The sequence below is a fragment of the Clostridium sp. AF27-2AA genome, assembly GCF_003478505.1.
Lineage (GTDB): Bacteria > Bacillota > Clostridia > Lachnospirales > Lachnospiraceae > Brotaphodocola.
Genome location: NZ_QUFI01000012.1, coordinates 1 through 104587, shown reverse-complemented (window position 1 = coordinate 104587; position 104587 = coordinate 1). Strand labels below are relative to the sequence as shown.

The following is a 104587-nucleotide window of genomic DNA, read 5'->3' as shown; positions in this document are numbered from 1 at the left end:
GAAGCAGGAAGCCCATTGGCTTTAGACAATGGGTAGTTCACATCGGTCAGGGAGTAACCTATAAAGAGGCAAAATTAACATTTCTTTGCAAAAAGTTGTATCAGCATCAATTTTCCAAAGAGGATATTACAACTGAAGTTCAGGAGTATTATGCTTCCATGCCAAAAGTATATCCCGATTTCAATGGAGGCTGGCAACCACATATTGTTTTTGTAGGTGAAATTATAGAGGTTAGGGATGAGCGATAAATTGGGATTTAGAGGATGTGAATGAGCAGCATGAAGAAAACAAAAGAAGGAATTAATTTGAAAAAACTCCTTAGGCTGAAGAATACAGGCAGTATCTTTGTGATTGCGGGGCTTTTGATGATTTTGGTAATAGCGTCGTACACATTTATTCTGCAAAGTTCTTACACTAAGACCGCCCTTGAAACAGAAATCACACGTGACACAGCGAGTGCAGATGCAGTACACAAACTTGTGAATGGAAGAATCGGCAAAGAAGATTTTGATCAAATCAAAGATCAATCTGATGAAAAGAAGCAATTATATAAGGATATTTCTTCATATTTCAATGAAATCAGAACACTGAATTCTACTCGATATATTTACACCGCTACAAAAAATGAAGAAGGAAAACTCGTTTATGTGGTAGACGGTTTGGATCCGGATGCGGATGATGTAAGACACCCTGGAGATTATATTGAGGAAGAAATGGTTCCGTATATTGATAGGGCTATTTCTGGGGAGAATGTGTACTCTCAGGATATCATTGATACAACATGGGGTCCGATTTTTACGGCTTGCTATCCTGTAAGCGCAAATCATGATGGGACAGGAGAAATCATTGGCGCATTTTGCATTGAAATGGATATGCAATCAGCTTATGGAATGGTTGAAGAGACGAATCATATTTCCATCATCTGCGGTTTAGTCGCAGGAGCTGTATTGCTTTTAATTTGTCTATATACCTATTATGTTTACCAGAAAAGCAAGGCAGAAGAGCAAAAACAAAAACAATTATTAATGAACGCCGCTGAGGAAGCAGAGGCTGCCAACAAAGCAAAATCTGCGTTTTTGCTTAGTATGAGCCATGACATCAGAACGCCGATGAATGCCATTATTGGATTTACAAACATTGCGCTTCACCAGAACACGGTTTCAGATATTCATGATAGCTTGGAGAAAGTTCAAAAAAGTTCGAATCATCTTCTCTCTTTGTTAAATGACGTTCTGGATTTTACTCGCATTGAAAGTGGAAAAGTTACTATTTCGCCCGATCCAGTGGACATTACTCAATTGACAGATAACGTCCAGGCGATTATGAATGGACTTCTTTATAATCGAGATCTTAAGTTTGAAGTACATCGAGAAATCCCAAAGAACCCATATGTCCTTGCGGATGTTGTGCGTATCCGAGAAGTTTTGGTGAATCTTCTTGGCAATGCTGTGAAATTCACAAAGGACGGCGGAAAGATTACTTTGGATATCAGCAGTTACCCAGGAGCGGATGAGAAACATATCATAACTCGTTATGTTGTTCGAGATAACGGTATTGGCATGAGCGAAGAGTTCCAGAAAAAATTATTCGATCCGTTTTCACAAGAAGATGATGCTAATGCCAGAACTCAATATAAGGGAACCGGTCTTGGTATGGCCATCACAAAAAAATATGTGGATATGATGGGCGGTTCGATTGCTGTTGAGAGCAAAAAAGGTGTAGGTTCTACATTCACAGTGGAGATCCCACTGGAGTTGCCAGAACAGGTTATTCAATCAGAACAAAAACAACATCTACATAGAGATTTGACGGGTATTCATGTTCTTATGGCTGAGGATAATGATCTAAATGCTGAACTTGCTACGATAATACTGGAAGATGCTGGTATGACCGTAACACGCGCATCAGACGGAAAAAAAGTTGTGGATTTGTTTAAAAATCATCCACGAGGCACATACGATCTTATTTTGATGGATATTATGATGCCAAACATGGATGGACATCAAGCAGCAAAAGCCATTCGAGCCTTGGGTATAGAGCGGTCCGATGCAGTTACGATTCCAATTATAGCTTTGTCTGCAAATGCTTTTATAGATGATATTCAGGAATCCCTGGATTCAGGCATGAATGACCATATTTCCAAGCCGATTAACATGGAGGAATTAATCGATACTATCACTAAATACATTAAACACGATTAGGAAAACAAAGAAGTTAATTCTGATGAAAAGTTTGCACTGGTCTTGTCGGATGCGAAAGCGCAAGTTTCCTAAAATTCTCTACATGGCAGGAATCTGGCAGCCAACTGCGAAAGATAATCAGTTCACCATCCTGACAACCTCTCCGAATGCTTCTGTATTACCCGTTCATGATCGGATGCCATTGGTGCTTATACCAGAAGAAGTTATGCCTTGGATTCAGGATTTTGGTGCTGCAGAAAAGCTTCTCACCAAAATTCCTCCGCTTTTGGAACATAAGCAGGAGTACGAGCAATTGTCACTTTTTACTAATTCAGCAGGAGTATCTGGTGGATGTGATTATGATGTGGATTCCGAAAGAAATGGATGAGCAGTGAGAAAAATTGTGCCTGATACTGGCTGCTTTTCCAGTGTTTTGATATAATCAAAAAAAGATCACCATAAGGGAGGCGGGCTATTTATGAGATTACTGATCAAACAGCGTGTTTTTTCCTGGACAGATACCTACGATGTATATGATGAATATGAGCATCCGAAATATTTTGTAAAGGCAGAATTTTTGACTTTAGGCCATCAGATTCATGTATACGATCAGTCAGGAAACGAGATCGGCATGGTAAAACAGCGGTTCCCAACCTTGCTGCCGGCTTTCGATATTGAAGTGAATGGGCAGGAATGCGGCAGCATTCAGAGAATGTTTTCTTTTTTAAAGCCGAGATATGAAATTGATTATAATGGCTGGCGGTGTGAGGGAGATTTTCTGAACTGGGATTACGATGTGTATGAATCCTGCAGCGTGGCAGCACATATTTCCAAAATCCCTTTTCATTGGGGAGATACTTACGAACTGAATGTTATGGATCCAAAAGATGAAATCATGGCCCTGATGCTTGTGATCGCTATTGATGCGGCTAATTGCTCGAAGTAATACACAGGACAGAATTCTTCTGGGCAGAAATCTCATTGCAATTCTCATATACCTGTCATGCAAAATATGTATGTGCCTTTTCTAACAAAACCATGTAAAATAGAATAATCAGAACACAATTCTGCCATTGCGGCATGATGAAAAGGAGAGGGACTATGTTTTTAGGAGATGGAAATGTAAAATTTGAATTTGCGCATGTTGGAATTAACGCGCAGACACCGGAAGAGGGTGTTCGCATGAAAAATTTCTTTACCGAGATCATGGGATATCATGATTATCGAGAAATCCCGGCTGGTTTTTTTACTGTGGACAACAAGATGGAGCTTTTAAAGATAATGGGCAAGGGCACCATGGGCCATCTCGGATTCTTTGTAAATGACATGCCGGCGGCCATCGAATATCTGGAGGAGAAGGGCTACCCGGTGGATTATGATACCGCACGTTATGATGAGGATGGAAAAACCATCCGTCTGATCTTCTTAAAAGAAGAAATCAATGGCTTTCGCATTCATATCACGGTGAAGAAAGCACCATTTTATGTGGAAGCAGAATAACAGCTGCAAAACACGGAAAATCTGCATAAAAATAGAACGCGCCATCAAGCAGCGCGTTCTATTTTTATGTAAGTGCCTAACCCCAGTTTTCTTTTAAGAATTCTACAATATCCGCAGCTTTTGGCGGACATCCGGCAAGACTCTTATTGCAGCACTTTGTGCAGCGGCCAACGCCGATCTTGGCGCATCCATCCGGCTGATTCTGATAACCCTGTCCGATGGCAACGGACGGAAGACCACGGCGCAGATAACCGGCATCGTTTAAGCGATCCAGTGCGTAGATCAGGGAACCGTAGCAGGCACTGCAGGCATCCTTCGGCTCAGTGTAAGCAGCCAGCTTCTGAACGCGGTGGGTCATGCGGAATTTCACACCTGCCTGATCCGGCTGATTTAAATAGATCATGTTGGCGTGTGCGGTATCGGTGCTTCCAACTCCCAGCTTTTCCGCTAACGGAATATACGGAACATCCTGGATGGAATAGCCCATACTGTCGCAGACAAAAGCATCGCAGAGTACCGGATCCTTGAAACCGAGAACACGATTCATGACAACCGGGTTGCCGCCTTCTTCAAAATCCAGATCGCCGCAGATGTTATCTACCAAAATAAAATCATTGCGGGCAATGGTATTTAAGTGGGCAATCGGCTTGTGCAGTCCCATGGTATGGAAGTGGCGTTTTTCCTGGTTTGGGATAACGCCCTTATTGTTCTTTAAGGCACAGGTGACGGTGGTCTGGCAGTGTCCCTTTAAAACCGGCATGTTGATCATGTAATCAACAGAAGCGGCCTGGTCGCAGAGCTTGATCTTCATGCCTGCGGCATCGTATTCCTTCCAGGTGTCACGCTGCAGATCCACAAACGGAACGTGATAGCGTGCGCAGACCATGTCGTAACCGGCTGCGCGGAATGCTTCACCGGTGCGGTCACCGACCCAGGATCCCTCCATGATTGTAATATTTTCAAAACCGTGTTCCTGCAGGTATTCAATGACACCCGCCAACAGCTCGCTGTGGGTGGTAGCGCCGCTGGAAGGGGCCTTGGCGGTGACCAGATTCGGCTTTAACGCGATTTTCTTTTTTTTGTCTCCAATATCCTCGGCTACGTTTGCAGCTTCCATGACCTTTTTTGCCATGACTTTATAGTTGGTGCCGTGGATCAGGATAATATCATTCTTTTCCATAGGATTTCCTCGCTTTTAGTGAATTTCTTTTTCATTTCATCGTGCATATTATAGCGCGTTTCTTCCGGTTTGAAAAGGAAAAAGAATGCATGAAAGAAAATCCGGACAGTTTTTGTCACTTGACAAAATGGTATATACTGGCGTATATTGAATACTGCAAAGAGAATAAACGTTAGTACCGGGGAGCCTGTGGAAACGGGCTGAGAGCTGGCTGGAACCCGCCGGGACCCGTATACCTGATTTGGATCATGCCAACGTAGGAAGTGCTGTGACTGGATAGAAACAGAAAGTGGAATTGCGCACCTGCGTGGTTCTGCTTTTTTTGTTCTTTCTCTTTGCGGCGGTGCATTGGGGGCACCACCTTGAGCCGCCTAAAAATATAGATGCATGAGAGGAGTTTCATTATGAAGATGAAAACAGCATTAACGATCGCTGGAAGTGATTCCAGCGGAGGCGCCGGAATCCAGGCTGATTTAAAAACCATGACCGCCAATGGCGTATATGCCATGAGTGCGATCACTGCGCTGACAGCCCAGAATACGACCGGACTCCAGGGAATTTTTGAGGTATCACCGGAGTTTTTAAAGCTGCAGATTGACAGCGTCTTCACCGATATCCGTCCGGATGCGGTCAAGATCGGCATGGTTTCCTCCGCGGGCCTGATTCAGGCGATCGCGGAAAAACTGAAAGAGCACAAAGCAGAGAACATTGTAGTAGATCCGGTGATGGTGGCAACCAGCGGAGCGAAGCTCATCAGTGACGATGCCATCGGAACCTTAAAAGAATGTCTGTTCCCCCTTGCCACCGTTCTGACTCCGAATATTCCGGAGGCAGTGGTTCTTTCCGAAATGGAGATCACCACGGCAGAGGAAATGGTGGAAGCGGCAAAGAAGATCAGCGAGACTTATCACTGCGCGGTCCTGTTAAAGGGCGGACATCAGTTAAATGACGCCAACGACCTGTTATACCGTGACGGCGGATACCGCTGGTTCAACGGACGCCGCATTGACAATCCGAACACTCACGGTACCGGCTGTACCTTGTCCAGCGCCATTGCCTCCAACCTGGCAAAGGGATATGATCTGGATACTGCAGTGGAGCAGGCAAAAGCATATATTTCCGGAGCACTGGCAGCCATGCTGGATTTAGGCGCAGGTTCCGGACCGATGAACCATGCCTTCGAATTTTGCGGCAAAGGGTTTGCAAAGGAGGAAGCATGACAATTACAGAAAGATTATTAAGCTCCGTACAGGAAATCTGGGCAGGTTATCACACCCATCCGTTCGTTATGGGAATCGGTGATGGCAGCCTGGATCAGGAGAAATTCCGCTATTATATGATACAGGATTATCTGTATCTGATCGATTATACCCGTGTGTTTGCTGTTGGTGTGGCCAAGGCAAAGGATCTTTCTGTTATGAAACTGTTCGCGGCTTCTACCCACACCATTCTGGACGGGGAAATGGATATCCACCGGACTTACATGAAGCGTCTTGGCATCAGCCTGGATGAGGCCGAGAACACGCCTGTGGCACTGGATAACCGTTCTTATACCTCTTATATGCTGCGAGCTGCCTACGAGGGAGGAGAAGCGGAGGTTATGGCGGCTATTCTTTCCTGTGCCTTAAGCTATGAGGCCATTGCAAAAGAAATCCTGAAAAAAAATCCGGAGGCAGACCGGCATCCATTTTACGGAGAATGGGTATCCGGCTATGCCAGCGCGGAATATCATATGGAAAATGAGCGCCTGACCAGTCTGATGAACCGTCTCACTGCAGATTATACACCGGCACAGATAGAGCGCCTGATTGACATTTTTACCGCCTGCTCCCGCTATGAGATGTCTTTCTGGGATATGGCATGGGAAATGAGGCGGTAGTATGCTGGAATTCGACAACGTGTGTTTCCAGTATGATGTGGATGATTACGCGATCATGGACAAGCTTTCCTTCCAGATTCAGGATGGCGAATTTGTTTGTGTGATCGGACCGTCCGGATGCGGAAAGAGTACCATATTCCGGCTGGTGAACAAGCTTCTTACCCCGGATGCCGGTCGTGTGCTTGTGAACGGCCAGCAAATTGAAAGTCTGAAAGACTACTGTGGCTACATGCCGCAGCATGATCTTCTGTTTCCATGGCGCACGGTAAGGGAAAACGTGATGCTGCCTATGGAAATCCAGGGTGGATATACCAAAGCTGAGATGCTGGAACGGGCAGATGAGGCTTTGGCTTCTGTCGGTCTTTCTGACTGGGGGCAGAAGAGTCCAAGAGAACTTTCCGGCGGCATGCGACAGAGGGCAGCATTTGCGCGCACGGTCTTGACTGGTTCTGATCTCTTATTACTGGATGAGCCGTTTTCCGCGCTGGATTATCTGACCAGACTTTCCATGCGGGAATGGCTGCTGGAACAGTGGCAGCGAGATCAGAAAACGGTGTTGTTCATTACCCATGATGTAGAAGAGGCACTGTTTTTGTCCGGACGTATTCTGGTGGTAGAATCGACACCGATGACCCATCTTCGTTCCATTGAGGTTCCGGCCGGATATCCGCGTACCAGGGAAGAACTGGCGCGTCCGGAAATCCTTTCCTTAAAGGAAGACCTGATTCAGATGTTAAGGAGGGATGCGAAGTGAAGAAAACGAACATTCATTCCAGCCTTCCGGCTCTGATCCTGACCTTTGCCCTGCTGATCTTCTGGCAGGCAGCAGCTATGGGCGTAAATGCAGCCTACATCCTTCCATCCCCAACCCAGATCCTGCAGAAAATCTGGGAACTGCGGGTGCCGCTTTTTACGGCCCATCTTCCGGCAACCATGTCGGTCGTTGCCATCGGGCTTGGCATTTCTGTTGTTCTTGGACTTGGGCTTGCAGTTTTGATGGATGCCAATGACACGGCCAGAAGAGCTCTGTATCCGCTGATCATTGCCTCCCAGACGATCCCGACCACGGCACTGGCTCCGCTGTTTGTGCTTTGGTTTGGCTATTCTATCTGGGGTAAAGTACTGGTCACGGTACTGATTACCTTTTTTCCGATCACCATCACGGTATTTGACGGATTTCAGTCGGTCAAAACAGAGATGGAAGAACTTCTTTTTACCTTTGGCGCCTCACCGGCGCAGATTTTCTGGAAATTAAAGGTCCCGGCCGTTTTGCTGTATTTCTTTTCTGCCATAAAGATGGCGGTTCCGCTGTCCATCATTGGCGCGGCGATCGGAGAATGGCTGGGTGCCCAGAGCGGTCTTGGCTATTTCAGCCGCCGTATGATGACGCAGCTTGACGGAGCCGGTGTTTTTGCGCCGATCCTGCTGCTTTCCGTGGTTGCCATGATCTTTGTATGGCTGGTAACGTTACTGGAGAAGCGGATGATCCGCTGGAGAAACGATTTATAATAAAGTGAGGATGAAATTATGAGAAAAAGAACATTTGTGGCTGCATTTACCGCAGCAGCTTTAAGTATTGCAGCACTTTCCGGCTGTGGCAGCAGCGCTAAATCTGCTGAGACTACTGCAAAAGCAGAAACGGAGGCAGCAAACGCAGACCAGGAGAGCACAGAGGAGAAAGACTCTTCCGAAGCTGCAGAAACTACGGATAAAGATAAGAAAGATCTTCGTGAAGTGAATGTGGTTCTGGACTGGTATCCGAATGCCATCCATACATTCCTCTATACCGCAATTGAGCGTGGTTATTATGAGGAAGAAGGTCTGAATGTGCAGATTCGTTTTCCATCCAACGCAAACGATGCCCTGTCTATGGTGGCAGCGGGCAAGGCAGAGATTGGCATGTATTACCAGCAGGATCTGATTCAGGCAGTAGCAAACCAGAAAGCGCCGATTCGTTCCATCGGAGCCATTGTGCAGTCTCCGCTGAATATCATTCTTTCCCTGAAGGAGAAAAACATCACTAGCCCGAAAGATATGGTAGGAAAAACCATCGGCTACGGCGGCACGGTGTTAAGTGAGTCCCTTGTAAAATGTATGATGGAATCTGTTGGCGCAGATGCATCTGACGTAAAGATGGTTGATGTTGGCTTTGACCTGATGAGTTCCATGACCACCGGAAATGTAGACGCAACCATTGGCTGCCTGGTAAACCATGAGGTTCCGCAGATGGAAGAGGAAGGCTTTGAGTTAAACTATTTCCCGGTAAGCGGCTACGGAATTCCGAACTATTATGAGGAAGTGTTCCTGACTAGCAACAAGCTGTTAGAGGAAGAGCCGGATGTCGTAGCAGGTTTCCTGCGTGCGTCCAAGAGAGGCTTTGATGATTTTAAGGCTGATCCGGACGGCTGCCTGGCTATTCTGATGAATAACCAGAACGAAGCTAACTTCCCGCTGACCCAGAGCGTAGAGGAACAGTCCTGCAAAACCCTGCTCCCGCTCATGGAGACTGCGGATGCAGAATTCTTAAGCCAGACCGAGGAATGCTGGCAGGAGAATATTGACTGGATGCTCGAAAACGGACTGATTGATCAGAACGTGGATGTGGCAGATGTCATGACTGTTGTGGAATAAAGATCTGAGAACAGAACTGAAAAAGATCCTAACGTGAAGAAGACCGCTTCCTGTTGTGCCGGCTGTTGTAATAAAATAGCCGGACTGCGGAAGGCGGTCTTGTTATTTCGTGTGGATAATGGTTACCGGTCCAGGGTACTATTCGGGAACTGGGTTTATGATTATCCAGAGCGGTCCGCGGATATTCCCGGAGAACTGCACCAGCTTGGAGAAATCGGATGGATTCCGGTTGATTTTACGCCGGGTTTTTATTACAATACATATGCACTGCTGCGCATGGCAGAACTTCCGCAGAAAACAGCTGGGGCCGAGACAGCGGATTGCGTTTCGCTATATCGGCATTTTACATGGAAGAGATACGCTGCAGCACTCAAATCAGATAGGAGAACACATCATGGAAAAAATCACGAGTTTTACCATCAATCATCTAGAGCTTCTGCCGGGCATTTATGTGTCACGGAAGGACAAAGCAGGAGACAGCATGATCACCACCTTCGATATTCGTATGACAAGACCGAATTTTGAGCCGGTTATGAACACAGCGGAAATTCATACTATAGAGCATCTGGCAGCGACATTCTTACGAAATCATGGCGGCATCAAAGACCGCGTGATCTATTTTGGACCGATGGGATGCCGTACGGGTTTTTATCTGCTGCTTGCAGGAGATTACCAGTCCCGCGATATTGTACCACTTATGAAAGAAATGTTTGTGTTTATCCGCGATTTTGAGGGGGATGTTCCGGGGGCCAGTGCCAGAGACTGCGGCAACTATCTGGACATGAACCTTCCAATGGCCAAATGGCTTGCAGACCGTTTCCTGCGGGAGGTTATGGACAACATGGATGACAACAGACTGATTTACCCGAACAACCAGGAGTGAACAACAAACGAATGAACAGAGTGATACATGGAGTACCAAAAGAGACGATGGAGTATATGATCCGTCTCTTTAGTCCGACGATGGACGACTATCTATACGTGTTGGATCTGAAAGAAGACTATTATATGATATCCCCTCAGGCAGTAGAGCGTTTCCGCCTTCCTGGAGATCATTTTTATCATGCACGGGGAACTCACAGGACATTTGTGTATGCGGAGGACCTGAAAATTCTGTGGGATGATATTGACAAGATCTGTGCCGGTCAGGCAGAGAACCATAATCTGGATTACCGCTGGCTGGACCATCAGGGAAATCCGGTCTGGATTAATTGCCGTGGACTGGTACTGCATGAGGCAGATGGAACCCCAAAGTATCTGATTGGCTGCATCAATGAAATCGGCAAAAAACAGAAGGCAGATAACGTGAGCGGCCTTATGGGCGAAGGAGGACTCTGGCAGTATGCAAAAGAATGTCCGGACCGCCTGCCTGCCGGATTTATCATCCGTCTGGGAATTGATGACCTGAGTGTGGTAAATGGCAGTATGGGCATGAATTACGGAGATTATCTCCTGAAGGAAACCGCAAACTGTATTCAGCGTGCCATGGAGCCCGGTCAGAAGCTGTTTCGTCTCGTTTCCGATCAGTTTATCATTACAGACCTGACCGGACGGTCCGTGTCAGACGCGCGCCTTCTCTACAACCGGATCCGCTACGAGATCGCATGCTGGATTGAGACGCATCAGTATCAGACTGTTTTTACGATATCGGCCGGAATTATTGATACAAAGGACCGGATGAATGATTATGACCAGATTCTTAAGTTTCTGGAGTTCGCCCTGAATGAGGCAAAACGGGAAGGTAAGAATGAATGTTACCTTTTTCAAAAAGAGGATTACCATGCCTGGGTGCATCGGCAGAAACTCAGAAAACAGCTTTTACATGCGGTAAACAATGGATTTTGTGGATTTGAAATCTATTATCAGCCAATCATGCATACCAGAGAACATAGTCTGGTTTCTGCGGAGGCTCTGATGCGTTTTTTTGTTCCTGCCGATCCCGACGCGGATGGGGACGAGACAGGCGTGGCACGGGAACTGGTCATGATCTCTCCTGCGGAATTTATTCCTATTTTGGAAGAAAGCGGCCTGATCATTCCGGTGGGCAGGTGGCTGGTTCGCACAGCGGCCGGAGTATGCAAAGAGTGGCAGAAAGAACATCCGGGCATGCGGGTACAGGTGAATTTATCTTATGTTCAGGTGGCAAAGACCGATGTACTGCGCGATGTGCGTGAAGTTTTGAATGAGACCGGATTAAGCCCGGAATGCCTGGGTGTGGAGCTGACAGAAAGTGGTTATCTGGAATCAGGCACCCATTTCCAGAAGGTATGGCAGGGCCTGAAAAATCTTGGGGTCAAGGTCCTTCTGGATGATTTTGGAACAGGATATTCCAATTTCCACTGTCTGGGTGACCTTACGCCGGACGGCATCAAGATTGACCGTTCCTTTACCCAGAGAGCCCTGACGGATGCTTATGAGTACAATCTGCTGACGCAGATGATCTGGATGTCTAGGCGTCTGAATATCCAGGTGTGTATTGAGGGAATTGAGACGATGGAGGAGCTGGAACGAATTGCAGAACTGAAACCGGATTTTATCCAGGGATACCTGTTTAGCAGACCGGTTTCCAGCGCAGAATTTACAGACAGTTTTATAAAAAGACTGGAAGGAGAACATGGCAATGCATGACGATGTATATCAGATGTATTTAGATGAAATTGCAGCGATCTGTCCAATGGACGCGGCAGAAGAGGAGCAGCTTATACAGAAGCTTAAAAGTGGAGATACCACTGTGCGATCCCGCCTGATGGAGGGATATCTGCCATTCATTGCTGAGACCGCAAAATCTTATGCAGATCAGGGGCTTCCGATTGGGGATCTGGTTCAGGAGGCGAACATGGCTCTGATCATGGCGGTAGACCAGTATCAGGATGGTGATTTTAAGAGTCAGGTAAAAGCTCTTGCAGAAGAGATGATCAAGGCGGCGCTGGAGGAGCAGGGCCTGGAGACCAAAGTAGAGGAAGAGATGCTGGCCCGGGTCAACGTCTTGAAAGAAGTTTCCAAACGCATGGCCGAGGAGCTTGGCCGTGAGGCTTCCGTAACTGAGCTTGCGGAAAAGATGAAGATGACGGAAGATGAGATCAAAGACATCATGAAGCTGACTCTGGATGCCATGAGTGTCAGCCCGGATGCGGAAATGTAACCGGATTCTCTGATGCGTTAATAAGTTTGAATAATAAATGCCATAAGATATATTAATTTTATTTATAATATATCTTGTGGTATTATTTATTTATATGAGATTTATCAGTCTCGATTATGAATCAGTACCAAAAAACAGGAACGATACAGTACAGGAGGAAGCACATGAGTGTAAAACGCGTGTATGTAGAGAAAAAACCGGAGTTTGCCGTAAAGGCAGGAGAGCTTCGCGAGGAGATCAGCAGCTATCTGAGCATAGACACCGTGACGGGGGTCCGTGTATTGATCCGCTATGATATTGAAAATCTGTCTGAGGAGACTTACAAGCAGGCGCTTGTTACCATCTTTTCCGAGCCGCCGGTTGATTATGTATATGAGGAGGATTTCCCGAAGCAGGAAGGCGACACCGTATTTTCTGTGGAATATCTTCCGGGCCAGTTCGACCAGAGAGCAGACTCCGCAGAGCAGTGTGTGAAGCTGTTAAAAGAGACCGAGGAGCCGGTCATCAAGACTGCCACCACCTATGTGCTGTCCGGCAGGCTCACTGAGGAGCAGGCTGCTGCCATCAAGGCATTCTGCATCAACCCGGTGGATTCCCGCGAGGCAGGAAGCAAGAAGCCGGAGACCCTGGTAACTGTATTTGAGACCCCGGCCGATGTGGCTTCCTTCGAGGGCTTTGCTGATTTTGATACTGCGCAGTTAAAGGAGCTTTACGATTCCTTAAACCTGGCTATGACATTCCGTGATTTTGAGCATATCCAGAAATACTATGCAGGGGAGGAACACCGTGACCCGACCGTGACCGAGATCCGTGTACTGGATACCTACTGGTCCGATCACTGCCGCCACACCACCTTTTCCACCGAATTAAAGGATGTGACTATTACCGACGGAGAGTACAAGGCTCCGATTGAGGCTACCTACAAAAACTATCTGGCAGACCGTGAGGTTCTCTACAAAGGCCGTGATGACAAATTTGTCTGCCTCATGGATCTGGCGCTGCTTGCCATGAAGAAGCTGCGTGCAGAGGGCAAGCTGGAAGACCTGGAGGTCTCCGATGAGATCAATGCCTGCAGCATCGTGGTTTCGGTTGAGATTGACGGTGTAACTGAAGAGTGGCTGGTAAACTTCAAAAACGAAACCCACAACCATCCGACTGAGATCGAGCCGTTTGGCGGTGCCGCAACCTGTCTGGGTGGTGCCATCCGTGACCCGCTTTCCGGCCGTACCTATGTATATCAGGCAATGCGCGTGACCGGTGCCGCAGACCCGACCCGTCCGCTTTCTGAGACCTTAAAGGGCAAGCTGCCGCAGAGAAAGCTGGTCAACAGCGCGGCAAATGGCTACAGCTCCTACGGCAACCAGATCGGTCTGGCTACCGGCTATGTAAAAGAAATCTATCATCCGAACTATGTGGCGAAACGTATGGAAATCGGTGCGGTTATGGGTGCTGCTCCGCGAAAATACGTGAAGCGTTTAAATTCTGACCCGGGCGATATCATCGTTCTGTTAGGCGGCCGCACCGGCCGTGACGGCATCGGCGGCGCTACCGGTTCCTCCAAGGTACATACCGAGGCTTCTATTGAGGTCTGCGGCGCAGAGGTACAGAAGGGCAACGCTCCGACCGAGCGCAAGATCCAGCGTATGTTCCGCCGTCCGGAGGTCAGCGAGATCATCAAGAAATGTAACGACTTCGGCGCAGGCGGTGTATCCGTAGCCATCGGCGAGCTGGCAGCCGGTCTGCAGATTGATCTGGACAAGGTTCCGAAAAAGTACGCAGGCCTGGATGGAACCGAGATTGCTATCTCCGAGTCTCAGGAGCGTATGGCAGTGGTTCTGGATCCGTCTGATGTAGATAAATTCCTGGGTTTTGCCGCTGAGGAAAACCTGGAGGCCATTCCGGTTGCAGTGGTAACCGAGGAGCCGCGCCTTGTCATGAACTGGAGAGGCAAGACCATCGTGGATGTAAGCCGCGCATTCCTGGACACCAACGGTGCTCATCAGGAGGCCAAGGTTGTTCTGGAAACTCCGGTCAAAGGGGGCAATCCGTTTGTAAAGAAAGAAGTAGCAGATGTGAAAGCTACCTGGCTGAATGTCTTATCTGATTTAAATGTATGCTCCCAGAAGGGCCTGGTAGAACGTTTTGACGGCTCTATCGGCGCAGGCAGCGTATTCATGCCGTACGGCGGTAAGTATCAGCTGACCGAGACTCAGACCATGGTTGCAAAGCTTCCGGTACTGAATGGCAAGACCGATACCGTTACCATGATGAGCTACGGCTACGATCCGTACCTGTCCAGCTGGAGCCCGTACCATGGTTCCGTATATGCGGTGCTTTCTTCTGTAGCGAAGATCGTGGCAAGCGGCGGTGACTTCAAAAAGATCCGCTTCACCTTCCAGGAGTACTTCAAGCGTATGACTGAGGATCCGACCCGTTGGGGAGCTCCGTTCGCAGCCCTGCTTGGTGCCTATAACGCACAGCTTGGCTTCGGCCTTCCATCCATCGGCGGCAAGGATAGTATGTCCGGTACCTTCAACGATGAGAAGCACGGCGAGATCAATGTTCCGCCGACTCTTGTTTCCTTCGCTGTGGATGTAGACCATTATCCGAACATCATCACACCGGAGTTCAAGAAGCCGGGCAGCAAGATTGTCGTATTCCGCATTGAGAAAGATCAGTATGATCTGCCGGATTACGCCCAGATCATGGATGGTTATGAGAAATTAAACGCTGATATCAGGTCAGGCCGTATCCTTTCCGCATACGCGGTAGAAGGCCACGGACTGGCTGAGGCAGTCAGCAAGATGGCATTCGGCAACAAACTTGGCGTGAAGATCGAGCACAATGTAGATCCGAGAGACTTCTTCGCGGCAGGATGGGGCAACATCGTCTGCGAGGTTCCGGAGGGCAAGGTGGGAGATCTGTCCATTCGCTATACCGTGATCGGTGAGGTAACCGACAAGGCAGCCTTCGAGTACGGCCCAGTATCCATCTCCATGGATGAGGCATTAAGCTCCTGGACCAAGACCCTGGAGAACGTATTCCCGACCACCTCTGGTGTCAAGCAGACCGAGGTGAAGTCTGATCTGTACCAGGCAGATAAGATCTATGTATGCAGCCACAAGCTTGCACAGCCGAACGTATTCATTCCGGTATTCCCGGGCACCAACTGTGAGTACGACAGCACCAGGGCCTTTGAGCGTGCCGGCGCGAAAGTGGTTACCAGGGTATTTAAGAACTTAAGCGCGGAGGATATCCGTGACTCCGTAGAGGAGTATAAGAAAGAGATCGCGAAAGCCCAGATCGTCATGTTCCCGGGCGGCTTCTCTGCCGGCGACGAGCCGGAGGGCAGCGCGAAGTTCTTCGCGACGGTATTCCGCAACGCAGTCATCAAGGAAGAGATCGAGAAGCTGTTAAATGAGCGCGACGGTCTGATGCTTGGTATCTGCAACGGCTTCCAGGCCCTCATCAAGCTTGGTCTGGTTCCGGAGGGACGCATCTGTGAGCAGACTGCTGATTCCCCGACCCTGGCTATGAATACCATCGGACGCCACATTTCCAAGATGGTTTATACCAAGGTTGTCACCAACAAGTCCCCGTGGCTGGCTGGCGCAGAGCTTGGCGGCGTCTACTGCAACCCGGCATCCCACGGTGAGGGACGTTTCGTGGCAAATGATGAGTGGTTAAAGAAGCTGGCAGCAAACGGTCAGATTGCGACCCAGTACGTGGACGAGAAGGGCAATGTTACCATGGACGAGTTCTGGAACCCGAACGGCTCCTACATGGCAATCGAGGGCATCACCAGCCCGGATGGCCGTATCCTGGGCAAGATGGCGCATTCCGAGCGCCGCGGCGAGGCAGTAGCCATGAACATCTACGGCGAGCAGGATATGAAGATCTTTGAGAGTGGCGTGAAGTACTTTAAGTAATAAATTCTGGGGGATGTCGTATCAGCGCGGCATCCCCTTTTTCCTTTGTCAGGTATTGACAGAAACCGGGATTTAAAGTATTATTCTGAATAACTGCCCTGGAAAAACCAGGGAGCAATATGAGGAGAGACAGCGATATGAAGAAGGTTGTGAAGTTCGGCGGAAGTTCTCTGGCGAGTGCCCGCCAGTTCAAGAAAGTCGGAGATATCATCCGTGCAGACAAATCAAGAAGATATGTGATTCCGTCCGCACCGGGTAAGAGAAACAGCAAAGATACCAAGGTTACCGATATGCTGTATGAGTGCTACGCGGCAGCATCCACCGGGGCATCCTATAAAAAACTTCTGGAGGCCATCAAGGCACGTTACCAGGAGATCATTGACGGCCTGGATTTAAACTTAAACCTGGACCATGAATTTGCTACCATTGAAGAGAATTTCGTAAAGGGAATCGGCAAGGACTACGCAGCTTCCCGCGGCGAGTACTTAAACGGTATCGTTATGGCGAATTATCTCGGTTACGAGTTCATTGACGCTGCTGAGGTCATTTTCTTTGATGAGAACGGCAATTTTGAGGCAGAGCTTACCAACAAGGAGCTTTCCGAGCGTCTGGAGCATATAGAGCGCGCTGTAATCCCGGGCTTCTACGGTTCCAAACACGACGGCAGCATCAAGACCTTCTCCCGCGGCGGTTCTGATGTAACCGGCTCCATCGTAGCCCGTGCCATCCACGCAGACCTCTACGAGAACTGGACCGATGTATCCGGCTTCCTGGTAACCGATCCGCGCATCGTGGAGAACCCGGAGGTCATTGAGACCATCACCTACAAAGAACTTCGTGAACTGGCTTACATGGGCGCAGGCGTACTCCATGAGGATGCCATCTTCCCGGTAAGAAAAGAGGGTATCCCGATCAATATCCGCAACACCAACCGTCCGGAGGACAAGGGTACTTTGATCGTAGAGAGCACCTGCAGAAAGCCGCGCTACACCATCACTGGTATTGCCGGAAGAAAAGGCTTTTGTGCCATCAACATTGAGAAGGCCATGATGAATTCCGAAGTTGGGTTTGGGAGGAAAGTTCTTGGTGTGTTCGAGAAGTACGGAATCTCCTTTGAGCATATGCCGTCAGGAATCGACACTATGACCATTATGGTACATCAGGACGAATTTGAAGAGTACGAGCAGTCTGTGATTGCCGGTATCCACCGCGCGGTAGAGCCGGATCTGGTAGATCTGGAAGCAGACCTTGCTCTCATCGCAGTGGTTGGGAGAGGTATGAAGGGCACTCGTGGTACCGTCGGAAGAATCTTCTCCGCACTGGCTCATGCCCGCATCAATGTCAAGATGATCGATCAGGGCTCCAGTGAACTCAACATCATCATCGGTGTGAAGAATTCTGATTTTGAGACCGCAATCAAGGCTATTTACGACATCTTCATCACCGCAGCAATCTAAATAACAGGCCGGATTTGATATCCGGTTTACAAAAAGGGGGAATCCCGCCGACGGTTTTTGCCGCCGCGAGGTTCCCCCTTTCGTTGTGAGCGAAAATGTGCTATACTGAGTCTTAAGTTTTGACCTAATATCATAAGAATGGAAAGATTACTGTTTGCGCAACGCGTGAACAGCAATGAAAAGGGGAGTTTCATGAAGAAGAAAGCAGCGGTGCTGTTAACAGCAGCCGTTTTGTCCGGCTGTGCCGGTCCGTCTACAAAGGTGCTGCCGCAAAGACAGAGCGGTACCATGCAGGAAGTTCCGGATGAGGTTCCGGTGGTGGAGGAAGTAAATTCTTTTTATCTCCAGGAATCTCTGGGAATTCTTTCGGCTTCTCCCCGGCCATCCGGAAGCCGCGGCGAGGACAATGCCGCCAGGTACATCCAGAAACTGTTAAAGGACTATGGGTATATGGTAAACCGGCAGCGGTTCCGTGAAAAGTCAGAGCACGAAGAGATTCTTGGTACTAATGTGGTGGCCATGCGCCCGGCTGAGGACCCGGATGCGGACATCATTCTGATCTGCACCTGGCATGATTCGGCACCGGAAAGTCCAGGGGCCGGAAACAATGCGTCAGGCGTTTCCGTGTTTCTGGAAACAGCCCGGATTCTGTCCGGGATTCCCACTGACACAGAGGTTCGCTTTGTCAGTCTTTCGGCTCATGAAAAGGATGCGCTGGGTGCCAGAGTTTACGCAAAGAACCTCAGTAAGCGTGAGCGCGAGCGTCTCATCGGGGTAATCACGATTGGTCCGTGTGGCGCAATTGATACAGAGGAGACTGTTTTGGCAACTCAGGACGGAAAGCGCACCATGCTGGGAGACCTGCTTTTGGAATCTGAGGCCGGTATTACGGAAAGCCGCTGGAGCTATATACAGAAAGCGGGGGATGAGAATGGTATTTTCGCCTCCTGCGCGATTCCTTCCGTGCAGGTCGGACAGCGGTATGACAGCTTTGATTTTGGAACACCGCTGGATACAGTCGATACGGTTGACGCGGAATGCCTGTCCGGGATTGTGGATACACTCTGTCAGGCGGTATCAAAAATTATGAGTCTGGATACTCCGTCCATGCGGGCTAAGGCCCACTTTGAAAATAACTGGAAGGAATTTACTTACACACAGGAATCAGCGAAGCGTATTCCTTTTGGCGTATCACCTGGAAAACTTCAGGCCAGCCTCGGTATTCCGGGAAAACTTGCAGTGGTAACCCGCAATTCGGCAGGCCAGCCGGTAGAACGGTATCAGTTTGTCATGAAATGGTTCGGTCTGGATGTCCCGTTTTATACCAGCTACTATTTTACGGACGAACAGCTGGAGCTGGTCAGTCTGAATCCGGGAGAAAATACCCTGACTGCAGACGAAATGCAGGAGCAGCTTACAGAGCTATACGGAAATCCGGTTAAGAAAATAACAGGTCCTTATGGACTGGACTGCATATGGCAGGATTCCCGGACCGGAGAGCAGGCAGAACTGACCCCGGGCAGGGACGATTATGAGATCGAGATCCGCAGTTATACCCCGCAGCCGGTACTCATGGCCCGTTACAGCGCGGATGGCGTACTGGAAGAAGGAAATATGGAAACCGGATATGAGTATCTGAAAGGTCTTGGAAACGTGGTGTTTCAGCCGGAAACAGCCGGACTTTTGTCTGCGGCACTTCTTTATGAATCAGATGGAATCGGTGGAGAACGTATACAGGCAGAAAAAACGGAACCGGTTTCCGGAACAGCCCATGCCAAAGACCGGAAAATAGCGGATCATCCAGAACAGAATGATTCAGAAAATACAAAACAGTGGACAATCCGGATTGATCCGGCAGATTTTCCGGAAGAAAATGGTACCTTCCCGGACCGTGCCGCAGATCTGAAGGTGCTGCTGCGGACCTACGGGCAGATGTTAAAGGAAAGCATGCCTGAGATATACGAGGCAGGATATACAGAACTGGTACAGAAAAACCAGCAGGTGCCGGAGCAGCCGGATACAGCCCCGGGAGACACAAGCCGGGAGCGAAGCACCACACCAGAATTTGAGGACGCGTTTGCGCTGTATGTGCTGGCAGACAGGCCAATGGATGCCCCTGGGATCTGGCAGGAATGTGTCCGCTATTTTAGTCAGTTCGGGGAACTGAATACATACCGCAGTGCCGTGAGAAACTATCTGGGACTGCAGACGGAGGAATAAAGTATGAGTCAGGTAATCATCATCGGCGGCGGTGCCGCAGGCATGATGGCGGCAATTGCCGCAGCCGGAGCAGGCCATAAGGTCTGCATCTATGAGAAAAATGAAAAGCTTGGGAAAAAAATCTATATCACGGGAAAGGGACGCTGCAATGTGACCAATGCCTGTGACACGGAAGAACTCTTTCAGAATGTGGTGCACAATGCCAAGTTTTTGTACAGCAGCTTTTATGCCTTTACCAATACAGATATTATGGATTTGATTGAAAAGCATGGATGTCCGCTAAAGACAGAGCGTGGTAACCGCGTATTTCCGGTTTCTGACAAATCTTCGGATGTCATTCATGCGCTGACGGCAGCACTTCGGAAACTTGGCGTGGAGATGGAACTTCATGAAGAAGTGGCCGATGTCCTGGCAGAGGACGGACACGTCACCGGCGTGCGCTTAAAACGCGGTCAGAAGGTGGTTTTTGCGGATGCTGTCATTGTTACCACCGGAGGCCTTTCCTATCCATCTACCGGTTCCACTGGAGACGGCTACCGCTTTGCGAAGGAGCTTGGACATACCATCACAGACCTGTCCCCGGCCCTGGTGCCGTTTGTGGCAAAGGAAGATGTCTGTAAGGAGCTGCAGGGATTGTCCCTGCGCAACATCAGCGTGCAGATCCGAAACGGGAAAAAGGTGTTATACGAGGAATTCGGAGAGATGCTGTTCACCCACTTTGGAGTCAGCGGCCCGGTGCTTCTTTCGGCCAGCAGCTATGTTGCATCGGTCTTGAAGAAAGGGCCGCTTACCCTTTCCATCGACTTAAAACCGGCACTTTCTGTGGAGCAGCTAGACGCCCGCATTCTCCGTGATTTTGAGGAGGCAAAGAACAAACAGTACAAGAATTCCTTAAACCACCTGCTGCCGGCAAAGCTGGTTTCGGTCATCATTGAGCGCAGCGGCATTTCGCCGGAGAAGAAAGTGAACGAGATCACAAGAGAGGAACGCCATCAGCTGGTACAGGCCGTAAAAGATTTTTGTATTACGCTTGTGGGACTGCGGGATTATAAGGAGGCCATCATTACCCAGGGCGGCGTGTCTGTGCGGGAGGTAAACCCGTCTACTATGGAGTCGAAAAAAACAGCCGGCCTGTATTTTGCGGGAGAGGTGCTGGATCTGGATGCGGTAACTGGCGGATTCAACCTTCAGATTGCCTGGTCCACCGGTTATCTGGCAGGAATTTCCATTCCGCAGTAAGATTGAGAACGTGTGGACAGTCAGGATGTCTGGCTGTCTGAAGCGAATACTGAAACAAGGAGAGGAATACGATATGAAAAAGCTTGCATTTAATATCGCAATCGACGGCCCGGCAGGTGCCGGCAAGAGCACCATCGCGAAGATGGTGGCAAAGAAGCTGAATTTTATCTATGTGGATACTGGTGCCATGTACCGCGCCATTGCGCTTTACCTGCTGCGCGGCGGCGTGGATACCGCAGACGAGACTGCAGTGAGCGAAGCTGTAAAAAACGCGGACATCACAATCCGCTATCAGGATGGGGCACAGCAGGTTATTTTAAACGGCGAGGATGTATCCGGCCTGATCCGTACCGAGAAAGTCGGAAATACCGCGTCTGCCACCAGTGTTTACCCGTCTGTGCGCGCGCATCTGCTGGAGCTGCAGAGAAGTCTGGCAGCCAGCCAGAACGTTATCATGGATGGCCGTGATATCGGTACCTGCATTCTGCCGGATGCACAAGCCAAGATTTACTTAACTGCCAGCAGCCGGGTCCGTGCCGTGCGCCGCTATAAAGAATTAACCGAAAAAGGCACCATGTGTAATCTGGAAGAAATTGAGCAAGATATTATCGAGAGAGACCACCGCGACATGACCAGAGAGATCGCACCGTTAAAACAGGCAGAAGATGCCGTGCTTTTAGACAGTTCTGAGATGACCATTGATCAGGTGGTACAGGCTATCATTGATACCGCAAAGGCGCATGGCCTGAAGGAGAAAGTGTAATGGAGGTCATCGTTGCGAAGACAGCCGGTTTCTGTTTCGGCGTAAAGCGCGCGGTGGAGCAGGTCTACGAGCAGATCGCGAAGGCAGAAAAGCCGGTCTACACCTACGGTCCCATCATCCACAATGAATTTGTGGTAAAAGACCTTGAGAAAAAAGGCGTGTGTGTCCTGAATACGGAGGAAGAATTATCTGCCCTTACCGATGGAATTGTGGTGATCCGCTCCCATGGCGTCGGAAAGCATATCTATGACCTGCTGGAGGCACACCATATCACCGTAGTCGATGCCACCTGCCCGTTTGTAAAAAAGATTCACCGTATTGTGGAAAAACAGACCGCAGAGGGGCGCCGCGTCATCATCATCGGAAGTCCGGAACACCCGGAGGTGCAGGGCATCCGCGGATGGGGAAATGATACCACTCTGGTGGTGGAAAAACCGGAGCAGATCGACGATCTTCTGCTCTCCAAAGAGGAAAAACTTTGTATTGTGTCCCAAACGACATTTAATTACAAGAAATTTCAAGATCTAGTTGAAAAATTCGAGAAAAAGGGTTATGATATACTTGTTTTAAATACGATTTGCAATGCAACACAGGAAAGACAAGTGGAAGCTAGACGTATTGCTTCTGAAGTGGATGCTATGATTGTTATAGGCGGCAAGCATAGCTCCAACACACAGAAACTCTACGAGATATGCCAAAAGGAATGTAAGAATACTTACTTTATCCAGTCACTCGGCGATTTCAACCCTGAATGTGTGAATTCTGTGCGCAGCGTAGGTATTACAGCGGGGGCATCCACCCCGAATCAAATTATTGAGGAGGTTCATACTAATGTCAGAATTAAGTTTTGAACAAATGTTGGAGGAATCATTAAAAACAATACGTACGGGAGAGATCGTCACTGGTAAAGTCATCGATGTGAAAGAGGACGAGATCGTCCTGAACATTGGATACAAGTCCGATGGTATCATCCCGAGAAGTGAGTACACCAACGAAGCAAACGTAGATCTCAGAACCCAGGTTCAGGTTGGCGATGAGATGGAAGCAAAAGTAGTAAAAGTAAATGACGGCGAAGGCCAGGTTGCGCTGTCTTACAAGAGACTGGCTGCAGACAAGGGCAACAAGAGACTGGAAGAGGCTTTCGAGAACCATGAGGTTCTTACCGCAAAAGTTGCACAGGTACTGGACGGCGGCTTAAGCGTTGTTGTTGATGAGGCTAGAGTCTTCATCCCGGCAAGCCTGGTATCTGACACTTACGAGAAAGATTTAACCAAGTACGCAGGTCAGGATATCGACTTCGTTATCACTGAGTTCAACCCGAAGAGAAGAAGAGTCATCGGCGACAGAAAGCAGCTTATGGTTGCTAAGAAGGCTGAGATGCAGAAAGAGCTCTTCGAGCGTATCCACGCTGGCGATACCGTAGAGGGTACTGTTAAGAACGTTACCGATTTCGGTGCATTCGTAGACCTGGGCGGCGCTGACGGCCTGCTTCATATTTCTGAGATGTCCTGGGGCCGTGTTGAGAATCCGAAGAAGGTATTCAAAACCGGCGATCATGTAAAGGCTCTCATCAAAGATATCAATGGCGAGAAGATCGCTCTGAGCTTAAAGTTCCCGGAGCAGAATCCGTGGGCTGACGCAGCTGAGAAGTACGCTGTAGGCAACGTAGTAACCGGTCGTGTTGCTCGTATGACTGACTTCGGCGCATTCGTTGAGTTAGAGCCGGGCGTAGACGCTCTGCTTCACGTATCCCAGATCTCCAGAGATCACGTTGACAAACCGGCAGACGCTCTGACTATCGGTCAGGAGATCGAGGCTAAGGTTGTTGACTTCAACGGCGAAGACAGAAAGATCAGCTTAAGCATGAAAGCTCTGCAGGCTCCGGCTGAGCAGAACGAGGCAGACGCTGAGTAATCTGAATTAAAATAAAATTAAAAAGCACCATGATATGGAATGTAAGGTTCCGTATCATGGTGTTTTTTCAAATGTTGGAAATGTGAAAACAATCGTGGTACTATGGAGAAAATGGTGCTTCCGAATCATTGCAAATGGATGTGACAGAAGACGGAATTGGAAAGGAGCTATATCATGTTAACAGATTTAGTGCTTAAAAATCGTAGTTATCGTGGATACAACAAAAACCGTAAAGTAACAAAAGAGGAACTTATGGAACTGGTGGACATTGCAAGACTCTGTCCTTCTTCGGCCAATATTCAGCCTCTTTGTTATTATCTCGCATGGGAACCGGATGAAGTGGCAAGGATTCAGGAACAGACCCGTTGGGCCGGCGCAATTACACATATGAAGCTGCCGCATCTCGGCATGGAACCACCTGCTTTTATTGTGATTTTGCAGGATACAAAGATTAATGATTCTATGACACGGTTCCAAAAGGATGTCGGAATTGTGGCACAGACTATGCTTTTGGCAGCCGCGGAGAAGGGGCTTGGCGGCTGCATGATCGGAAGCTTTCATGCGCAGAATATCAGGGAAATCCTGAACCTGGATAAATCTTACGTGCCGATGCTGGTGGTGGCAATTGGCGAACCGCAAGAAAAAATTGTCCTGGAAGATGTGGAGCCTGAAGAAAGCACGAATTACTACCGCGATGAACAGGATGTTCATTATGTGCCGAAACGTAAGCTGAAGGATATTGTATTTACGGCGGAGAAAAAATAAATATAATAACATTGGCACAGCAGAAATGTTACGTGTGTCTTTTATGGAATATTTCTGCTGTGCCGGGATCCGGAAGGCTGATTTTGTAGTTTTTTGCGGTGAGAGCTTTCTTGTTTTGATTGTGATAAACAGGTTCTCATGCTATAATCGGTTTCAATCTATGTACAGTCTGTTTTTCAGACAGTGTCTTTTCATTCTCTTACATACGTTCTATGTATTTTCCCAGTTTTATCTGTTATACGGGCATAAAGACTTTTGCGCAATGTGCGGAAACGCTATAAAGTAACAGGCATTTCCGCGGGCGCAGAGTCTATAACGATTGCCATAGAGAAATCCACAGAAAGGAGAAGGAGTATGGTATTTTGCTCAAAATGCGGAAAGAAACTGAATGAGAGGGCGAGGTTCTGCCCCAGGTGCGCGCACCGGTCGGAGAGCGGGGAGGCTCGGGCACTTCCATTTCGCAGTCAGGAGGCGGCAGTTCCGGTACGTTTTCCTGGGATCAGGCAGGTCAGATGCGGGATCTGAGCAGAGAATTTCAGGAGAGCGATGTAGAACAAAACAAGCTCATGGCCGTGCTTTCGTATTTCTCGCTCCTGGTGCTGCTGCCAATCCTGTGCGCGAAGGACTCAAAGTACGCCAGATTTCATGCAAACCAGGGACTTATGTTACTGCTTGTGTCGATGGGATGGCAGTTTATATCTGCAATGCTGAATCTGGTATTTGACCGGTACTGGTGGCAGTTTCGCTTCCTGCTTTCACTGTCCGGAGTAGGCTATCTGCTGAATCTGGTGCTGTTTTGCATGGGAGTGGCAAATGCCGTGACAGGGAAAGCAAAAGAACTTCCGCTTATTGGACATTTTCGGATTCTGCATTGATCGAAAAAACGTTTTTTCTACAAGAATTGCTCTAAATGTGTTATGATGTAAAAAAATGAGCAGGAGGATATGACAATGGAATTTGAAAAACTGATCGAAGAACGCAGAAGCATCCGTAAATATGACAGCAGCAGACGTGCAGCGAAGGAGCAGATCACCGCTATGGTACAGGCTGCGATTCAGGCACCCTCCTGGAAAAACAGCCAGACTGCACGTTATTACGCTATTTTAGAGGAAGCAAAGTGTGAGGAATTTTCTGAAAGCTGCCTGCCGCAGTTTAACCGGGATAGTTCCAAAGGTGCTTCTTATCTTGTGACTACATTTGTCAAAAACCGGGCAGGCTATAACCGAGAGACCGGAGCGCCGGATAATGAATGCGGAAACGGCTGGGGCTATTACGACCTGGGCCTGCAGAATGAGAACCTGATCTTAAAGGCAAAAGAGCTTGGTCTGGACACCCTGATCATGGGAATCCGTAACGCAGAGAAGATCCATGAGATGCTTCAGATTCCGGAGACAGAGCAGGTAGTAGCTGTGATCGCTGTCGGCTACCGTGACATTGACCCGGAAAAGCCGAAGCGCAAAACTCCGGAAGCCATTCTGACCTTTGTGGAGGGCTGATATCTCCTCCAGACAAGGACGAACAAAAAGGAAGGATATATGGCCTATGAACATTGCGGAAACCCTCGATGAACTGAAGCGGAAAGCCGGAAAAGATGCGGAACTGAAACGCCGGATCCTGCAGACCAGAACAGAAGCCAATCCGCTCTCTGCATTCTGCAATCTCTGCCGTAAACTGGGATACCCGGTTTACGAGATGGACCTGGCCTGTGCCGGAGAAAGCTTTTACGCGGAAATCAAGCGAAGCACCAATGGCGGCGGGGAGAATTCGCCGCTCTTAAAGGGCGAAGATGATTTTTACGAAATGTTTTTTGCAGAGTTGGAACGGGAATTATGATGATGGAAGTTGCTGCTTAAAAAATAATATGTTCATACGAAGCAGGTACGGCCGGGCAAAACCAGACCGTACCTGCTTTTCTTTATAAAATAACCACTTGACAAATTATATTATATGACATATAGTATATCCATCAGCAATATTATACATTGTATAATATATGAAGTTAAACAATATTACAGCATAAGGAAAGGCGGGATCATATGGTTTTTAATACGGGCGCGGCACTTCTGGATGCCATTGTGCTGTCCGTTGTCTCCAGGGATCAGAATGGAACCTACGGCTACCGCATCACCCAGGAGGTGCGTGAGGTGCTGGACATTTCCGAGTCTACCCTTTATCCGGTGCTGCGGCGTCTCTTAAAGGACGGATGTCTCGAAAGCTATGATCTGGCGATCGACGGAAGAAACCGCCGGTACTACCGGATCACGGAGAGCGGAAGGCTTCAGCTGAATCTTTATCGCGGAGAATGGAATACTTACGCACAGAAGATATCCAGAATACTTGAGGAGGACATAAGACATGAGTAGAGCGGAGTTTATGGAAAAGCTGGAATATCTGCTGCAGGATCTTTCGCAAGAAGACCGGGAAGACGGAATAGCCTTTTACCGTGATTATCTCGATGAGGCCGGACCGGAGCGGGAGCAGGAAGTACTGCGGGAATTCGGAAGCCCGGAACGGATCGCCTCCATCATCCGGAGCAATTTAAAAATGGATCTGGAAGACGGCGGCATTTTTACCGAGAATGGGTTTGAGGATGAGCGTTTCCGGGAGCCTGGGTACCAGGTGGTAAAACGGAAAGATCTTCCGGATGTGTTGGAGGAAAACAGACAAAGAAACGATGACGGTCATGCACAGACAGCGGGACGGGAACGGACAGAGTATGAACATGGACGGTCACGAAAAAAAGAAGGAACACGCCGGAGAATTCTTCTTCCGCTGCTTCTGGTCTTAGTTTTGTTTCCGGTTATCCTCGGCATGGGAAGCGGAGCCATTGCCGCAATCTCCACGCTGCTTGCTCTTATTGCCATAGCAGTGCTTGGAATCGGCTTCCTGACCATAGCGGCCTGCTTTGGCACTGTGATTCTGACGGTAATGGGTGCAGCTATCCTGGTCTCCGACTTATGGGGCGGCATTACCGTTGTCGGATTTGCAGTATTCACGTTTGGCTGTGTGCTGATCGGAATTGCGTTATCGATTCTTACATACGGAAAATTTGTGCCATGGTGCATTCGGACGATTGTAAACATTCTGAAGGGACTGCTTCGGGGAGGAAAGAAAGCTTATGAAAAATTGCGTTAAGTGGTTTTTAGTGGTGGGCATCCTGTTCTGCCTTTTCGGCACGGGAATCATTACAGCCGGTCTTATGAAAGGCGGAGCCAGGAATGCGAAAAGCTATTTGAGAGAGTATTACCATCATGCAGACGAGATCGAGGAGCATCTGGATGATTATATAGAGTATTAGGTGTGAATATGCTTGGAGGAATGAAAGATGGATATGAATAAAAAACTGTATCGTTCCAGTACAAACAGAGTAATATGCGGCGTTTGCGGAGGTCTTGGAGAATATTTTGGTGTGGATCCGACCATTGTGCGTCTGATATGGGTATTGATCGCCTGCTCCGGAACAGGCTTGATTGCCTATATTATTGCAGCGGTCATTATGCCGCTGAACTCGGATGAAAATTTATGAATAAAGCGCAGCGAAACGGGCACACTTCCAGAGAAAAGGAGTGTGCCCGTTATGTCTAAGAAAAAAGAGAAGAAGCCCTTTGATCCGGAACATATGACCCCGGAGGAACAGCTGAAATTTGAGATTGCGGAGGAGCTTGGCCTGGGAGACCGGGTCCTGAAGGATGGCTGGCGCTGCCTGACCTCCAAGGAAAGCGGCAGGATCGGCGGTCTCATCACAAAAAGGAAGAAGCAGATGCAAAAGGAAACTCAGAGAAACGCCCCGGTCTGATGCTTGTCAAACCACCCAAAAGCAAGTATAATAAAAACCGATTACAGTGTACAAAAAAGCGTATGCTGAGACGGAGAAAACAAGTGGCAGAGAAAAGACTGAGGAATGGATATACAACCGGGACCTGTGCGGCGGCTGCGGCGAAGGCGGCGGCCGCTTTTTTGTTATGTGGAAAAGCGGATTCGGACTATTCGGAACTTACCCTTCCGGGTGGAACTGTCTGCCGGATCCAGGTAACGCGGTATGAGCCGGAGCAGGAAACGGAGTCTCCGGCGTTCTGCTATTTTGTGCAGAAGGATTCCGGGGATGATCCGGATGTGACGAATGGAACTAAGGTATTTGCCAGAGTACGCCAGGCGGATAAAAGCGAGTTCGAAACCTTATGCCGGACGGGTGCCGGATATTATCTGGAGGAATATCCGCAGCTCTATTTAAACGGCGGCCAGGGCATCGGCATGGTGACAAAGCCGGGGCTTAGCTGTCCGGTGGGACATTATGCCGTCAATCCGGTACCGCGCAGCATGATCCTGGGGGCGGTGGCGGATGTTGTGCAAACAGCCGCTTTTGAGGAATATCTGATCGTTACCATCTGGATCCCGGAAGGGGAGCAGCTGGCACTCCAGACCTTCAATCCCAAGCTGGGGATTCAGGGCGGTATCTCGGTTCTTGGCACTACCGGAATTGTAAAGCCTATGAGTGAGGAGGCGCTGCTGGAAACCATTCGTCTGGAAATTCACATGAAAGCAGTGAACGGGGCAAAGGAGCTTCTGATGGCGCCCGGAAACTATGGCGAAGAATTTTTAAAGAAGGAGCTGGGCGTTCCGATGGGAAGCGCCGTTCTTTGCAGCAACTTTGTGAAGGAAGCGGTGCTGATGGCAGAGATGGAGGGCTTTCGGAAGCTGCTGTTTGTGGGACACATCGGTAAGCTGATCAAGGTGTCTGCCGGTGTGGAAAATACCCATTCCAGGTATGGAGACGGCCGCATGGAACAGATGGCGGTGCTGACAAAAGAACTGGGGCATCCCAAGCTGCAGGAACAGATCCGTGTCTGCAATACCACAGATGACGCGCTGGCGCTGTTAAAAGAACAGGATCTTGCAAAGCCGCTTCTTGACCGAACTGCTCTCTGTGTTAAGCACTGGATGGAAAGCTGGAGCGGAGGGCAGATCGCAGTGGAAGCAGTTACCTTTTCCACTGCACATCAGCTGCTCGGAGCGACAGAAAACTGGCAGAAAGCATTTGATGCCTGGCTGGAGACATCCGGCCGGGGAAAGGACTCTTTATGAAACTTGCAGTGATCAGCTTTACCAGGACAGGCGAAAGTATCTGCGAAAAGCTGTCAAAGGCGCTGAGTGCGGCGGGAGCAGACTGCCCAGGCTATAGCGGAAGAAAAACAGGCAATGCAGGTTCGATGTTACAGCCCGTATCCGGGACACTCTCAGAGTGGACCGGGCAGCAGTTTGCCGCATGTGACGGACTGATCTTTATCGGGGCAGCCGGTATCGCAGTGCGTCTGATTGCTCCATACTTGAAAGATAAGCTTACGGATCCGGCTGTGATTGTGGTGGATGAGGCTGGACAGTTTGCTATTTCCCTTCTTTCCGGTCATGTGGGCGGCGCAAACCGTCTGACGGAATGGATCGCGGAAATCCTGGATGCAGTACCGGTTGTGACGACAGCCTCCGACGTGCAGGGGCGCACTGCGATTGATGTCTGGGCAGTGGATCACGGCCTTGTGCTGACAGACCGGAAGCTGGCAAAGGAGATTGCGGCGGCGCTTCTGGATGGAGAAACGGTCGGATATTTCAGTGATTACCCGATTTCGCAGCCGGAGGGAACCGGGTATGAGGCAGACGTGGTGCACCGGCTGAATGTCTGGGTAACCTGCCGCAGGCAGGAGGCGCCGGGCATGTATGACTTGCTGAAGGAACAAACGGTAGCTCATCAACAGCCGACATCAGAACTGCCATGTCAGAAGGCAGAATTTCTGCGTCTGGTTCCAAAGAATCTCGTGCTAGGTATTGGCTGCCGCAGGGGTACGCCAGGGGATGTCATAGAAACAGCAGTGCGGGAAACTCTCGAAGAGCATCATCTGGACATATGCGGAGTGTCCGGGGCAGCAAGCATTGATTTAAAGAAGGACGAGGCCGGACTGTTGGAAACAGCAGCTGGCCTTGGCATTCCTTTTTCTACATACAGCAGTGAAGAACTGGCGGCTGTGCAGGGAGACTTTTCGGAGTCCGGGTTTGTGCGTCAGGTGACCGGAGTCGGAAATGTCTGTGAGCGGTCGGCTCTTTGCTGTGCGGGAACAGGCGGACGCCTGATCGTGAAAAAACAGGTGCACAACGGCGTGACGGTAGCTGTGGCAGAAAAAACAGGAGGAGAATGACCATGCAGAGACATGCATCTGTTGTGATATTTGGAGGGACATCCGAAGGACGGGAGCTGGCAGAGTATGCGGAAGCGCATCACATTCCGGTTCTGGTCAGCGTGGTATCCGGCTACGGGGAAAGTCTGCTGAGAGAAAGTGATCTGGTTCAGGTACATACCGGAGCGCTGGATGAAGCTGCCATGCGGCAGTTTTTGCGGGAAGCAGCTCCAAAGCTTGTGCTGGATGCCACCCATCCCTATGCGAGAGTGGTGACGGAACAGGTGGCAGCGCTGTGCCGGGAGCTTGCAATTCCTTATCAGCGGATTTTAAGGGGATCAGAGACAGGGAAAGCCACAGGGCAGGACTCAGGGATGCAGGAAGACAGACAGGATTTTGCGCCTGTATTTGTGGTGGATTCTGTAAGTGAGGCGGCTGCGTGTCTGAAACAGGATGGCCGCCCGGTTCTCCTTACCACCGGGAGCAAGGAACTGGAAGCATTTGCCGGGGATCCGGTTTTGCGGGAACGCATCTTTGCGCGGGTCCTTCCGGACAGTCAGGTCCTTAAAAAATGTGAGGATCTTGGCCTTCACGGCGCCCACATCATTGCCATGCAGGGACCGTTTTCGGTGGAACTGAATTGTGCGCTTCTGCGTACCGTGCAGGCCGGGTGGCTTGTCACAAAGGAAGCCGGAAAGCGCGGCGGCTTTGCGGAGAAAATGGAGGCTGCAAAGCAGTGCGGCGTATCCGTGGTCGTGATCCGGCGTCCAGTCCACGAGGAAGGAATCTCACTGGAAGAGGCGAAGAGGCAGATGGATGCGTACCGGACGGCCAGGCCGCCGGAAAACAGCGTGACAGATGGCACGGGCAAACGTTTTCTCAGCATGATTGGCATGGGCATGGGCGGCGGAAGGCAGCTTACCCTGGAAGCTCTGGAAGTGCTGGAGCGCAGTGATATTGTCTTTGGCGCGTCCCGGATGCTCGCAGACCTGGCACCGTGGCTTCACGAAAAACATCAGGAAACCTATTATCAGCCAGAAAAGATTCTGGACTGGCTGGAAGAACATAAAACCTGTCAGCAGGCCGTGGTGGTTTGCTCCGGTGATACCGGATTCTACAGCGGAAGCGGCAGTATGATGCGGGAACTGAAAGCACGTTTTGGTGAAGTGGAATCCAGTCCTTATGAGGTAACGGTTTTTCCGGGCATTTCTTCTGTATCGGCCCTTGCGGCACGCTTTGGGATATCCTGGGACGATGCCTGTCTCGCCAGTGCCCACGGGAGGGACTGCGATGCGGCGGCGCTCCTTAAGGAGCATGAAAAAGTATTTCTGCTGTTGGACAGCAGTATGAATTTGAGACAGATCTGCCAGATCCTGAAGGATGCTGACATGGGAAATACCAGAATTTACGCGGGTGTCCGTATGGGATATGAGGACGAACATAAAATTTACGGAACAGCAGAAGAAATGACGGATATCGAGACGAACAGTCTGACGGCTGTATTTCTGGAGCGGGAAAAAGATGAGAGATGAATGGTTTATCCGGGGAGAAATCCCCATGACAAAAAGTGAGGTGCGGGCGGTTTCCGTTTCCAAGCTGGAACTGTGCCGGGACAACATTGTGTATGATATTGGCGCCGGGACCGGTTCTGTTTCGGTGGAGGCGGCACTTAAGGTGCCGGAGGGCCATGTGTATGCCTTTGAACAGAAGGAAGAAGGCTGCGCGCTGATCCGGGCGAACGCAGAGAAGGCCGGTGTGAAAAATCTGACAGTAGTTCCCGGAAAAGCACCGGAGTCGTTATATGGCTATCCGGCGCCGGACCGGGTATTTCTCGGCGGAAGCAGCGGTAATATGGAGGAAATCCTGGATCTTGTGACGGAGTTAAACCCTGCAGTTCAGCTTGTGATCAATGTGATTGCGCTGGAAAGCCTGTCCCAGGCTATGGAATGGTTTCGGAAAAAAGGATGGGAGCCGGAGGTGGTCTGTATGCAGGTATCCCGCGCGGCAAAGCGAGGCCCGTACCACATGATGCAGGCGCAGAATCCGATCTATATCCTTGCGGCACAGGGGCAACAGACACAGCAATCACAGAATGTGCCGGTAGCGCCCGGACAGAACGGACGCGCGCAGAAAGATGCAGATTTCCCCCGTATCCTGCTGGCAGCTCCGGGAAGCGGCAGCGGCAAGACTCTTCTTACCACCGGCCTACTGACCCTGTTTCAGAACCGCGGCATCCGCTGTCGTTCTTTCAAATGCGGCCCGGACTACATCGACCCGATGTTTCACAAATACATTCTGGGTATCGACAGCTGCAACCTGGACAGCTTCTTTCTTTCGAAAGAGGAGCTGCAGGCGCTGTTTCGAAAACGGGCGGCAGACGCGGAGCTTTCCGTTCTGGAAGGCGTGATGGGCTATTATGACGGGATTGGCGGCAATTCCACTTCTGCCAGCACCTATGAGGTGGCAACAATAACCGATACTCCGGCCATTCTTGTGGTGAATGGAAAAGGCAGCAGCCTTTCTCTGGCGGCGCAGATCAAAGGATTTCTGGACTACCGGAAGGACAGCCATATCTGCGGCGTGATCTTAAATAAAACGAACAAGATGGTGGGTGAGCGCCTGCGTCCGGAAATTGAAAAGCTGGGCGTGCGTTATCTTGGCGCGGTGCCGGTCTGTGAGACCATGGACATTAAGAGCCGCCATCTGGGACTCACGATGCCGCAGGAGCAGAGTGAGCTGCGCGGGCATCTGAATGCCTTTGCGAAACAGCTGGAGGAGTATCTGGATGTTGATGGGATTCTGGAGCTGGCGGGATGCTCCGGAGAGAAACTGCCGGAAGCCGGAAAAACCGAGCAATCCAACCAGACAGATTTGAACCAGGAAGAAACAAAACAGGATGAGATCCGCCCCATAGACTCGGAGAGTGAACCTCCTACCCGCCGCATGGCGGTGGCCATGGATAAGGCCTTCTGCTTCTACTATCAGGAAAATCTGGACTTTTTAAGACAGCACGGATGGGAGCTGATCCCATTTTCCCCGCTCCACGATGCGGCATTGCCGGAGCAGGTTCATGCCATCTTACTGGGCGGCGGATACCCGGAGCTCTACGCAAAGGAGCTGTCTGCCAATGAGCCGATGCTTGCGTCCATTCGAAACGCCCATGCAGAGGGCATCAAAATTCTGGCGGAGTGCGGCGGGTTTCTGTATCTTCAGGAGCACCTGGAGGATGAAATGGGAAACTGCTGGCCTATGGTCGGACTGATCCACGCAGACGGGTTCCGCACAGAAAAACTTGGCCGTTTCGGATATATTTCTCTGACGCAGAATGGCGCAGTGCGGATCAAAGGGCATGAATTCCACTACTGGGAGAGCACCGCACCGGGATCAGCGTTTCGGGCAGAAAAACCGCAGTCGGACCGCGGCTGGGACTGTATGTACCGGACGGACAGTCTGCTAGCGGGCTTTCCGCATCTTTATTATTTATCCGGACCTGATCTGATCCTGAGCTTTTTATCTGGTCCTGAGAGAGAGGAAACAACATGATGCATCTTGTGACCGGCGCTTCCGCCAGCGGAAAATCCGCCTACGCGGAAGATCTGCTTGTACTTGCAAAGAGCGCAGAAAAATATTATATCGCCACCATGCGTCCCTGGGGCGCGGAAGGAGCGGCACGGGTAAAAAAGCATCGTGCCATGCGGGAGGGAAAGGGTTTTCAGACCATCGAAGCCTTCCACACACTGGATGATTTACGCCTGCCGGAAAAGGGAAGCCTGATGCTGGAGTGCATGTCCAACCTGTTAGCCAATGAGCAGTTTGAGCTTGGCGGAACAGATGAGGAAATCCTGGACCGGATCCAACAGGGCATTCAGAATTTAAAGGAACAGACCGATGATCTGATCATCGTGACGAACGAGATTTTTTCAGACGGATGCCGTTATGACGCAGAGACCGTCCGCTACATAAGACTTCTCGGAAACCTTAATATCCGGATGGCAGAGGAGGCGGATGCCGTAACAGAAGTTGTGTATGGAATTCCCATCCGCCGGAAAGGAGAAGATGCGAATGAGCAGCAATGAGAAAACCCTGCCTTCAATTCTGGAAAGCTTTGTGATCGCGTTTTCCATGTATTCCCGCATCCCTATGCCCTTTGTGGAGTGGAGTGAGTGCGGTATGAAGTACGCCTTCTGCTTTTTCCCGCTGATCGGTGTGGTGATCGGCGCGTGTGTCTGCGCCTTTTGCTGGCTGTCCGTGCAGGCCGGGCTTGGTATTCTGGCTTTTTCCCTTCTGGGAACGGCTGTCCCGCTGCTCATCACCGGAGGCATTCACATGGACGGATTTCTGGATGTGACGGATGCCAGAAGCTCCTTCCAGAGCCGGGAACGAAAGCTGGAAATCTTAAAGGACCCTCACGCCGGAGCCTTTGCCATTGCCGGGTGCGGTGTCTATCTGCTGCTGTACGCGGCAGCCTTTTCAGAGCTGCGTCTGGAGGCCTTTCCGGCCATTGGCGGAATCTATGTGATGACACGGGCCCTGAGCGGTCTTTCGGTTCTCTGTTTCCCAAAGGCAAGAAAGGATGGACTGGCAGCCACGTTTGCCAAAGGAACCGGAAACGGAGCACCGGCAGTCAAAGCAGTGCTGGCAGTCTGGCTTCTGGCGGGAATTGCGTTTGTATTTCTGGTATCCGGTACCGTCACGGCAGTGATCCTGACAGTGGCAGCAGCGGCAGTGTTTCTCTGGTATCATCACATGGCCATGCACGAATTTGGCGGGACCACCGGCGATCTGGCCGGATATTTTTTGCAGACCGCGGAGCTGGCGATGATTGCGGCGCTGGCCGTGTGCAGCAGGATCTAGATAGCATGCAGCCGCAAGTGCAGCAGCGGATTTGCCGCAGATACACCATGTTCTGCGGCGAAACAGATAAACACAGCAAGGAGTTGACACATTATGATTCTTGTTATTGGAGGAAGCTTTCAGGGAAAGAAAGCATATGCAGCACAGATCTGTGGCGGGGGAACGGTCCTTGCCGATTTTCAGGACCGCATCCGCGCGGCGCTGGAAGCCGGAGAAGATCCGGAAGCGTTCACACGGCAGATTCTTGTGAACCCGCCTGCGGTGATCACGCTGGATGAGGTGGGCTGCGGCATTGTCCCTATGGAGAAGTCAGAGCGGGACTACCGCGAGGCCGTGGGCCATGCCGGACAGATGTTAGCGGCAGCGGCAGCAGAGGTTTACCGGGTGCAGTGCGGCATTGCGGCCCGGATCAAATAAAAAGACAAAAGGAATGTAAAGCAGCATGAGATTAACACAGCTTTGGATGGAATATGCGTCAGCAGCCTGTATTGGCTTTCTGATCGACTTTATCGTGGGAGATCCGCAGGGACTCTGGCACCCGGTCTGCGGGATCGGCAGCCTGATCTCCCGTATGGAAAAGCAGCTTCGAAGGAACGTGGCAGATACCCCGCAGAATCTGCTTCTGGCCGGGGCGGCGCTGGCCGTGACCATTCCCTGTATGACGGTGGTGATCACGGCAGTGCTTCTGCTGGCAGCTGGCTTCCTCCATCCTTATCTCCGTTTTGCCCTCATGTGTGTGCTTGACGGCTGGATCCTTGCGGCCCGCTCGTTAAAAACGGAGAGCATGAAGGTATATCGGAAACTGAAGGAGAAGGATTTAAACGGCGCCCGCTATGCGGTATCCATGATCGTCGGGCGTGATACAGAGAGGCTGACGGCAGAGGGCGTCACCAGGGCGGCGGTGGAGACTGTAGCGGAAAATGCGTCAGACGGTGTCATTGCCCCGCTGTTATTTCTGTTCTTTTTCGGTCCGGTTGGCGGCTTCTTTTATAAGGCAGTCAACACCATGGATTCCATGGTTGGTTATAAGAACGAGAAATACCTGTATTTCGGCCGTGCGGCGGCAAAGCTGGATGACCTGGTCAATTATATCCCGGCAAGGCTTACCGGCCTGGCCTTTGCGGCGGCGGCCTGCCTGATCCCGGGAATGAGCGGGAAAAACGCATTTAAAATCTGGAGGCGGGACCGCAGAAACCATAAAAGCCCGAATTCGGCCCAGAGTGAGTCTGCCTGCGCCGGGGCACTGGGCGTGCAGCTTGCGGGGGATGCCTGGTATTTTGGCGAGCTGTATCATAAGCCTACCATCGGCGATGCCCTTCGCCCGATAGAACCGGAGGATATCCCGAGAGCCAATCGCCTGATGTATGTGGCCTCGGTTCTGACTCTGGCAGTCTGTGCGGCGGCAGTGGCGCTGATCTGTTGTATGTTCGCACCGGGAGGTATGGGACTATGAAAAAACAGCAGATAACCACCTGTCAGCAGGACAAGCGGGTCCGGCATGGCGGAGATATTTACCGGAATCCGGTCCGGTATGATTTCTCCATCAATTTGAATCCCCTTGGCATGCCGGAAGGGGTGAAACGGAGGCTGAAAGAAACCGTGGAGGACTGGGGACGCTATCCGGATCCGCAGTGTGAAGCGCTTACGAGAGCACTTGCCGATTATCATCAGATTGCGGCAGACAGGATTCTCTGCTCCAACGGCGCGGCCGATCTTATTTATGGGCTGGTGCAGACCATAAAGCCAAGGCAGGCACTTTTGCTTTCACCTGGATTTGCGGAGTATGAGCAGGCACTTGCCCGGTCAGACTGTGAGATCCGCTACAGCCGTCTTTGCCCGGAAAACGGTTTTCTTCCGGATGTGCAGCAGCTTTGTGAGCAGATCACACCGGATACAGACCTTATCTTTTTCTGCAATCCCAATAATCCGACGGGGCATGCTATTTCCAGGGAGCAGATCCTGCAGATTGCAAAGTGCTGTGAGGAGACCGGAACCTGGATGGTCCTGGATGAATGCTTCTGTGACCTTCTGGATCACCCGGAAGCATACAGTGCTGTACCGGAAGCAGAGCATTTTCCGAAGCTGTTTATTCTGAGGGCGTTTACCAAAACCTATGCGATGGCGGGGCTGAGACTGGGCTATGGAATCAGCGCAGACCGCGGGCTTTTGCGCAGGCTTTCTGCCGGACGCCAGCCCTGGAGCATTTCCGTGCCTGCCCAGGAGGCAGGATGCGCGGCATTGCGGGATAGCATGTATTTAAACGAAGCAAGGGAGCTTTTAAAAGCAGGAAGGGTATACCTTACCCGGGAGCTTCGCAGAATGGGATTTCGGGTTTACGATTCCGATATCAATTTTATTTTGTTTTTTTACGGGCAAGAGCCAGGACCTCTCTACTTGTATGAGGCATGCTTAAAGCGGGGGATCCTGCTGCGGGACTGCAGCAATTTTACGGGACTTGCCTGCGGATATTACCGTGTCTGCGTGAGCGGACAGAAGGAAAACCAGATTCTGGTCCATACCCTGGAGCAGATTCTGGAGGAAACAGGAAAATAATCAAAGGAGAAGGCAGACCATGAGCTTATATCGGATCATCCTTGTGGACGACGAGGAGGAAGTGCGCAAGGGCATCATACGAAAGATTGACTGGAATCGCCTGGGGTTTGAGGTGGTCGGAGATGCGGAGAACGGAGCAGAGGCATTGGAAAAGATTGAACAGCTGGAGCCGGAGGTCGTCATGACGGATATCCGCATGCCCTTTATGGACGGCCTGACGCTGACAGAAAGGATCCGGCAGAAGTACCCGTCCATGAAGGTTCTGATTTTTTCCGGCTTCGACGATTTTGAGTATGCGCAGCAGGCTATCAAGCTGAACGTGACGGAGTATATTTTAAAGCCGGTGAACGTTGAGGAGCTTTCTGAGATCCTCACCCGGGTCAAAAAGAATCTGGATGAGGAAATCAGCCAGCGGCGTGATGCTGCTCTTTTGCGGGAGAGCTATCAGAAAAGCCTGCCGATCCTCCGCGCGGTCTTCTTAAACGACCTGGTGAGAGGAACCGCCGATGCCGGTATGATCGAGGAGAAGCTTCAGGAATACAATGTAGATATTCTTCATGCCCAAAAATGGCTGACGGTGCTGATCCATATTGAGGCAGACACTACGGAACGCCCGAACGCCCTGCAAAAGGAGCTGGTCCCGATTTCTGTGCGGCAGATTGCGGAGGACCATTTAAGAGATTACTGCCGGTTTACCATCTTTAACTCATCGGCCGGCATTACCCTGATTGTGGCCATTGATGAGAACAATTCCCAGACGGGCCTTCTGGATCACCTGGGAGATATCTGTAAGGAGTGCCGGAGGGTTCTGGAGGTCACGGTAACCATTGCGGTGGGACACAGCTGCCAGAAGCTTTCCGAGCTCAGCAGGGTGTACCAGTCTGCGGTGGACGCACTGGGCTACCGGAGTATTGTCGGTGTGGGCCAGACGATTTATATCAATGATGTAGAGCCTGTTAGCCGCGGCAAACTAAAATTTGACAATGCGGATGAAAATGATTTCGTCACAGCGGTGAAATTCGGCCCGGAGGAAAAAATCCGGGAAACCATACACAGTCTGATGGCTCGCATGGATGATGCCAGGGTGCATGCCAGACAGCAGCAGCTGTATATGCTTTCCCTGTTTAACTGCGTGACCCGGCTGATGCAGCAGTATGATCTCACCACCCGTGAGATTTTTGATACGGAAAAGCAGTATCTGGATATCCCGGCAGCCATTGGAAAGCCGGAGGAATTTGAAACGTGGATCCTGGACGTATCTCTCAGGATCCATGAGAGCATAAACCGGGAACGTGACAATACCACCAAGAAGGTGATCCTGGAAGCGCGGCGTTACATTGAAAACCATTATCAGGATCCCTCCCTCTCTGTGGAAATGATCTGCCGGGAGCTGCATATGAGCCCTGCTTATTTTTCCACGATGTTCCGCAAGGTGACGGGCCAGACTTACATTGCTTACCTGACGGAGGTGCGTCTGCAAAAGGCAGTGGAGCTCTTAAATGAGACCGACGACAAGACCTATGTGATTGCCCAGAAGGTGGGATATCAGGAGCAGAATTATTTCAGCTACGTGTTCAAGAAACGCTTCGGCATTTCTCCGACGAAATACCGCGGCACTCAGAATGGCTGATGAGGAGGCGCTATGGCAAAGAAAAAACTGACGGAATTTTTCAGCCGTGTCAGCATCCGTTCTACCATCTATCTGTATTTCACCATCAGTGCGCTGACGGCCCTGATCCTGATGGGGATTTCGTTCTACGGACGTCTGGTAGGACAGATGACGGCGGCCATCCAGGAGGAAAACCAGACGATGCTGGCACAGGTAAACCATTCGGTGGATTCCTACCTGCGTACCATTATGAAGCTGTCGGATTCCCTTTATTATGATGTCATAAAGAATGCGGATCTTTCCACGGAAAGTATCCACAATGAACTGAACCTTCTTTACGATAATAACCGGGACTGTGTGTCCAATATTGCACTGTTTTCAAAGCAGGGAGAGCTGATCGATACCTTTCCGGCAGCACGCTTAAAGACCGGGCTGGATGTGACAGCGGAGGACTGGTTTACGGACACGCTGGAGCGCACGGAAAATCTGCATTTTACAACACCGCATGTACAGTATATTTTTGACAGTGATGAAAACCAGTATACCTGGGTCATTACCATGACCCGTGCGGTAGAGATCACGAAGGGCGTTTCGGCCGAGCAGGGAATTTTGCTGATCGACATTACCTATGGAAGCTTAAAGCAGCTGTTGGACAGCATCACCATGGGAAATCACGGCTACCTTTATCTGGTGAGTCCGGGCGGACAGCTGATCTACCACCCGCAGATGCAGCTGATCGACGCGGGGCAGATGCAGGAAAATTTCCGGGCTGCTGCCGGTTACCGCGATGGCAACTGCCGGGAGTCCTATCAGGGCGAGATCCGGGATGTAACGGTCAAATCGGTGGGCTATACCGGCTGGAAGCTGGTGGGCGTTACACCTGAAAAAGAAAGCTATCTGAATACGTTAAAGACCAAATTGTTTATGGTATTTCTGATCGCGCTGTTCCTGTTTATGCTGATGATCATCAATGCATCGATTTCCTCCCGCATTACCATCCCGATCCGGGAGCTGGAAAAATCAGTCAACGCGCTGGAGAACGGGAACCTGGATGTGGAGGTTTATCAGGGCGGATCCTATGAGATCCGGCATCTGGGGCGTTCCATCGGTGACATGGCGCGCCAGATCAAGGTGCTGATGCAGGATATTGTGGCAGAGCATGAATCCAAGCGTAAAAGCGAATTTGACACGCTCCAGTCCCAGATCAATCCGCATTTTCTTTACAATACCCTGGATATCATCGTGTGGATGATCGAGAACGAGCAGAAGTCGGAGGCGGTCCGGGTGGTTACGGCCCTGGCCCGTTTCTTCCGCATCAGCTTAAGCAAGGGAAAGAGTATCATTCCGGTGCGGGACGAATTAGAACATGTGCGCAACTATCTGATGATCCAGCAGATGCGTTTTAAGAATAAGTTCACCTACACCATTGACGCGGCGCCGGAGGTTCTGGGGTATGCAAGTCTGAAGCTGATGCTGCAGCCGCTTGTGGAAAACGCGATCTATCATGGCATGGAATTTAAGGACGGGGACGGCATCATTGAAATAAAAGCAGAACAAAAGGAAGACGGACTTTGGTTTACCGTGCTGGATAACGGTCTTGGCATGACGGAGGAACAGGTAGAAAATCTGCTGACGGATCACGCACATGTTTCCTCAAAGCGCGGCTCCGGGATCGGCGTTAAAAATGTGAATGAGCGGATAAGACTGTATTTCGGAAATGAATACGGACTGTTTATTGAGTCGGAGCCGGATGAGGGCACCACGATCCGCATCCATCTTCCGGCGGTGGATTACCGGGAAATTCAGGAAAAGGAGAAAACGGTATGAGAAAACGGGATACATGGCTCTGGGTCATTTATGGGTTCGTACTGCTCTTTCTGTATCTGATTTCTTCTACGAATCTTCTGATCAAGGAGCGGAAAAACGAAATTTATCCGGTTTCGGTGATCCTGGATGACACGACGGATGAGTCTTACCAGAATTTTAAGAAGGGCGTGGACCGGGCAGCCATTGAGCTGAATGCGGATGTAAGCATGATCACGCTGTATGAGGGCGGTGATGCTTCCCAGCAGATCGAGCGGATGGCAAGAGAGCAGCAGGACGGTGCGAGGGCACTGATCGTGATGCCTGTGGAGGAATCTGCCCTGGAATCCGCCCTGGCGGATAAACGGGTACAGATCCCGCTAGTGCTTGTCAATGCTGAGCTTCCGCGGGATAAGGTATCAGCAGTGGTTTCCACCGATTACGATGCCATGGGACAGAATCTTGCCAGACAGGCTCTGAATGAGCATGGAAACCAGATTCCTTATTATCTGTTTTACAGCTCCAGAAAATCGGCGGCCCGACGGCATTTTCAGGATGGCGTGGAATCGGTTCTGCGTGGAGGCGGCTGTGAGATCAAGAAATTTGTGCGCCACGGTGACGGAAGCATCCGCAAGATCGTGGAAGAACTGGTTTATCCGGAATCCACCCAGGCAGTGATCATTGCCCTGGACGCGGAAACACTTCTTGAGACGGCACAGATTCTGGCCGACAGCAGCGTATATCCGGAGCATGTCAGCGGTTTGTACGGCCGCGGGACTGCCACGCCGCTTTTGAATTATCTGGACCGCGGCGTGATAAGCGGGCTTAGTGTGACAGATGATTTCAGTACCGGATACTTAAGCGTCCGGCGTGCCGTGGAGATTTTGTCCAATCAGAAAACGGAAGAGGCAACGGTGCTGGAGAGCTATTATATCCGGAAAGAAGACCTGCGCAGCCCGGAATTCGAGAAAATGCTTTATCCCATTGAGTAGGAGGCGGTTCGTAATGAAAAAACACAGGAATAAGAAAAAATGTGACCGGAAGATAGTTTCTGCGGCCTGTATGGCCCTGGCCTGCATATTGCTTTCCGGCTGCCGGGCGGGCGCTGCCCCGGAGAAGAAGCATGCGATCCGCATCGGAGTAAGCCTGTACCGGGCAGATGACACCTTTATCGGCAATATCCGGTCGGAGCTGGAAAAGAGGGCAAAGGAATATGAACAGGAGACGGGCATCAAGGTGACACTGGACATTCAGGATGCCAAGGGAAATCAGTACGTCCAGAATAAGCAGGTGGAACGCTTTATATCGCTGGGCTGTGATACGCTCTGTGTCAATCCGGTGGACCGCACAACCTCCTCCGGGATCATAGATGCAGCAGCGGCTGCTGATATACCGGTAGTGTTTTTTAACCGTCAGCCCGTCGAGGAGGATATGGACCGCTGGGACAGGCTTTACTATGTTGGTGCGGATGCCAAAGAATCCGCGGTGCTGGAGGCGGAAATCGTGGCGGACCAGTATGAAAAGGATCCGGCTTCCATGGACAAAAACGGGGACGGTGTTATCAGCTATGTACTGCTGGAGGGAGAAAGCAATCACCAGGATTCCCTGATCCGGACAGAGTGGTCTGTCCAGACGTTAAAGGACCGGGGTGTCCCTATTGAAAAAATCACCGGAGGCATTGCCAACTGGGAGCGCTCCCAGGCCTCGGCCCTGATGGAGCAGTGGCTGGAGCTGTATCCGGATACCATTGAGCTGGTCCTCAGCAATAACGACGATATGGCTCTGGGAGCGATCGATGCCCTGGACCGTGCCGGAGGAAAGAAAATCAGCGTTGTGGGGATTGACGGAACTACGCAGGGACAGGATGCCGTGCAGAGCGGAAAGATGCTGGGAACTGTGTCATCGGATAAAACCGGCTATGCGAATGCGATCTTTACGATTGCCGCCGCAGCCGGAATGGGTGAACCAATTCCGGGCGAAATTACGCTGGACAAAGGAAAATATTACTGGAGCCGGCAGAATAATGTCGTAAAAGAGAAAATAAATCCATAAAAAATTGTATAATCGAAAAAATTCAATAATCCAGGAAAGAAAATCCTATGGAAAAATGCACAATCCACCATTATAATAAGCTTGTCAGATGGAGAAAGTAAACAAAAACTTACAAACTATGACAATTTTATTTAAGGGAGGATTTACATTATGAAATTAACTAAAAAAGTAACCGCAATGGCAATGGCATCCTGCATGATCCTGTCCATGACAGCATGTGGCGGAAGCAAACCGGCAGAGACCACCGCAGCAGCTACCGAGGCCGCTACTACTGAGGCAGCAAAAGAGGCAGAGACCACCGCAGCAGAAGTGAAAGAGGCAGCAGGCGGCGATTTTTCCGATAAGAAAGTCGGCATTTCCATTTATAAATTCGATGATAACTTCATGACTCTGTACCGTACCGAGCTGGAGAGATATTTAACCGAGGAGCTTGGCTTCAAGAAAGAAAACATCACCATCCAGGATGGTAAGGGCGATCAGGCAGAGCAGACAAACCAGATCCAGAACTTCATCGCTTCCGGCGTTGACGTTATGATCCTGAATCTGGTACAGGCTTCCTCCGCACCGCAGGTAACCGATATGTGTAAGGATGCAGGTATCCCGGTTGTTTACATCAACCGTGAGCCGGATACCGCAGAGGAAGAGAGATGGGCTTCTGACAGCATCAGCGCAACCTATGTTGGTGCAGATGCAAGACAGTCCGGTACCTATCAGGGTGAAGAGATCGTTGAGACCGCTAACAAGGGCGATATCAACGGCGATGGCAAAGTAAGCTACATCATGGTTCAGGGCGATCCGGAGAACGTAGATGCACAGTACAGAACTGAGTTCTCTGTAAAGGCACTGACCGATGCAGGTCTGGAAGTTGAAGAACTTCTCCTTCAGAGAGGTGACTGGGATCAGGCAAAGGGCCAGCAGATCGTTCAGGATGCTTTAACCCAGTTCGGCGACAAGATCGAGGTTGTTTTCTGTAACAACGATGCAATGGCACTTGGCGCACTGCAGGCGATCGATGCAGCAGGCAGAAAAGTAAATGAGGATATCTATCTGGTAGGTGTTGACGCTCTGACTGAGGCTGTTCAGGATATCACCGAGGGCAAGATGACCGGTACCGTATTCAACGATTACATGGGCCAGGCAAAGACCGCAGCAGACATGGCTGTGAAGTTCTTAAACGGCGAGACTGTTGATCCGGTTAATATGGTTGACTATGTAAAGGTTACTCCTGACAATGCAAAGGATATTCTTGACATCATCAAATAGTCAGACTCTGACCTGTGATTTACAGTGATTCATGTTTCGGGTGTGTCGTCTGACACACCCGATTTTTAAAGAGACCGGCTTTGGATCTGGTCTGGAATCAGAAAGGAGAGAATGGGATGGCAGAGTACAGGTTGGAAATGAAGGGAATCTGCAAAAGCTTCCCGGGTGTCAAAGCCCTTGACGGGATCAACTTAAGAGTCCGTCCCGGAACTGTTCACGCACTGATGGGAGAGAACGGAGCCGGAAAATCAACGTTGATGAAATGCCTGTTTGGAATTTATAAAATGGATGAAGGTGAAATCTATCTGGATGGCGAAAAGATGACGATCCTGAATCCGGATGATGCATTACACAAAGGACTGGCTATGGTTCATCAGGAGCTGCAGCCGATCCCGGAGCGGACAATCGCGGAGAATATGTATCTTGGCCGCTATCCGCTGAAATCGGTCGGACCGCTCAAGTACATTGACCATAAGACCATGAATGAAGAAGCAGCCAAATGGCTGGAAAATATCAAAATGCCTTACGATCCGAAAGCAAAGCTTGGCACGCTTTCTATTGCCCAGATGCAGTCTGTCGAGATCGCAAAGGCCGTATCCATGAATGCGAAAGTAGTGATCCTGGACGAGCCGACGTCTTCCCTTACGGATAACGAGGTAGACGCTCTGTTCCGTATTGTCCGGGATCTTAGATCCAGAGGCGTATCCATGATCTACATCTCCCATAAGATGGCTGAGATCCGTGAGATCGCCGATGATATTACCATCATGCGTGATGGCACGTATGTTGGCACCTGGGAAGTTAAGAACATCAGTGATGATGAAATCGTCCGCCAGATGGTAGGACGTGAGCTGACCAATGTATATCCGCCTAAGGAAGATACCATCAAGGATGATGTGATCCTTGAAGTGAAGGATCTGTGCAGCATCCACGAGCGGTCCTTCCAGCATATCAGCTTCCAGTTAAAGAAAGGTGAGATCCTTGGCTTTGGCGGACTGGTCGGAGCGCAGAGAACCGAGCTGATGGAGGCTATTTTCGGAATGAGGCATATCAAGAGCGGAGAGGTGCTCGTTCACGGAAAACCGATCCAGGTTTCCAGACCGCGTGATGCGATCGGAGATGGTATCGGAATGATCACGGAGGACCGCCGCGGAACCGGTATCCTTGGATGCCTTTCCATTGCAGATAACGTATCCATCTCCTCCCTGAACAATTATCTGAAGATCGGCCCGATGCTTGACACCAAAAAGATCGAGGATCTTGTAAAGGATAATGTCGCAAAACTGAGAATCAAGACGCCGAGCAGCAAAACGCTGATCCAGTCTCTTTCCGGAGGAAACCAGCAGAAGGTCATCATTGCCCGCTGGCTGGCCAACAATCCGGACGTGCTGATCATGGATGAGCCGACCCGTGGTATCGATGTCGGCGCTAAGTATGAGATCTACCAGATCATGATCGAGCTGACCAGACAGGGCAAATCGATCATCATGATCTCCTCCGAAATGCCGGAGTTGATCGGTATGTCACACCGGATCCTGGTAATGTGTGCCGGCAAGCTGACCGGTGAGGTATCCGGAGAGGAAGCAACTCAGGAGAATATCATGAGTATGGCTACTCAGTTTAATTAAGGAGGATACGAGCATGAATAAGAAAAATATCGATATTAAGAAAACACTGCTGGACAATGGAATCATCATTGTACTGCTTCTGCTGGTACTGCTCACCGGCATCACGAAGGATAATTTCTTCTCCTGGAACAACTTATCCAATATTTCCGTAAACACAGCAGCCCGCGTCATCATTGCATTCGGCGTCAGCGGCTGTCTGATCACGAAAGGTACGGACCTTTCCGCAGGACGTATGGTAGGTCTTGCTTCCTGTATCGCAGGTACCTTACTTCAGACCGCAGACTACAGCGGTAAGTTTTTCCCGAATCTGGGGGATATGCCGGTATTTGGAGTCCTGCTGTTATGTATCCTGATCTGTGCCATCTTTGGCCTGATCAACGGTATCGTAATCGCTTACCTGAATGTACCGGCTTTCATCGGTACCCTGGGCATGCAGCTGGCTGTCTATGGTATCTGCCTGGTTTATACCAACGCAACACCGCTTGGCGGCTATCGTAAGGCATATACCGCAATCGCAACCGGCAAGCTGTTCGGACAGCTTCCGTATATGTTCATCATTGCATTTGTGATCGGTCTGATCATGTGGTTCGTATTTAACTATACCCGTCATGGCAAATACATGTACGCGATCGGTGGCAATGAGGCTGCTGCTGAGGTTTCCGGCGTTAACGTAAAGAAAACCAAGATCATCATCTACGTAACCGCAGCCGCTCTGTATGCGATCGCAGGCTTCCTTCTCGGCGCAAAGGCCGGCGGTGCCAGCGTTAACATGGGTCAGGGTTATGAGCTGGAGGCAATCGCAGCCTGCACCATCGGCGGTGTATCCGTAAATGGTGGTATCGGCCGTATCTCCGGTGTTGTCATCGGTGTTCTCGTATTCGAGCTGCTGAAATCCTCCATGCAGTTCCTTGGAATTCCGACCAACTATCAGTACATTGTACAGGGTATCGTTATCATCGTAGCGATTGCACTGGATATCCGCAAATACATCGCGAAGAAGTAATCTTTTATGATCACGTATCGAAAAAAGCAGGGAGTTCTGCAGTTTTGCAGCAGAACTCCCTGCTTCTTTTTCGTTGTCCTTTCAGCGCGTTTGGCTCAGTCTGCTGTTCTGGTATTTTCCGGAGAAGGTTACATCTTCCCCGAACCAGGACGGAGGCACAAAGTGCTCCGCCGCTTCCATATCTGGAAATTCTACCTCCGCCAGCATCAGTCCTTCATAAGTCCCGGAAAAAACATCGAGCTCGATCACAAGTCCGGTTCCGCTGATCGGCTTTTTATAGCGTGTCTTTGTGATGATGATGCCATCGGCCTTTGAGAGCAGATGCTCATAGGCATCCTTTGTAAGCGGAAGATTGTACTCCTCCCGCGCAAGAAGCCCTTTTGATTTGCAGGTGAGCACATAGGAATCATTTTCCCTGCGGACACGTACGACTGGCTCGGTGCAGAGATAGGCCTGCTCCATCTGAACGGCCTCCCAGGTGTGGTAGTCTGAGGGCGGTGCAGTGACCAGATACTTTCGTTCAATTTCCATAAGAATACTTTCCCAGACTGTATTTTGTGATATTATATGAAAAATACAGTAATTTCCTTTCTTTATTTTACATGAAGTATACACGAAAATGTTGGAAAGCGGAAGAGCATGTGGTATAATAAGAGTGTTTTTGTCACAGTCAGTGCTGTATCAGCGGACTGCAGCTGTTTGGAAACGAGATGTCACCGGATGGTGGTGATCACATAAATACAGGTCAGAGAGGACGAAAATCAGATCATGAAGCATATCAGTTATTATTCTGTGCGGCTTTGCTTGGCACGGCGGTGCTTACTGCCTGCAGCGGCGCAGAAAAGGTGAAAAGTAACACACCGGTACAGATCACGATGTGGAACTATTACAATGGGGCACAGAAAGAGGAGATGGACCGACTGGTCCAGGAGTTCAACGATACAGTTGGACTGGAACAGAAAATCGTGGTGGAGTCTGTCAGCAAAGGCAGCGTATCGGAACTTGAGGATGAGCTGCGTGACAGTATGAATGGAAAGACCGGAAGTGATCCGCTTCCGGATTTCTGTTCTGCCTATGCGGACGCGGCATATGACCTCTGGAAAAAGGATAAAATTTCGGACTTTCGTCCTTATCTGACGGATGAGGAGTATGACAACTATATTTCAGCCTATCTGGAGGAAGGTAATTTTGGAACCAATGCGGCCATGATGATTTTTCCAGTGGCCAAATCAACGGAAGTGCTGACGATCAACAGTACCGCCTGGGAACCGTTTGCCAGCGAGACCGGTGCTTCACTGGAGGAGCTTTCCACATGGGAGGGACTTGCTCAGACAGCAAAAGCATATTATGAATGGACTGATGCAAAGACGGAGACACCCAATGACGGTCAGGCCTTCTTTGGGCGCGATTCCTTCGCAAATTATATTCTCGTTGGGAGCTATCAGCTCGGTCATACCATTTATTCCGGCGAAAACGGAAGCATATCCGTGAATGTGGATCCGGACACTATGCGCCGCCTCTGGGATAACTTCTATGTGCCTTACATCAGCGGTTATTATCTGGAGAATGGGAGATTCCGCAGCGATGACCTGAAAACAGGAAAGCTGATCGCCTATGTCGGATCTTCCAGCGGAGCTGTCTATGCGTCGGATCAGGTGACTTATGATGATGGCTCGACCGAGACAATCCGGTGTGACATCCTCCCGCTGCCCGGCTTTGCGGGAGCGTCTTCCTGCGCAGTCCAGCAGGGAGCCGGCGCGGTTATGTTCCGCACGGATGAGAAAAAAGAAAAAGCCGTTGTCACATTTTTAAAATGGCTGACCAGGGAAGACAACAATATCCCATTCTGTACGGCATCCGGATATCTTCCGGTAACAAAAGCTGCCAGTGATGTGGAGCGATGCATTTCCTGCATGAAGGAGCAGAACCTGGAACTCAACCCGAATGTAGAGACTATGCTGAAAACAGCGATCCCACAGGTTAAGGAATACAGTCTTTACACAACCACTCCGTTTCCCGGTGCCCAGGATGCGAGAAAGGTGATTGATTCTACACTGCCGGAACGTGCCAGGGCAGACCGGCAAAAGGTTCTGGAACTCATAAGCTCCGGAATGTCCCTGGAGACCGCGGTTTCGGAATGCAATACAGAAGAGGCTTTTGAAAGCTGGTGTGAAGACACGAAAGCGCAGCTTAGAAATTTGAAGTGATGAGGTTGATCGTATGAAAAAAACACGGTCTATGAAGTGGAGGCTTGTGATTCCATTTTGTCTGATCCTGATTTTTCAGACTATTTTCATGATGGCATTTCTATCCACCGGAAATGTTGCCCAAGGCCTTTATCAGACAGAACTCCGTTCATTGAAAAAGGATGTGGAAAACAGCGGGCTTCTTCTGGAGCGGGAGGTGCTGCAGCACTGGATGAATGACATCCGAAGCTCGGTGACGATCCAGACAACGATCCAGAGTGTCCTTAAGGAAGAGGGGAAAAAAGCATCAGACATTTCCCATGACTGGGAGCTCAATGAGCGGATCATAGGGGAAATCATGCCGGATGTCCTGGAACTGCTCCGCCGAAGCTATGGCAACAGTATTTATGTGGTCCTGGACGGTCCTTCTGCACAGCAGAGTGCCGAAGGCCATCAGGCCGGTATTTCCGTGTTGGATATGGACAGCAGCGACTTTGCCGCGGATAATTCCGATCTCCAGCTTTCCCGTGGCGCTGCTGTTATCTCAAAGCAGTTTAAGGTTCCATTTGCCAGCGACTGGAAGCTTGATTTTGACATGTCAGAAGAGACAGGATCTGGCTTTTACAATCCGTATTTTCTGACAAAGGGTCAGAAGCTCAAAGGTAATATTGCTCGCTTTGCCTTCCTGGGGCCCATATCCAGCGCACTGCAGGCAGAGACGTACGGGGTCAGTTACTCTATACCGCTGACAGCAGAAGACGGCACGGTGATCGGTGTTCTCGGCGGAACCATGCTGAAGGAGCAGATTTATTCACTTCTGAAAAATGAACTGCTTCAAAGAGATGAGAACACCATCCTGATGCTCGCGAAAAGGGGAGAAAATGAAACGGTCCTGACCCCGGTCCTGACGTACGGCCTGTCCTTTCACCGGTCCTTTGGAGGCATGAACGGAATCGGCGGGACTGCCACCAGGTGGAATGACATTCAGAAAACAAAGGATCAGAACGGAGACTGGTGGTATCTTGCATCCAGGGAGCTTCCGGTATATGGGCGCGATTCCGCGTTTCACAGAACGAGCTGGCAGATCGTGGTGCTCAGGCGTCAGAGCGTATTTCTCTCCTTCTATCAAAAGCTTCTGAACAGCCTTCTTTCCGGCTGTGCTTTCACCATGATCCCTGGGATTTTGTTTGCCCTGATGTACGGAACGTACTTCAGCCTGCCGATCCGCAGGCTGATCTGCCAGCTGCGCTCTGCGGAGGATGATTCCCGGATCCATCTTCAGCCAACCTATATCAGCGAGCTGGATGAGCTGAGCCACGCGATTGAATATCTGAGCGCAGATGTGGCGGAATCTGCTCTGCGTATATCCAGGATCCTGGAAGGCTCCGGTGTTCCCATTGGCGTATTTGAATATCTGCCGGATCGGAAAAAGGTATTCTGCAGCCGGACTCTGTTTGAGCTTCTCGGACTTGAACAGACGGATCGGGATTATACGTACCTGGAAGAGACCGGCTTCCGGAAGATGATGCAGATCCTGGGTCCTGGGGTTAAGGAGCACCAGGATGTCCGGCTTTATCATCTGCAGGCGAACGGAAAGGACCGTTATCTTCGATTAAAAATCGTCCGGGCGGAAAACGGCAATGAGACAGGCGTCCTGCTTGATGTGACGGAAGAGCTGGAGAACCAGAAACGTCTGGAGCTGGAGCGTGACTACGATCCGCTGACAGAGCTTTATAACCGGCCGGCCTTCCGCAGAAATACGCTAAAGCTTCTGCAAAGCGGAAGGATCAGCTGTGGTGCCATGCTGATGTGGGATCTGGATAATCTGAAATATGTCAACGATAACTATGGTCATGAGATGGGAGACCGCTATATCCGTCTGTTCGCAGATCAGCTGAAAAACCTGAACCGGTACGGTGCTGTGGTAGAGCGCCATTCCGGCGATGAATTTATGGCATTTCTCTGCGGAAACAGTGAGGAGGAACTACGTGGTATTCTCTGTGAGCTGCGCACCAGGTCGTGCGCAGTCAGCCTGAAGGTGTCCGACCAGTATGAGCTTCCGCTGCGCGCCTCAGCGGGGGTTGCCTGGTATCCGCGCCAGGCCCGTGATTTTGAAACGCTTGTCCGGTATGCCGATTTTGCCATGTACATGGCAAAGCACAGTACCAAGGGTGTACTTCAGGAATTTGATCTGGAAAGCTATCAGAAGAATTCCTACCTTTTGTCCGGGCAGGAGGAGATCAACCGTCTTCTCGAGCAGGATGATGTCCCGTTTGCGGCACAGCCGATCGTCTGCCGTGACGGAAGTCTGTATGGATATGAGCTGCTGATGCGTCCGGAAACCCGGAATTTCAAAAATATCCAGGAGGTTTTGAATCTGGCCAAGTGTCAGGCAAAACTTCCGCAGTTTGAACGACTGACCTGGGTTGGCGCCTTACGGTGGCTTTTTACTCACAAGGCTGAAATACCATCCGACTGCCATATCTTCATCAATTCCATTGCCAATGTATCTCTTGACCCGGATTGCGTGAATGAACTGATCCGGAAATATCCGGATCTTCTGAAACGTGTTGTCATGGAGATCACAGAGGGAGAGGCCATTAGCAGCAGTGATATGGAATTCAAAATGGAGACCATCCGCCGTACTGGAAGCAGGATCGCGCTGGATGACTTCGGAAGCGGATACAGCAGTGAGGGAACGCTCCTGAATATGGAGGTGAACATTGTAAAGCTGGATATGGGACTAGTCAGCGGAATCGACAAAAACCGTGATAAGCAGGAGCTTGCCGCAAACCTGATCCACTACTGCAAGGAACGCAATATCCTGGTACTCGCAGAGGGTGTGGAGCGGATCGAGGAGGTTCACACTATGCTGCTTCTGGGAGCTGATCTCTTCCAGGGTTATTATTTCGGACGGCCGGAGCTGGAAATCCGTCCGGTAAACCCATATGTGATCGAAAAAATGCGTAAGTTATTGCAAAAATAGGACTGGTAATTATAAAAAGTCTATGCTATAATGGTGAATTGAAGTGTGGCGCCCTGCCGGGACAGCCATACATAGATGCAAGGAGGAACCCATATTATGAGTTTACAGGTAGAAAAATTAGAAAAAAACATGGCGAAATTAACCGTAGAAGTACCGGCAGAGCAGTTTGAGGCAGCTCTTAAAACTTCCTATAACAAGAATAAAAACAAGTTTAACATTCCTGGCTTCCGTAAGGGCAAAGCACCGCAGGCAATGATCGAGAAGATGTACGGTGTCGGCGTGTTTTACGAGGACGCTGTAGATGAGGCAATCAACGCTTCTTATCCGGACGCTGCAAAAGAGAGCGGTCTTGAGATCGTTTCCAGACCGGAAATCTCCATTGAGCAGGTAGAAAAGGGCAAGTCCTTTATCTACGTTGCAACCGTAGCTACCAAGCCGGAGGTAACCCTGGGCGAGTACAAGGGTATTGAAGTAGAAAAAGCAAAACCGGAAGTAACCGACGCTGACGTAGAGGCAGAGTTAAAGAAGGTTCAGGAGCAGAACTCCAGACTGGTATCCGTTGCTGACCGCGCAGTTGCAGACGGTGACCAGACCGTGATCGACTTCGAAGGTTTTGTAGACGGCAAGGCATTCGAGGGCGGAAAGGCTGAGGACTACACTCTGGTGATCGGTTCCCATTCCTTCATCGATACCTTTGAAGATCAGCTGATCGGCAAGAACATCGGTGAGGATGTAGAAGTAAACGTGACCTTCCCGGCTGAGTACCATGCAGCAGAGCTGGCTGGCAAGCCGGCAACCTTTAAGGTTAAGATCAAAGAGATCAAGATGAAAGAGCTTCCGGAGCTGAACGATGAGTTCGCAAGCGAGGTTTCTGAGTTCGAGACTCTTGACGCATACAAAGAGGACGTTAAGAACAAACTGGCTGAGACCAAGCAGGCACAGGCTACCGCTGAGAACGAGAACAACGTTGTACAGAAGGTTGTTGATAACGCTCAGATGGATATTCCGGCACCGATGGTGGATGAGCAGGTTCGCAACATGATCGAGGACTACGCACGCAGACTGCAGAGCCAGGGCATCAGCTTTGACCAGTACCTGCAGTTTACCGGAAGCACCATCGAGCAGTTACAGGAGCAGATGCGTCCGCAGGCTGAGTTAAGACTGCGTACCCGCCTGGTACTCGAGGCTGTTGTAGCAGCAGAGAAGATCGAGCCGTCTGAGGAGTTAGTTGAGGCTGAGATCAAGAAGATGTCCGAAAACTACAAGATGGACGCTGAGCAGATCAAGACCATCATGGGTGAGGCAGGAATGGCTCAGATGAAGGCTGATATGGCTGTTCAGGAGGCTGTAGATTTCCTGGTAGCTGAGGCTAAATTAGTATAATATTTTCCAGTATAGGAATACTAACACTATGACTAGGTGCAGATTTCGGGCCAGACCTGGAGTCTGCACCTATCATTGCAAAAGACAGTAATGAAAGACAGGAGGATCTGACGATGGCATTGGTACCTTATGTAATTGAACAGACCAGCAGAGGAGAACGCTCCTACGATATCTATTCCCGCTTGTTAAAAGAGAGAATTATTTTCCTTGGGGAAGAAGTAACTGACGTTTCCGCAAGCCTGATCGTAGCTCAGCTTCTGTTCCTGGAGTCTGAGGACCCAGGCAAGGATATTAACTTATACATCAACAGTCCGGGCGGATCCGTGACTGCCGGCATGGCCATCTACGATACCATGAATTACATCAAATGCGATGTATCTACCGTGTGCATCGGTATGGCAGCCAGCATGGGTGCATTTCTTCTGGCCGGCGGCGCAAAGGGCAAACGCTTCGCGCTTCCGAATGCAGAGGTTATGATCCACCAGCCGTCTGGTGGTGCTCAGGGTCAGGCAACCGAGATTCAGATCGTTGCTGAGAAAATCCTGCAGACCAAAAAGAAATTAAATGAGATTCTTGCAGCCAATACCGGTCAGCCCTACGAGGTCATCTGCCGCGATACGGAACGCGACAATTACATGACCGCGGAAGAAGCCTTAAAATATGGCTTGATCGACCAGGTGATCGCAAAGCACTAAGGCTGCCTTACGCTCAAGAATTCTTACAACCAGGAAAGGACAAGGTGTTATTTTATGCCGACAAGAACAGATGACAGGGTCAGATGCTCTTTCTGCGGAAAGACCCAGGATCAGGTAAGAAAACTGATTGCCGGTTCCAAAAATGTATTTATCTGTGACGAATGTATTGAACTCTGCGGAGAAATCCTCGCGGAGGAGCTGGAAGAGGAGGAAGAGAAGGAGCCGGTATCTCCGTTAGCTGGCATTAACCTGTTAAAGCCGAAGGAGATCAAGGCATTTCTGGACGAGTATGTCATTGGACAGGATGCAGCCAAGAAGGTACTGTCTGTAGCGGTTTACAACCACTACAAACGTATCACCTCCGGTGCAGGCAGTGATGTGGACGTGCAGAAGAGCAATATTCTTATGCTGGGACCGACTGGTTCCGGTAAGACTTATCTGGCGCAGACTCTGGCCAAAATCTTAAATGTACCATTTGCCATCGCGGATGCAACCGCGCTGACTGAGGCCGGTTATGTAGGTGAGGATGTTGAGAATATTCTCTTAAAGCTGATCCAGGCGGCAGATTACGATATCAGCAAGGCGGAGTATGGTATTATCTACGTGGATGAGATTGATAAGATCACGAAGAAATCTGAGAACGTATCTATCACCCGTGATGTATCCGGTGAGGGTGTCCAGCAGGCACTTTTAAAAATCCTCGAGGGAACCGTAGCCAGTGTGCCGCCGCAGGGAGGAAGAAAGCATCCGCATCAGGAGCTTCTGCAGATCGATACAACCAATATTCTGTTTATCTGCGGAGGAGCGTTTGATGGTCTGGAGCACATCATCGAGAGCCGCTTAAGCGCCGGCTCTATTGGATTTAACGCAGAGGTCTTAGACAAGAATAAAACCGACATCGATGAGCTCTTACGCCAGGTAGAACCGCACGATCTTGTGAAATTCGGCCTGATCCCGGAGTTTATCGGCCGTGTACCTGTAACGGTTTCCCTGGACCTTCTCGATGTGCATTCCTTAAGCCGGATCCTGACCGAGCCGAAGAATGCCCTGACCAAGCAGTATCAGAAGCTGTTTGAGCTGGATGGCGTTAAACTGGAATTTACCCCGGAAGCCATTGAAGAGGTTGCAAAGCTTGCGGTAGAGAGAAAAACCGGAGCCAGAGGACTTCGTTCTATTCTGGAATCCGTCATGATGGATCTGATGTATGAGATCCCGTCTGACAATAATATCGGCATCTGCACCATTACCAGGGATGTCGTAGACAAAACAGGAGAGCCGGAGCTGGTATACCGGGATACGGCTGTGCCGCGCAAAACACTCTCCCAGAGACTGAAGAAAGAAACATCCGGCGAGATCGCATAAACGCCGGAGCAGGAAAATGGGAGCTTATAGCTCCCATTTTCTATTTCAGTCTGTTCATATTTTTTAGGAGGAACCTGATGGAAGATACAAAGATTATAACGATGCCGGTCATAGCACTCCGCGGACTTACCATGCTTCCGGAGATGACCATCAGCTTTGATATCAGCCGCAAGAAATCCATTGCGGCTGTAGAGAAGGCCATGGTCAGTGACCAGAGAGTCTGTCTGGTAGCCCAGAAGGACCCAGAAATCCAGGATCCGTCTCTGGAACAGCTCTATCATATCGGTACCGTTTCTTACATAAAGCAGCTGGTGAAGATGCCAGGCGGCATAGTCCGCGTGATGGCAGAGGGCCAGGAGCGCGCAGAGCTTCTGGATCTGGACAGCACAGAGCCGGCTCTGATCGGGGAAGTGCTTCTCACCAGTGAGCAGGAAGCAGATGTGGATGGCGCTGCGGCCGAGGCGATGTCCCGCATCCTGAAGGAAAAGCTGGAATCCTACGGACGCCAGCATCCGAAATTCAGCAAAGAGAGTCTGCCGGGCCTGATGGTTTGTGAGGATCTGGAGTCCTTAATGCTTCAGATGGCCAGCGAACTGCCGTGGGATTACCGGATCCGCCAGAGCTATCTGGAGGAGGCAACCCTGGCCGGTCAGTATGAGGTGCTGCTTACCAACCTGATCCATGAGATTGAAGTATCCCAAATTCACCGGGAACTGCAGGAAAAAGTAAAAGAAAATATTGATAAAAATCAGAAGGATTATATTTTACGGGAGCAGATGAAGGTAATCCGCGAGGAACTTGGCGAGGATCTGCTTTCGGATACGGATGAATATGAAAAGCAGCTTGCTTCCTTAAAAGCCGATAAGGAAGTAAAAGAGAAACTTCAGAAGGAGATTGACCGCTTAAAAGGCATGCCTGGCGGTGGTCAGGAGAGTAATGTCATCCGTACCTACATTGAAACGCTTCTGGAACTTCCGTGGAATAAAACATCCAAAGACAATAATGACATCAAGCACGCCAAACAGATTCTGGAAGAGGATCACTACGGCCTGGAGCAGGTGAAAGAGCGCGTTCTCGAATATCTGGCTGTGCGTGTCCTTGCCAAAAAAGGCAACAGCCCGATTATTTGCCTTGTGGGCCCTCCTGGAACCGGTAAGACATCCATTGCCCGTTCCGTAGCCCGCGCCCTGAATAAAAGGTATGTTCGGATCAGTCTGGGAGGCGTCCATGACGAAGCGGAAATTCGCGGACACAGAAAAACCTATGTGGGGGCTATGCCGGGCCGTCTTGTAGATGGACTGCGTCAGGCAGGCGTTTCCAACCCGCTGATGCTTTTGGATGAAATCGATAAGGTCAGCAGTGATTACAAGGGAGATACCTCCTCTGCGCTGCTGGAGGTTCTGGACGGAGAGCAGAACGTAAAGTTCCGTGACCACTATGTAGAACTTCCAATCGATTTGTCCAACGTTCTGTTTATTGCGACAGCCAACACGACCCAGACCATTCCGGGACCGCTGTTAGACCGTATGGAGGTCATTGAAGTCAACAGTTATACAGAAAATGAGAAATTCCACATTGCCCGCAATTATCTGGTGGAGAAGCAGAAGGACCGCAATGGTTTAAAGAAAGATCAGCTTGTGATTTCTGACTCTGCACTGAAAAAAATCATCCACAATTATACCCGTGAAGCTGGTGTCCGCAACCTGGAACGCCGTATCGGAGAAATCTGCCGCAAATCCGCAAGAGAGTATCTGGAGCATAAAAAAACGCATATCCGGGTAACGGAATCCAATCTGGAAAAGTACCTTGGTAAAGAAAAAATCACCTTCGAAGACGCCAATGAGGAAGATCAGGTAGGTATTGTGCGCGGTCTTGCATGGACCAGTGTCGGCGGTGATACACTACAGATTGAGGTAAATGTGATGCCGGGAAAAGGCGAGTTAAAGCTGACCGGCCAGATGGGCGATGTCATGAAGGAATCCGCCATGACGGCACTGACCTATGTCCGTTCCATCTGTCCGCAGTATGATGTTCCGGATGATTATTTTGCAAAGAATGATATCCACATTCATACTCCAGAGGGAGCTGTGCCGAAGGATGGCCCGTCTGCCGGAATTACAATGGCTACAGCCATGTTCTCTGCTGTGGTAAACCGTAAGGTCCTGGCCAAAGTAGCCATGACCGGCGAAATCACGCTGCGGGGCCGCGTGCTTCCGATTGGCGGCCTGAAAGAGAAAATCCTGGCTGCGAAGATGGCTCATATGGAGACCGTTCTGGTGCCGGAGAAGAACCGGGCGGACATTGCGGAGCTTTCCAAAGAGATCACAAAGGGCTTAACCATTCTCTACATGAAGAGCATGGAAGATGTGCTGGCTGCAGCACTTGCATAAAAGGAAAAGTGAGGAAGAACGATGATTATTAGAAAAGCGGAACTGGAGACGGTCTGCGGCATTACCAGCACACTGCCGGAAAATCTGCTGCCTGAGTTTGCTTTTGCCGGGAAGTCCAACGTAGGAAAATCTTCCCTGATCAATGGCCTGTTAAACCGCCGTGCGCTGGCGAGGACTTCCTCACAGCCTGGCAAGACCCAGACCATCAACTTTTACAATGTAAATGATGATCTGTATTTTGTTGATCTTCCGGGCTATGGATATGCAAAAGTATCGGTGGAAGTCAAGGCAAAATGGGGCAAAATGATCGAGCGGTATTTAAAAAAATCGAAGATGCTCAAATGTATCTTCCTTCTCATTGATATCCGCCACGATCCGTCTGCCAATGACAAGATGATGTATGACTGGATCGTATCCAATGGCTACAAGCCGGTTATCATTGCCACCAAGCTGGACAAATTAAAACGCAGCCAGATCCAGAAGCATGTGAAGATGGTTCGGGAAGGTCTTGGCCTGGAAAAAGAAGATGTTCTGATTCCATTCTCTGCAGAGACCAAGCAGGGAAGAGATGAAATCTGGGCGCTCATTGAGTCTTTGCAGAATCCGGCTCCGAAAATGACAGAGTCTGAGTAGCATCAGACAGATTTTACGAAGATTTCACTTGAGTCTTTTTAATATGTGTGATACGTTGTAATTATTCTATACATTCTATGAAGAAAGAGTAAGGAGGATCTGTTATATGTCTCAGGAATACATTACATTTACTATTGGCGGCAAAAAGAACATTGCACTGATCGCTCACGACAACGAAAAAGCAAAGCTGATCGCGTGGTGCAAAGAACATAAACCGGAACTGGAGAAGCATAATCTTTACGGTACCGGCACGACAGCCCGCATGATCACAGACCAGACCGGCCTTACCGTGAAAGGCTATAACAGCGGCCCTCTCGGTGGCGACCAGCAGATCGGAGCCAAGATCGTAGAAGGCGTGATCGACTTTGTAGTATTCTTTTCCGATCCGCTGACGGCACAGCCTCACGATCCGGATGTGAAGGCCCTGATGCGCATCGCGCAGGTCTACGACATTCCTATGGCGGTTAATAAGGCCACCGCGGACTTCATGATCACATCCTGTTTCATGAACAGCGATTACCAGCATGAAGTTATTAATTTCAAACGGAATATTGAAGAACGGGCAGAGACTTTATAATCTGCCGGAAAGACTGAGACCGGTAGCCTGCCGGTCTCAATTTTCATGTATTTATCAGGGAGGAGATTTAGTATGAAGGTTGTAGATATGCACTGTGACACCATATCCGAGCTTTTGCATGCCAGAGAGCGCGGGGAAGAGGCATCCATTCTGGAAAATCATCTGCATATAGATTTAAACAGGATGCAGAAAGGGGATTATCTTTTGCAGAATTTTGCCATGTTTGTGCATCTGGGAAAGACAGCAGACCCATTTCACTATGCCATGAAGCTGGTTGATCTGTTTTATAACGAGCTAGAACCGTATTCTGACCGCATTGGAATCGTAAAACGCTGGGAAGATATAGAAGAAAACCAGAAGGCCGGAAAAATGTCGGCTATGCTGACTCTGGAAGAGGGCGGGATTTGCAAAGGGGATCTGTCCTGCCTGCGTGATTTTTACCGCCTGGGTGCCAGGATGATGACCATTACCTGGAATTTTCCCAATGAACTTGGGTTCCCAAATGGGAAGGACGAGAGTGTTTCGCCAGCCAGATCTGTGCCGGATACGGAGCATGGCCTGACAGAAACCGGCATTGCCTTTGTACAGGAAATGGAACGGATTGGCATGATCATTGATATTTCCCATTTAAATGATGCCGGGATCCGTGATGTATTTCACTACACGAAAAAGCCTTTTGTGGCAAGCCATTCCAATGCCCGCGCGCTCGCGCGTCATCCACGCAATCTGACGGATGAGATGATCCGTGCCCTTGCAGAGCGTGGTGGAGTAGCCGGAATCAATTACTACGCCCCATTCCTGAAGGATGCAGATAAAAAAATGCCGCTGCATGGACTCTGCAGCGACATGGTGGCTCATATGAAACATATGAAACAGGTCGGTGGCATCGGCTGTATCGGTCTTGGCTCTGACTTTGACGGTATTGATACCGCAACAGATATGAAGGACTGCTCTGGTATGCAGCTTCTGGCCGATGTGATGAGCCGGGAAGGCTTTACTACTGGAGAGATTGAAGCCGTGTTCCATGACAATGTACTCCGGGTTTACCGGGAACTGTTGTAGGCTGGATCCAGACAGATACCCAATGCCATATACCATTATCTGTCTGACTGCTCCAGGCGATAGAGCAGGATCGTGACTGCCAGCAGATCAGCGCAGCCGCCCGGACTGACATTCATATGAATAAATTTCTGATTCAGCTTTTTCAGAGCCTCCATTCCCAGGGCAGTGGAGGCTCCGCCTATTCTCAGGAGCTGTGCGGCCTCTGACTTGACATGACCCTGTATTACCATATTGGTGCGGCTTAAAACATTGGTGTCATCCACATTCGCCATGAGGGTGAGTAAGGTATTCAGGTAGGCTTCATTTTCTGTCTGCCCGCTGGAAAAAGCAGAGCGGAGCTTAGGCAGAGATACCGTGCGGACGGAAGGAAACCCCTTTTGGGCTTCTCCACGGATTCCCTTGGTACTGTAACGCAGGTAGAGAAGTTCTCCGTTTGTCCGTGGATTCTTGCGGTCGATCTTCTGAAAATCCCTGCGCATGGCATCGTGGCAGAGATAACCGGCCAGCATCAGGATTTTTTCCGCGTCAAACTTTTCGTGCCGTTTGTAAAAAAGTCCTGCTGCCGCCGCAATGGTTCCCATGGAAAAAATCATGCCTTTGTGTGTATTCACACCATCTGTGGCAGCAAACATGGCCTTTTCCGCCTCAATACCGATGGGACGGATGCTTTCGAACAGTGCATTAAAATCTTTGGATTCCCACGTGTATCCGGCCTCAAACATACGGGCCAGATATGGAACAATTGCTGTTGTGCTGGCCGCAAAGGTATCATAATCCATATCCGTGTGCGCGCCGCTGTCATGACGGTCTACCAGTCCAGGTTTCGGGGTAGCGCCTACCTCAGCCATGAGTGCATAGGCACATTCCTCAGCAAAAACAGATGAAATCATAAATACCAGTTCCTCCCCATCCCCAATTTATTTATAATCCGCTTAAAATTTTACCGATCTCTGCAGTCAGTTCTGCAACGCTGTGCCTGCGGCTTCGGCTGCAGACATGCGCCGGCTGTCCGCAAAGCAGACAGGTTCTTGGCGCACTTCCCATATCTTCTCTGGAGACCTTGCTCCCGTCCGGGCGGAGTACATCAATATCAAACAGGCGGCCAAGCCGGTCCTGATCTTCCAGTGAGACCATCAGCTCTTTTATAAAATCCGGATTCGCGTCGACGCTGTAAAAGGCTTCATATCCTGTTTTTTCTTTTATGGTTTCCATATGCTGAATAAGAACCAGACGGTCTTTTAACAGTGTCTCGATTCTCTGACAGCCGCTCGCAAATGCTTCCGGAACATCCGTCAGGACTTTGACTGGTCCAGGAATGTTTAAGGTAAAGCTGATGAGGCTTTTTTTATACTGATGCAGCAGCTGGGTTTGCAGATAGCAGCGCCTCTCTCTGGCAGCAAGCATTTCCTGCAGACTTACTTCTTCCATAAAATCCCCCTGTGAATAAATATTTTTTTATATACCAATAAAGCTCCATATTCCATCCGTATGGCAAAATATTCCACGATCATTTGGCAGAAATCGGATTTAAGAGCCATCGGTTTTGAAACAGAAGCTATATTGGATCTCAGAACACTACTTAGTTGTTACGGGTATTATTATAGGTTAAATATATGTAAAACGCAAATACTTAATAAGTTATGGCCTATATAAATCTGCCCTTATCACTTTAATGCGTTGAATTTGCAGGAATTTAAAGCTTTAAATTGACGGAGTAATAAAAGTGTAGTATGATGGAAAAAGTTCAAGCTTTTGCTATGAAATCAGAATATAAGAAAAAGGGAGAGTTGTATTATGAAAAAGACAAAAAAAGCACTTGCGCTGATTCTGGCCGGAATGATGGCCGCATCCATGACTGCCTGTGGCTCTGGTAAGACTGCAGACACCACTGCCGCTGAAAGCGCAGACGGGACAAAGGCAGAGACTTCTGCAGATGGAGCTTCTTATAAGGTTGGTATCTGCCAGCTGGTACAGCATGTAGCGCTGGATGCAGCTACTGAGGGCTTTAAAGATGCCCTGACCGAAGCCCTTGGAGACCAGGTTACTTTTGATGAGCAGAACGCACAGGGTGATTCCAATACCTGTTCTACCATCATCAACAATTTTGTTGCAGAAGATGTAGATCTGATCCTGGCCAACGCAACACCGGCCCTTCAGGCTGCACAGGCTGGCACGGACACCATTCCGGTTCTCGGAACTGCAGTTACCGAGTATGGTGTAGCACTTGGTATTGACGATTTTAATGGAACCGTTGGCGGTAACATTTCCGGTACTGCGGACCTTGCGCCGTTAAATGAACAGGCTGCTATGTTAAAGGAGCTCTTCCCGGACGCAAAGAATGTTGGTCTGTTATATTGTTCCGCAGAAGCAAACTCCCAGTATCAGGTAGATACCGTAAAAGCAGAGCTGGAGAAGCTTGGCTATACCTGTGAATACTACGCATTCTCTGATTCTAATGATCTGGCAACGATTGTTACCAATGCAGCAAACAGTTCTGATGTTATCTACATCCCGACTGACAATACCGCTGCCGCAAATACCGAGATCATCAACAACATCTGCCAGCCAGCCGGTGTACCGATCATCGCAGGTGAGGAAGGCATCTGCAGCGGATGCGGCGTAGCAACCCTTTCCATCAGCTATTATGACCTTGGCGTAGCAACTGGTAAGATGGCAGCAAAGATCCTGACCGGTGAGTCCAACATTTCTGAGATGCCGATCGAATACGCTCCGCAGTTCACCAAAAAATACAACAAGACCATCTGCGAGGCACTGGGCGTTACTGTTCCGGATGATTACGTTGCGATTGAGGAGTAATTGAGATATGATGAGTTTGGTAAATGCCCTGCCTGGCGCAGTGGCACAGGGACTGATCTGGGGTATCATGGCCATTGGCGTGTATTTAACATTCCGGATTCTGGATATTGCGGATCTAACAGTGGACGGTTCTCTTGGAACCGGCGGTGCGGTCTGCATTATGCTGATGCTGTCCGGGCAGAATGTATGGGTATCTATGGCAGGTGCAACGGCAGCCGGTATGGCAGCCGGACTTGCAACCGGAATTCTCCATACCTTTATGGGAATTCCGGCAATCCTGGCCGGAATCCTGACCCAGCTTGGCCTGTATTCCATCAACTTGAAAACCATGGGAAAAGCGAACCAGGCAATCAATGTCGACAAATATGACCTGCTGGTTTCCCTGCGTTTCATCCGCAAGGTTCCATTTTACAGAAACACGATCCTGATGGTTGCGATTACGATCATCATTCTGATTGCCGTATTGTACTGGTTCTTCGGCACAGAGCTCGGCTGCTCCTTAAGAGCCACCGGCTGCAACGATAAAATGGCTCGCGCCCAGGGAATCAATACGGATTTAAGCCGGGTTCTCGGACTCATGATATCCAATGGCCTGGTAGCACTTTCCGGTGCCATGCTCTGCCAGTATCAGGGATTTGCGGATATCAACATGGGACGCGGTGCCATCGTCATTGGACTGGCTGCAGTCATCATCGGTGAGGCAATTTTTGGAAAAATCTTCCGCAACTTTGGCCTGAAGCTGCTTGGCGTTGCCCTTGGATCCATTATTTATTATCTGGTACTGCAGGTTGTCATTTGGATGGGCATTGATACGGATCTGTTAAAGCTGTTATCCGCAGCAGTGGTTGCTGTCTTCCTGGCAATTCCTACCTGGAAGAGCCGTTATTTTTCAAATATGGGAAAGAGAGGGTAGGAGAACATGCTGGAGATCAAAAATATCACAAAAACCTTTAACAGAGGAACTGTGAATGAAAAGAAAGCCCTTCGTGGTGTCAATCTTACCTTAAATGACGGAGATTTCGTTACCGTGATCGGCGGAAATGGAGCTGGAAAATCTACGCTGTTAAACGCGATCGCGGGAGTCTGGCCCATTGATACCGGTGCCATTGTGATTGATGGAAAAGATGTCACTCGTCTTCCGGAATACAAGCGCGCTGCTTTTTTGGGACGTGTCTTCCAGGACCCGATGAATGGTACTGCAGCAACAATGGGAATTGAGGAGAATCTTGCCCTGGCTCTGCGTCGTGGAAGAGTGCGCAGTTTGAAACCGGGAATCAAAAATGAAGAACGCAAGCTCTATGTGGATATGTTAAAACGTCTTGGGCTCGGCCTGGAAGATCGTCTTACATCAAAAGTAGGACTTCTTTCCGGCGGCCAGCGTCAGGCACTGACTCTGTTGATGTCTACCCTGCAGAGACCGCGGCTTCTTTTGTTAGATGAGCACACGGCTGCACTGGACCCGAAAACAGCTAAGAAGGTACTGGATCTGACTGCAGAGATGGTAGAAGAGCAGAAGCTTACCACTCTGATGATTACTCACAATATGCGTGATGCCATTCAGATGGGCAACCGCCTGATCATGATGCATGAGGGAAATATCATCTACGATGTGGCAGGAGAGGAAAAGAAACATCTTACCGTAGAAGATCTTCTTCACAAATTCGAGGAAGCAAGCGGTGAAGAATTTGCGAACGACCGCATGATGCTCGCAAAATAGCTTTTAAAATAATCAGAAAAAAATGTTATAGACCGGCAGAGTGTAAAAAAGTTTGGCACTCTGCCGGTTTTGTGCTATACTAAATATACCAAATACAGACAATAATGATTTCCAAAGGAGGATTTCTTATGGATAAAAGCAAACTGGTCATTACCATTGAGCGTCAGTACGGAAGCGGCGGCCGCATCGTCGGAAAAAAACTGGCAGAGGAACTGGGTATTCCTTTTTACGATGATGAAATCTTAAGCATGACTGCAGAAAAGAGTGCAGTAGGAGAAAAATATTTCCGCCTTGCTGATGAAAAAGCAGGAAATAACCTGCTCCGTAAAATTGTCGGGAATCTGCGATTCCCTGCAGGCATTTTTGATGAACCAAAGACAGAGGGTGACGTAACCTCCCCGGATAACCTGTTCCGCTTCCAGTCTGAAGTCATCCGGGAGCTGGCTGCTGCAGAGTCCTGCGTAATTGTTGGCCGCTGCGCGGATTATATCCTGGAGACCGCAGGGAAGGAGGATCTGGTTAAGATCTTTGTCTATGCAGACATTCCGACCTGTGTCCGCAGAACTCAGGAAACTGATGGTATCACGGATACCAAAGAAGCTCTCAATAAATTAAACAAGATCACAAAACAGCGTAAATCCTATCACAAGTATTTCACCGGAAAAGAATGGGAGGATGTTACCAATTATGATCTCCCGATCAATGCAAGTAAGCTGGAACTGGACCAGGTAGTAGAACTGATCAAAGACTATATCCGTATGATCGGGTACGATATTTAAGAATTTTCGCAGATTCAAAAAGACCGTCACTTCATGTGGCGGTCTTTTTGAATCTGCAATATGGAATGGAAGATTACTTTTTGGTGATTTTTACTACCTGGATCTCTTTGTCATTGATGGAACCATCATACTGAATCTGAAGGGTATCACCCTCTGCATACTGGCTGAAATCAGTATCGTCAGAAACAAAAGTAAAGAAATCGCCGGTCTGTGCCTCCAGAACGATATGATCACCATCTTCGCCGATCTGGGCAACCTTACCTACGAATGCATTGATCTTAGCATCGTCAGAATCTTTTGCGTCAGCCATAACGATCTTGATTGCCAGCGGCTCATCATCCAGATCGCCAAGGTAAGTAACCTCTGCGTCTGCGTCAGCTTTGATTCCGTCCTTTCCTACAACATAGGCATTGCCGGTCAGAATCTTATATTCCTCACCATCGACCTCAAGAGTCATGGTATCGGAAGCAACCTCTTTAATCGTTCCTTCCGCAACCGGATCCATGGTCTGCTCTAATACGGAAGAAGTAACCTCTACTGCGATAGCCAGAACCGGATCCTCTGTGCTGTCAGCCTGGAAGGTAATGTCAACCCAGTCACCCTCAGTGAGCGGGAATTCGTTGGTTACATCAGCGCCGGAAATATCATATTTTCTTTCTTCATCATCATAATCATCTTTTACGGTAAGTACATCTCCGTCGATGGCAGTGATGATACCGCTGGTGTAATCCTCGTTGGTTTCTGCCGCTGTTGTGGTTTCTGCTGCGGTGGTCTCTACCGGAGCTGCAGTTGTTTCTGCGGGCTTTTTGCTGGAACATGCTGCTGCGCTGATGGAAACTGCTGCGATAGCAGTGATTAATAATGCTTTTTTCATAATATATCACTCCTCTGATCTTTCTCTGTCGATTCCAAACCTGGGAACCAACAATCAAGAGTTTACTACAAAGCAATCGAAAAAGCCATTGATTTTTTATTAAGTTTTCTTCAAAATGGTGAACATTTAGTGAACTCATAAAATTTTAGTTATAACAGACATCAAAAAAGGATATTTGACGAAGATAAATGGCTGTATTATGATAGGAAAAGATAAAATTCTTTTTACAAAAATAAACAGAATGGTCTGCTAATGGGGGCCACAGGAGAAGCTTATGGATTTTACAGGATTATTTGAAATGCAGGGTATGCTGTTTACCATTATGATTCTTGGATACATTTTCCGAAAAGCAGGAATGATCAGCGACGAGGGAAAAAGCCTGCTGACGGATCTGGTCTTATATGTAACACTTCCGGCCAGTATCATCAAATCATTCCAGATTGAATTTAACCATCAGATTCTGGTGAGCTGTATAGTTGTGATTGTGGTAGCCGCAGGAATTCAGGTGGGAGCGTGGCTGCTTGGCATGATTCTCTACCCGGGTTTCCCGGATGAACGCAAGAAGGTACTTCAATACGCAACCATATGTTCGAATGCCGGCATTCTTGGCAATCCTATTGCGGAAGGCATTTTCGGCAGTATGGGACTTTTATATGCATCCATTTATACCATTCCCCAGCGTACTTTTATGTGGTCCATCGGCCTGACATATTTTACACAGGCTCCGGACATGAAAACCCTGATTAAGAAGGTATCTACGCATCCCTGCATTGTTTCTGTGGTAATCGGCATGCTGATCATGGTATTTCAGATCCCGGTTCAGGGTTTTCTCAGCCTGACCATTAAAAACATCGCAGGTGGAAACACCTTTCTGGCCATGTCGCTGGTAGGAACAATTCTGGCAGAAGTGCCGTTTCGCTCCCTTCCGGAAAAGGATACGGTCTATTACAGCTTTATCCGCCTGTTTTTTATTCCGTTTCTGGTGTATCTGGCATGTCACTTTGCGCAAGTGGACAGCCTTGTTACCGGTGTATCTGTAGTATTGTCCGGTATGCCGTCTGCCAGTGTCACCGCTGTGCTTGCGGCAAAATATGGAAAGGATGAAGTGTTCGCCACCAAATGCGTGGTGCTGTCTACCCTACTTTCCATGGTTACGGTTCCTCTCTGGTGCCTGTTTCTGGCATAATAGAAAACGAAACTCATTACAGCAAATATAAAAGGCTTCTCATCGAATGATGGGAAGCCCCTTTTGTTATGCATGATAAAACCCCGTCAGCTTATTTTTTGAAATCCTGGAACTGTGATCAGGCCATCATACGGAAGAGACCGATAACCCTGCCGAGGATTTCCACATGATCTACAATGATCGGATTCATGGAGTCGTTCTCCGGCTGCAGACGATAATGACCGTTTTCCTTATAAAAGCGTTTCACAGTGGCAGAATCGTCCACCAACGCAACAACAATCTCCCCATTCTCTGCAGTATTGGTCTGTTCTACAATAACCTGGTCACCGTCAAAGATGCCTGCATTGATCATGCTTTCACCTTTTACCTTAAGCATAAACGTATCTGCGTTCGGCAGAATTTCTGCAGGGATTGGGAAGTAGTCCTCGATGTGCTCCTGCGCCAGAATCGGTTCTCCGGCTGCTACGGTGCCGATCATGGGCACCTGAACCATCTCACGGCGGTTCATCGCAAATTCGTCATCCAGAATTTCGATGGCACGCGGCTTAGTCGGATCTCTCCGGATATAGCCGTTGGCTTCCAGAGACTCCAGGTGGGAGTGGACAGATGAAGTGGATTTTAACTGAACCGCCTCACAGATTTCCCGGACTGCAGGCGGATAGCCCTTCTTTAAAATACATTCCTTGATATATGTTAAAATTTCCTGCTGTTTTGCGCTGATCTTACCATGACCCATAATATTTCCTCCGTATGGATGTATTCGTTACTGTTCATATGAAGTGCGGACAGTAACGGGATTTTCTGATAATAATATAGTAACACACCTTTTTACAAAAAGCAAACTTTTGTTCGGATTTTATAAAAAACGATATTGACAAACGTATGTTCTTATTCTATAATCGTGTCATAGCAAACGTACGTTCGGAAATCCAGACAAGGGGGAATCTTTTATGAAAACAAGAAACCATGGAAAGCGCAGGCTCCGCAATTTCACCATCATTCTATTGATGATCCTTGCATTTTGTTCCGGCTTTTTCGGACATACGCTGTTGAATGCCAGAGCGGAGGAGGCACAGCTTCCGGAACTAAAACGTTACTACACCAGTGTACAGCTGCACAAGGGAGATAGTCTTTGGGATCTGGCAGAGCAGTACCGTGTGGGAAGCGGCTATTCCAGAACAGAGTATGTGGAGGAGTTAAAGCGCATGAACGGTCTTAAATCCGAGCAGATCCATTCCGGAGAATATCTCACAGTGGTCTACTTTGCGGAGTAACCGGCAGAATCTTTCTTGCATATGGCACAGGCATTAGTTATAATAGGATTTGTTTTTATCAAATCTGAGTGAGGAATGTTCAATGCCATATACAAACGTCATACATGTAACAGATCTGCAGCTGCCGGAACTAGAACTTTACTCCCGCTTTTCGGAGAATCAGCTGCTGCATTATTATGAACCGGCTCCCGGTATTTTTATTGCTGAGAGTCCGATTGTGGCCGGACGTGCACTGGATGCCGGTTATGATCCCATCTCTGTCCTGGTAGAAGAAGGCGAACTTCACGGTTCTTCTGCCGCTTTTATTAACCGGTGCGGTGATATTCCGGTATATACGGCCTCCATGGAGGTGCTTACGCAGATAACCGGCTTTGCCCTGACTAGAGGGCTTTTGTGTGCAATGCGCCGCCGCCACCTTCCTTCTGTTGCGGATGTCTGTTCCGGAGCAAAACGCATTGCGATTCTGGAGAATATTGTAAATCCCACCAATATCGGAGCTATATTCCGATCTGCTGCAGCACTGAATATGGGTGCCGTACTTCTTACTTCTGGCTGCAGTGATCCATTATATCGAAGAGCTGTCCGGGTCAGCATGGGGACTGTATTTCAGATTCCATGGACCATATTCGACCGGAATCATGCCTGGCCACATCCTGCTATGGAGCAGTTGGATAAACTTGGCTTTAAAACTGCAGCCATGGCTTTAACAGATCAGTCTGTCTGTATTGATGATCCATCCATACTCGCAGAAGAAAAGCTGGCCATCGTCCTTGGAACAGAGGGAGACGGACTTGCCAGAAACACCATCTCAGACTGTGACTATACAATTCGTATTCCCATGGCTCATGGCGTAGATTCCCTGAACGTGGCTGCTGCCAGCGCTGTGGCATTCTGGCAGCTTGGAAAAAATACAGGGAAGGCTGGGCAGTAGATTGGGATGAATGGTGTATGGCTTGCTTTTCCCTGTGCGGAATTTGTGACGGTGATTCTGACTTTGCGCGGACTTTTCTGCTGTTGACAGGACAGGGGCTCTGTGTTATGCTTACATACAGAAATGAAAATCATAAGCGCGGGAGCCTGTGCGACAGGCTGAGAGGAAGATAAATCTTCGACCGTACCTGATTTGGGTAATGCCAACGGAGGGAAGCAGAATATAAGAGTGCGTCTTCTGGCATTGTCCGGAGGACGCATTTTTGTTTTACGGAAATTGTGTCTTATGAAACATAATATCCAACTGCACAGCGGAATTCTTTGATAACCATATTCCGCTGTTAAAGATGGTCGGAGGGGGAGCGCCCTGCAGCCATGGCAGAAGGAATTTACATAGCGATGGGAATCCGTGTTTTCGGAGTGAGAGGAAGTAATGGAACTTCGACCGAACAAGGGATCACTGTCGCTTTACGGAACAGCATGCATTCTTGTCCAGTGACAGAAATCCCGGAAAAACAGGAGGATTTAAGATTGAAAATGGAAAAACAAAGAATGAAAACGTTTCGTATGGTATTTCTGGCTATGATGGTAGCCATTGGTGTGGTAATCTCACCGATTCTGCGAATAGAAGGTATGTGTCCTACCGCGCATCTGATCAACATTACCTGTTCTGTATTTATGGGTCCCTGGTATTCTCTGCTCTGTGCCTGCATGATTGGTGTGATTCGCATGATGTTTATGGGAATTCCGCCATTAGCTCTGACCGGAGCTGTTTTTGGTGCCTTTTTATCCGGTGTGTTCTACCGTGCCTCAAAAGGCAAGATCATCTGTGCGGTATTTGGTGAGATCTTTGGAACCGGAATCATTGGTTCCCTGGTATCCTATCCAGTCATGGCTTTTTTGATGGGAAGAGAGGGACTGAACGCGTTTTATTATACCCCTATGTTTATTTCCGCTACCATTATGGGCGGTATTGCGGCCTACGTATTTCTGAAGGCATTAAGCCAGACGGGAATGCTCGCAAAATTTCAAGAAAGTCTTGGTGCAAAAGTTTATGACAAAAATCACAGAAAAAGCGCAGAAGGTGCTGACACAGAAACCGGGTATACCAGAAATTCGAGAGTTTACTAAAAACTCAGCTCCTCTGATTCACTGCATTACCAATCCCATTTCCATCCATGACTGTGCCAATATGATTCTGGCTGTGGGCGCACGTCCAATCATGGCAGAGCATCCGGAAGAGGTGGAAGAGATCACAGAAGTTTCTTCGGCCCTGATGCTGAATCTGGGAAATATTACTGATGCCCGCATTATTTCCATGCAGCGTGCGTTAAGTACGGCAAACAGGAAGAATATACCAGTTCTTCTGGATCTCGTAGGCGTTACGTGCAGTCAGCTTCGGCGCAGCTTTGCTAAGCAGCTGCTTTCTCAAGGCGTTTTCTCTGTTATCAAAGGAAACATTTCTGAGATCCTGGCAGCCGCAGAACTTCCGTATCATGGAACCGGAATCGATGCCGGAAGTCAGGACGCTGTTTCCGTGGAAAATCAGGCGTGGTACTGTGAAACCGCAAGGCATCTTGCGAAACACCTGAACTGTACTGTTATGGCGACAGGAAAAAAGGATCTGATAGCGGATGCTGAAAACGCATTTCTGGTATCGAATGGTCATGCAGCCTTATCCGGTGTTACCGGTACCGGCTGCATGGTAGGTGCGCTGACCGCTGCTTATCTTCCGGGCAGTAAGGCAATTTTTACAAAATCTGGTATCTTTGAAACATCTTCCATAATACCGGATAAAACAAAAGTGTCTTACGGAACAGCAGCAGCGCTTCTGGCGGCTGTCGCAATGGGAATTTCCGGAGAGCTTGCAGCAGAGATTTCAAAAGGTCCAGGAAGCTTCCAGACAGCACTTCTGGATGAGGTTTATGCCATGACAGATGAGACGCTTCTTGAAAAGGCCAGGCTGCAGGAGTTTTGACGGCAGAATGTGGAAACATTATAAATGAAATGGAAAAGAGGATTTGAATATGAACAATCTGAATGTGAGCTTATATTTGGTAACTGACAGCACTTATCATACAGAAGAATCTTTTTTGCGTACGGTGGAGGACGCCTGTAAAGGTGGCGTAACACTCGTACAGCTTAGAGAAAAGAATACTGGCGGGCGTGATTATCTGGAGAAAGCATGCAAAGTCCGCGAAATTACCGACCGCTACCAGATTCCCCTGATCATTGATGACCGCGTGGATGTAGCCATGGCCTGCGGAGCAGCCGGAGTTCATGTGGGTGCCTCAGACCTTCCTGTGGCGAAAGTACGGCGTCTCCTTGGTCCGGATAAAATTGTTGGTGCCACCGCAAAAACCGTGGAGGCTGCCAGGAAAGCATACCAGGACGGTGCCGATTACCTTGGGGTTGGAGCTATTTACCCGACAACCACCAAGGTTACTACCGTACTGACAGAAGTTTCCACATTGTCTGCTATCTGCAAAGCCGTACCGATTCCGGTTGTTGCCATTGGCGGTCTGAATCTTTCCAATCTGGATATCTTAAAGGGAAGCGGCGCAGACGGCATTGCAGTGGTATCTGCAATCATGAAAGCAGAAAATCCGAGAAAAGCAGCAGAAGAACTGCTAATGGAAGTAAAACAACTGTAATGCAATCACAGATTTTTCTTTTTATATAAGAACCAGGACGCTGCGGCGGAAAAGCTTGCCAGATACAGAATCAGAATTAGAATTCCTGAAAAAGAAAATGCTTCATGATTCGCAACCTGGCGTAAAGCTGCGCTTGTCTGTGATAATGGAAGGTAACTGACCAGCTGTCGAATTCCATCTGGCATATTCTGGGCAGAGAAAAAAGTATTGCACAGATAGGACATCGGCATGATCACATAGTTGGAGAATCGCGGTACATCGGCATGGTTTTTTGCATAAAAAGATACAACAACACCAATCGTAGAGAATACGGCTCCATTCAGAAACATAAATAAAAAGGACCAGCCATTAAAGCAAAGCCCGGTTTTCAGAGGCAGGATCATCAGAATGATCATACTTCCCGCATAGACCCCGCGCAGGCTTCCACCAATAATCTGCCCTGCTATAAATTGCCATAGCGGAGTTGGAGAAATCATAACCTGATCAAATGCTTTTTCATACAGACGCTGTACATTCAATGTCTGTGCAATTGCATTGAAGCTTCCATTCATGCTAGTCAAAGCTACCACGCCCGGAATCAGAAAATTCAGGTAAGACTGTCCGTGTGATATCGTCTGAACACCAAAGCCGAATACCAGAATGTACATGAGGGGAGCAATCATGGCTGCCGAGGTGATTTTGAAAAAGTTATGGCGGAATTCAACCCATTTTTCCCATAACACTGTAAGAATTCCCATAATCATCCGCGATCCATGGCTTTACCGACATGTTCCAGAAAGACATCTTCCAGCGTGGTGCTGCGAAGTGCCGTCTCATATGGAGAGTCGGTGAGATACCGGATTGCTTCCTCCTTTCCGGAAAAATAATGGCTTTTGACACCATCTGGTTCCGTTGCATCTACAGTATAACACCCAAGCATTTCAATCAGATGTTTTGGCGTATCAGTTTCTTCCAGAACACCGTGGCACATGAATCCAACACGGTCACAGAGCAATTCTGCCTCCTCCATATAGTGGGTTGTCAGAAGAATTGTCAGATTCTGATGGTTAAGTTTTTTTAACAGATTCCACATCTGCCTGCGAGCCAGTGCATCCATCCCGGCCGTCGGTTCATCCAGCAGCAGTATCTCTGGCTCCGTCAATAAGGCACGGCATACCATCAGTTTACGCTTCATTCCGCCAGACAGCTTTCTAACCGTTCGTTTCCGATAATCCAAAAGTCCGCAAAAGTCCAGTAATTCTTCTGAGCGTTCCCGTATTTTTTTCAATGGCATATAGTAAAGACGCCCCTGGTATTCCATGATTTCGTCCATCGTCATATCCTGGCGCATAGAATATTCCTGTGTTACAACGCTAAGTTTTCTTTTTAATCGATCGTTCTTTCTGGTCAAAAGTTCTCCATTGATCCAAATCGTTCCGGTTGTCGGCAGCAGGAGTGTAGACAACATGCTGATGGTCGTGGTCTTTCCCGCACCATTTGGACCAAGAAGACCAAAAAATTCTCCATCTCCAATGGTAAGATTCAGATTGTCAACTGCAAGAAACCGATCATACTGTTTGGACAGGTTTTGTAATTCAATCATGATGTTCTTCTTTCACAACAATAATAGAATAATAGCTTGCATGCTCTGGAATATCATCCAGATCGTGGTAAATATGCTCATTTGGCATTCCGCAATTTTCAATCATTTGGCATTTCACATTGCAGCGTTTTAATACTTCCCTTACCAGTGGCATTTTGGATGCGGCTTTCATGAAAACCTTGGTTCCAGGATATTTTAATGCTTCTTCAACACCATAAGTGGACGGAATGATATGAAGCTGCTCTGACCGGTCTACAAGACTGTCTTCCAGACGGGCACTGACTGCACAAAAAGATGGAACACCGTTGATGATCTGGGCGGCAAATCCACGGGTTCTTACGATACGATGAATATAGATGTATGTGCTGTAGATCGTTGGATCACCCAATGTAAGGCAGGCAACATTTTTTCCCTGATCCAGCTTTTCGATAATTCGGTCTGCGGCAGTCTGATAGGCTGCATTTAATACTGCTTTGTCTTTTGTCATAGGTGTTGTAAGATTAATACATTCCTTGCTGTCAATATCTTTTACAATGCCGCTTGCAATCCGATAAGCAACTGCGTTTTCCTTGCCATCCGCCGGAACCGCGATTACCGGGCAGCGTCTGATTGTTTCAACTGCAAGATAAGTCATAAGGCGCGGATCTCCTGGTCCAACCCCTACTCCATATAAAATTCCTTTCATATCTGAGTTCCTCTCATTTTTACAAAATTTCACACGTTACCAGTATACCTTAAGAACAGATTTAGATAAATTTAAAGTAAAAAAATTTGTACTTTATAGTTATTGGTTCATAAATGGCTTAGATAAATGATTATAGCATAAAGTACAAAAATTTCAAAATGTACTTTATTTCAGAATGTACTTTATTTCAGAATGTACTTTATTTCGCAACAGAATAAAGTACATTTTTTATTGCCTGTATGTAGTGGGAGAGTGATTTTATGGGAGAAAATAAAGTACAGTTTCAGTAAATTGAATGTAATTTACAGAGAAGAGGAACAAAAGCTGCTGATCAATAACCAGCAGCTTTCATATTATTATTTTCCAATTTTCAAATCTGGATTGATTCTTCTTAAATATTCATCAAACAAAGGGACTGTAAAGTCTATTTCAGCATGATGTGTTGAACAGATAATACCCTTACTAATAAGTTGGGCACGTGTAGAAGATATAGATGAGCTTTTTGTTTTAAGAATAATTGCAACATTTCCAATGGTACATGGGAGTTCTCCGCATTTCACCATAGCAATTAAGGAATCTTGTTCTTTTCTAGTGCATTTTTCATTATCTATTTTGATGAGCACTGGTTTGAAGAAGGGTCATGAATGTATAACTTATCTGATGGTGATTTTATAGGACATGTGCAATTTATAGGACACCATGTCTGCTATGATATAACCATCAAGGTTAACAAATCATTAAATCCAGAGGAGGACACGTTATGAGTTGGAATATTTGGGATAAAAACAAAAAATTAAATGATACAGAAAAATTTTTGTGGGATGAAATGATGTGCACGGACAAAGAAGAACATGAAGCAATTTTTGGAGATGCCGGCGATTTCGATGATGACGAGGATGATGACTTCGACAGTGATGATGAAGATGATTTCTAAGAGGATGATCATTCACAAACAAAAGAAAAAGAGGGATTTTACATGAAATCGAATATCCGATTATCAAAGCGGAAAAGGTTGAACAAGAGGTATATAGAGTTATAAATGCAATTTTAGAGACAGAACAGCCAGATATAACTGTTGCACAGGCATATCTTCAGATTATGTTAGCACGTTGCATGGGAAAATTGAATTTGGTAGAAAAGAGTAATGTGGGGAGCAGGGATCTGATTTACCAGACGGTTTCCTATATATCAGCAAATTTCAAAAAAAGTTTTCGCTGGAAGAGATGGCAAAAGATCTGGGGGTAAGCAAATATGTCTTATCTAGGCTTTTTTCTCAAATATTCCATAGAAATTTCAATCAATATCTTAATGATGCAAGGTTAAACTACGCATGTTGTCGTTTGGAAAATACGAGGGATTCTATTACAAATATTTGTCTGGATAGTGGATTTGAAAGTCAAAGAACGTTTAACCGAACATTTAAAGAAAGATACAAAATATCGCCGAGTGACTATCGGAGTAAATGCGTGAAAGATATGTTGTTATAAACGGTTCTATTAATGGAAAATGAGCAGAAAACGCAGACCATCGAGACGCTGTGGCAAACCCTTAAGGAATGGGACATTGCATGAAGAATTTGAGAAACTGTTTCCAGAATTAAAATGAGTTTGTCAAGTAAAGTGTGTAAATTATATTACGAAAAACGCCATATGGAATCGTGCTCATTTTGTAAAGGTTACAGACGAAAACAGCGCCACTTTATTTAAACAAAAAGGAAGCCAAAACGACGGCTTCCTTTTTGTTTGATAGAAAATTTTATGTCATAAAAAATAAAGTACATTTTTTATTGTCCGGATATGGTGATAGAGTGGTTTTATGGGCGAAAATAAAGTACAGTTTTCATGATATTGATTGATGGAAAGGAGAATATATACTATGAAAAAGAAACTTTGTAATCGATGGGCATGCGGAGGATGGAATTTACTTTTGAAAGTTTTACAAGTTTTCAAACTTCCGACAACTTCTAATAGAATAAAGATACTTTTTAATACTTTGAAGTTTTGATAAATACTTTTAGGCGGAATTGTATTGACTATTATGCTTTTACATGAGATAATATCAATGGAGGTGGTAAAATGTTCAAAGTAAATCCTTATAGACCAGGAGCAGGATTGATGCCGACCTACCTAGCAGGTAGAGACTCAGATATTAAAGAAATGGAACATCTATTTGATGCCTTATGTTTAAAAATACCAACACAATCTGTGATTTTTAGTGGTTTAAGAGGCGTAGGAAAAACAGTCTTGATTAACAAACTACAAGAAGTTGCAGAAGATAGACAGATTTTTTGCAAGCATATTGAAGTGGAAGAACGAAATGATTTTATTTCTCAAATTGCTAGCTGTTCACAGGCATTTTTGAGAAGAATTAGTGTAAAAGAGAAAGTTAAATCGTTGGTTCAAACTTCACTTGACGCAATTAAAGCATTAGTGGTATCTTTTGACCCAAATAACAATTCATTTTCACTTTCGGTTCAAGATAAGGAATTATACACATCAACCAATTTGACACAGAGTTTAACTGATGTATTTACGACGTTAGGAGAAATTGCCTCAAACACAGATTCTCCAATTTGTTTCTTCATTGATGAAATCCAGTACATGAAGAGAGAAGAACTGAGTGCTCTAATTGCTGCATTGCACAGAGTAAACCAGCTAGGATATCCAATTATGTTAGTCGGCGCTGGACTTCCCAAAATTTATGCGATGTTATCGGAAGCTAAATCTTATTCAGAAAGATTATTTATCTATAAAGAAATTGGATCTTTGGAAGATAAGCAATGTGCAGAGGCAATTAGAAAGCCAGCGGAAAAATTGCATGTAACATATGATGATGACGCAGTGAAAAAAATCATAGACATCACTAAAGGGTATCCGTTTTTTGTACAACAGTTGTGCCAAATTGTATTTCAAAGTGTCAACGGAGATATAGTGCATTTGAGTGATGTGAAAAATAGCATATCTGAATTTTTCAAAATTTTAGATACTGGCTTTTTCAAGGTGAGATATGAAAGATGTACAGAGTCTGACAAAAAATTCATCTTTGCAATGGTTGCTTGTGAAAAATTACCTTGTACTATTTCTAATGTGGCTGCAATTATGAAGCGAGAGGTAAAAGCAATATCAACTTCGCGAGCACAGCTAATTAATAAAGGAATCATTTATGCTGTCAAATATAAAGAACTTGATTTCACGGTTCCGGAATTCACTGGGTTTATAAAGAGATTACCGGAATATCAAGAATTGAATCAAAAACGATAAACAAATAAAATGGTGTTGTGTAAGGCAGCACCATTCTTAGTATGGAATTCGGATTTCAAAAGGAGGATCATATGATGACAGAGAACGCTGACTTGAAATTTTAAATTCCAGTGCAAGGGTAAATTCCACCGGACATTAAAATACTCAGAAAAATATAAACACATTGAGGCGCAAATTTGCTGCCTCTTTTTTTGTTGCAAGTTTGTATCACGTTTGTTGCATCATAGTGCCATCATATATGTAAAATTCATTTAGGATGATATAAATAAAGTGATGTGAAAAATTGCATTACTATATCAATAAAAAATTCATTACCGGAGGGAAAAATGCATTGGATTCGAAATTATACTGGCGTTTTAAAATCTGCTACAGATATAAGAGGAAATCTGTACACTGACTGGCGTGGAAAATATATTGGGCATCCTGGTCTAATTGGACTTTTTCAATCAGATAGGGTCCAAGACAAATATCTTATATATTTCTTTCCGCAGGAGCCGGCTGGTACTTATTTACACACATGCTTTTATGTCTTGCAAAAATGCTCGTATTGTTGTTATTCCGAGCACTATAGAACAAATTGAAGATCATGCATTTGATCATTCATTGATACAGGTAATAATCTTTGAAGGACAATATACAATGTGGAAAGCTATGACTCACGATAATCAAGATTTATATGTTTATTGTTCAAAAGATTCCAATGTAGTGCGTTCAATTTCCCCTTTTGAACAAAATTCATTTCTACATATTAAAAAAAATGAAACATTAAAAGAATTGCTTAGAACTAAAGACATTGACCAGATTAAAAACTATTGTTATGCGAACATGGATCAGAGAACGGATGAGGCTATGATATCAACGCCGTATAATTGGGATTTTTTTTCACGTTAATGAAAAGAGATTGCGGGAAAAGTTAACTTTCCCGCAATTTCACCGCATTCCGCGCGCTTCTACGCCGTTCATCCTCCAGGGCCGCATAATGCTTTTTCGTGGTATTGACATCAGAATGCCCCAAGACATCAGCTACCAGATAGATATCACCGGTTTCCCGGTACAAATTGGTGCCGTAGGTGCTGCGTAGTTTGTGCGGTGTAATTTTCTTAAGAGGTGTGACAATCTTAGCGTATTTTTTTACCAGATTTTCTACGCTGCGCACATTCATGCGCTTTCTCTGGAGCGAGAGGAAGAGTGCGTTTTCGCTGCCTTCTTCCGCAACAATTCCAAAGCGCTCATCCAGATAGTCCTGGAGGGCATTTTCCACCTCGGCTCCAAAATATACGGTGACTTCTTTACCGCCTTTTCGGTGAATGTGAATGCCTCCGTTTTTAAAGTCCACATCATTGATATCCAGACCAACACATTCCGAAACACGAATACCGGTTCCGAGCAGCAGGGTCAGCATGGCAAGGTCGCGAAGACGGGTGCGGTTGTGGAAGGCTTTCTGCTTCTCAGTTAATCCGTCTCCCTGCTCTACGGCATCCAGCAGCAGGGCTACCTCGTCTACATCCAGACGGATGATTTCTTTTTCGTGGAGCTTTGGGAGCTGGACGAGGGCAGCAGGATTGGTCTTGAGTTTTTCCGTGCGGAAAAAGTAATTATAAAAGCTTTTTAAAGAAGAAATTTTCCGCATGATGCCGCGCTCTTTGTTGGTGATTTCCTGATTGTGATCATTAAAACGGTATTTCAGGTATTCCATATATTCTTCCAGATCTGTTACCGTAATCTGATCCAGATGGTCCAATGTGAAATCCATCAGTTCCATTTTGGAAAACACCGGATTTTCTTTTTTCAGAAAATCAAAAAAGACGGAGAGATCGTATGCGTACGCAATCCGCGTTCTTGTAGATGTACGCGGTTCGATTCCACGGAAAAATTCTGTGCAGAATGGCGGGAGTTCTTTCATCATTTCCCGTAGTTTTTTTATGTTCTCAATGTCTTTTTGTTCGTAATAGGGAATATTAGCCATTTTTCGGAGTCCTTTCTTATGCCAGTCTAACATGTTATATCAAATAGAATGCTTCGGCCATCCGTCAATATTTCCGGTAATGACTGCATGGAAAAGCCGGTCGCGAACTCCCGGACTGTCCGTATTCAGACCTCGAATCAGGTTTTTCACGTATTCCCGGTGTGTATGACCGTCCATTGGGCATGGATTTTTGCAGACAGGAAGCTGGTATTTATTCCGAAATCCCTTTACATCGGCCTCTGATACCAGCATCAACGGCCGAATCACGGTCAGGTCGGTACGGTCCAGATGCGTGACCGGTGGGAAAGCGTAGAAACGTCCCTCATACAGCAGGGACATCATGGCAGTTTCGATGATATCATCCTTATGGTGCGCATAGGCGATTTTGTTGCAGCCGAGCTCCATTGCCTTCTGGTTCAGGGCACCTTTCCGCATTTTGGCGCACAGAGCACACGGATTGGACTCTTTACGCGCCTCAAAAAGGATTTTACCGATCTCAGTGGGAATTACCTCATATGGGACGTTAAAACCCGCGCAAAGGGCCTTTACGGTTTCCAAATCCATGGTATCAAGACCCATATCAACGGTAATAGCAGAAAGACGAAACGATTTTGGATAAAACCTCTGAAGATTAGCAAGGCCATATAAAAGCGTCAGGCTGTCTTTACCGCCGGAAATACCAATGGCAACATGATCTCCATCCTCAATCATGTTATACTGATCAATTGCCTGACGCAGCAGGCTTAAAAGTCTCTGAAGTTTCATGGAAGTGAGAGTTCCTTTCTAAATATTTTAAAATTAGTTCCCATAAAAAACAGGACACCAGAAACCATATACAGGTTACCATGTCCCGTTTTCTTTGTCAATTATTCGTTAAAGTATTCTTTCGCGAATAGTTTGAAAACACTCTCTTTTCATCAGACTATGTGTGCAATCTTTCAAATAATCCGTTTTTATATATTATTCAACCGTAAGGATATCCAAAAATCCGGTGACTTCAAAAATCTCTCTTACCGTCTCATTGATGTTTTTAAAATGCTTTTCGGATTGTCAGGATGTTTTGTCCATCTTCATACCGGTAAAGCACTTCATCCATGCTTTTCTTTACGATATAAATGCCAAGACCGCCTATCTCCCGTTCTTCTGCCGGTTTTGTTATATCTGGATCTGGTTTCTCTAACGGGTTGTAGGGAATGCCGCTGTCCCGGAAGGTAATCTGGACAACCTGACCGGGCAAAAGTTCTATTGTGATATCGGCAATTCCGGTTTTATCCACATATGCGTAGCTTGCAATATTTACAAAAAGTTCTTCGACCGCCACATCCAGCTGCATCTGAACACGCATGGGACAGTCCCAGTTTTCCAGCTGACTATCAAGAAAGGTAAGTACCTGATCAAGATTTTCTCTGACTGCATCAAATGTTCGCTGTGTCATATTCTTCTCCTCTCATAACTGTGAAGGTGCCGAATTCTTATTGCGGCTGATTCCCGCGATAAAACAGGGATAACATGGTCAGGTCATCAAACTGCGGAGCGTCTCCGACAAATTCGTCGATTCCGGCTTTGACATGTATTAACAACGGATCCGGAGTTTCGTCTGCATACTCATTCAGCAGGTCGGTCATGCGGTCTGTGCCAAACAGTTCATCCTTTGCGTTGGTTGCCTCTGGCACGCCATCTGTGTATACAAAAATCTGATCGCCAGGTTCCAATTTAATCTCATATTCACTGTATTGCATATCCTCCATAACTCCGATAACCAGTCCATGCTTGTCTTTGAGCAGTTCATAGGAACCATTGTGGCGGATTGCCGGGAATTCATGTCCGGCATTGGAACAGACAACGTTTCCGGTCGAAATCGTCAGAATTCCGATCCAGACGGTAACAAACATATTTGCCTCATTATTTTCATAGAGCTGGTTATTGACGCTGGCCAGAATTTCTGCCGGGGAACAGCCGCTCAGAGCTGTGTTTTTGATCATGGTTCTGGAAACCACCATAAACAGCGCGGCAGGGATTCCCTTACCGGATACATCCGCAATGACCATGGCAAAATGATCCGGATCAATTAGGAAGAAGTCGTAAAAATCTCCGCCGACCTCCTTGGCCGGAGTCATAGATGCGTAAATATCGAATTCATGGCGGTTTGGAAAGGCAGGAAATATACAGGGAAGCATACTGGCCTGTATGGTCTTTGCAACATCCAGTTCCGCGCTGATACGTTCCCTTTCCGCAGTGATCGTGGTCAGGTCACGAATATAGGTATTGATATCCAGCTCCATTTTTTTCATGGAATCATACAGATTCTCGATTTCATCTCCAGTATGAACTTCAGCCTTTGCAATGACGGATTCCTGCTTATCTTCTTTTCGCTCGGATACAAACGAAGCTGCTGCTTCTGCCAGACGGTTAATTGGCATGACCACCATGCGGTTCATGGTGTAAATGATCAGAGCGAGCAGAACCACCGCAGCAAACAGCATCAGAATTCCGAGAGAACCAAGGAAGGTATAACCATCCATTTTCACGTCATCCATGGAAATGTCAATACACAGAGTACCGATGATGGAACCATCGTCTGCATAGATTCCGGTACCAACCGAACAGAGCCAGCCATACTCCGGATAATTGGTAATGTTGGGTGGAAAACCATAGTTACCTTTCTGGATCTCCGCATAAGTAACCGGCTCAACCGGATCTGCGGTTCCGATTGGGCTTTCCTTTCCCTCACCGGAACCATCGATCAGATAGACGCCATATCCGGTGTCAATATCCGTATAACCGATGTAAATAGAACTGGTCTGGTTCTTTCTTCCGTATTCCAGAAGGTTCGAATGCAGTTTCTGATATTCCGGCAGGGATTCCACTTCACGGAAACGGCTGTAATAAGCATCCCAGTCTGATTCAGAGAAGGTATCAAAGGGAATTGTTCCGCCATATTCACTGCAGATTGTACGGTAAATACCCATAACCTGTTCTCGCAGAACTGTAACGTCCTGTTTGTCCACCGCCGTAACAAGGGTTTCCGACAGGTTCCGCGCCATGGTATTATAGTGCTCTGTAATGGTGCTTGTGTAAACACGATAGCTGACTGCGCAGGCAGCCACCGCCAGAACGAATGCCATAAAGATGGCCAGAACTCCAATTCGTCTGCTCAATTTGTGTTTCATGAAACTGTCCTCCTCAGATACGTACGACCAGGGTATTAAATCCCTGATACTGATGATAGAAGAAATCCTTTGCCTTTTCCCGGATGACCAGAATGCCAATGGTATCCACGTCGGAATCAGCATTGCCTACTTTTTCTGCTTTCTGGGAAAACGGATCAAAGGCCTGCCCATTATCGCGGATATGAAGTTCGAATTCATGGTTTGGAAGGGCAACCAGGGTAATCTGTAAAAATCCGGCCTGCTGCCCGGTGAAAGCCCGTTTCAAAATAATTCCGCAAAGCTCTTCCGCCGCCATATTCACCAGAAAAATCTGTCTGGCATCCGCGTCCCATTTTTCACTGAAGGCTTCTATCTCACCTAGAAGACTGGAAAAGTCCTCGTTCTTGTTTTCTATGATCCTGCTATAGATTCGTTCTGGATCAAAGGGTTTCCGCTCCACACGTTTCGCCAGAAGCAGGAAAATGCCCAGGGAAAGAAACTCGGTAAGCGGATAAAACAGCCACAGGTACGGCATTCCAAATGGAATCAGGACCAGGGCTGCCGGAATCAGCACAATGGCACTGCGAAGGGTAGAGAGCAGGTATGCCGGTTTTCCATCTTCACAGGACTGATAATAATTTTCCAGAATGATACTGCAGCCTGCTGCAGCCGTACCAATGCAGAAAATCCGGACTGCCTGGTTGCCCATTGCAATCAGCTCCGGGCTGTCTAAACCAAACAGGAGGCTGACGGCAGATGGAAATGCAGCCAGAAGCAGGGCAACCGTAATACCGCAGACAGAGCCAGATATCAGACCCTTTTTCAGTACATAGTAAATTCCTCCCCGATTATGCTCTCCATAATAAGTACTGAGCAGCGGCTGCATAGCTTTGGCGGTATATTCATACAGATAAAAGATCAGGAAGGACATATTCTGAACCATGTCAAATACCGCAACACCATTCTCTCCCGCATAATACATCAATGCATGGTTGATGATCAGGAAAAAAATAAAATGCCAGAAATGCTCAATGGAGCTGGACAATCCGACAAAGAAGCAGGAAAAGCATTCCTTCCACTGAATCTGCAGCATCTGCTTCGGCTGAAAACGCAAAAGATTCCGCTTTCCGAAAAAGCCGGGCAGATAGATGCAGATGGCAATGGCCTGTCCAAGCACTGTGGAAATGGCGGCACCCAAAACTCCCATATCGAGGATCAGCACAAACAGAATATTCATGCCAAGATCCGAAAGATTTCCAACGGTAAAACCGACTACCGCAAGATTCTGGTTATTATCATTGCGAAGATAGTAATTCAGCAGATAAGAAGAAAACAGGACTGGCATACCATACAGAATCACACGCACATATTCCCTGCAGGCCTCATACACCAGTCCGTCCCCTGGCTGTACACCAAGAAGCCGTAAAAGCGGGGACAGAAAAAGATTTCCTGCTGCTGAACAGAATATGGAGATCAGCAGAATCAACGCAAAGATCTGATTAAAAGAGGCAACGGCCTCCTGCCCGTGTCCCTGTCCGACATATTTGGAATAGCGGACCGAGCCGCCAATTCCAAAGCCGTGTACAAAAATGTTAATGACCATAAAAACCGGAAGTACCAGACTGACTGCTGCCAGTCCGACCGCTCCCATCTTCTGGCCGACTACAACCGCGTCTGCCATATCTCCAAAGGCCAGTCCGACCGCGGTCAGCATGGATGGAATCCACAATTTCCGAAACATTTTGTCTGAAAAAATATCTTTTCTTTGTGTGTTCATATTGTTATCCTTTACGTATGTTTGATATCAGCACGCCAGATTCGGTTCATCCGGCAGGGATTCATATGGTGTTTCATGGTCCGAAGACCAGAAAGGCCCAGATCCTCTTCTCCATTCATATAGCGGTACCGCGGCGGTGCCTCCCGGATTAAGGACATCTGGGTAAAGCAGGAAAGCCCGTGGATGGAAGGAAGGTGGCGTTCCACACATCCGTCCATGGTATCTCCGGTAAGCGGAAATCCCATGCTGATTCCGCTTAAAATACCATCCGCCCACACCGTGACAAGATGCAGGCCAAGCTCCGTCCTGTATGTCATGGCCGTCTGAGGAACCTGACTGTCTGTCAGCATATGATAACCAGGACGATGTGTTATTCCTTCCAGATGGTTCAGAAAATCCCATACAGCGGATTCATCACATTCCGTATAAGGCCTGCACCAAATCTCATGCTCCCGAAACAGCCGATTCACCTGATTGCGGACGTTTGCGAATTTGGGACCGGAAAGCTGCTCCAGTTCTGTACGGTCAAAAATATATTCATCGGACTCAGGCATAGGAGAACAAAAAAAACGGCCCGGAAAGCATGATTCCAGCATGCACTTATCTTCTTCTCTCAGATAAACCATGCCAAACGACGGGTTATCCATATGCTGTTCTATAAACTCTAGTGTATCACGTTTTTGCCCACAGGGAAAGAACCAGACATCAGAGCCCTCCAGACCGGTCTTTACAAAAAACGCGTCATCCTCTGGCACAATCTGCAGTTTCATCTGTTCTTTCCAGAGAAACAGGCTCGCAAATGCATGCGAAGATAGTACATGACCGTATTTCTGACGAATTCTTTCTATATGAAACCGCTGTTCCAGCCGGATAGCCTCCGGCAACTCTTTGTTTATCATAAAGTATATCCTTCATTTCATGATTCTTCATTTCCATGTTCTATCCTACCGCAGATGGGATAGATCCGCAATCCCATATTCCCGAATATTCAGAAAATAGTTACGGATATATAAAAAGGAGCCGCGCTTCCAAACTGCACCTGCTCCTTTTTGCGTATGTTACATATTAATTCAGACAGCTTTCCGTCTCGTACACCTTTCCGTCTTTCATGACAAACGCGCAGTCCAGCAATGCTTTCGTGTCGTGCATGAGATCCCGTTTCCAGGCAGAAATATCGGCATATTTTCCAGGTTCTATGGTTCCAATCTTGTCAGACAACTGTAAAATGTCCGCATTGACGGATGTTGCGGCCTTTAATGCGGCAAATGGATTCATTCCGCTGTTTAACCAGGCTTCATATTCGTAACCACTCTCATAGTTCTGATGGTTCGCTACAAAATCGGTTCCATAGCCTAATTTGATCTTACTGCTGCAGATGACTTCGCGTCCCGCCTGGAGCGCATTCTTATACAGTTCCAGCTTCCGTCGGAATTCCGGCTGCTTTTTCTTCATCTCTTCCGGATCATAATGAACCGCTTCCTCGTAAGGACAGAAGGTCGGGACCAGATACAGGCCCTCATCTTCGATCAGCTGCGCCGTTTCGCGGTTCATCAGGCTTCCGTGTTCCATTCCATCAATACCGAAGGCAATCAGCTTCTGCATCAGTTCATTCGTGTATACATGGGCTGTTACGGTTTTTCCCAGTGCGTGGGCCGTGTCCATGATGGCCTTTAATTCCTCATCATTGAGCTGCTGCTGGATCGGTGTATCGTAAGGTGTGAAAAACCCTCCGGTAGCCATGATCTTCAGAAAATCAGAGCCGTATTTTACCTGTTCCCGTACTGCATTGACAAAATAATCCTTTCCGACACCCAGAGTCAGTCGCTCCTGCTGAAGCTTCTGGGATAACAGCGGATTTCTCGCAAAGTCCTGGCTGAGATCCCCGTGGCTGCCGGCAGAACACAGAAACATCGGTGCCGCCACAATGCGGCTTCCCGGGAAATATCCCTTCTCAATGGCGCGTTTTACATCCAGAACGCCATATCCGTTGCTGGTGATACCGCCAACGTGGCGTACGGTGGTAAAGCCCCGGCGCAGCGCTTTTTCCGCGCAACGCGCAATGGCCAGTGTCTTGGCCTCCTCGCTCTGGGTGTATACCTCCTCCCGCACGGTATGCCAGTCAAAATAGTCCATATGCATATGGGCATCGATCATTCCAGGTGTTACCTGGCAGTCCGTGAGATCAATCACGTTCGCGCCCTCCGGTACGGAAACATTGCTGCCGACTTCCACAATGAGATGATCTTCTACCAGAATACTCTGACTGCTCTTCCACTCCTGCGTTACACCATCATAAAGACGCCCGCATCGCAGAACCTGGTATTTTTTATTCATACTGTCTGAACTCCTTTTCCCTGCGTTTATTCTTCAAAAATTCCCGGATCTTCTGCTCCAAGAAGATTGCGTACAAAGTAATCCATCTTCCTGCGCACAAAATACGCATCGGATGGCACATTGTGATTGCATCTTGGCAGAACCACCAGCTCATAACGCTTATTGTGGGCATTCAGCTCATCACAGAGGCGGAGCGTCTGTGCCATGGTCACATTGTCATCCATGGCACCGTAGGCCAACATCAGATGCCCTTTCAGATTTCCTGCCAGGCGGGTAATATCGCCGTACTGGTAAACCTCTTCCGTATAAAGTCCGTTGTAGCGCTCCGTCCAGGAATGCTCATACACACGCTGGTCATAGTTTCCGGAGGATGCCACACCGGCGCAGTACACCCCCGGGTACTGAAGCATAGCTGATACGGTTGCGTAGCCACCGGCAGAATTGCCCCACATGCCAACGCGGCCCAGGTCAATCTGCGGATACCGCTGTTTTAATTCTTTTAAACAAAATACATGATCAGCCAGGCCTGCGCAGGCATGAATGTTGTGATAGCTGAAGCTGTGGAATTCCATACCCCGGCCCGGAACGCCCCGGCCGTCCAGAATCAGTCCGGCAAAACCGAGCTTTGCGAAAGACTGCAGACCGCCAAATATCTCCCGGTTCATGCCATTGTCCCAGGTAAACTCTCTCGGAACGTTGTAAAGCTGCGCACCGCCGTAAATATAGTCGATGAGCGGCCAGGAATCTTTTCGATCTTTCTGCTGTCGCAATTCAAAATCCAGGCCTTCGGCTGTCTCTTCTTCCTGACAGTCAGCGACAACCGGATCCGGCCGGAAGAAAATACCATATAGCGTTGTTTTTCCATCTGCGGCAGTCAGTGTGATCCGCTCTGGAATCTGATAGCCCAGCTTTAACAGATTTGAAATATCTGCTTTTTCCAGTTCGCAGATTAGCGTGCCATCCAGCTTCCGAAGAACCGTGACTGGTGGAAGATCCACGCGGGAATACGTGTCCACGAAGGATTGGCTACCCATGCTGACCTGATGAACGGCATCCTCCGGCGTCAGGCGTGTCAGGCCGCTTCCGTCAAATCCGATGCGGTAGAGCTGATAATACATGGGATCCGAACAGTCTGGAACATTGTTTGCCATAAAGTAGATCTGTTTATCCTGCTCGTCGACACGGATCAGCTTCTGAACGATCAGTTCTTTCTCAGATGCGTCAAAGAGATCTCCTTCACAGACGCTTTCGTTTTCTGTCAGGCGGTAGCGGTAAAGATGGGCAAAGCCATTTCGCTCACTCTGCCAGAAAGCGTAAGCTCTGTCACTGGTAATAAAGTTGGAAAACAGATAGCTTCCGTAGCCGTCCAGCAGCCCGAAAGCGCCGAGGTTGAAAAACTGCTCCGTTGTCTCACGGATCACGACATGGTAGCTTCCGTTTTGTGCGTCACCGAGATAAAGGCAAGCCTCCTGGTAGCCTCTCGCAATCCAGGTAAAATAGAAATGGCGGCTGTCCTCCATCCATTTGACAGTCGATTTCTCTGGGGAGGTAAATACCGGATAAAGGAAATCCGGAGCATCTGCCTTCACCAGTGTTTTGTCCGCTAAGGAACCAATATACAGGCTGTAGTGCGGAATCTCCTCATCACTATCGGTTACAAAGGGGCACGGATACTCGTAAAGCTCCGGGCGCAGATCATGAAGCCCGTCTGAGTAGGATGCGATCAGCGGAAGCTTTTTCGTAGTTCTCCGGTCTGCGCGATAGGTGATGAACCGGGTGCCATCCGGGCTCCAGAGTACCTGGGGATGCTCCTGATATCCCTGACGTTTTACGGTGATCTGACTGTAAATGTCAATGTAGCATCCATATTCCAGATCCGGTTCCCCGTCAAAGGTAAGCTGGCTCTGCTCCCCGGTTTTTTGTTCGGTCAGAATCAGGTTATGCCGATCGTAAGAAAGATGGTAAGCACCATCCGGAGACATAGTTACCGCTCTTTCCTCAGAGCAGCCGGAAGCAGAGCCGGCATTTGCCGCCTGCCCTGCTTTCTCTGCTTTCTGTATCATCTTTCTTGTTCCATCCATTCCATTCACTTCTGCCAGAACAGAGGTAACTTCGCTGCCGGAACGCTCCTGCCGTTCATACTGAAACGCGGTGCCGTCCGCATTCCAGTGGATTTTCGGATTTCCATTTAACACGGCAGTGCGAGTATGTTTCGTCAGAAGCGTTTCCGCCGCTTCATATCGCGCTCTCATATTATGATGTTTCATGCTGCTTCTCCTTCTTATAAGAATACGCTGACTCCTGGACCAAGCGGAAGGTTAAAGAGTACCCAGATGATCATCTGGACAACCCAGACAAGAAGGAATGCGATGGAATAAGGAAGCATCATGGAGATCAGGCTTCCCATGCCGAACTTCTTGTCGTACTTCTTTGCCATTCCGATTGCGATCGGGATATATGGATAAATCGGTGTGATCGCATTGGTGGTGGAATCACCGATACGGTAGATGATCTGCGCAAATGCCGGGCTGTAGCCGAGCATCATCATCATCGGAACCAGAATTGGAGCAAAAATGTACCATTTGCCAGAACCACTGGTCATGAACAGGTTTACCACGCAGCAGAGCAGGATGAAGAACAGCATTAACGGGATACCGGTAAAGCCGGCTACCTGCAGGGCATCGGCGCTCTTTACGGCAATGATCATGCCGAGGTTGGTATAGCTGAACATATTGATGAACTGCGCGATGACAAATACCAGAACAATGTAGCCAGTCATGCCTTCCAGAGCCTGGGCCATCAGCATCGGAACGTCAGAACTGTTCTTGATGGTGCCAGCCTTCACGCCGTATACAACGCCAACCAGAATGAAGTAGATCATCAGGATCGGAACCAGTCCCTTAATAAACGGTCCGTTTAAAATGGAACCGTCTTCCGCGCGCAGGATACCGCCGGACGGGATGACCAGGATTGCAAATAACAGGATGTAGAGAATGCTGAAAATACCGGCTGCGCGAAGTGCCTTTGCCTGAACCGGAGTGATCTCAGAGGTGGACTCTACGGCGTCAACGCCCTCTCCGTCTACCGGATCATAGGTACCGAGACGCGGAACGATAAATTTCTTGTTTACGAACACGCCTGCTACAGTCAGGGTAAATACGGATACGAACATGAAGTACCAGTTGCAGGTGGCATTGACGGTCATGGACGGATCAATCATCTGGGCTGCGGATTCCGTTACACCAGATAACAGAACATCGGTACCGGCTACGATGACACAGGCGGTAAATCCGGCATTGGTTGCAGCATATCCGGCGAGCAGTCCTGCAACCGGATGCATTCCGACAGACTCAAAAGCTGCAGCAGCCAGAGCCGGAACCACGATGATGGATGCCTCAGAAGCGATACTGCCGTTGATGCCAAGGAATAATACCGTCGCAGTCAGGGCCCACAGGGGAACACCCAGGATGGCACGGCGCATTGCCGTTGTCAGAAGACCAACCTTTTCGGAAAAGCCGATGGCAATCTGCATGGCCAGTACAAGGCCAAGGGGTGAGAATCCCTGGAAGTTAGAAAGCAGATTTTCTAACAGCCAGACAAGGCCATCTTTGCTGATGAGGCTCTTCGCCAGAACCGTTTCTCCATTGGTCGGATTTACAACACTGATTCCGGTCATGCTGCATGCCAGGCTGATCAGCGCCAGGATCAGACATAACCATAAAAATAAGATGTACGGATGCGGAAGCTGATTTCCTACCCGTTCAATAAAATCCAGAACTTTTCCGTTCTTTTTCTTTTGTGCCGTTTCCTGCATAAAAGTACCTCCTGTTCATTTTCTTTTTTAGACCATGGTCTCATTATAAACAAAAAAGAAAGAAGGCGCAACAGTTCCAGTCTGCACCTTCTAAAATAAAGTCACTATAGCTAAAATGAATGAAAAATTGAAGATTTTCCTTTTGTTATTCTTTTCTAACTTCATATTGAGAAGATTCGTATTGAGACGAATATCCAATGTAGGATCGTTCCAGCTTCGGAATACTCACTGACGCAAGATCATAAGTCCCGCCTGCCAGGCACCAGGAGATCAGCTGGCTGCGCTCCTCCGCGACAATGTCAGCGGCAAGCGAATGACAGTCAAGATCAGTCCGGATCTCGCCCCTCTCCTGCCCATATTTCACGATTTCCAGAATGATCTTCACGAAAGAACGCTGCTCTCCCCAGAACCGGATGCCGGTGGTTCCGGAAAGCTGGCTGATATAGAGACTGGTAAGCAGCTCCCTTCCAATCTGCCGGCTCATAAACTCGAACATGAACTGGTTTAAGGCAAGCAGCTGCTCAAAGCTTCCCAGGGTCTTATCAATGCTCTGGTAAAACTCCTCGTATTTTTCATCAAACAGTTCATACATGGAATCCAGGAGTTCTGCCTTGGCATGAAAATAATAATAAAACCTGCCCTTTGAGCAATGAGCCTCTTTCAGGATATCCTCCATGGTGGTATTCTGATAACCTTTCTTGTAAAACAACTTCCAGGCTGCATTTAAGAGCTGTTGTCGCTGTCTCTGTTCGTTGAATTCGTCCTTGGTCCGCATGTACAGTTGTCCTTTTCTTTTTTCATTATTTTATCATGAAAGTTCTTTTATTTAAACATCTTTCCAAAGATAAAGCGAACCAGCGGGCCTGCCGCGAAGAGCTGCCAGAAGAATGCCATCGGGAAGTTCTTAATGGTGGTAGAAATCCAGATGCTTAAAAATTCCGGCTGAAGCCCATTCTTGAAGATGATGGTAGCCATCAGGCTCATGTATGGGCACATCATCCAGATAGTAAGCACAGAAATCATCAAAATGATGAACAGCGGTTTATCTTCACCCGGATTAAAAATGCGGAAGGTAATCTTTTTCGCGATCGGTCCGACTACGAAAAAGTCAAAAATAAATGCAAGCGGGCACATGATTGGAAGCTCATGAAGCGCTGCTGCAAATACAAAGTTCTGCATACCACCGACATTCAGTGTGACATTGTAGCAGACCATAGCATAAACCATGGCAAAAACCATCATGATTCCGTAAATAATTTCCTGTTTTAAAGATTTTGGCATAAGTAATTTCCTCCTTGACTATCCTGGAACACAGCAGTAGGGGCGAAAGTTGTGGGAGTATTTCGCAAAAAAATGCAGTAAAGCCGTCAAACTCGTTGCGACTCCACTGCATTCTGAATTCAGATATCGGGCATCTGCATACTACAGATATCCGGTGTGCATCTCACTGTGTTCTCAAAAAACTGTATGATGTATTGTTGTTACCGAGGTGCTATTATAGCGGAAAATTTCATTTTGTATAATAGTTTTTTGCCATTTTTTTGAATTTTGTCTCATTATACAAAGATTGCCGGCCTATAAGCGGATTTCTGTATATTATGACGATCTCTGCAGGGTAAGCGTAAACACAGCACCGCCTTCTGTACGGTTTTCTCCTTTTACAGATCCCTTCATGCGTTCAGCAGCAGAAGTGGCAATCGCAAGACTGATTCCAAAATTGCCGCCATTTCCTTTGTAGCAGCGCTCAAACAGATGCGGCAGATCTTTGGATGCAATTCCATTTCCGTCATCTTCCACAGAAATTGCAGTCAGTTTTTTTTCAGGCCGGATCCGGATGGTCACTTCTGATATTGCGTATCGCAGGGCGTTCGTCAGAAAGTTTTCCAGCACTTTGCAGATCAATTCGCCATCTCCAAGAACGGCTTCCTCTTCCTCGTAAGGAGCAATCTGGACCTGGATTCCCTTTTTCACGGCCAGACTGCTGACGCGGTCCAGACAGTCCTCCAGAACTTCATCTAACGGAACTGGTTGAAGGCTGATATCTGTTCCATTGTCCCTACTTTCAATACGGGAAAGGGTCAGCAGGCTGGTTACCAGCTCGGTAAGCCTTCCGCTCTCTTCCAGAATCGTGTGGGCAGCCGTTTCCGGCTCTTTGAAAATTCCATGTTCAATGCCCTGTGCGTAACCGCTAATGGACATCAGTGGGTTTCTCAATTCATGGGATACATTCTGGAAAAAGTCTTTTTGAATTTCCTGTGACCGTTTGAGCTGCTCCGCCATGTGGTTCATTTCCGTACGGAGATTTTCCAGTTCATAAAGATCATAGGATACATTCGTTTTTGTGAAATCACCCTGCCCGATTTCTTTAGCCCGAAGGCAAAGCTGCTCCAGAGGCACCGTAATTCCCTTTACCATATGCCAGATCAGAAGAAGGCACAGGCAGACCAGAATACTGCTTAACAGAAAAATCCAGTGGACTGCCGGCTTCAGCCATAAAGTCAGACGGGATACGGAACAGGTTACAGCCACACAGCTGATCTGCGGAAGATGTCCGGGAATTTCATAGAAATCGGTAAGGTATGTTCCGGTTTCCGATTTTACAGAGATGCCGGACAACGTGCCGGATGAAAGTTCCGTACTCCGGATTTTCTGGCATTCTTCAATCAGAGACTGTATCTGCTCCCTCTTTTCTTCATGTTTGGGGTAGACGGCTTTGCCCTGTGATTCATATACAATTATTTCTGCGTTTGCACCGCTTTCCTCTATAATCGTCTGCGCCCGAAGCAGAAAGCCACGAATCTGCTCTCTGCGATCCTCCGCACCGATTTCCTCAGGCTCCGCAGAAAATGTTTTACCGATCAGCGCAGTTAATGGCTCTTGAATCTTGCCCAGTTCACTGGCCGCAGCATAATGGGCAAACTGGTCAGCAAAATGCCAGAATACCAGACTGCATGCAGGCGGGATCAGAACCAGAATCAACACAATGGGCAGCAGGATATGCCAGAGAATGTTTTTTCTCCTTTTTCTTATCATGATACGGACTCCTTTTCCAGTCGAAATCCAAAGCCCCACACAGTTTCGATCCGCACGCTGCTTTTGCATTCCCGCAGTTTTCTGCGCAGGCGTTTTACCAGATCGTCTGCGGCCCGGGTATCTGCCTGCCAGTTATACTGCCAGAGATTTTTCAGCAGTTCATCTCGGCTTACTGCCCGGTCCTGATGTTCCACAAGATAGGTAAGAAAATCAAATTCCGTAGGAGTTAAGGACAGAGGAGTATTATTCAGTACAGCAGATCTACGTTCTGGATAAAGAATCAGCGGGCCGAACACCAATTCTGAAATCGTGTGGTTTTCTTCTGCAAGTCTTCTCTCGAAATGATGCAGGCCTTTATCGTATGATGGTTTCAGGATCAGAAAAGATCCAAAGGACAAAAAAACAATAGAGAGAAAAGGAGACGATGATTATGATGAGAAAAAATATAAAAACCGGCCTGATTGCCTTTGGAATGTGCCTGGCACTTCCTTTCTGCTCTTTCGCGGCAGTAAAAAACCCGGAAAAAGCAGAAGGACGTGAGGAGCGGGCACAGATCCACACTGAGCTTGCCTCTTACCGCGAAGTCCTGGATTCCAACACAAAAGAACTCTCTGATCTTATCAGCGAGAAGAAGGCACTTATCGACGAAGTAAAGGAAGCTATACCAATTTATACTATAACAAAGAATAACAAAAATGCGAGAGAAAAACCACGGCAAAACTGTGGCAGCCTCTCGCATTTTTATTTAAATTTTTAGACTCCCGGTCCGACTTCCTCTGCTCCATTTCCGGAATTTTGGCCAGGTGCTTCTAAAGCGGCATTCGTTTCTGCCGCGGTTGGAGCACTGGATGTACCTGGTCCATTTGTAGAAGATCCCGGTCCGGCACTGATGTGGTCGGAAGCGGTTGTCTCAGATGAACCCGGACGATCCTGCGGCGCGCTGATGACGCCGGAAGAAGTTTCGGTTTCTTCCGTTTCCTCTGCTTCAGAGCTTTCAATCGTCTCATCTGCGGATTCCGAAGACTCTTCCACGGCTTCACTGCTCTCCTCTGCAGCCGGTTCTGTCTGGGCCGGGGCGGCAGCAGGCTGCTCAGACTTTCCTTCGGTCTGTCCACCTCCGTTATTGCCTTCCGCTCCTACATTCTTACCAGACTCGGTATCTTTGCCAGGTTCACCAAGGCCTGTCTTCTGCGCAATGTAATTGCTGATCTCTCTTACAGAAGACGGGGCATCATAGGATTCCTGGTCATATAAGAAGGTATGAAGCTGTATCACATTGCTTTCCAGAGTGGTCGGAATCACGCAGGATTTTTTACCGATCTTCATCTCCTGATGAGAGAACGGGAAACCGGAGGTCTGTCCGATATAATACTTTCTTGCACCCTTTGCCATCGTGAGGATATCGTCTACGCCAATGCTGGTAGAAATCTCCGGGTAAACGGCTCCAACCAGCGTACGTAGGGTCTTAAAATCAGAAGATTTCGCTTTTTCCATGGCCTGTCCCAGTACCTTGCGCTGGCGCTCTGTCCGGTTAAAGTCAGTATCCATCAGACGCAGTCTTGCATAAGCAACGGCCTGGACACCATCCAGGTGGTTCATGCCGCTGTGATCCAGCTGATAGGAACCGACTCCGGTGGAATTTACGGTTTCCGTGATAAAGGAATTGATGTAGGCAAATTCCTTATCACTGATTTCAATGTCCACGCCGCCGAGCACGTTGATGGCATCCACAACAGCCTTCCAGTTGAATGTGGTATAATCATCAATTTTCAGATTTAAGTTGCGCTCCAGCGCCTGAACTGCCTGTTCATGACCACCCTTGAAATATGCCTCATTGATCTTATCATAATCATCTTCCTGATCAGAAATCCGCAGATAGCTGTCGCGGAAAACCGATACCAGACGGATTTCACCGGTCTTCTTATTAATGCTGGCGATCATCTCCACATCGGAAAGGGCGCCTTTTTCCAGATTGCCGTCACGGGAATCCACACCGAACACCGCAATGGTCCAGTAGCCGTTATCCCGGAAATGACGGTACAGAAACAAACCTGCGAACAAGCATACCACCAGGATCAGTATTTTCCCAAAATGTTTTTTCTTCCGGCGTTTTCTGCGAGGTCTTTCATAAGCGTAATCGGCACGATTCTGTCTCATATCGCTCTGACGGTTCCTCCCTCTGGAATATTCCTGCTCTTTTTCACTCTGGGCGATGGTGCGGTTTAACTCCTGCTCCAGCGCGTTTTCATAAGTATCGTAATCATCCAGATCCAGTTCTTCGATCTGGTTCGGACTCAGATCATCAAAATCCGCGTCTGGCGCATCCGGTGTACGGCTGTAACTGCGGCATTCCGGCACTGAATCCGGAGTATCGCGCCGGCTGCTTCTGCGGGACGGTGCGCCCTGTTTTTTTCGCTGCTGTCTTGCACGCATGCGGTCCAGCTCGTCTCCCTCAAATGGCTCCTCTCTATAATTCAAACCATACTCCTCTCTGACCGGAATTTCCGGCCGGTAATATTTAATCGATCAGACGGCGGTAATAAGGCCATCCGGCATTACGTGTTCCGACTGTAACATTATTGATAGAACCACTGGTCTCATGGACACACCGGATCCGTCCATCGTCTGTCCAGCCCAGGAACATGACCACATGGGCATCTGCACCGGTACGGATTAAAATATCTCCAGGCTGCAGATTTTCCCGGCTGATGCGCCTGCCGAGAGCCGCCAGACCGCTGGTTCCTTCATAAGGAAGATGATTGCCTGTAACAGACCAGTACACCCAGCTGATCCAGCCAGAGCAGTCCAGACCCTTTAAGGTGCGTCCGTCCTCATCCGGCGATACCAGAGTACCGAAATGGTTCCCTTCATAATTTTGGGCAGCCGGTTTGCCACCCCAGTAATAAGGTACTTTGCCGACAGAATTTAGGGCAAAACGTAAAAGTTCCTTTCTGGTTTCTGAGATATCGGATGGAAGACCATCCAGATATTCCGCAATTTCTTCTGCCGTCAGCGGAGTTCCGGTTGAAATGGAAGACACGCTGAGCCCATATTTCTGATACCAGTCTTCGGAAGCCAGGGCAATGGCTGCCGCACGGTTTTCTTCCGTCCAGCCCTGCCAGCCTCCTTCTGTATATTTACTTTCATCATTTCCGGCTGCGTCAAGAGCAAACAAACCGGCACCCTCTGTCAGGCCTCCAATCTTCATGGTGACTGTCAGGTCTACATGGCCCGGACAGCTTAACCCGCTGCTTTTTGATTCCTCCACCGCAGAAGATTCCTCCACCGCAGAAATTTCTGCCGCACTGCTCTCTTCCTGTTTCGAAGCAGTTTCGGCAGAACCTTCGGATTCAGAGGTTTCCGGTTTGGAAGCTTCTGAATCTGTCCAACTCTTATCAACAGAGGAAAGGACAGATTCAGTCTGTTCTGCATTGGACGGCGAAGCTGCTTTCTGTTTCGATGGAGCCGTGATCACGCCGCTGGTAGATTCCGGTACAGTCTCAGCAAGCTCGGTTTCGGCAGCAATACTTTCCGCACGGCTTGCCTCTTTTGCTTTCTTTTCTGCTGTGGTCAGCCCGGCTGTGATCACGCTGTCCTGCGCCTGGCTGTCAGAAGCGGATTCTCCTGTTTGACCGTTCTCTTCGGATGATATCTCCTCATAAGGACGTTCCATGTTCGGATTCTCTTTTTCTGCCTCTGCTTCTTCCAGCAGAGCCTTCTGTTCCAGTTCCTCCGCGTTCTTTCCGATGCAGCCAGAACAGTAATAGACGTCACTGATTGACATGGTATAGGAATGAGATGCTTCCCACAATGCTTTTGCGTAAGAAAGGAACGCATCACTGTCCTGCGGATTATGATAATAGGTATAGACATTCGCCATCGACATGATCTGCGGTACATTGGAATATGGGGAGACAGCATGACCGTCCCCATCTACCGCCTGAATCCGCACGTTGCGAAAACTTCCAATCGTCCATGTGGAGGGATTTTCCTTCTGATGGCTTTTGTCTTCCGGATTATACTTTCCAAGAATGCGTTCCCTGGAAATGCCAAGCTTTGCCGCCATATCTGCTGGCGTTACATCGGAATAGCTGTAAAGCGCACTGGACCAGTTGGCATCCCTGGTCATCAGTTCATGAAACACGTGACCAGCCAGACTCTTTGTGATATCCGTTTCATCTCCGCCCTCTGGAAAATAGTGGACCAGGTTCAGCTCTTCCAGGGTGGGAATCCAGGCACTCTGTGTTTCCGCTTCTGTTGAGGCTGCCGCGGTTGAAGCTGCCATGGTCTCCTCTGTTTCAATTTTCTCATCCGGAACAGCTGCCTTTACAGCAGGGTGATACAGAAAAGAAACACCAATGCTTCCGGCTCCAAGAACCAGAACCATTCCTGCAGCTGCCCATTTATTTTTGTAACGGACCATGGAATCTGCGATAAGCTTCATGATCTGTTCAGAATTGAAATGTGGTTTCATACTCGTTGTCTCGTTCTTCTTTGGTTTTGATGTAGCAATACAACTTTGTATTTTAACACAGAAGTTTTGGGAAATACAGAGCGGAAACTTTAATATTTCATGAAGAAACTGCATTTCATTGACGAAAAAACGATTCTGGTCTATAATTAACGCGATTTCGTTTTTCAGGAGGAACGAAATGTACAATAGCAAAGCTATAGCGCCATGCACCTGAGAACTGTACGTGAAAGCTGAAAAGCTGGTTTTTCAGGTTAACGAGGTGGAGAGATCATCGAAAATTCGGCGGGTACTCTCCCATGCTTCTCCGGGCGTGTATATTCTGTGAAATATGCGGGCAACCGCAAAACAAACGCAGGATAACCGGAGGGTCTTCTTTTTGTACGCATTTTTGGCGGAACATCATGCGGCCGGTATAAATGAAGAAGCGTATCACAGGAACCATGACAACAGGAAAGACAGAAAGGAATTTTTATAATATGTGTGGAATTATTGGATATTCAGGACCTTTAGACGCAAGCAAGATCCTCTTAGACGGCCTCAGCGGTCTGGAGTACCGTGGCTATGACAGTGCCGGCATCGGTCTGTGTATGGAGGACACCAGTATCTGTATCGCGAAAAAGGTCGGAAAAGTAAAAAACTTAAGAGAATACTGCGAGGCAAACGTTCACGGAACTGCCCACAGCGGCATTGGCCATACCCGCTGGGCCACCCACGGCGGCGTTACCGATACCAATGCTCATCCGCATCGTGCCGGAAAAGTTACCCTGATCCACAACGGCATCATTGAGAACTATCATGAGCTGACCGAGCAGTTTCATCTGGAGGGCAGCCTCATCTCCCAGACCGACAGTGAGGTGGCTGCAAGAGTCCTGGATGCCCTGTATGACGGAGACCCGTTAAAGGCCATTCAGAAGCTTCAGGAGCTGATAGTGGGTTCTTACGGCTTCTGCATCCTCTTCGATGACCAGCCGGGCTCTGTATATGCGATCCGCAGAGTGAGTCCGCTGGTGGCCTCCTACACCCATGCAGGTGCCATCATCGCTTCTGATTTAACTGCGCTGATTCCCTACAGCAATCAGTATTTTGTTGTACCGGAAGACAAGATCGTGCGCCTGACTCCTTACAAGGTGCATGTATACAACATGGATGAGAACTTCTCCAAGGTATACCCGGAAATTATGACCGTCAACTGGAATATGGACGCGGCTATGAAGAACGGTTATCCGCATTTTATGATGAAGGAGATCCACGAGCAGCCGGAGGCTATGAAAAATACCATCCTCCCGCGTATCAGCAAGGGACTTCCGGATTTCTCCGATGATAAAATCCCGGATGAGATCTTCAAAGACTGCAATCAGATCCACATTGTGGCCTGTGGTACTGCCATGCATACCGGTATGGTAGCTCGGGCGCTTATGGAGCCGATCCTGCGGATTCCGGTTACTGTGACCATTGCTTCTGAGTTCCGCTATGAGCAGCCGTTGATTGACGAGCATACCCTGGTGCTGATCATCTCCCAGTCTGGTGAGACCATTGATACATTGGCTGCGCTACGTCTGGCTCATGAGTACGGCTCTAAAACTCTGGCCATTGTGAATGTAAAAGGCTCTACGATCGCAAGAGAAAGTGATTATGTGCTTTACACCCATGCGGGTCCGGAAATCGCGGTAGCCAGCACCAAGGCTTACTCCGTACAGCTCGCTGCCCTTTATATGATCAGCTGCCGCATGGCACTGGTTCGCGGCAAGTTTACAGAAAAACAGGCTATGGAATTCCTCTCCGACCTGCTAGATGTGATCCCGGCAATGGAGACCATGATCGCGCAGGAACAGATGATCAAGGGTGTAGTTTCTCATATCATTCAGAGTCCGGATGCGTTCTTTATCGGCCGTGGCCTGGACTATGCCTTTTCCTTAGAAGGTGCCCTGAAACTGAAAGAGATTTCCTACATTCATGCGGAGGCTTATGCTGCCGGGGAATTAAAGCACGGCACCATTGCCCTGATTTCTGATCAGGTACCGGTCATTGCCATTGCAACTCAGGAACATGTGTTCTCCAAGACCATTTCCAACATCCGTGAGGTCAAAGCCCGCGGAGCCTTTGTAATTCTGCTGACAAAAGAAGGCTCTGTAGTGGATGACAATCTGGCTGATATCCGAATCCGCATTCCGGATGTAGACGACCGCTTCACTGTATTCCCGATCGCTGTCGTGCTGCAGCTGATTGCCTATTATGCTTCTCTCGGAAAGAATCTGGATGTAGACCAGCCGAGAAATCTGGCGAAATCGGTAACGGTAGAATAAATCAAATTTTAAATCACTCAATGAGCACAGCAATTCCGTCTGTGCTCATTCTTTTACTCATGACGGTCATTGTGAAGGACCTTACTGCAATTGCGATGACAGACGGTACGGACATTTTTCCAAATAAGCCATCGCCCGGATAAATTCCGCTGTTCATTCCGCATCATCCGTGATAGAATAAAAACAGTGTTTCGGGATGGTACAGAATCATGGAGGGATGTAAATGGAACCGATGTATTTGTCAATCCAGCCCGTGGAAACCGGGAAGCGGATCAAGCAGCTGCTTTCAGAGCAGAACTATACGATCCGAGAGATCCAGGGTGCGTTCGGCTTTGAAAACCCGCAAGCAATCTACAAGTGGATTGCGGGAAAATCCCTGCCGAGCCTGGACAACTTTATCATTCTCAGCAGATTATTACATACCAGCATTGAAAATATCCTCGTCATTGACGGGGATATTCCTCGTTTATGGGCCGGCTTAAACCAGTGGTTCAATGACAGCTTTCCTCTCCTGTCTTATAATCGTGTCATAAGGAATTGATGAGGAGGCGAACACATCATGAAAATGACTTCGGCTTATGCCAATAAACTGCTCAAAAGCCTGGCAGATGAAAAATCTTACTGGACAAACAAGGAAGAGGCATCCCGCACTTACGTTGCTGCCGTCGGCGAGGAACCAGTCATCCCGGAGTATGACTACTCCGCCGTTTCCGATACATTAAATGAAATTGACCGGAAAACCGTCATCATCAGGCACGCACTGAACCTGGCCAACGCCACCGCAAAGATCCCGGTCGGTGATACGGAAATGAGCGTGGACAGCATCCTGGTCAAAATGGCACAGCTTAATTACCGGAAAACAACTCTGGACACCATGCGGAAATGCCTGCCGAAAATGAGGGAATCTTCCCACTCATTCAGCTCCAGAAATGCCGTTCCTGAATACCGCTACACCAACTATGACCCAGAGCTGGTAAAACGGGATTATGAACGTATCTCCGGTAAGATCATGGAAATGCAGATTGCCCTTGACCAGTACAATCAGACGTTCCTGTTTGAAGTGGAGCTCTAAAGGATTTTTTCGTACAGGGTCTTTAAAAATGCAAATGGGATTGTTAACGTTCAGTGGCATGGATTGTTTTGTTATTTTTTATCCGTTGTATCTTTCGGTTCATGGTAAAATAATCAGACAAATTATAGAGCTTAATCATCCCCTGTAGAAAACCCGTGAGCGATCACACCGGTGCCGGGGTACGGTTTCAGGCACCACCGGCTGCGGAATGGAAGTTCCGTAGCCTTTTCCTTACATACAGCTATCACAAAGGAGGAGACCATGAAAAAATCATTTGTCCCGATCAGCAAACAGAGTAAGAAAGCACAAAAAGCATACCATTCCTTACAGCGCTCCACCTGGGGCATCCTGAACCCGGCAACGCGGACCATGCCAAACGGCAGGGCATACAACCGGAAAAAGCAGAAGGCAAACGACAGAAGCGGCAGGGAATCATCCTTCGACTCCCTGCCGCTTTGTTTTTGCCCATCCATGCCTATCAATCCCACAGGTTCCGGAAATATTTCATCATAAGCTCCATTCCCTGCTTCAGGCACCGGTCCCGGTACTCACGCAATTCATTCTCAGCCGCCAGCCACTTTTCAGAGATCTCCACATATTCCGGCACATCGCTCATCGTATACAGACGGTGCGTATGCTTCCGTTTTTCCCTCGCAATTTCCTCTTCCGTTTTCAGCATCTCACCGAACATACCGTACTTTTCTGTGAATTCTTCCCGTGCCAGGTCATGCTCTTTCTCATACGGATTCTTCTTTCTGCACGTATCCTCATTTGCTTCCCGGAACAGAGCTTCCTGCTCTTAGCAAATGCAAGATACTCTTTTCTGGCACATTTACGGTATCTTCTTGGCAGCTTAAGACCATAGCATTTACAAAAACGGTAAATCATGGTCTCCAGTTTTTCTCTTGCTTCATTCAACAGTGAGATATCCTGCGGATAACGTATGTTTGCAGGCGCACAGGTTGCATCAAGGGTCAGCGTTCCTTTGTGTGTATCTTCTTTTGCAGTACCATCATCATTGGTTTTTCCTCCGGATGGCGGAGTATGGTCATCTTTGTCATCATCCTTATGCGCAAGAAGATACTCGTTTACTTCCATCAGCATTTCTGCGGAAATGCGTTTACGAAAAAGAACCAGTGTACTTGCATCAAACGGAGCTTCTTCCCGAAAGCCGGGAAGTCCGATAAAGTATTGCAGATACGGATTCTCAGCGATCTGCTCCACGAGTTCACGGTCAGAATACTGGAACTTGGTCTGGATGATCAGAGCTCCTAACGCCATGCGAAGAGGCTTGGCTACATTACCGGTATCACTTGGGAAAAGTTCAGCGTATTTGGCTTCAAACGTATCCCATGGGATACGGTCAGCCAGTTTGATCCAGCGGTTATCTGGATTCATGTGGAGACCCAAAGGCTGGTTGAAATCAAGGAAGGAATGCTGTAGCTTGTCGATCGGTTTGTACATTGTTTTAGCTCCTATATGCTCAAAATCTGTAAAAAACTGCAAGAAAAACGATTTGTTTTCGTCAAAATCCTTGCAATCATTATACCAGAAAATGGGGCAAAAGTCAGTAAAATTAAGTGTTTGCGGCTTAATCAGCAGACACTAATTAAATGCAAAAGCCCAAAAAGCCCCCAGCCGTTAAGAAGAGGAAAGCATCTTTCCACCCCTCAACGGCTGGGTTTTTAGATTAACTTAATGACATTGCGCCGAAGCGTCCCTTTTTTCGTCCTTTATGATTCGTTTTCCGCAATGGTACGCCGCAAAAGATTCATTTCGGCTTCATAGCCGTAATCCTCTTTTTCGCAGCTCTCCTTTGCCAATTCCAACGCCTGACGGCATAGATCCAAACCGGCTTTCTTTGCCCTGCGGCCGCCGATACCCAAAAGCTTGCAGCGCGCCAAG

Annotated in this window: 98 protein-coding genes, 1 pseudogene and 2 riboswitches; of the genes and pseudogenes, 72 read left to right on the top strand and 27 right to left on the bottom strand. The window is 48.3% G+C overall.

Going from position 1 to position 104587, the window contains the following annotated elements:
• The 5 genes from DWY84_RS08860 to DWY84_RS08840 form a co-directional block, all read left to right on the top strand.
• On the top strand, positions 1 to 248 hold a 248-nt coding region (locus DWY84_RS08860; protein WP_347560781.1), incomplete at its 5' end, for a hypothetical protein.
• Positions 249 to 269: 21 nt separating this feature from the next.
• Positions 270 to 2201 (top strand): ATP-binding protein, encoded by a 1932-nt coding sequence (locus tag DWY84_RS08855; RefSeq protein ID WP_243024804.1) that lies wholly within the window; start codon positions 270 to 272, stop codon positions 2199 to 2201.
• Between the two features lie 22 nt (positions 2202 to 2223).
• On the top strand, positions 2224 to 2568 hold the full coding sequence (locus tag DWY84_RS08850; protein ID WP_118532456.1) for an SOS response-associated peptidase family protein: 345 nt from the start codon (positions 2224 to 2226) through the stop codon (positions 2566 to 2568).
• Positions 2569 to 2658: 90 nt separating this feature from the next.
• Complete coding sequence (locus DWY84_RS08845) at positions 2659 to 3126, top strand: hypothetical protein (RefSeq protein ID WP_118532454.1); 468 nt, start codon at positions 2659 to 2661, stop codon at positions 3124 to 3126.
• A 155-nt stretch (positions 3127 to 3281) separates the two neighbouring features.
• Positions 3282 to 3680 carry a VOC family protein gene (locus DWY84_RS08840; RefSeq protein WP_118532452.1) on the top strand — a complete coding sequence of 133 codons (399 nt, stop codon included), beginning with the start codon at positions 3282 to 3284 and terminating at the stop codon, positions 3678 to 3680.
• Positions 3681 to 3756: 76 nt separating this feature from the next.
• Here DWY84_RS08840 and DWY84_RS08835 read toward each other — a convergent pair whose 3' ends face one another.
• Positions 3757 to 4860 (bottom strand): DUF362 domain-containing protein, encoded by a 1104-nt coding sequence (locus tag DWY84_RS08835; RefSeq protein WP_118532450.1) that lies wholly within the window; start codon positions 4858 to 4860, stop codon positions 3757 to 3759.
• Between the two features lie 169 nt (positions 4861 to 5029).
• Positions 5030 to 5140, top strand: a riboswitch (TPP riboswitch).
• Positions 5141 to 5270: 130 nt separating this feature from the next.
• Between DWY84_RS08835 and thiD the strand changes: the two genes are divergently transcribed.
• The 40 genes from thiD to DWY84_RS08630 all read left to right on the top strand — a co-directional run bounded on the left by thiD (position 5271) and on the right by DWY84_RS08630 (position 47728).
• Entirely contained in the window at positions 5271 to 6080 is an 810-nt protein-coding gene (gene thiD / locus DWY84_RS08830) for a bifunctional hydroxymethylpyrimidine kinase/phosphomethylpyrimidine kinase (RefSeq protein ID WP_118532480.1), read from the top strand.
• A complete protein-coding gene (tenA, locus tag DWY84_RS08825) occupies positions 6077 to 6739 on the top strand; it encodes a thiaminase II (protein ID WP_118532448.1) in 663 nt (220 codons plus the stop codon). Before thiD ends, tenA begins: the two co-directional genes overlap by 4 nt.
• 1 nt (position 6740) lies before the next feature.
• Positions 6741 to 7493, top strand: a complete 753-nt coding sequence (locus DWY84_RS08820) for an ABC transporter ATP-binding protein (RefSeq protein ID WP_118532446.1) — start codon at positions 6741 to 6743, stop codon at positions 7491 to 7493.
• Positions 7494 to 7504: 11 nt separating this feature from the next.
• Entirely contained in the window at positions 7505 to 8248 is a 744-nt protein-coding gene (locus tag DWY84_RS08815) for an ABC transporter permease (RefSeq protein ID WP_118532478.1), read from the top strand.
• Between the two features lie 18 nt (positions 8249 to 8266).
• Complete coding sequence (locus DWY84_RS08810; RefSeq protein WP_118532444.1) at positions 8267 to 9370, top strand: ABC transporter substrate-binding protein; 1104 nt, start codon at positions 8267 to 8269, stop codon at positions 9368 to 9370.
• Positions 9371 to 9764: 394 nt separating this feature from the next.
• The gene (locus DWY84_RS08805; protein WP_118532476.1) at positions 9765 to 10253 is read left to right on the top strand and encodes an S-ribosylhomocysteine lyase; all 489 of its coding nucleotides are present in this window, start codon (positions 9765 to 9767) and stop codon (positions 10251 to 10253) included.
• A gap of 11 nt (positions 10254 to 10264) precedes the next feature.
• The gene (locus DWY84_RS08800) at positions 10265 to 11998 is read left to right on the top strand and encodes an EAL domain-containing protein (RefSeq protein ID WP_182434937.1); all 1734 of its coding nucleotides are present in this window, start codon (positions 10265 to 10267) and stop codon (positions 11996 to 11998) included.
• Positions 11991 to 12512 (top strand): sigma-70 domain-containing protein, encoded by a 522-nt coding sequence (locus DWY84_RS08795; RefSeq protein WP_118532442.1) that lies wholly within the window; start codon positions 11991 to 11993, stop codon positions 12510 to 12512. The genes DWY84_RS08800 and DWY84_RS08795 overlap by 8 nt, the downstream gene beginning before the upstream one ends.
• Before the next feature lie 164 nt (positions 12513 to 12676).
• On the top strand, positions 12677 to 16441 hold the full coding sequence (locus tag DWY84_RS08790; RefSeq protein ID WP_118532440.1) for a phosphoribosylformylglycinamidine synthase: 3765 nt from the start codon (positions 12677 to 12679) through the stop codon (positions 16439 to 16441).
• Positions 16442 to 16578: 137 nt separating this feature from the next.
• Entirely contained in the window at positions 16579 to 17898 is a 1320-nt protein-coding gene (locus tag DWY84_RS08785) for an aspartate kinase (RefSeq protein WP_118532438.1), read from the top strand.
• Between the two features lie 192 nt (positions 17899 to 18090).
• Complete coding sequence (locus DWY84_RS08780; protein ID WP_182434936.1) at positions 18091 to 20118, top strand: M28 family peptidase; 2028 nt, start codon at positions 18091 to 18093, stop codon at positions 20116 to 20118.
• Between the two features lie 3 nt (positions 20119 to 20121).
• Entirely contained in the window at positions 20122 to 21357 is a 1236-nt protein-coding gene (locus DWY84_RS08775) for an NAD(P)/FAD-dependent oxidoreductase (protein ID WP_118532434.1), read from the top strand.
• Positions 21358 to 21430: 73 nt separating this feature from the next.
• On the top strand, positions 21431 to 22120 hold the full coding sequence (cmk, locus tag DWY84_RS08770; protein ID WP_118532432.1) for a (d)CMP kinase: 690 nt from the start codon (positions 21431 to 21433) through the stop codon (positions 22118 to 22120).
• Positions 22120 to 22971, top strand: a complete 852-nt coding sequence (gene ispH, locus DWY84_RS08765) for a 4-hydroxy-3-methylbut-2-enyl diphosphate reductase (RefSeq protein WP_118532430.1) — start codon at positions 22120 to 22122, stop codon at positions 22969 to 22971. Before cmk ends, ispH begins: the two co-directional genes overlap by 1 nt.
• Entirely contained in the window at positions 22952 to 24034 is a 1083-nt protein-coding gene (gene rpsA, locus DWY84_RS08760) for a 30S ribosomal protein S1 (protein ID WP_118532428.1), read from the top strand. Before ispH ends, rpsA begins: the two co-directional genes overlap by 20 nt.
• A 174-nt stretch (positions 24035 to 24208) precedes the next feature.
• A complete protein-coding gene (locus DWY84_RS08755) occupies positions 24209 to 24799 on the top strand; it encodes a nitroreductase family protein (RefSeq protein WP_118532426.1) in 591 nt (196 codons plus the stop codon).
• A gap of 512 nt (positions 24800 to 25311) precedes the next feature.
• The gene (locus DWY84_RS08745) at positions 25312 to 25674 is read left to right on the top strand and encodes a zinc ribbon domain-containing protein (protein WP_118532422.1); all 363 of its coding nucleotides are present in this window, start codon (positions 25312 to 25314) and stop codon (positions 25672 to 25674) included.
• 75 nt (positions 25675 to 25749) lie between these two features.
• Positions 25750 to 26295: a nitroreductase family protein gene (locus tag DWY84_RS08740; RefSeq protein WP_118532420.1), complete on the top strand. Its 546-nt coding sequence runs from the start codon at positions 25750 to 25752 to the stop codon at positions 26293 to 26295.
• Between the two features lie 46 nt (positions 26296 to 26341).
• On the top strand, positions 26342 to 26632 hold the full coding sequence (locus DWY84_RS08735; RefSeq protein WP_118532418.1) for a hypothetical protein: 291 nt from the start codon (positions 26342 to 26344) through the stop codon (positions 26630 to 26632).
• A 203-nt stretch (positions 26633 to 26835) separates the two neighbouring features.
• Positions 26836 to 27162 carry a PadR family transcriptional regulator gene (locus DWY84_RS08730; RefSeq protein ID WP_118532416.1) on the top strand — a complete coding sequence of 109 codons (327 nt, stop codon included), beginning with the start codon at positions 26836 to 26838 and terminating at the stop codon, positions 27160 to 27162.
• Complete coding sequence (locus DWY84_RS08725; protein ID WP_118532414.1) at positions 27155 to 27934, top strand: hypothetical protein; 780 nt, start codon at positions 27155 to 27157, stop codon at positions 27932 to 27934. The genes DWY84_RS08730 and DWY84_RS08725 overlap by 8 nt, the downstream gene beginning before the upstream one ends.
• Complete coding sequence (locus tag DWY84_RS08720; protein WP_118532412.1) at positions 27918 to 28097, top strand: hypothetical protein; 180 nt, start codon at positions 27918 to 27920, stop codon at positions 28095 to 28097. The genes DWY84_RS08725 and DWY84_RS08720 overlap by 17 nt, the downstream gene beginning before the upstream one ends.
• A gap of 33 nt (positions 28098 to 28130) precedes the next feature.
• Positions 28131 to 28325 carry a PspC domain-containing protein gene (locus DWY84_RS08715; protein ID WP_118532472.1) on the top strand — a complete coding sequence of 65 codons (195 nt, stop codon included), beginning with the start codon at positions 28131 to 28133 and terminating at the stop codon, positions 28323 to 28325.
• Between the two features lie 51 nt (positions 28326 to 28376).
• Entirely contained in the window at positions 28377 to 28595 is a 219-nt protein-coding gene (locus DWY84_RS08710) for a small, acid-soluble spore protein, alpha/beta type (RefSeq protein WP_118532410.1), read from the top strand.
• An 83-nt stretch (positions 28596 to 28678) separates the two neighbouring features.
• Positions 28679 to 29881, top strand: coding sequence for a cobalt-precorrin-5B (C(1))-methyltransferase CbiD (gene cbiD / locus DWY84_RS08705; protein WP_118532408.1), 1203 nt, complete (start codon positions 28679 to 28681; stop codon positions 29879 to 29881).
• Complete coding sequence (locus DWY84_RS08700) at positions 29878 to 30984, top strand: cobalt-precorrin 5A hydrolase (RefSeq protein WP_118532406.1); 1107 nt, start codon at positions 29878 to 29880, stop codon at positions 30982 to 30984. The genes cbiD and DWY84_RS08700 overlap by 4 nt, the downstream gene beginning before the upstream one ends.
• 2 nt (positions 30985 to 30986) lie before the next feature.
• Entirely contained in the window at positions 30987 to 32495 is a 1509-nt protein-coding gene (gene cobK / locus DWY84_RS08695; protein ID WP_182434935.1) for a precorrin-6A reductase, read from the top strand.
• On the top strand, positions 32485 to 34506 hold the full coding sequence (locus DWY84_RS08690) for a cobyrinate a,c-diamide synthase (RefSeq protein WP_243024803.1): 2022 nt from the start codon (positions 32485 to 32487) through the stop codon (positions 34504 to 34506). Before cobK ends, DWY84_RS08690 begins: the two co-directional genes overlap by 11 nt.
• The gene (locus tag DWY84_RS08685; RefSeq protein WP_118532402.1) at positions 34503 to 35039 is read left to right on the top strand and encodes a bifunctional adenosylcobinamide kinase/adenosylcobinamide-phosphate guanylyltransferase; all 537 of its coding nucleotides are present in this window, start codon (positions 34503 to 34505) and stop codon (positions 35037 to 35039) included. Before DWY84_RS08690 ends, DWY84_RS08685 begins: the two co-directional genes overlap by 4 nt.
• Entirely contained in the window at positions 35026 to 35817 is a 792-nt protein-coding gene (locus DWY84_RS08680) for an adenosylcobinamide-GDP ribazoletransferase (RefSeq protein ID WP_118532400.1), read from the top strand. The genes DWY84_RS08685 and DWY84_RS08680 overlap by 14 nt, the downstream gene beginning before the upstream one ends.
• Positions 35818 to 35910: 93 nt before the next feature.
• A complete protein-coding gene (locus DWY84_RS08675; RefSeq protein WP_118532398.1) occupies positions 35911 to 36234 on the top strand; it encodes a bifunctional adenosylcobinamide kinase/adenosylcobinamide-phosphate guanylyltransferase in 324 nt (107 codons plus the stop codon).
• Positions 36235 to 36259: 25 nt separating this feature from the next.
• Positions 36260 to 37270, top strand: coding sequence for an adenosylcobinamide-phosphate synthase CbiB (gene cbiB, locus DWY84_RS08670; protein WP_243024802.1), 1011 nt, complete (start codon positions 36260 to 36262; stop codon positions 37268 to 37270).
• On the top strand, positions 37267 to 38370 hold the full coding sequence (cobD, locus tag DWY84_RS08665; protein ID WP_118532396.1) for a threonine-phosphate decarboxylase CobD: 1104 nt from the start codon (positions 37267 to 37269) through the stop codon (positions 38368 to 38370). Before cbiB ends, cobD begins: the two co-directional genes overlap by 4 nt.
• Positions 38371 to 38389: 19 nt before the next feature.
• The gene (locus DWY84_RS08660) at positions 38390 to 40000 is read left to right on the top strand and encodes a response regulator (protein WP_118532394.1); all 1611 of its coding nucleotides are present in this window, start codon (positions 38390 to 38392) and stop codon (positions 39998 to 40000) included.
• A 12-nt stretch (positions 40001 to 40012) separates the two neighbouring features.
• Positions 40013 to 41806 (top strand): sensor histidine kinase, encoded by a 1794-nt coding sequence (locus DWY84_RS08655; protein ID WP_118532392.1) that lies wholly within the window; start codon positions 40013 to 40015, stop codon positions 41804 to 41806.
• Positions 41803 to 42774, top strand: coding sequence for a substrate-binding domain-containing protein (locus tag DWY84_RS08650; RefSeq protein ID WP_118532390.1), 972 nt, complete (start codon positions 41803 to 41805; stop codon positions 42772 to 42774). The genes DWY84_RS08655 and DWY84_RS08650 overlap by 4 nt, the downstream gene beginning before the upstream one ends.
• 13 nt (positions 42775 to 42787) lie before the next feature.
• Positions 42788 to 43834, top strand: a complete 1047-nt coding sequence (locus tag DWY84_RS08645) for a galactose ABC transporter substrate-binding protein (RefSeq protein ID WP_118532388.1) — start codon at positions 42788 to 42790, stop codon at positions 43832 to 43834.
• A gap of 150 nt (positions 43835 to 43984) precedes the next feature.
• Positions 43985 to 45097, top strand: coding sequence for a galactose ABC transporter substrate-binding protein (locus DWY84_RS08640; protein WP_118532386.1), 1113 nt, complete (start codon positions 43985 to 43987; stop codon positions 45095 to 45097).
• Positions 45098 to 45213: 116 nt separating this feature from the next.
• Positions 45214 to 46725 (top strand): sugar ABC transporter ATP-binding protein, encoded by a 1512-nt coding sequence (locus DWY84_RS08635; RefSeq protein ID WP_118532384.1) that lies wholly within the window; start codon positions 45214 to 45216, stop codon positions 46723 to 46725.
• A gap of 13 nt (positions 46726 to 46738) precedes the next feature.
• Positions 46739 to 47728, top strand: a complete 990-nt coding sequence (locus tag DWY84_RS08630; RefSeq protein ID WP_118532382.1) for a beta-methylgalactoside transporter — start codon at positions 46739 to 46741, stop codon at positions 47726 to 47728.
• An 81-nt stretch (positions 47729 to 47809) separates the two neighbouring features.
• Here the strand turns inward: DWY84_RS08630 and DWY84_RS08625 are convergent, their stop codons facing one another.
• Positions 47810 to 48259, bottom strand: a complete 450-nt coding sequence (locus tag DWY84_RS08625; protein ID WP_118532380.1) for a CYTH domain-containing protein — start codon at positions 48257 to 48259, stop codon at positions 47810 to 47812.
• Positions 48260 to 48438: 179 nt separating this feature from the next.
• Here DWY84_RS08625 and DWY84_RS08620 point away from each other — a divergent pair, with 179 nt between their 5' ends.
• The 9 genes from DWY84_RS08620 to DWY84_RS08580 all read left to right on the top strand — a co-directional run bounded on the left by DWY84_RS08620 (position 48439) and on the right by DWY84_RS08580 (position 61002).
• On the top strand, positions 48439 to 49935 hold the full coding sequence (locus DWY84_RS08620; protein ID WP_118532378.1) for an extracellular solute-binding protein: 1497 nt from the start codon (positions 48439 to 48441) through the stop codon (positions 49933 to 49935).
• A gap of 13 nt (positions 49936 to 49948) precedes the next feature.
• Positions 49949 to 52900: an EAL domain-containing protein gene (locus DWY84_RS08615; protein ID WP_118532376.1), complete on the top strand. Its 2952-nt coding sequence runs from the start codon at positions 49949 to 49951 to the stop codon at positions 52898 to 52900.
• 96 nt (positions 52901 to 52996) lie between these two features.
• Positions 52997 to 54283 carry a trigger factor gene (gene tig / locus DWY84_RS08610; protein ID WP_118532374.1) on the top strand — a complete coding sequence of 429 codons (1287 nt, stop codon included), beginning with the start codon at positions 52997 to 52999 and terminating at the stop codon, positions 54281 to 54283.
• A gap of 74 nt (positions 54284 to 54357) precedes the next feature.
• The gene (clpP, locus tag DWY84_RS08605; protein WP_279220323.1) at positions 54358 to 54978 is read left to right on the top strand and encodes an ATP-dependent Clp endopeptidase proteolytic subunit ClpP; all 621 of its coding nucleotides are present in this window, start codon (positions 54358 to 54360) and stop codon (positions 54976 to 54978) included.
• Between the two features lie 54 nt (positions 54979 to 55032).
• Entirely contained in the window at positions 55033 to 56340 is a 1308-nt protein-coding gene (gene clpX, locus DWY84_RS08600) for an ATP-dependent Clp protease ATP-binding subunit ClpX (RefSeq protein ID WP_118532370.1), read from the top strand.
• A 77-nt stretch (positions 56341 to 56417) separates the two neighbouring features.
• Positions 56418 to 58730, top strand: a complete 2313-nt coding sequence (gene lon, locus DWY84_RS08595) for an endopeptidase La (protein ID WP_118532368.1) — start codon at positions 56418 to 56420, stop codon at positions 58728 to 58730.
• A gap of 21 nt (positions 58731 to 58751) precedes the next feature.
• Complete coding sequence (gene yihA / locus DWY84_RS08590) at positions 58752 to 59363, top strand: ribosome biogenesis GTP-binding protein YihA/YsxC (protein WP_118532366.1); 612 nt, start codon at positions 58752 to 58754, stop codon at positions 59361 to 59363.
• A 106-nt stretch (positions 59364 to 59469) separates the two neighbouring features.
• Complete coding sequence (locus DWY84_RS08585) at positions 59470 to 59940, top strand: methylglyoxal synthase (RefSeq protein WP_182434934.1); 471 nt, start codon at positions 59470 to 59472, stop codon at positions 59938 to 59940.
• A 72-nt stretch (positions 59941 to 60012) separates the two neighbouring features.
• Positions 60013 to 61002: a dipeptidase gene (locus DWY84_RS08580; protein WP_118532362.1), complete on the top strand. Its 990-nt coding sequence runs from the start codon at positions 60013 to 60015 to the stop codon at positions 61000 to 61002.
• Positions 61003 to 61037: 35 nt separating this feature from the next.
• On the opposite strand, the gene citG is transcribed toward DWY84_RS08580, so the two are convergent.
• The gene (gene citG / locus DWY84_RS08575) at positions 61038 to 61892 is read right to left on the bottom strand and encodes a triphosphoribosyl-dephospho-CoA synthase CitG (protein WP_118532360.1); all 855 of its coding nucleotides are present in this window, start codon (positions 61890 to 61892) and stop codon (positions 61038 to 61040) included.
• 31 nt (positions 61893 to 61923) lie between these two features.
• Positions 61924 to 62430 (bottom strand): citrate lyase holo-[acyl-carrier protein] synthase, encoded by a 507-nt coding sequence (citX, locus tag DWY84_RS08570; protein WP_118532358.1) that lies wholly within the window; start codon positions 62428 to 62430, stop codon positions 61924 to 61926.
• Between the two features lie 366 nt (positions 62431 to 62796).
• Between citX and DWY84_RS08565 the strand changes: the two genes are divergently transcribed.
• The 4 genes from DWY84_RS08565 to DWY84_RS08550 all read left to right on the top strand — a co-directional run bounded on the left by DWY84_RS08565 (position 62797) and on the right by DWY84_RS08550 (position 66315).
• A complete protein-coding gene (locus tag DWY84_RS08565) occupies positions 62797 to 63819 on the top strand; it encodes an ABC transporter substrate-binding protein (RefSeq protein ID WP_118532356.1) in 1023 nt (340 codons plus the stop codon).
• 7 nt (positions 63820 to 63826) lie between these two features.
• On the top strand, positions 63827 to 64732 hold the full coding sequence (locus DWY84_RS08560) for an ABC transporter permease (protein ID WP_118532354.1): 906 nt from the start codon (positions 63827 to 63829) through the stop codon (positions 64730 to 64732).
• Positions 64733 to 64738: 6 nt separating this feature from the next.
• Positions 64739 to 65536, top strand: a complete 798-nt coding sequence (locus DWY84_RS08555) for an ABC transporter ATP-binding protein (RefSeq protein WP_118532352.1) — start codon at positions 64739 to 64741, stop codon at positions 65534 to 65536.
• 128 nt (positions 65537 to 65664) lie between these two features.
• Positions 65665 to 66315 carry a cytidylate kinase-like family protein gene (locus tag DWY84_RS08550; protein WP_118532350.1) on the top strand — a complete coding sequence of 217 codons (651 nt, stop codon included), beginning with the start codon at positions 65665 to 65667 and terminating at the stop codon, positions 66313 to 66315.
• 73 nt (positions 66316 to 66388) lie between these two features.
• Here DWY84_RS08550 and DWY84_RS08545 read toward each other — a convergent pair whose 3' ends face one another.
• Positions 66389 to 67189: a hypothetical protein gene (locus DWY84_RS08545; RefSeq protein ID WP_118532348.1), complete on the bottom strand. Its 801-nt coding sequence runs from the start codon at positions 67187 to 67189 to the stop codon at positions 66389 to 66391.
• 274 nt (positions 67190 to 67463) lie between these two features.
• On the opposite strand from DWY84_RS08545, the gene DWY84_RS08540 reads away from it, so the two are divergent.
• A complete protein-coding gene (locus tag DWY84_RS08540) occupies positions 67464 to 68375 on the top strand; it encodes an AEC family transporter (protein WP_118532346.1) in 912 nt (303 codons plus the stop codon).
• Positions 68376 to 68493: 118 nt separating this feature from the next.
• Here the strand turns inward: DWY84_RS08540 and lexA are convergent, their stop codons facing one another.
• Positions 68494 to 69111 carry a transcriptional repressor LexA gene (lexA, locus tag DWY84_RS08535; RefSeq protein WP_118532344.1) on the bottom strand — a complete coding sequence of 206 codons (618 nt, stop codon included), beginning with the start codon at positions 69109 to 69111 and terminating at the stop codon, positions 68494 to 68496.
• A gap of 214 nt (positions 69112 to 69325) precedes the next feature.
• On the opposite strand from lexA, the gene DWY84_RS08530 reads away from it, so the two are divergent.
• The 5 genes from DWY84_RS08530 (at position 69326) to thiE (ending at position 73233) form a co-directional block, all read left to right on the top strand.
• The gene (locus DWY84_RS08530; protein WP_243024801.1) at positions 69326 to 69649 is read left to right on the top strand and encodes a LysM peptidoglycan-binding domain-containing protein; all 324 of its coding nucleotides are present in this window, start codon (positions 69326 to 69328) and stop codon (positions 69647 to 69649) included.
• A gap of 82 nt (positions 69650 to 69731) precedes the next feature.
• Positions 69732 to 70580, top strand: a complete 849-nt coding sequence (locus DWY84_RS08525; RefSeq protein WP_118532342.1) for an RNA methyltransferase — start codon at positions 69732 to 69734, stop codon at positions 70578 to 70580.
• 128 nt (positions 70581 to 70708) lie between these two features.
• Positions 70709 to 70812: riboswitch (TPP riboswitch) on the top strand.
• Positions 70813 to 71116: 304 nt separating this feature from the next.
• The gene (thiW, locus tag DWY84_RS08520; protein WP_118532464.1) at positions 71117 to 71710 is read left to right on the top strand and encodes an energy coupling factor transporter S component ThiW; all 594 of its coding nucleotides are present in this window, start codon (positions 71117 to 71119) and stop codon (positions 71708 to 71710) included.
• Complete coding sequence (gene thiM / locus DWY84_RS08515; protein WP_118532340.1) at positions 71634 to 72557, top strand: hydroxyethylthiazole kinase; 924 nt, start codon at positions 71634 to 71636, stop codon at positions 72555 to 72557. Before thiW ends, thiM begins: the two co-directional genes overlap by 77 nt.
• Positions 72558 to 72606: 49 nt before the next feature.
• Positions 72607 to 73233 carry a thiamine phosphate synthase gene (thiE, locus tag DWY84_RS08510; RefSeq protein WP_118532338.1) on the top strand — a complete coding sequence of 209 codons (627 nt, stop codon included), beginning with the start codon at positions 72607 to 72609 and terminating at the stop codon, positions 73231 to 73233.
• A 5-nt stretch (positions 73234 to 73238) separates the two neighbouring features.
• On the opposite strand, the gene DWY84_RS08505 is transcribed toward thiE, so the two are convergent.
• From DWY84_RS08505 to cobI, 3 genes are read right to left on the bottom strand one after another with little or no spacing between them, the layout of a single operon-like run.
• Entirely contained in the window at positions 73239 to 73970 is a 732-nt protein-coding gene (locus DWY84_RS08505) for an ABC transporter permease (RefSeq protein ID WP_118532462.1), read from the bottom strand.
• Between the two features lie 2 nt (positions 73971 to 73972).
• Entirely contained in the window at positions 73973 to 74815 is an 843-nt protein-coding gene (locus tag DWY84_RS08500) for an ABC transporter ATP-binding protein (RefSeq protein WP_118532336.1), read from the bottom strand.
• Positions 74808 to 75500 (bottom strand): precorrin-2 C(20)-methyltransferase, encoded by a 693-nt coding sequence (gene cobI, locus DWY84_RS08495; protein WP_118532334.1) that lies wholly within the window; start codon positions 75498 to 75500, stop codon positions 74808 to 74810. The genes DWY84_RS08500 and cobI overlap by 8 nt, the downstream gene beginning before the upstream one ends.
• Positions 75501 to 76260: 760 nt before the next feature.
• On the opposite strand from cobI, the gene DWY84_RS17400 reads away from it, so the two are divergent.
• From DWY84_RS17400 to DWY84_RS08485, 3 genes and pseudogenes are all read left to right on the top strand, one after another.
• On the top strand, positions 76261 to 76434 hold the full coding sequence (locus DWY84_RS17400) for a hypothetical protein (RefSeq protein ID WP_182434933.1): 174 nt from the start codon (positions 76261 to 76263) through the stop codon (positions 76432 to 76434).
• Positions 76435 to 76484: 50 nt separating this feature from the next.
• Positions 76485 to 76987 (top strand): annotated as a pseudogene (locus DWY84_RS08490) (AraC family transcriptional regulator); the annotation flags it as partial.
• 588 nt (positions 76988 to 77575) lie between these two features.
• Positions 77576 to 78760, top strand: a complete 1185-nt coding sequence (locus DWY84_RS08485; RefSeq protein WP_118532331.1) for an ATP-binding protein — start codon at positions 77576 to 77578, stop codon at positions 78758 to 78760.
• A gap of 913 nt (positions 78761 to 79673) precedes the next feature.
• On the opposite strand, the gene DWY84_RS08475 is transcribed toward DWY84_RS08485, so the two are convergent.
• From DWY84_RS08475 to DWY84_RS17760, 13 genes are all read right to left on the bottom strand, one after another.
• Positions 79674 to 80726 carry a tyrosine-type recombinase/integrase gene (locus tag DWY84_RS08475; protein ID WP_118532327.1) on the bottom strand — a complete coding sequence of 351 codons (1053 nt, stop codon included), beginning with the start codon at positions 80724 to 80726 and terminating at the stop codon, positions 79674 to 79676.
• A gap of 39 nt (positions 80727 to 80765) precedes the next feature.
• Positions 80766 to 81491, bottom strand: a complete 726-nt coding sequence (locus DWY84_RS08470; protein ID WP_118532325.1) for a tRNA 2-thiocytidine biosynthesis TtcA family protein — start codon at positions 81489 to 81491, stop codon at positions 80766 to 80768.
• 265 nt (positions 81492 to 81756) lie between these two features.
• Positions 81757 to 82161, bottom strand: coding sequence for an ATP-binding protein (locus DWY84_RS08465; RefSeq protein ID WP_118532323.1), 405 nt, complete (start codon positions 82159 to 82161; stop codon positions 81757 to 81759).
• Positions 82162 to 82198: 37 nt separating this feature from the next.
• Positions 82199 to 83896, bottom strand: a complete 1698-nt coding sequence (locus tag DWY84_RS08460) for a PP2C family protein-serine/threonine phosphatase (protein WP_182434932.1) — start codon at positions 83894 to 83896, stop codon at positions 82199 to 82201.
• A gap of 13 nt (positions 83897 to 83909) precedes the next feature.
• The gene (locus DWY84_RS08455) at positions 83910 to 85652 is read right to left on the bottom strand and encodes an MATE family efflux transporter (protein WP_118532319.1); all 1743 of its coding nucleotides are present in this window, start codon (positions 85650 to 85652) and stop codon (positions 83910 to 83912) included.
• A gap of 11 nt (positions 85653 to 85663) precedes the next feature.
• The gene (locus DWY84_RS08450) at positions 85664 to 86551 is read right to left on the bottom strand and encodes a phosphatidylglycerol lysyltransferase domain-containing protein (protein ID WP_118532317.1); all 888 of its coding nucleotides are present in this window, start codon (positions 86549 to 86551) and stop codon (positions 85664 to 85666) included.
• 166 nt (positions 86552 to 86717) lie between these two features.
• The gene (locus DWY84_RS08445) at positions 86718 to 87986 is read right to left on the bottom strand and encodes an amidohydrolase family protein (RefSeq protein WP_118532315.1); all 1269 of its coding nucleotides are present in this window, start codon (positions 87984 to 87986) and stop codon (positions 86718 to 86720) included.
• A gap of 26 nt (positions 87987 to 88012) precedes the next feature.
• On the bottom strand, positions 88013 to 90253 hold the full coding sequence (locus tag DWY84_RS08440; RefSeq protein WP_118532313.1) for a DPP IV N-terminal domain-containing protein: 2241 nt from the start codon (positions 90251 to 90253) through the stop codon (positions 88013 to 88015).
• A gap of 14 nt (positions 90254 to 90267) precedes the next feature.
• Complete coding sequence (locus DWY84_RS08435) at positions 90268 to 91800, bottom strand: AbgT family transporter (protein WP_118532311.1); 1533 nt, start codon at positions 91798 to 91800, stop codon at positions 90268 to 90270.
• Positions 91801 to 91945: 145 nt separating this feature from the next.
• A complete protein-coding gene (locus DWY84_RS08430) occupies positions 91946 to 92575 on the bottom strand; it encodes a TetR/AcrR family transcriptional regulator (RefSeq protein ID WP_118532309.1) in 630 nt (209 codons plus the stop codon).
• 47 nt (positions 92576 to 92622) lie between these two features.
• Positions 92623 to 93081, bottom strand: coding sequence for a DUF2798 domain-containing protein (locus tag DWY84_RS08425; protein WP_118532307.1), 459 nt, complete (start codon positions 93079 to 93081; stop codon positions 92623 to 92625).
• A gap of 315 nt (positions 93082 to 93396) precedes the next feature.
• Entirely contained in the window at positions 93397 to 94833 is a 1437-nt protein-coding gene (locus DWY84_RS08420) for a HAMP domain-containing sensor histidine kinase (RefSeq protein ID WP_178716695.1), read from the bottom strand.
• On the bottom strand, positions 94830 to 95129 hold the full coding sequence (locus DWY84_RS17760; protein WP_279220322.1) for a winged helix-turn-helix domain-containing protein: 300 nt from the start codon (positions 95127 to 95129) through the stop codon (positions 94830 to 94832). The genes DWY84_RS08420 and DWY84_RS17760 overlap by 4 nt, the downstream gene beginning before the upstream one ends.
• Before the next feature lie 134 nt (positions 95130 to 95263).
• Here DWY84_RS17760 and DWY84_RS08410 point away from each other — a divergent pair, with 134 nt between their 5' ends.
• Positions 95264 to 95590 (top strand): hypothetical protein, encoded by a 327-nt coding sequence (locus DWY84_RS08410; RefSeq protein ID WP_118532301.1) that lies wholly within the window; start codon positions 95264 to 95266, stop codon positions 95588 to 95590.
• Here DWY84_RS08410 and DWY84_RS08405 read toward each other — a convergent pair.
• Entirely contained in the window at positions 95587 to 97311 is a 1725-nt protein-coding gene (locus DWY84_RS08405; RefSeq protein WP_243024799.1) for an LCP family protein, read from the bottom strand. The genes DWY84_RS08410 and DWY84_RS08405 overlap by 4 nt on opposite strands.
• Positions 97312 to 97351: 40 nt before the next feature.
• A complete protein-coding gene (locus DWY84_RS08400) occupies positions 97352 to 99307 on the bottom strand; it encodes an NlpC/P60 family protein (RefSeq protein ID WP_178716691.1) in 1956 nt (651 codons plus the stop codon).
• A gap of 476 nt (positions 99308 to 99783) precedes the next feature.
• Between DWY84_RS08400 and glmS the strand changes: the two genes are divergently transcribed.
• Positions 99784 to 101610, top strand: coding sequence for a glutamine--fructose-6-phosphate transaminase (isomerizing) (gene glmS, locus DWY84_RS08395; RefSeq protein WP_118532458.1), 1827 nt, complete (start codon positions 99784 to 99786; stop codon positions 101608 to 101610).
• Positions 101611 to 101623: 13 nt separating this feature from the next.
• On the opposite strand, the gene DWY84_RS17395 is transcribed toward glmS, so the two are convergent.
• Positions 101624 to 101767 carry a hypothetical protein gene (locus tag DWY84_RS17395; RefSeq protein ID WP_177303597.1) on the bottom strand — a complete coding sequence of 48 codons (144 nt, stop codon included), beginning with the start codon at positions 101765 to 101767 and terminating at the stop codon, positions 101624 to 101626.
• Positions 101768 to 101833: 66 nt separating this feature from the next.
• On the opposite strand from DWY84_RS17395, the gene DWY84_RS08390 reads away from it, so the two are divergent.
• The 3 genes from DWY84_RS08390 (at position 101834) to DWY84_RS17250 (ending at position 103195) form a co-directional block, all read left to right on the top strand.
• A complete protein-coding gene (locus DWY84_RS08390) occupies positions 101834 to 102151 on the top strand; it encodes a helix-turn-helix transcriptional regulator (RefSeq protein WP_118532297.1) in 318 nt (105 codons plus the stop codon).
• Positions 102152 to 102169: 18 nt separating this feature from the next.
• Positions 102170 to 102682, top strand: a complete 513-nt coding sequence (locus tag DWY84_RS08385; protein ID WP_178716689.1) for a hypothetical protein — start codon at positions 102170 to 102172, stop codon at positions 102680 to 102682.
• 261 nt (positions 102683 to 102943) lie between these two features.
• A complete protein-coding gene (locus DWY84_RS17250; RefSeq protein ID WP_147354291.1) occupies positions 102944 to 103195 on the top strand; it encodes a hypothetical protein in 252 nt (83 codons plus the stop codon).
• On the opposite strand, the gene DWY84_RS08375 is transcribed toward DWY84_RS17250, so the two are convergent.
• Complete coding sequence (locus DWY84_RS08375; RefSeq protein ID WP_118532291.1) at positions 103161 to 103373, bottom strand: hypothetical protein; 213 nt, start codon at positions 103371 to 103373, stop codon at positions 103161 to 103163. The two genes, DWY84_RS17250 and DWY84_RS08375, sit on opposite strands and share 35 nt — an antisense overlap.
• Positions 103355 to 104146 (bottom strand): transposase, encoded by a 792-nt coding sequence (locus tag DWY84_RS08370; RefSeq protein WP_243024798.1) that lies wholly within the window; start codon positions 104144 to 104146, stop codon positions 103355 to 103357. The genes DWY84_RS08375 and DWY84_RS08370 overlap by 19 nt, the downstream gene beginning before the upstream one ends.
• Between the last annotated feature and the right edge of the window lie 441 nt (positions 104147 to 104587).

Bases quoted from the DNA above. Each gene is read 5' to 3' on its own strand.
- DWY84_RS08855 (WP_243024804.1), top strand. From the start codon at position 270: ATGAGCAGCATGAAGAAAACAAAAGAAGGAATTAATTTGAAAAAACTC.
- DWY84_RS08850 (WP_118532456.1), top strand. From the start codon at position 2,224: ATGAAAAGTTTGCACTGGTCTTGTCGGATGCGAAAGCGCAAGTTTCCT.
- DWY84_RS08845 (WP_118532454.1), top strand. From the start codon at position 2,659: ATGAGATTACTGATCAAACAGCGTGTTTTTTCCTGGACAGATACCTAC.
- DWY84_RS08840 (WP_118532452.1), top strand. From the start codon at position 3,282: ATGTTTTTAGGAGATGGAAATGTAAAATTTGAATTTGCGCATGTTGGA.
- DWY84_RS08835 (WP_118532450.1), bottom strand. From the start codon at position 4,860: ATGGAAAAGAATGATATTATCCTGATCCACGGCACCAACTATAAAGTC.
- thiD (WP_118532480.1), top strand. From the start codon at position 5,271: ATGAAAACAGCATTAACGATCGCTGGAAGTGATTCCAGCGGAGGCGCC.
- tenA (WP_118532448.1), top strand. From the start codon at position 6,077: ATGACAATTACAGAAAGATTATTAAGCTCCGTACAGGAAATCTGGGCA.
- DWY84_RS08820 (WP_118532446.1), top strand. From the start codon at position 6,741: ATGCTGGAATTCGACAACGTGTGTTTCCAGTATGATGTGGATGATTAC.
- DWY84_RS08810 (WP_118532444.1), top strand. From the start codon at position 8,267: ATGAGAAAAAGAACATTTGTGGCTGCATTTACCGCAGCAGCTTTAAGT.
- DWY84_RS08805 (WP_118532476.1), top strand. From the start codon at position 9,765: ATGGAAAAAATCACGAGTTTTACCATCAATCATCTAGAGCTTCTGCCG.
- DWY84_RS08800 (WP_182434937.1), top strand. From the start codon at position 10,265: ATGAACAGAGTGATACATGGAGTACCAAAAGAGACGATGGAGTATATG.
- DWY84_RS08795 (WP_118532442.1), top strand. From the start codon at position 11,991: ATGCATGACGATGTATATCAGATGTATTTAGATGAAATTGCAGCGATC.
- DWY84_RS08790 (WP_118532440.1), top strand. From the start codon at position 12,677: ATGAGTGTAAAACGCGTGTATGTAGAGAAAAAACCGGAGTTTGCCGTA.
- DWY84_RS08785 (WP_118532438.1), top strand. From the start codon at position 16,579: ATGAAGAAGGTTGTGAAGTTCGGCGGAAGTTCTCTGGCGAGTGCCCGC.
- DWY84_RS08780 (WP_182434936.1), top strand. From the start codon at position 18,091: ATGAAGAAGAAAGCAGCGGTGCTGTTAACAGCAGCCGTTTTGTCCGGC.
- DWY84_RS08775 (WP_118532434.1), top strand. From the start codon at position 20,122: ATGAGTCAGGTAATCATCATCGGCGGCGGTGCCGCAGGCATGATGGCG.
- cmk (WP_118532432.1), top strand. From the start codon at position 21,431: ATGAAAAAGCTTGCATTTAATATCGCAATCGACGGCCCGGCAGGTGCC.
- ispH (WP_118532430.1), top strand. From the start codon at position 22,120: ATGGAGGTCATCGTTGCGAAGACAGCCGGTTTCTGTTTCGGCGTAAAG.
- rpsA (WP_118532428.1), top strand. From the start codon at position 22,952: ATGTCAGAATTAAGTTTTGAACAAATGTTGGAGGAATCATTAAAAACA.
- DWY84_RS08755 (WP_118532426.1), top strand. From the start codon at position 24,209: ATGTTAACAGATTTAGTGCTTAAAAATCGTAGTTATCGTGGATACAAC.
- DWY84_RS08745 (WP_118532422.1), top strand. From the start codon at position 25,312: ATGCGGGATCTGAGCAGAGAATTTCAGGAGAGCGATGTAGAACAAAAC.
- DWY84_RS08740 (WP_118532420.1), top strand. From the start codon at position 25,750: ATGGAATTTGAAAAACTGATCGAAGAACGCAGAAGCATCCGTAAATAT.
- DWY84_RS08735 (WP_118532418.1), top strand. From the start codon at position 26,342: ATGAACATTGCGGAAACCCTCGATGAACTGAAGCGGAAAGCCGGAAAA.
- DWY84_RS08730 (WP_118532416.1), top strand. From the start codon at position 26,836: ATGGTTTTTAATACGGGCGCGGCACTTCTGGATGCCATTGTGCTGTCC.
- DWY84_RS08725 (WP_118532414.1), top strand. From the start codon at position 27,155: ATGAGTAGAGCGGAGTTTATGGAAAAGCTGGAATATCTGCTGCAGGAT.
- DWY84_RS08720 (WP_118532412.1), top strand. From the start codon at position 27,918: ATGAAAAATTGCGTTAAGTGGTTTTTAGTGGTGGGCATCCTGTTCTGC.
- DWY84_RS08715 (WP_118532472.1), top strand. From the start codon at position 28,131: ATGAATAAAAAACTGTATCGTTCCAGTACAAACAGAGTAATATGCGGC.
- DWY84_RS08710 (WP_118532410.1), top strand. From the start codon at position 28,377: ATGTCTAAGAAAAAAGAGAAGAAGCCCTTTGATCCGGAACATATGACC.
- DWY84_RS08700 (WP_118532406.1), top strand. From the start codon at position 29,878: ATGAAACTTGCAGTGATCAGCTTTACCAGGACAGGCGAAAGTATCTGC.
- cobK (WP_182434935.1), top strand. From the start codon at position 30,987: ATGCAGAGACATGCATCTGTTGTGATATTTGGAGGGACATCCGAAGGA.
- DWY84_RS08690 (WP_243024803.1), top strand. From the start codon at position 32,485: ATGAGAGATGAATGGTTTATCCGGGGAGAAATCCCCATGACAAAAAGT.
- DWY84_RS08685 (WP_118532402.1), top strand. From the start codon at position 34,503: ATGATGCATCTTGTGACCGGCGCTTCCGCCAGCGGAAAATCCGCCTAC.
- DWY84_RS08680 (WP_118532400.1), top strand. From the start codon at position 35,026: ATGAGCAGCAATGAGAAAACCCTGCCTTCAATTCTGGAAAGCTTTGTG.
- DWY84_RS08675 (WP_118532398.1), top strand. From the start codon at position 35,911: ATGATTCTTGTTATTGGAGGAAGCTTTCAGGGAAAGAAAGCATATGCA.
- cbiB (WP_243024802.1), top strand. From the start codon at position 36,260: ATGAGATTAACACAGCTTTGGATGGAATATGCGTCAGCAGCCTGTATT.
- cobD (WP_118532396.1), top strand. From the start codon at position 37,267: ATGAAAAAACAGCAGATAACCACCTGTCAGCAGGACAAGCGGGTCCGG.
- DWY84_RS08660 (WP_118532394.1), top strand. From the start codon at position 38,390: ATGAGCTTATATCGGATCATCCTTGTGGACGACGAGGAGGAAGTGCGC.
- DWY84_RS08655 (WP_118532392.1), top strand. From the start codon at position 40,013: ATGGCAAAGAAAAAACTGACGGAATTTTTCAGCCGTGTCAGCATCCGT.
- DWY84_RS08650 (WP_118532390.1), top strand. From the start codon at position 41,803: ATGAGAAAACGGGATACATGGCTCTGGGTCATTTATGGGTTCGTACTG.
- DWY84_RS08645 (WP_118532388.1), top strand. From the start codon at position 42,788: ATGAAAAAACACAGGAATAAGAAAAAATGTGACCGGAAGATAGTTTCT.
- DWY84_RS08640 (WP_118532386.1), top strand. From the start codon at position 43,985: ATGAAATTAACTAAAAAAGTAACCGCAATGGCAATGGCATCCTGCATG.
- DWY84_RS08635 (WP_118532384.1), top strand. From the start codon at position 45,214: ATGGCAGAGTACAGGTTGGAAATGAAGGGAATCTGCAAAAGCTTCCCG.
- DWY84_RS08630 (WP_118532382.1), top strand. From the start codon at position 46,739: ATGAATAAGAAAAATATCGATATTAAGAAAACACTGCTGGACAATGGA.
- DWY84_RS08625 (WP_118532380.1), bottom strand. From the start codon at position 48,259: ATGGAAATTGAACGAAAGTATCTGGTCACTGCACCGCCCTCAGACTAC.
- DWY84_RS08620 (WP_118532378.1), top strand. From the start codon at position 48,439: ATGTCACCGGATGGTGGTGATCACATAAATACAGGTCAGAGAGGACGA.
- DWY84_RS08615 (WP_118532376.1), top strand. From the start codon at position 49,949: ATGAAAAAAACACGGTCTATGAAGTGGAGGCTTGTGATTCCATTTTGT.
- tig (WP_118532374.1), top strand. From the start codon at position 52,997: ATGAGTTTACAGGTAGAAAAATTAGAAAAAAACATGGCGAAATTAACC.
- clpX (WP_118532370.1), top strand. From the start codon at position 55,033: ATGCCGACAAGAACAGATGACAGGGTCAGATGCTCTTTCTGCGGAAAG.
- lon (WP_118532368.1), top strand. From the start codon at position 56,418: ATGGAAGATACAAAGATTATAACGATGCCGGTCATAGCACTCCGCGGA.
- yihA (WP_118532366.1), top strand. From the start codon at position 58,752: ATGATTATTAGAAAAGCGGAACTGGAGACGGTCTGCGGCATTACCAGC.
- DWY84_RS08585 (WP_182434934.1), top strand. From the start codon at position 59,470: ATGTCTCAGGAATACATTACATTTACTATTGGCGGCAAAAAGAACATT.
- DWY84_RS08580 (WP_118532362.1), top strand. From the start codon at position 60,013: ATGAAGGTTGTAGATATGCACTGTGACACCATATCCGAGCTTTTGCAT.
- citG (WP_118532360.1), bottom strand. From the start codon at position 61,892: ATGATTTCATCTGTTTTTGCTGAGGAATGTGCCTATGCACTCATGGCT.
- citX (WP_118532358.1), bottom strand. From the start codon at position 62,430: ATGGAAGAAGTAAGTCTGCAGGAAATGCTTGCTGCCAGAGAGAGGCGC.
- DWY84_RS08565 (WP_118532356.1), top strand. From the start codon at position 62,797: ATGAAAAAGACAAAAAAAGCACTTGCGCTGATTCTGGCCGGAATGATG.
- DWY84_RS08560 (WP_118532354.1), top strand. From the start codon at position 63,827: ATGATGAGTTTGGTAAATGCCCTGCCTGGCGCAGTGGCACAGGGACTG.
- DWY84_RS08555 (WP_118532352.1), top strand. From the start codon at position 64,739: ATGCTGGAGATCAAAAATATCACAAAAACCTTTAACAGAGGAACTGTG.
- DWY84_RS08550 (WP_118532350.1), top strand. From the start codon at position 65,665: ATGGATAAAAGCAAACTGGTCATTACCATTGAGCGTCAGTACGGAAGC.
- DWY84_RS08545 (WP_118532348.1), bottom strand. From the start codon at position 67,189: ATGAAAAAAGCATTATTAATCACTGCTATCGCAGCAGTTTCCATCAGC.
- DWY84_RS08540 (WP_118532346.1), top strand. From the start codon at position 67,464: ATGGATTTTACAGGATTATTTGAAATGCAGGGTATGCTGTTTACCATT.
- lexA (WP_118532344.1), bottom strand. From the start codon at position 69,111: ATGGGTCATGGTAAGATCAGCGCAAAACAGCAGGAAATTTTAACATAT.
- DWY84_RS08530 (WP_243024801.1), top strand. From the start codon at position 69,326: ATGAAAACAAGAAACCATGGAAAGCGCAGGCTCCGCAATTTCACCATC.
- DWY84_RS08525 (WP_118532342.1), top strand. From the start codon at position 69,732: ATGCCATATACAAACGTCATACATGTAACAGATCTGCAGCTGCCGGAA.
- thiW (WP_118532464.1), top strand. From the start codon at position 71,117: ATGGAAAAACAAAGAATGAAAACGTTTCGTATGGTATTTCTGGCTATG.
- thiM (WP_118532340.1), top strand. From the start codon at position 71,634: ATGACAAAAATCACAGAAAAAGCGCAGAAGGTGCTGACACAGAAACCG.
- thiE (WP_118532338.1), top strand. From the start codon at position 72,607: ATGAACAATCTGAATGTGAGCTTATATTTGGTAACTGACAGCACTTAT.
- DWY84_RS08505 (WP_118532462.1), bottom strand. From the start codon at position 73,970: ATGGGAATTCTTACAGTGTTATGGGAAAAATGGGTTGAATTCCGCCAT.
- DWY84_RS08500 (WP_118532336.1), bottom strand. From the start codon at position 74,815: ATGATTGAATTACAAAACCTGTCCAAACAGTATGATCGGTTTCTTGCA.
- cobI (WP_118532334.1), bottom strand. From the start codon at position 75,500: ATGAAAGGAATTTTATATGGAGTAGGGGTTGGACCAGGAGATCCGCGC.
- DWY84_RS17400 (WP_182434933.1), top strand. From the start codon at position 76,261: ATGAGTTGGAATATTTGGGATAAAAACAAAAAATTAAATGATACAGAA.
- DWY84_RS08485 (WP_118532331.1), top strand. From the start codon at position 77,576: ATGTTCAAAGTAAATCCTTATAGACCAGGAGCAGGATTGATGCCGACC.
- DWY84_RS08475 (WP_118532327.1), bottom strand. From the start codon at position 80,726: ATGGCTAATATTCCCTATTACGAACAAAAAGACATTGAGAACATAAAA.
- DWY84_RS08470 (WP_118532325.1), bottom strand. From the start codon at position 81,491: ATGAAACTTCAGAGACTTTTAAGCCTGCTGCGTCAGGCAATTGATCAG.
- DWY84_RS08465 (WP_118532323.1), bottom strand. From the start codon at position 82,161: ATGACACAGCGAACATTTGATGCAGTCAGAGAAAATCTTGATCAGGTA.
- DWY84_RS08460 (WP_182434932.1), bottom strand. From the start codon at position 83,896: ATGAAACACAAATTGAGCAGACGAATTGGAGTTCTGGCCATCTTTATG.
- DWY84_RS08455 (WP_118532319.1), bottom strand. From the start codon at position 85,652: ATGAACACACAAAGAAAAGATATTTTTTCAGACAAAATGTTTCGGAAA.
- DWY84_RS08450 (WP_118532317.1), bottom strand. From the start codon at position 86,551: ATGATAAACAAAGAGTTGCCGGAGGCTATCCGGCTGGAACAGCGGTTT.
- DWY84_RS08445 (WP_118532315.1), bottom strand. From the start codon at position 87,986: ATGAATAAAAAATACCAGGTTCTGCGATGCGGGCGTCTTTATGATGGT.
- DWY84_RS08440 (WP_118532313.1), bottom strand. From the start codon at position 90,253: ATGAAACATCATAATATGAGAGCGCGATATGAAGCGGCGGAAACGCTT.
- DWY84_RS08435 (WP_118532311.1), bottom strand. From the start codon at position 91,800: ATGCAGGAAACGGCACAAAAGAAAAAGAACGGAAAAGTTCTGGATTTT.
- DWY84_RS08430 (WP_118532309.1), bottom strand. From the start codon at position 92,575: ATGCGGACCAAGGACGAATTCAACGAACAGAGACAGCGACAACAGCTC.
- DWY84_RS08425 (WP_118532307.1), bottom strand. From the start codon at position 93,081: ATGCCAAAATCTTTAAAACAGGAAATTATTTACGGAATCATGATGGTT.
- DWY84_RS08420 (WP_178716695.1), bottom strand. From the start codon at position 94,833: ATGATAAGAAAAAGGAGAAAAAACATTCTCTGGCATATCCTGCTGCCC.
- DWY84_RS08410 (WP_118532301.1), top strand. From the start codon at position 95,264: ATGATGAGAAAAAATATAAAAACCGGCCTGATTGCCTTTGGAATGTGC.
- DWY84_RS08400 (WP_178716691.1), bottom strand. From the start codon at position 99,307: ATGAAACCACATTTCAATTCTGAACAGATCATGAAGCTTATCGCAGAT.
- glmS (WP_118532458.1), top strand. From the start codon at position 99,784: ATGTGTGGAATTATTGGATATTCAGGACCTTTAGACGCAAGCAAGATC.
- DWY84_RS17395 (WP_177303597.1), bottom strand. From the start codon at position 101,767: ATGAACAGCGGAATTTATCCGGGCGATGGCTTATTTGGAAAAATGTCC.
- DWY84_RS08390 (WP_118532297.1), top strand. From the start codon at position 101,834: ATGGAACCGATGTATTTGTCAATCCAGCCCGTGGAAACCGGGAAGCGG.
- DWY84_RS08385 (WP_178716689.1), top strand. From the start codon at position 102,170: ATGAAAATGACTTCGGCTTATGCCAATAAACTGCTCAAAAGCCTGGCA.
- DWY84_RS17250 (WP_147354291.1), top strand. From the start codon at position 102,944: ATGAAAAAATCATTTGTCCCGATCAGCAAACAGAGTAAGAAAGCACAA.
- DWY84_RS08375 (WP_118532291.1), bottom strand. From the start codon at position 103,373: ATGTTCGGTGAGATGCTGAAAACGGAAGAGGAAATTGCGAGGGAAAAA.
- DWY84_RS08370 (WP_243024798.1), bottom strand. From the start codon at position 104,146: ATGTACAAACCGATCGACAAGCTACAGCATTCCTTCCTTGATTTCAAC.